The sequence below is a fragment of the Dickeya ananatis genome (assembly GCF_019464615.1).
In the GTDB taxonomy this organism is placed as follows: Bacteria; Pseudomonadota; Gammaproteobacteria; order Enterobacterales; family Enterobacteriaceae; genus Dickeya; species Dickeya oryzae.
This window is the reverse complement of sequence record NZ_CP040816.1, coordinates 2,705,410-2,820,752: the sequence shown is the minus strand read 5'-3', so window position 1 is coordinate 2,820,752 and position 115,343 is coordinate 2,705,410. Positions and strand designations below refer to the sequence as shown.

At 54.6% G+C, this 115,343-nt stretch carries 91 protein-coding genes and 3 pseudogenes (1 of these 94 running past the window's edge); 67 read left to right on the top strand and 27 right to left on the bottom strand.

Translation table 11 applies throughout. From position 1 onward, the window contains the following. The first annotated feature begins 82 nt into the window (after nt 1-82). From FGI04_RS12400 to FGI04_RS12350, 11 genes are all read left to right on the top strand, one after another. Nucleotides 83-919 (top strand): glycosyltransferase family 2 protein, encoded by an 837-nt coding sequence (locus FGI04_RS12400; protein ID WP_342699572.1) that lies wholly within the window; start codon nt 83-85, stop codon nt 917-919. 201 nt (nt 920-1,120) lie between these two features. After that, nucleotides 1,121-2,548, top strand: a complete 1,428-nt coding sequence (locus FGI04_RS12395; protein WP_407336820.1) for a mannose-1-phosphate guanylyltransferase/mannose-6-phosphate isomerase — start codon at nt 1,121-1,123, stop codon at nt 2,546-2,548. 14 nt (nt 2,549-2,562) lie between these two features. Next, nucleotides 2,563-3,936, top strand: a complete 1,374-nt coding sequence (gene cpsG, locus FGI04_RS12390) for a phosphomannomutase CpsG (RefSeq protein ID WP_342699574.1) — start codon at nt 2,563-2,565, stop codon at nt 3,934-3,936. Nucleotides 3,937-4,041: 105 nt separating this feature from the next. Beyond that, nucleotides 4,042-5,049 (top strand): NAD-dependent epimerase, encoded by a 1,008-nt coding sequence (locus tag FGI04_RS12385; RefSeq protein WP_407321098.1) that lies wholly within the window; start codon nt 4,042-4,044, stop codon nt 5,047-5,049. Between the two features lie 109 nt (nt 5,050-5,158). Further along, complete coding sequence (locus FGI04_RS12380; protein WP_038906271.1) at nt 5,159-6,325, top strand: nucleotide sugar dehydrogenase; 1,167 nt, start codon at nt 5,159-5,161, stop codon at nt 6,323-6,325. Nucleotides 6,326-6,411: 86 nt separating this feature from the next. Next, on the top strand, nt 6,412-7,311 hold the full coding sequence (locus FGI04_RS12375; protein WP_342699576.1) for a sugar phosphate nucleotidyltransferase: 900 nt from the start codon (nt 6,412-6,414) through the stop codon (nt 7,309-7,311). Between the two features lie 295 nt (nt 7,312-7,606). Then, on the top strand, nt 7,607-9,013 hold the full coding sequence (gene gnd / locus FGI04_RS12370) for an NADP-dependent phosphogluconate dehydrogenase (RefSeq protein ID WP_407336819.1): 1,407 nt from the start codon (nt 7,607-7,609) through the stop codon (nt 9,011-9,013). A gap of 377 nt (nt 9,014-9,390) precedes the next feature. Beyond that, entirely contained in the window at nt 9,391-9,681 is a 291-nt protein-coding gene (locus tag FGI04_RS12365) for a hypothetical protein (RefSeq protein WP_342699577.1), read from the top strand. Between the two features lie 73 nt (nt 9,682-9,754). After that, on the top strand, nt 9,755-10,429 hold the full coding sequence (locus FGI04_RS12360) for a YjbF family lipoprotein (RefSeq protein WP_342699578.1): 675 nt from the start codon (nt 9,755-9,757) through the stop codon (nt 10,427-10,429). A gap of 9 nt (nt 10,430-10,438) precedes the next feature. Further along, on the top strand, nt 10,439-11,218 hold the full coding sequence (locus FGI04_RS12355) for a capsule biosynthesis GfcC family protein (RefSeq protein WP_342699579.1): 780 nt from the start codon (nt 10,439-10,441) through the stop codon (nt 11,216-11,218). After that, complete coding sequence (locus FGI04_RS12350) at nt 11,218-13,359, top strand: YjbH domain-containing protein (protein WP_407336818.1); 2,142 nt, start codon at nt 11,218-11,220, stop codon at nt 13,357-13,359. Before FGI04_RS12355 ends, FGI04_RS12350 begins: the two co-directional genes overlap by 1 nt. Before the next feature lie 118 nt (nt 13,360-13,477). Here FGI04_RS12350 and FGI04_RS12345 read toward each other — a convergent pair whose 3' ends face one another. Then, nucleotides 13,478-14,500: a hypothetical protein gene (locus FGI04_RS12345; protein WP_407336817.1), complete on the bottom strand. Its 1,023-nt coding sequence runs from the start codon at nt 14,498-14,500 to the stop codon at nt 13,478-13,480. A 146-nt stretch (nt 14,501-14,646) separates the two neighbouring features. On the opposite strand from FGI04_RS12345, the gene FGI04_RS12340 reads away from it, so the two are divergent. From FGI04_RS12340 to FGI04_RS12330, 3 genes are all read left to right on the top strand, one after another. After that, nucleotides 14,647-14,802, top strand: coding sequence for a hypothetical protein (locus FGI04_RS12340; RefSeq protein WP_407336816.1), 156 nt, complete (start codon nt 14,647-14,649; stop codon nt 14,800-14,802). Nucleotides 14,803-14,944: 142 nt separating this feature from the next. Next, the gene (locus FGI04_RS12335) at nt 14,945-16,459 is read left to right on the top strand and encodes a hypothetical protein (RefSeq protein WP_407336815.1); all 1,515 of its coding nucleotides are present in this window, start codon (nt 14,945-14,947) and stop codon (nt 16,457-16,459) included. A gap of 611 nt (nt 16,460-17,070) precedes the next feature. After that, on the top strand, nt 17,071-18,135 hold the full coding sequence (locus FGI04_RS12330) for a diguanylate cyclase (RefSeq protein WP_407336814.1): 1,065 nt from the start codon (nt 17,071-17,073) through the stop codon (nt 18,133-18,135). A gap of 6 nt (nt 18,136-18,141) precedes the next feature. On the opposite strand, the gene FGI04_RS12325 is transcribed toward FGI04_RS12330, so the two are convergent. Next, a complete protein-coding gene (locus FGI04_RS12325) occupies nt 18,142-18,264 on the bottom strand; it encodes a hypothetical protein (RefSeq protein ID WP_342699584.1) in 123 nt (40 codons plus the stop codon). 243 nt (nt 18,265-18,507) lie between these two features. Between FGI04_RS12325 and FGI04_RS12320 the strand changes: the two genes are divergently transcribed. Beyond that, nucleotides 18,508-19,284: an SDR family oxidoreductase gene (locus FGI04_RS12320; RefSeq protein WP_407336813.1), complete on the top strand. Its 777-nt coding sequence runs from the start codon at nt 18,508-18,510 to the stop codon at nt 19,282-19,284. A 48-nt stretch (nt 19,285-19,332) separates the two neighbouring features. Here FGI04_RS12320 and FGI04_RS12315 read toward each other — a convergent pair whose 3' ends face one another. Together FGI04_RS12315 and FGI04_RS12310 are read right to left on the bottom strand one after the other, a co-directional pair. Further along, entirely contained in the window at nt 19,333-20,283 is a 951-nt protein-coding gene (locus FGI04_RS12315; RefSeq protein ID WP_434964867.1) for a VirK/YbjX family protein, read from the bottom strand. 400 nt (nt 20,284-20,683) lie between these two features. Next, the gene (locus FGI04_RS12310) at nt 20,684-21,169 is read right to left on the bottom strand and encodes a Dps family protein (RefSeq protein WP_016941869.1); all 486 of its coding nucleotides are present in this window, start codon (nt 21,167-21,169) and stop codon (nt 20,684-20,686) included. Nucleotides 21,170-21,796: 627 nt separating this feature from the next. Between FGI04_RS12310 and FGI04_RS12305 the strand changes: the two genes are divergently transcribed. Then, nucleotides 21,797-22,135, top strand: a complete 339-nt coding sequence (locus FGI04_RS12305; protein ID WP_168365251.1) for a PM0253 family protein — start codon at nt 21,797-21,799, stop codon at nt 22,133-22,135. Nucleotides 22,136-22,211: 76 nt separating this feature from the next. Here the strand turns inward: FGI04_RS12305 and FGI04_RS12300 are convergent, their stop codons facing one another. Then, the gene (locus FGI04_RS12300; protein WP_342699587.1) at nt 22,212-23,669 is read right to left on the bottom strand and encodes an AMP nucleosidase; all 1,458 of its coding nucleotides are present in this window, start codon (nt 23,667-23,669) and stop codon (nt 22,212-22,214) included. 428 nt (nt 23,670-24,097) lie between these two features. Between FGI04_RS12300 and FGI04_RS12295 the strand changes: the two genes are divergently transcribed. The 11 genes from FGI04_RS12295 to FGI04_RS12245 all read left to right on the top strand — a co-directional run bounded on the left by FGI04_RS12295 (nt 24,098) and on the right by FGI04_RS12245 (nt 39,157). Beyond that, nucleotides 24,098-24,616: an Hcp family type VI secretion system effector gene (locus FGI04_RS12295; RefSeq protein WP_012883992.1), complete on the top strand. Its 519-nt coding sequence runs from the start codon at nt 24,098-24,100 to the stop codon at nt 24,614-24,616. Nucleotides 24,617-24,781: 165 nt separating this feature from the next. Next, the gene (locus tag FGI04_RS12290; RefSeq protein WP_407336812.1) at nt 24,782-26,818 is read left to right on the top strand and encodes a type VI secretion system Vgr family protein; all 2,037 of its coding nucleotides are present in this window, start codon (nt 24,782-24,784) and stop codon (nt 26,816-26,818) included. 9 nt (nt 26,819-26,827) lie between these two features. Next, nucleotides 26,828-28,198, top strand: a complete 1,371-nt coding sequence (locus FGI04_RS12285) for a PAAR domain-containing protein (RefSeq protein WP_342699589.1) — start codon at nt 26,828-26,830, stop codon at nt 28,196-28,198. Then, nucleotides 28,198-28,965 (top strand): ankyrin repeat domain-containing protein, encoded by a 768-nt coding sequence (locus FGI04_RS12280; protein WP_342699590.1) that lies wholly within the window; start codon nt 28,198-28,200, stop codon nt 28,963-28,965. The genes FGI04_RS12285 and FGI04_RS12280 overlap by 1 nt, the downstream gene beginning before the upstream one ends. Before the next feature lie 69 nt (nt 28,966-29,034). Continuing rightward, nucleotides 29,035-29,733 (top strand): ankyrin repeat domain-containing protein, encoded by a 699-nt coding sequence (locus FGI04_RS12275; RefSeq protein WP_407336811.1) that lies wholly within the window; start codon nt 29,035-29,037, stop codon nt 29,731-29,733. Then, nucleotides 29,730-30,497, top strand: coding sequence for an ankyrin repeat domain-containing protein (locus FGI04_RS12270; RefSeq protein ID WP_407336810.1), 768 nt, complete (start codon nt 29,730-29,732; stop codon nt 30,495-30,497). Before FGI04_RS12275 ends, FGI04_RS12270 begins: the two co-directional genes overlap by 4 nt. Further along, nucleotides 30,494-31,258, top strand: a complete 765-nt coding sequence (locus FGI04_RS12265) for an ankyrin repeat domain-containing protein (protein WP_407337414.1) — start codon at nt 30,494-30,496, stop codon at nt 31,256-31,258. Before FGI04_RS12270 ends, FGI04_RS12265 begins: the two co-directional genes overlap by 4 nt. A 436-nt stretch (nt 31,259-31,694) precedes the next feature. Then, complete coding sequence (locus tag FGI04_RS12260) at nt 31,695-32,663, top strand: DUF4123 domain-containing protein (protein ID WP_407336809.1); 969 nt, start codon at nt 31,695-31,697, stop codon at nt 32,661-32,663. Next, nucleotides 32,660-33,577, top strand: a complete 918-nt coding sequence (locus FGI04_RS12255; RefSeq protein WP_407336808.1) for a DUF4123 domain-containing protein — start codon at nt 32,660-32,662, stop codon at nt 33,575-33,577. Before FGI04_RS12260 ends, FGI04_RS12255 begins: the two co-directional genes overlap by 4 nt. A 17-nt stretch (nt 33,578-33,594) precedes the next feature. Beyond that, nucleotides 33,595-38,610 carry an RHS repeat-associated core domain-containing protein gene (locus FGI04_RS12250; protein ID WP_407336807.1) on the top strand — a complete coding sequence of 1,672 codons (5,016 nt, stop codon included), beginning with the start codon at nt 33,595-33,597 and terminating at the stop codon, nt 38,608-38,610. 10 nt (nt 38,611-38,620) lie between these two features. Continuing rightward, a complete protein-coding gene (locus FGI04_RS12245; RefSeq protein ID WP_407321109.1) occupies nt 38,621-39,157 on the top strand; it encodes an SMI1/KNR4 family protein in 537 nt (178 codons plus the stop codon). A gap of 59 nt (nt 39,158-39,216) precedes the next feature. On the opposite strand, the gene FGI04_RS12240 is transcribed toward FGI04_RS12245, so the two are convergent. The 3 genes from FGI04_RS12240 to FGI04_RS12230 all read right to left on the bottom strand — a co-directional run bounded on the left by FGI04_RS12240 (nt 39,217) and on the right by FGI04_RS12230 (nt 40,305). Continuing rightward, on the bottom strand, nt 39,217-39,567 hold the full coding sequence (locus FGI04_RS12240) for a SymE family type I addiction module toxin (RefSeq protein WP_407321110.1): 351 nt from the start codon (nt 39,565-39,567) through the stop codon (nt 39,217-39,219). Next, complete coding sequence (locus tag FGI04_RS12235; protein WP_342700676.1) at nt 39,564-39,893, bottom strand: SymE family type I addiction module toxin; 330 nt, start codon at nt 39,891-39,893, stop codon at nt 39,564-39,566. The genes FGI04_RS12240 and FGI04_RS12235 overlap by 4 nt, the downstream gene beginning before the upstream one ends. 79 nt (nt 39,894-39,972) lie before the next feature. Beyond that, a complete protein-coding gene (locus tag FGI04_RS12230) occupies nt 39,973-40,305 on the bottom strand; it encodes a helix-turn-helix domain-containing protein (RefSeq protein WP_026358148.1) in 333 nt (110 codons plus the stop codon). A gap of 290 nt (nt 40,306-40,595) precedes the next feature. Here FGI04_RS12230 and FGI04_RS12225 point away from each other — a divergent pair. The 5 genes and pseudogenes from FGI04_RS12225 to FGI04_RS12205 all read left to right on the top strand — a co-directional run. Then, nucleotides 40,596-42,068: pseudogene (locus FGI04_RS12225) on the top strand (RHS repeat-associated core domain-containing protein); the annotation flags it as partial. A gap of 401 nt (nt 42,069-42,469) precedes the next feature. Beyond that, nucleotides 42,470-42,967 (top strand): hypothetical protein, encoded by a 498-nt coding sequence (locus tag FGI04_RS12220; protein WP_016943978.1) that lies wholly within the window; start codon nt 42,470-42,472, stop codon nt 42,965-42,967. A 184-nt stretch (nt 42,968-43,151) separates the two neighbouring features. Beyond that, a pseudogene (locus FGI04_RS12215) lies at nt 43,152-45,488 on the top strand (RHS repeat-associated core domain-containing protein); the annotation flags it as partial. After that, nucleotides 45,460-46,047 carry a hypothetical protein gene (locus FGI04_RS12210; RefSeq protein WP_407336806.1) on the top strand — a complete coding sequence of 196 codons (588 nt, stop codon included), beginning with the start codon at nt 45,460-45,462 and terminating at the stop codon, nt 46,045-46,047. The pseudogene FGI04_RS12215 and the gene FGI04_RS12210, both read left to right, overlap by 29 nt. A 439-nt stretch (nt 46,048-46,486) precedes the next feature. Next, the gene (locus tag FGI04_RS12205) at nt 46,487-47,140 is read left to right on the top strand and encodes an Imm43 family immunity protein (protein ID WP_407336805.1); all 654 of its coding nucleotides are present in this window, start codon (nt 46,487-46,489) and stop codon (nt 47,138-47,140) included. A 301-nt stretch (nt 47,141-47,441) separates the two neighbouring features. Here FGI04_RS12205 and FGI04_RS12200 read toward each other — a convergent pair whose 3' ends face one another. Beyond that, complete coding sequence (locus FGI04_RS12200) at nt 47,442-47,969, bottom strand: DUF6882 domain-containing protein (protein WP_407336804.1); 528 nt, start codon at nt 47,967-47,969, stop codon at nt 47,442-47,444. A gap of 327 nt (nt 47,970-48,296) precedes the next feature. On the opposite strand from FGI04_RS12200, the gene FGI04_RS12195 reads away from it, so the two are divergent. From FGI04_RS12195 to FGI04_RS12110, 18 genes are all read left to right on the top strand, one after another. After that, nucleotides 48,297-49,454 (top strand): M20 aminoacylase family protein, encoded by a 1,158-nt coding sequence (locus tag FGI04_RS12195; RefSeq protein WP_016943508.1) that lies wholly within the window; start codon nt 48,297-48,299, stop codon nt 49,452-49,454. Between the two features lie 1,173 nt (nt 49,455-50,627). Then, nucleotides 50,628-51,131: a type VI secretion system contractile sheath small subunit gene (tssB, locus tag FGI04_RS12190; protein ID WP_012770486.1), complete on the top strand. Its 504-nt coding sequence runs from the start codon at nt 50,628-50,630 to the stop codon at nt 51,129-51,131. Nucleotides 51,132-51,162: 31 nt separating this feature from the next. Further along, nucleotides 51,163-52,641 (top strand): type VI secretion system contractile sheath large subunit, encoded by a 1,479-nt coding sequence (gene tssC, locus FGI04_RS12185; RefSeq protein ID WP_038903852.1) that lies wholly within the window; start codon nt 51,163-51,165, stop codon nt 52,639-52,641. A gap of 6 nt (nt 52,642-52,647) precedes the next feature. After that, nucleotides 52,648-53,079, top strand: a complete 432-nt coding sequence (gene tssE, locus FGI04_RS12180; RefSeq protein WP_012770484.1) for a type VI secretion system baseplate subunit TssE — start codon at nt 52,648-52,650, stop codon at nt 53,077-53,079. A gap of 2 nt (nt 53,080-53,081) precedes the next feature. Further along, on the top strand, nt 53,082-54,848 hold the full coding sequence (gene tssF / locus FGI04_RS12175) for a type VI secretion system baseplate subunit TssF (RefSeq protein ID WP_407321115.1): 1,767 nt from the start codon (nt 53,082-53,084) through the stop codon (nt 54,846-54,848). Further along, nucleotides 54,812-55,825: a type VI secretion system baseplate subunit TssG gene (gene tssG, locus FGI04_RS12170; RefSeq protein WP_407336803.1), complete on the top strand. Its 1,014-nt coding sequence runs from the start codon at nt 54,812-54,814 to the stop codon at nt 55,823-55,825. Before tssF ends, tssG begins: the two co-directional genes overlap by 37 nt. A 2-nt stretch (nt 55,826-55,827) precedes the next feature. Beyond that, entirely contained in the window at nt 55,828-57,042 is a 1,215-nt protein-coding gene (tagH, locus tag FGI04_RS12165) for a type VI secretion system-associated FHA domain protein TagH (RefSeq protein WP_168365275.1), read from the top strand. After that, a complete protein-coding gene (gene tssJ, locus FGI04_RS12160; RefSeq protein WP_012884012.1) occupies nt 57,042-57,578 on the top strand; it encodes a type VI secretion system lipoprotein TssJ in 537 nt (178 codons plus the stop codon). Before tagH ends, tssJ begins: the two co-directional genes overlap by 1 nt. 2 nt (nt 57,579-57,580) lie before the next feature. Further along, entirely contained in the window at nt 57,581-58,918 is a 1,338-nt protein-coding gene (gene tssK / locus FGI04_RS12155; RefSeq protein WP_012884013.1) for a type VI secretion system baseplate subunit TssK, read from the top strand. Nucleotides 58,919-58,934: 16 nt separating this feature from the next. Next, on the top strand, nt 58,935-59,711 hold the full coding sequence (gene icmH / locus FGI04_RS12150) for a type IVB secretion system protein IcmH/DotU (RefSeq protein ID WP_407336802.1): 777 nt from the start codon (nt 58,935-58,937) through the stop codon (nt 59,709-59,711). 15 nt (nt 59,712-59,726) lie between these two features. Continuing rightward, nucleotides 59,727-62,327, top strand: coding sequence for a type VI secretion system ATPase TssH (tssH, locus tag FGI04_RS12145; RefSeq protein WP_407336801.1), 2,601 nt, complete (start codon nt 59,727-59,729; stop codon nt 62,325-62,327). A gap of 2 nt (nt 62,328-62,329) precedes the next feature. Continuing rightward, a complete protein-coding gene (locus FGI04_RS12140; RefSeq protein ID WP_342699971.1) occupies nt 62,330-63,868 on the top strand; it encodes a sigma-54 interaction domain-containing protein in 1,539 nt (512 codons plus the stop codon). Continuing rightward, on the top strand, nt 63,868-64,431 hold the full coding sequence (gene vasI / locus FGI04_RS12135; protein ID WP_038907458.1) for a type VI secretion system-associated protein VasI: 564 nt from the start codon (nt 63,868-63,870) through the stop codon (nt 64,429-64,431). The genes FGI04_RS12140 and vasI overlap by 1 nt, the downstream gene beginning before the upstream one ends. Before the next feature lie 11 nt (nt 64,432-64,442). Continuing rightward, a complete protein-coding gene (gene tssA, locus FGI04_RS12130; protein WP_342699978.1) occupies nt 64,443-65,879 on the top strand; it encodes a type VI secretion system protein TssA in 1,437 nt (478 codons plus the stop codon). 25 nt (nt 65,880-65,904) lie between these two features. Then, nucleotides 65,905-69,402, top strand: a complete 3,498-nt coding sequence (gene tssM / locus FGI04_RS12125) for a type VI secretion system membrane subunit TssM (RefSeq protein ID WP_407336800.1) — start codon at nt 65,905-65,907, stop codon at nt 69,400-69,402. Between the two features lie 52 nt (nt 69,403-69,454). After that, complete coding sequence (locus FGI04_RS12120) at nt 69,455-70,888, top strand: VasL domain-containing protein (RefSeq protein ID WP_407336799.1); 1,434 nt, start codon at nt 69,455-69,457, stop codon at nt 70,886-70,888. 79 nt (nt 70,889-70,967) lie between these two features. Next, nucleotides 70,968-72,338 carry a tetratricopeptide repeat protein gene (locus FGI04_RS12115; protein WP_407336798.1) on the top strand — a complete coding sequence of 457 codons (1,371 nt, stop codon included), beginning with the start codon at nt 70,968-70,970 and terminating at the stop codon, nt 72,336-72,338. Between the two features lie 105 nt (nt 72,339-72,443). Next, entirely contained in the window at nt 72,444-73,376 is a 933-nt protein-coding gene (locus tag FGI04_RS12110; protein ID WP_342699967.1) for a DKNYY domain-containing protein, read from the top strand. Between the two features lie 66 nt (nt 73,377-73,442). On the opposite strand, the gene FGI04_RS12105 is transcribed toward FGI04_RS12110, so the two are convergent. From FGI04_RS12105 to dgcN, 3 genes are read right to left on the bottom strand one after another with little or no spacing between them, the layout of a single operon-like run. Then, entirely contained in the window at nt 73,443-74,303 is an 861-nt protein-coding gene (locus tag FGI04_RS12105; protein WP_342699966.1) for a D-amino-acid transaminase, read from the bottom strand. After that, on the bottom strand, nt 74,303-75,313 hold the full coding sequence (gene dgcA, locus FGI04_RS12100) for an N-acetyl-D-Glu racemase DgcA (protein ID WP_342699965.1): 1,011 nt from the start codon (nt 75,311-75,313) through the stop codon (nt 74,303-74,305). The genes FGI04_RS12105 and dgcA overlap by 1 nt, the downstream gene beginning before the upstream one ends. Before the next feature lie 10 nt (nt 75,314-75,323). Next, nucleotides 75,324-76,316 carry an N-acetyltransferase DgcN gene (gene dgcN, locus FGI04_RS12095; RefSeq protein ID WP_342699964.1) on the bottom strand — a complete coding sequence of 331 codons (993 nt, stop codon included), beginning with the start codon at nt 76,314-76,316 and terminating at the stop codon, nt 75,324-75,326. A 1,019-nt stretch (nt 76,317-77,335) separates the two neighbouring features. On the opposite strand from dgcN, the gene FGI04_RS12090 reads away from it, so the two are divergent. The 5 genes from FGI04_RS12090 to FGI04_RS12070 all read left to right on the top strand — a co-directional run bounded on the left by FGI04_RS12090 (nt 77,336) and on the right by FGI04_RS12070 (nt 82,787). Beyond that, on the top strand, nt 77,336-78,895 hold the full coding sequence (locus tag FGI04_RS12090) for a sensor domain-containing diguanylate cyclase (protein ID WP_342699963.1): 1,560 nt from the start codon (nt 77,336-77,338) through the stop codon (nt 78,893-78,895). A 267-nt stretch (nt 78,896-79,162) separates the two neighbouring features. Further along, nucleotides 79,163-80,008: an iron uptake transporter permease EfeU gene (gene efeU, locus FGI04_RS12085; protein ID WP_342699962.1), complete on the top strand. Its 846-nt coding sequence runs from the start codon at nt 79,163-79,165 to the stop codon at nt 80,006-80,008. A 58-nt stretch (nt 80,009-80,066) separates the two neighbouring features. Continuing rightward, nucleotides 80,067-81,188: an iron uptake system protein EfeO gene (efeO, locus tag FGI04_RS12080; RefSeq protein WP_407336795.1), complete on the top strand. Its 1,122-nt coding sequence runs from the start codon at nt 80,067-80,069 to the stop codon at nt 81,186-81,188. Nucleotides 81,189-81,199: 11 nt separating this feature from the next. Continuing rightward, nucleotides 81,200-82,513 carry an iron uptake transporter deferrochelatase/peroxidase subunit gene (gene efeB, locus FGI04_RS12075; protein WP_407336794.1) on the top strand — a complete coding sequence of 438 codons (1,314 nt, stop codon included), beginning with the start codon at nt 81,200-81,202 and terminating at the stop codon, nt 82,511-82,513. 46 nt (nt 82,514-82,559) lie between these two features. Then, nucleotides 82,560-82,787 carry a DUF1272 domain-containing protein gene (locus tag FGI04_RS12070; protein ID WP_012884030.1) on the top strand — a complete coding sequence of 76 codons (228 nt, stop codon included), beginning with the start codon at nt 82,560-82,562 and terminating at the stop codon, nt 82,785-82,787. A gap of 175 nt (nt 82,788-82,962) precedes the next feature. On the opposite strand, the gene proP is transcribed toward FGI04_RS12070, so the two are convergent. Then, nucleotides 82,963-84,468 (bottom strand): glycine betaine/L-proline transporter ProP, encoded by a 1,506-nt coding sequence (gene proP / locus FGI04_RS12065; RefSeq protein WP_168365290.1) that lies wholly within the window; start codon nt 84,466-84,468, stop codon nt 82,963-82,965. A 494-nt stretch (nt 84,469-84,962) separates the two neighbouring features. Between proP and FGI04_RS12060 the strand changes: the two genes are divergently transcribed. The 5 genes from FGI04_RS12060 to FGI04_RS12040 all read left to right on the top strand — a co-directional run bounded on the left by FGI04_RS12060 (nt 84,963) and on the right by FGI04_RS12040 (nt 87,842). Continuing rightward, entirely contained in the window at nt 84,963-85,313 is a 351-nt protein-coding gene (locus FGI04_RS12060) for a transcriptional regulator (protein WP_342699958.1), read from the top strand. A 17-nt stretch (nt 85,314-85,330) separates the two neighbouring features. Further along, nucleotides 85,331-85,723 (top strand): arsenite efflux transporter metallochaperone ArsD, encoded by a 393-nt coding sequence (arsD, locus tag FGI04_RS12055; protein WP_407274732.1) that lies wholly within the window; start codon nt 85,331-85,333, stop codon nt 85,721-85,723. Nucleotides 85,724-85,840: 117 nt separating this feature from the next. Beyond that, nucleotides 85,841-86,587 carry a TauD/TfdA family dioxygenase gene (locus tag FGI04_RS12050; protein WP_407273190.1) on the top strand — a complete coding sequence of 249 codons (747 nt, stop codon included), beginning with the start codon at nt 85,841-85,843 and terminating at the stop codon, nt 86,585-86,587. Then, entirely contained in the window at nt 86,584-86,982 is a 399-nt protein-coding gene (locus FGI04_RS12045; RefSeq protein ID WP_342699956.1) for an NUDIX hydrolase, read from the top strand. The genes FGI04_RS12050 and FGI04_RS12045 overlap by 4 nt, the downstream gene beginning before the upstream one ends. Nucleotides 86,983-86,984: 2 nt before the next feature. Further along, entirely contained in the window at nt 86,985-87,842 is an 858-nt protein-coding gene (locus tag FGI04_RS12040) for a DMT family transporter (protein WP_407273191.1), read from the top strand. A 114-nt stretch (nt 87,843-87,956) separates the two neighbouring features. Here the strand turns inward: FGI04_RS12040 and FGI04_RS12035 are convergent. The 3 genes from FGI04_RS12035 to FGI04_RS12025 form a co-directional block, all read right to left on the bottom strand. Continuing rightward, a protein-coding gene (locus FGI04_RS12035) for an IS3 family transposase (protein WP_407336793.1) occupies nt 87,957-89,056 on the bottom strand; the annotation gives its coding sequence in 2 pieces (ribosomal slippage) (nt 87,957-88,801 and nt 88,801-89,056; 1,101 coding nt in all). A gap of 114 nt (nt 89,057-89,170) precedes the next feature. Continuing rightward, the gene (locus tag FGI04_RS12030) at nt 89,171-92,305 is read right to left on the bottom strand and encodes a multidrug efflux RND transporter permease subunit (RefSeq protein WP_407336792.1); all 3,135 of its coding nucleotides are present in this window, start codon (nt 92,303-92,305) and stop codon (nt 89,171-89,173) included. Nucleotides 92,306-92,326: 21 nt separating this feature from the next. After that, nucleotides 92,327-93,589 (bottom strand): efflux RND transporter periplasmic adaptor subunit, encoded by a 1,263-nt coding sequence (locus FGI04_RS12025; RefSeq protein WP_407336791.1) that lies wholly within the window; start codon nt 93,587-93,589, stop codon nt 92,327-92,329. A gap of 133 nt (nt 93,590-93,722) precedes the next feature. Here FGI04_RS12025 and FGI04_RS12020 point away from each other — a divergent pair, with 133 nt between their 5' ends. The 5 genes and pseudogenes from FGI04_RS12020 (at nt 93,723) to FGI04_RS12000 (ending at nt 98,639) form a co-directional block, all read left to right on the top strand. Continuing rightward, entirely contained in the window at nt 93,723-94,469 is a 747-nt protein-coding gene (locus tag FGI04_RS12020) for a response regulator (protein WP_407336790.1), read from the top strand. Beyond that, nucleotides 94,466-95,572, top strand: coding sequence for an ATP-binding protein (locus FGI04_RS12015; protein ID WP_407336789.1), 1,107 nt, complete (start codon nt 94,466-94,468; stop codon nt 95,570-95,572). The genes FGI04_RS12020 and FGI04_RS12015 overlap by 4 nt, the downstream gene beginning before the upstream one ends. Before the next feature lie 11 nt (nt 95,573-95,583). Next, nucleotides 95,584-95,733: pseudogene (locus FGI04_RS12010) on the top strand (VOC family protein); the annotation flags it as partial. Between the two features lie 115 nt (nt 95,734-95,848). Further along, on the top strand, nt 95,849-96,613 hold the full coding sequence (locus FGI04_RS12005; protein ID WP_252999971.1) for a sulfite exporter TauE/SafE family protein: 765 nt from the start codon (nt 95,849-95,851) through the stop codon (nt 96,611-96,613). Between the two features lie 289 nt (nt 96,614-96,902). Next, on the top strand, nt 96,903-98,639 hold the full coding sequence (locus FGI04_RS12000; RefSeq protein WP_407336788.1) for an ABC-F family ATP-binding cassette domain-containing protein: 1,737 nt from the start codon (nt 96,903-96,905) through the stop codon (nt 98,637-98,639). Nucleotides 98,640-99,006: 367 nt separating this feature from the next. On the opposite strand, the gene FGI04_RS11995 is transcribed toward FGI04_RS12000, so the two are convergent. The 4 genes from FGI04_RS11995 to cfa form a co-directional block, all read right to left on the bottom strand. Beyond that, nucleotides 99,007-99,702: a LutC/YkgG family protein gene (locus FGI04_RS11995; protein ID WP_407336787.1), complete on the bottom strand. Its 696-nt coding sequence runs from the start codon at nt 99,700-99,702 to the stop codon at nt 99,007-99,009. Then, on the bottom strand, nt 99,702-101,129 hold the full coding sequence (locus FGI04_RS11990) for a LutB/LldF family L-lactate oxidation iron-sulfur protein (protein WP_168365301.1): 1,428 nt from the start codon (nt 101,127-101,129) through the stop codon (nt 99,702-99,704). Before FGI04_RS11990 ends, FGI04_RS11995 begins: the two co-directional genes overlap by 1 nt. Before the next feature lie 9 nt (nt 101,130-101,138). After that, a complete protein-coding gene (locus tag FGI04_RS11985) occupies nt 101,139-101,858 on the bottom strand; it encodes a (Fe-S)-binding protein (protein ID WP_407336786.1) in 720 nt (239 codons plus the stop codon). A 125-nt stretch (nt 101,859-101,983) separates the two neighbouring features. Further along, entirely contained in the window at nt 101,984-103,132 is a 1,149-nt protein-coding gene (cfa, locus tag FGI04_RS11980) for a cyclopropane fatty acyl phospholipid synthase (protein ID WP_016943821.1), read from the bottom strand. A gap of 362 nt (nt 103,133-103,494) precedes the next feature. On the opposite strand from cfa, the gene FGI04_RS11975 reads away from it, so the two are divergent. After that, entirely contained in the window at nt 103,495-104,292 is a 798-nt protein-coding gene (locus tag FGI04_RS11975) for a helix-turn-helix domain-containing protein (RefSeq protein WP_029456658.1), read from the top strand. 29 nt (nt 104,293-104,321) lie between these two features. On the opposite strand, the gene FGI04_RS11970 is transcribed toward FGI04_RS11975, so the two are convergent. From FGI04_RS11970 to katG, 7 genes are all read right to left on the bottom strand, one after another. Further along, on the bottom strand, nt 104,322-105,017 hold the full coding sequence (locus tag FGI04_RS11970; RefSeq protein ID WP_038926008.1) for a CidB/LrgB family autolysis modulator: 696 nt from the start codon (nt 105,015-105,017) through the stop codon (nt 104,322-104,324). Next, entirely contained in the window at nt 105,007-105,423 is a 417-nt protein-coding gene (locus FGI04_RS11965; RefSeq protein WP_016943819.1) for a CidA/LrgA family protein, read from the bottom strand. The genes FGI04_RS11970 and FGI04_RS11965 overlap by 11 nt, the downstream gene beginning before the upstream one ends. A 147-nt stretch (nt 105,424-105,570) precedes the next feature. Continuing rightward, nucleotides 105,571-106,224 carry a response regulator transcription factor gene (locus FGI04_RS11960; RefSeq protein WP_038903882.1) on the bottom strand — a complete coding sequence of 218 codons (654 nt, stop codon included), beginning with the start codon at nt 106,222-106,224 and terminating at the stop codon, nt 105,571-105,573. Further along, nucleotides 106,217-107,287 carry a sensor histidine kinase gene (locus tag FGI04_RS11955; protein WP_252999977.1) on the bottom strand — a complete coding sequence of 357 codons (1,071 nt, stop codon included), beginning with the start codon at nt 107,285-107,287 and terminating at the stop codon, nt 106,217-106,219. Before FGI04_RS11955 ends, FGI04_RS11960 begins: the two co-directional genes overlap by 8 nt. 61 nt (nt 107,288-107,348) lie before the next feature. After that, the gene (locus FGI04_RS11950) at nt 107,349-108,677 is read right to left on the bottom strand and encodes an ABC transporter ATP-binding protein (protein WP_016943815.1); all 1,329 of its coding nucleotides are present in this window, start codon (nt 108,675-108,677) and stop codon (nt 107,349-107,351) included. Between the two features lie 7 nt (nt 108,678-108,684). Beyond that, nucleotides 108,685-110,439, bottom strand: coding sequence for an ABC transporter permease (locus tag FGI04_RS11945; protein ID WP_407336785.1), 1,755 nt, complete (start codon nt 110,437-110,439; stop codon nt 108,685-108,687). Between the two features lie 534 nt (nt 110,440-110,973). Further along, a complete protein-coding gene (gene katG / locus FGI04_RS11940; protein WP_407273202.1) occupies nt 110,974-113,175 on the bottom strand; it encodes a catalase/peroxidase HPI in 2,202 nt (733 codons plus the stop codon). A 525-nt stretch (nt 113,176-113,700) separates the two neighbouring features. Here katG and ftsI point away from each other — a divergent pair. Further along, nucleotides 113,701-115,343, top strand: partial view of a penicillin-binding transpeptidase domain-containing protein gene (gene ftsI / locus FGI04_RS11935; RefSeq protein ID WP_342698755.1) — the 5' portion only. It continues 58 nt past the right edge of the window; 1,643 of the gene's 1,701 nt are visible here — the first part of the coding sequence; the start codon lies at nt 113,701-113,703; its stop codon lies off the right edge, out of view.

Below are 115,343 nucleotides of genomic sequence, written 5' to 3'. Positions count from 1 at the left end.
TCAGCATTTAATCATAAACAGGGATAATACCGAGTATCTGAATGGAGTCGCTGTTGTCACCCTGTTTTCCCAGGAGAGAATCATGATAAGAAATGCCATTCTGGTGGTGTTGTACAATAAGGGACTGGAATCGTCTGCAACGCTGCAGACGTTGATTCAACATCCATTTAAACATGTTAAGTTAACTATTCATAATAACGGACCATTTCGTATTTCTGAGGGAGATGCTTTTTTTCTGAGGCTGAAAACGATTTATGATCAAGTTGAATTGGTGAATTGTATCGAGAACAAACCTCTGAGTCAGGTATATAATCAATTTATTATAAATAATCTGCAGGCGGAGCGATGGGTCATTCTGGATGATGATACCACCATAAACGAATCCTTCTGGTTCGCGGTGGAACACACCCAGGCAGATATTGAATGTCCCAGGATTATTTCCTGTATTAATTACAAAACCTACTACCCGGTATCCCAAGGAGAGATTGTACTGAATGAGCAGGAGTTGGATCCGGCAACGGCGTTTTCTATTGGTTCGGGGCTGATTATTCACCGTCGGTTATGGGATGTATTTGAGCGGCATGGGTTGTCATTATTTGATGAGAACTATGCGCTGTACGGGGTTGATGTCAGCGTGTTTCGTCGTATACACCGGCTGAGTGCAGGTGGTGAAACCTTTTTGCTGAAAAGCAGTTGTTACCTGGAGCATGCGCTTTCTCGTTCTGAAAAGAAAGAAAGTGAATTCAGAATAACGGAAAACTTGATTGATTTGGCGGTGTCAGCGCGTCGTTATCCCAAATTTCATTTGTATTATCATCTTGGTTGGCGGCTGTTTAAACAATTTATTCGGTTGCGATTTAAAACGGTTTTGGTTGCTATTCAGGCTTTTTTTCGTGGTAAACACCCTCGCTGTAGTTAATTTCTTTTTTATTAATAACTCTTCAGTGAATCAGGTTAATTACTCCTGGTGACAGGCCGAATTACGTCTTCAATCTGAGCTTTATTTTATTCAATAAACTTTAGTAATACCCCTATGCCCACTATGATTCAGGCGCAATGTGTGCACGTCGCTGCTGCCTGAAGTATGCGGGTATCACCACCACATTTAGTAAGGTGTGATATGTCTAACATTATTCCTGTCATTATGGCAGGTGGCAGTGGTAGCCGATTATGGCCGCTATCCCGAGAATTATTTCCCAAACAGTTTTTGTCATTGGGCGATGAGAGCCAGTACAGCTTATTACAAAATACGCTGGCGCGCTTGCAGGGAGTGCCGTTTCTGGTACAGCAGCGACCACTGGTTATCTGCAATGAGGATCACCGTTTTCTGGTCGCCGAACAGTTACGCGAGCAGCAACAACTGGGCGGCAACATTATTTTGGAACCCACCGGGCGCAATACCGCACCAGCGATTGCGCTGGCAGCCCACCTGAGTGTTAAAACCGACCCTGACAGCATATTGCTGGTATTGGCCGCCGATCATCTGATTAAGAAAACCGAGAATTTCCATCTGGCTGTTCAGCAGGCGTTACCGTATGCCTGCGAAAACAAGTTAGTGACGTTTGGTATTGTCCCTACCACGCCGGAAACGGGTTATGGCTATATCAAGACCGGTGAACCACTTACGGATGGCGGGTTTACGGTTGATGAGTTCGTGGAAAAACCGAGTCTGGCAACCGCCGAGCGCTATCTGGCATCGGGTAAATATTGCTGGAACAGCGGCATGTTTATGTTTCGTGCTGCCAAATACCTCGATGAATTGCAAAACCATCAGCCCGATATTTACGAACTGACGCGTGTGGCGATGGCACGCAGCCAGCGTGATATGGACTTTATCCGCGTGGAGTCGCGTGCGTTTAACGATTGCCCCAATGATTCCATCGATTACGCCGTGATGGAAAAAACGCACGATGCGGTCGTTATCGCCTTTGATGCTGGCTGGAGCGATGTGGGGTCGTGGTCGTCCTTGTGGGAGGTATCGCAGAAGGATGAGCAGGGCAACGTAACCGTAGGGGATGTCATCACGCTGGATAGCCACAACAACTACGTTTCTACTTCTGCACCGCTGGTGGCGACCATCGGTATTGATGACGCGATTATCGTCAACACCGGGGATGCATTGCTGGTCGCGGCGAAAGAACGGGCGCAGGACGTTAAAAAAATCGTAGAGCGTCTGAAAGCGCAAAATCGCCATCAGTTTCGTGATCACACCGAGTCATTTCGCCCTTGGGGCAAGAGCTGCAACATTGATGCCGGTGAGCACTATCAGGTGAAAAAACTCACTGTGCGTCCAGGGCAGGGCCTGTCGTTACAACAACATTTTCACCGAGCGGAGCACTGGATCGTGCTGTCCGGCACGGCCAGGGTTCAGGTTGATGACAACACCTATTTTTTGTCGGAAAACCAGTCCACGTTTATCCAGCCAGGGGCGGTACACACGCTGGAAAACCCCGGTTTGATTGACCTGGTGATGATTGAGGTGCGTTCAGGACGCTATCTGGAAGAGGACGACATCGTTCGTTTGCATGACCGTTATGGTCGGGTATAAAGGGAGAAGGGCAGATGTCCGCATTAACCTGCTTTAAAGCCTATGATATTCGCGGTGAGTTGGGAACTGAGCTCAATGAAGAGATAGCCTACCGCATTGGACGGGCCTATGCCGAGGTTATTCAACCTCAACGTGTCGTTGTCGGGGGCGATGTTCGGCTAACCAGTGAGTCATTGAAACACGCACTGGCCGATGGCCTGCGCGATGCCGGAGTCGATGTCTACGACATCGGGTTATCCGGTACAGAAGAAGTCTATTTTGCGACATTCCATTTTGGCATGGACGGCGGTATTGAAGTGACCGCTAGCCATAACCCGATTAATTATAACGGTATGAAGCTGGTGCGTGCCGGCTCTCAACCTATCAGCGGTGACAGTGGACTGAAGGATATCCAACGTCTGGCGCAGGAAAACCGTTTTGCTCCCGTCAATCCTCAGCATTGTGGTCGCTATGAAACACTGGCGATATCGCCACCGTATATCGAGCATCTGATGTCGTACATTAATCCGCGTAACCTGACGCCGATGAAGATCGTCATCAATAGTGGTAATGGGGCGGCGGGTCATGTGGTGGATGCACTGGAAGTGGCGTTAGGCCGCCATGGTGCGCCAGTCACCTTTGTCAAAGTCCATCATCAACCGGATGGTACTTTTCCGAATGGCATTCCTAATCCGTTACTACAGGAATGCCGTGCCGATACCGCCCGCGCCGTCGTGGAACATCAGGCGGATTTTGGTGTGGCGTTTGACGGCGATTTTGACCGTTGCTTCCTGTTTGACCATCAGGGACGCTTTATCGAAGGGTATTATATTGTCGGGTTACTGGCGGAATCATTCCTTAATAAGGCACCGGGTTCCACCATCATTCACGACCCACGCCTGACCTGGAATACGGTTGATATTGTGACCGGCAAAGGCGGTAATCCGGTGATGTCGAAAACCGGTCATGCCTTTATCAAGGAGCGGATGCGTAAGGAGGATGCCATTTATGGCGGTGAAATGAGTGCGCATCACTACTTCCGCTCATTCGCGTATTGTGACTCCGGTATGATCCCGTGGTTGCTGGTGGCGGAATTGATTAGTGTTCGCGGACAATCGCTGTCGCAACTGGTGAGCGAACGTATGCGCGCCTATCCTGCTTCCGGAGAGATCAATTCCCTGCTGACTGACCCGGTAGCGGCTATCGCCCGTGTGCGCGCTGCCCTGGAGCCACAGGCACTGGCGGTGGATGAGACCGATGGCATCAGCCTGACATTTGCAGACTGGCGTTTTAATCTGCGCAGTTCCAACACTGAACCTGTGGTGCGGCTTAATGTCGAATCACGGCAGGATGTTCGGCTAATGGAAGAAAAAACCCGGACGATTCTGGCGCTGTTGCGTCAATGTTGAGGTGATTTCTGGCACCCTCTTGCAGTTTTCCTCGCTTAGCGGGTGCTGAATCAAGGCGGTGGATGGTATTATCTCTGCCATTCAAGTCACGTTAAGAGTTCCTGAATGAAATTTCTTGTTACCGGAGCGGCCGGCTTTATCGGCTTCTTTACCTGTCAGTCACTCTGCGCTGCCGGCCATACGGTGGTGGGGATAGACAACCTCAACAGCTACTACGAGGTATCGCTCAAGGAGGCGCGGCTGGCAAAACTGCGCACGCTGGCCGGTTTTCGTTTTGAACGCATTGATATTGCCGATAGTCAGGCAATGGCAGCGTTGTTCGCGGCGGAAAAATTCGAGCGCGTTATCCATCTTGCGGCACAAGCCGGGGTGCGGTATTCGCTGGAAAACCCGATGGTGTATGCGGAAAGCAACCTGATCGGTCACCTGAATGTGCTGGAAGGCTGCCGCCACAGCGGCGTCGGTCATTTGATTTATGCCTCTTCCAGTTCGGTATACGGATTGAACAGCAAAACGCCGTTCGAAACCACCGACTCGACCGATCACCCGATTTCGCTGTATGCCGCGACCAAGAAATCCAACGAACTGATGGCGCATTCCTACTCGCACCTGTATGACCTGCCGACTACCGGGTTGCGCTTTTTCACGGTGTATGGGCCGTGGGGGCGTCCGGATATGGCGTTGTTCAAGTTCACCCGTCGAATTCTGGCTGGCGAACCGATCGATATCTACAATCAGGGCGATATGTGGCGTGATTTCACTTATGTGACTGATATCGTAGAAGGTGTTTTGCGTGTGGTGGATCAGATACCGACGCGTCAGGCTGACTGGACGGTGGAAAACGGTTCGCCAGCTACCAGTTCCGCGCCCTACCGGCTCTACAATATCGGCAACGGCAGCCCGGTGCGGCTGATGGATTTCGTCACTGCGTTGGAGTCGGCGTTGGGACGTGAGGCGGTGAAAAACTTCATGCCGATGCAGGCTGGCGATGTTTATCAAACCTATGCCGACACCAGCGATCTGTTCGCGGTGACAGGCTATCGGCCGCAAGTTGGGGTGAACGAAGGGGTGCGCGCCTTCGTAGACTGGTATCGGGATTTCTATCAGGCCTGAACGACATAAAACGAGATATTACGGCATTAGGCGGCGGACATTTCTGCGGCTTTGCTATGTTCTGTGACGGGTACAGTGTGTTACCCGGTAGGATGAATGTGGACAGATGATGAAAATTGCAATTGCGGGTACCGGTTATGTTGGCTTGTCCAACGCCATGCTGCTGGCGCAGCATAATGAAGTCGTCGCGGTGGATATCATCGCCGAAAAAGTGGACATGCTGAACAAAGGCATCTCCCCGATTGTCGATAAAGAAATTGAAGCGTATCTGCGCAACCCGGCGCTGAATTTTCGCGCCACGCTGGATGCTGAGTCCGCGTATCGGGGTGCGGAGTTCGTAATTATCGCCACGCCGACGGATTACGATCCGAAAACCAATTACTTCAACACGCGCTCGGTGGAAGCGGTGATCAGCAAGGTGCTGGAAGTCAATCCAGACGCCGTGATGATCATCAAATCCACCATCCCAGTAGGGTATACCGCACAGGTTCGTGAGCAGTTTGGCACAGAAAATATCATTTTCTCGCCGGAGTTCCTGCGTGAAGGCCGTGCACTGTACGATAACCTGTATCCTTCCCGTATCGTGGTGGGGGAGCGTTCTGAACGTGCTGAACGTTTCGCTCGTCTGCTGGTCGATGGAGCCATCAAGACCAATATCCCGGTGCTGTTTACCGGGTTAACCGAAGCCGAAGCGATCAAATTGTTTGCCAATACCTATCTGGCAATGCGTGTCGCCTATTTTAATGAGCTTGATACCTATGCCCAGACGTTGGGGTTGGATAGCAAGCAGATTATCGAAGGCGTTGGCTTGGATCCACGTATCGGCCAGCACTACAACAACCCGTCGTTTGGTTATGGTGGCTACTGTCTGCCGAAGGACACCAAGCAATTGCTGGCTAACTATGAATCCGTGCCGAATAACCTGATTCGGGCAATTGTCGATGCCAATACTACCCGTAAGGATTTCATTGCTGATTCAGTGATTCGACGCGGTCCAAAGGTGGTGGGTATTTACCGGCTGGTGATGAAAACCGGGTCTGATAATTTCCGCGCCTCCGCGATTCAAGGGGTGATGAAGCGGATCAAGGCCAAAGGCATCGACGTGGTGGTGTATGAGCCTGCGTTGAAAGAGTCGGAGTTCTTCCGTTCTCGCGTGATTCATGACCTGGAAGAATTCAAACAGATGTCTGATGTCATTCTGTCGAACCGAATGGCACCGGAATTGTCTGATGTAATGGAAAAAGTGTATACCCGCGATCTCTTTGGGGCTGATTAGGTGTATTCTGGCGCCAGAAAAATCAATGTGGCGCGGTCGTTGCCTCGTCGCGACAAACAGCAGCATGTTTTTTGAGAGAACACGAAATGACAGCATTAAAAGCGATTATCCCCGTTGCCGGCTTAGGGATGAACTTGTTGCCGGTTACTAAAGCGATTCCGAAAGAGATGCTTCCGCTGGTTGACAGGCCGGTAATCGAAAAGATTGTCAACGAATGCGTTAATGCGGGGATTAAAGAGATTGTGCTGGTCACGCACGCCTCTAAAAATGCCATTGAAAACCATTTTGATACCTCTTTCGAGCTGGAGTCGATGCTGGAAGAGCGTGCCAAACGACAGTTGCTGGCGGAAGTGCAGTCGATTTGCCCGCCGGGCGTGACCATCATGAACGTGCGTCAGGGGCAGACGTTAGGCCTGGGGCACGCGGTATCCTGCGCTCGTCCGATTATCGGCAACGCGCCGTTTGTCGTGGTGCTGCCGGATGTGGTGATGGACGACAGTTCAGCGGATCAGTCAAAAGACAATCTGGCGCTGCTGATTTCCCGTTTTGAAGAGACAGGCCACAGCCAGGTATTGGTAAAACACCGTCCGTACGAAGTGTTGCCGGAGTACTCCATCGTGGAATGTGAGAAGCTGTTGAATCAGGCGGGCGATGCGTCGGCGATCGTTTCTATGATTGAAAAACCGGAACTGGCGCCGGTGGAAGGCTCTGATCTGTCTGCGGTAGGTCGTTATGTGCTGACAGCGGAAGCCTGGCCGATTCTGGAAAACACGCTAGCGGGTGCATGGGGTCGTATCCAATTGACGGATGCGATTGCCGAGCTTATCAAAACGCAGCCGGTTGATGCGGTTCAGATGGCGGGTCGTAGCTTCAACTGCGGACGGAAGATGGGATACGTGCAAGCGTTTGTCTCCTACGGTCTGCGCAATCCAGAACTGGGTGATGCCTTTAAAACCAAAATCAAGGCGTTGCTGGAGAAATATTAATCAGCCCTTGAACACCCGATAACACACCTTGGTGTTATCGGGTTTTTTCTGACTGTAGTTATTTCTGACTGTAGTCATATGATTACCAGGAGCATTAATAGCGCGATAATGGGTTGTATTATTTTTGTTTTCCTGATTCACCGGTAACACACCTTCTGTAGAACTCCTGCCAGCGAGCTTGTCGCACCAATAACTACCCACTCAGCCGTTAGCTGGGTTACCATGTCAGCCTGCTTTTTGTTGCCTGGGGCGCAATCAGCTGCAGGCAGGTTACCTTCAGACAGGAGTTGTTTTAATGTCCAAACAGCAAATTGGCGTTGTCGGTATGGCGGTCATGGGGCGCAATCTGGCGCTTAACATTGAAAGCCGTGGTTATACCGTTTCCGTCTTTAACCGTTCCTCAGACAAAACGGACGAAGTGATTGCCGAGAATCCAGGTAAAAAACTGGTGCCGTGCTACACCGTCGAAGAGTTTGTTGAATCTCTGGAAAAACCGCGCCGTATCCTGTTGATGGTTAAAGCAGGCGAAGCGACGGATAAAACCATTGAATCGCTGAAACCGTATCTGGAAAAAGGCGACATCCTGATCGATGGCGGCAACACCTTCTATAAAGACACTATCCGCCGTAACCGTGAGCTGTCTGCTGAAGGGTTTAACTTCATCGGCACCGGCGTGTCTGGTGGTGAGGAAGGCGCGCTGAAGGGCCCGTCCATTATGCCGGGCGGCCAGAAAGAAGCCTATGAATTGGTCGCGCCGATTCTGCAGCAGATAGCTGCCCGTGCCGAAGGCGAGCCTTGCGTGACCTATATTGGCGCTGACGGTGCCGGTCATTATGTGAAAATGGTGCACAACGGCATCGAATACGGTGACATGCAGTTGATTGCTGAAGCCTATGCATTGCTGAAACAGGCGCTTGGGCTTTCTAATGATGAACTGGCGAGCACCTTTGCTGAGTGGAACAAAGGTGAACTGAGCAGCTACCTGATTGAGATAACCGCCGATATCTTCACCAAGAAAGATGAAGACGGTAAATACCTGGTCGATGTGATTCTCGATGAAGCGGCTAACAAAGGTACCGGTAAATGGACCAGCCAGAGCTCGCTGGATCTGGGCGAACCGTTGTCTCTGATTACCGAATCGGTATTTGCTCGTTACCTGTCTTCGCTGAAAAACCAGCGCGTGGCTGCCTCTAAAGTACTGAGTGGCCCGGTAGCGCAGGCGTTCAATGGCGACAAAGCCGGGTTTGTGGAAAAAGTGCGTCGTGCGCTGTATCTGGGGAAAATCGTTTCCTACGCGCAGGGTTTCTCTCAGTTGAAAGCGGCTTCTGACGAAAACAACTGGAGCCTGAACTACGGTGAAATCGCTAAGATCTTCCGTGCGGGTTGTATCATTCGCGCACAGTTCTTGCAGAAGATCACCGATGCTTATGCCGAAAACGCCGATATCGCCAATTTGCTGCTGGCACCGTACTTCCGCCAGGTAACCGACGACTATCAGCAGGCGCTGCGTGATGTGGTGTCTTATGCGGTACAGCAGGGTATCCCGACCCCGACCTTCTCTGCGGCAATCGCTTATTATGACAGCTATCGCTCCGCGGTATTACCGGCTAACCTGATTCAGGCTCAGCGCGATTATTTCGGTGCACATACTTATAAACGTATTGATAAAGAAGGTGTATTCCATACTGAATGGTTGGAATAATATTCTGAAATATTTTCCTATCTCAAAACCGGATAGAAATATCCGGTTTTTCTTTCTCAATATCTCATCGTAAATAACTAAGACTTTTCCGAGAATATTTCATCTCATTGTAACTAATGAGGAAAAATCAACACTCTTGCGACTTGTCTTATTTTCTTATCTGTCTAATCCTGCTTTTCTTATTCTTTATCTGAGTCTTGGTTCGGATACTTCCCGTATGCGGGTGATTATTTCATAAAGGATGAATTGAAATAATTACGTCATCAGTCATGGGGAAGATCCAACCTGGCTGATTAATTCGGCCAGTCGTGGGGTAGGGAATAATTTTCGAATTATCCCTGTCCTATCTCCTTAACGGGAAATAAAAGGAAATGGTAATGATGAAGAAAACGTTGGCGACCCTGGTGTTGGCTCTGGCCATCCCGGCGGGCGCACTGGCGGCTGAACAGCCGACAGTCAATGGCGGCCAGCCTGTTGGAGGGGTGACCTTCCAGGGCAGCGGTATCGCGGCTGGTGCTCATGCGTTTAGTGCGGCTCATGGCCGCGGTACCGGCTATGGCTATGGGTTTGGCCGTGCCGTCGCAGCTGGCGTCGTATCTGCCTCCACCAGTACGACCTCCAGTACCGTAGGAACCAGCACCTCAACCGTGACGTCAACTCGCGGTTAATGATGGGCTATTCACCAAGGCCACTCCGGTGGCCTTTTTTCTGCTTCAGGATGTTCAGGCGAGAACCCGAACAATGAAAAGAATCCTTGAGTTAACACTGTTCAGGATACTGGTGACGTTTTGCTTCATACCGGGGCTGACAGGGTGTTCTCAGCAAATCAGTCAACTTGGGCGGGACTTTCGGCTGGCGTTGTGGGGAAGGGAAGACGTGAGCATGACGCCACAACAGGTTGCACAACTTCCCTATGCCTCGGCGTATCTGAAAGTAGGTAAGGCACCGCGTGCTTTTGTCGTACTGGCGTTTGTCGATAACCAGCAGTTGCAATGGGTAACGGAAGATAAAAACAGTGTGACGACGCGTTTTGGGCGACTGGTGAAAACGCAAGGATGGGGAGAAGACATTCGGCATGTTACCGAACTGGAGTCAGACCCGCTGAGCCTCGGTTTGCTCAAACCCGGTACACCCAAAAACTGGCACACCGTGGTGAGTTGGTCACAGGTGCTGCGTGGCGGCTATGACCTGCAATCCGTATTCGAGAACAAAGGTCTGGAAACCCTGACCGTAATGAACACCCCAATAAAGACGGTGCGCTTTGATGAGCAGGTAACCGTTCCGGCGCTGGGCACACATTACACCAACCAATACTGGCTGGATCCGGCTTCCGGGCAGGTCATCCAAAGCTACCAGTACATGGGGCCAAACATGGCTCAGGTTCAGTTCACTGTGCTTAAGCCATACAATAAATAGGGCTATTCTATGTTGTCATTCAATCGTCTGGCCGCCCTGTTATTGCTGGTGGCCGGAACATCAGGGGCAGCGCAGTTAACGGTCAAGGTTGCGAATGAAACGCTGCCTGTCGTCGTGCAGGATGACGGTACGCGCCTGGATCAGTTCTACAGCCGGATAACGTTTCCGGACAACGTTAACTGGCAGACGGCATTACTCACCAATGAGAGTGTGACGCAGCAAGCCAAAGAAGCGGGAGAGAAATTACAGGCGCGGCTCTATCAATTGCAACTGGCCTGGCAGATTGACGGCGATGGCGACTGGGCGATAGCCGCCTGGTATATGGCGCAAGCGCTAAAACAGGTGAACGCCGTTGGCCGCATTCGCGCCAGTATCGCGCCGGACATCATCCGTTTATCACCGCGGAAGAATCGCCCGCTGGTGGGGAACTACACCCTCTATCTATCGCCGTATCGGCAACAGTTCTTCCTGTTTGGGTTAATCAGTACCGGCATTGATATCGGCACACCAAACGTGTTTAAGGACATTGACCTTAAGCCAGGCTGGTCGGTTGAGCAATACATTGGCAGGCGGCGTTTCTTGCCGGGCGGTAATAACCGGGAAGGGTATCTGATCTCGGGTGACGGGCACTGGCGCAAGGTTCCACTGGCTATCTGGAATCGCCAGCACCATGAACCGGCTGCCGGAGAAACGCTGTTCATCGGTTTCGATCCTTCCATTTTGCCTGACGGCTTCTCTTCGCTGAATGCGCAGATTGCCGACTATCTTGCCAATCGGATTCCACACTAATGGCTAATCACACAATGTTGAAACTACGCTGCCTGTCACTGGCGATAGGTAGCGCATTGGGAACGTCGGCTCAGGCGGCGGATAGGGATAACAACGACGCAGTGAATCGTAGCGGTTATTACCAACCCGCTGGCGTGTCGCAGATGGATTTTGGCGGCGTAGGGTTATGGCAGATGCCGAGCGCACGTATGGCCGACACCGGTGAATTTAGCGCCAGCTACCGCGATAATCAGGAGTATCGCCGTTATGCCATCTCGCTGCAGCCGCTCGACTGGCTGGAGATGACCCTACGCTATACCGATATTCGCACCCGGCCTTACAGCACCTCACCCTCGTTCAGCGGACATCAAACCTATAAGGACAAGAGTTTTGACGTCAAAGCGCGGCTATGGCAGGAAAGTCGTTGGTTGCCGCAGGTTTCTCTGGGCTTGAGGGATATCGCCGGGACTGGCTTGTTCGACAGCGAATATCTGGTGGCCAGTAAACGCTGGGGACCGTTCGATTTCTCTCTGGGGATGGGCTGGGGCAACATGGCGCAGAGCGGGAATATCATCAACCCCGCCTGTCGGTTGTCAGCGGGATTCTGTACCCGCTCCGCCTCCACCGAAACCGGGCAATTCGCGGCGAAGAATTTTTTCCACGGGCCAGCAGCACTGTTCGCTGGGCTGGAATACCAGACTCCCTGGGACCCACTGCGCATCAAGCTGGAATACGACAGTAACGATTACAGTAAGGAGGCCGCTGATCAGACTCGCCCCGCCTCACAGCATATCAAGCAGGATTCGCCGATTAACGTCGGCCTGGTGTATCGCGCTACCGACTGGCTGGATACCTCGCTGTCGTGGGAACGAGGCAATACCCTGATGTGGGGCTTTACCTTGCGAACCAATTTTAATCGGCTCAGACCACAGCACCCGGATGATGAACCACCGGTCTATCTGCCATCGAAAAATGCAGTTGGCGGCACCGACTGGCGGCGTGTCTCGCAAGAGCTTGATGAGCAGGCCGGTTTTAGCGAACCAGATATTTATACTGATGGTCAGCAGGTCACGGTGGTGGCGGATCAGTATAAATATAACAGTGATGCGCAGGCCAGCCGACGGGCGGCAACGGTGCTGGCGAATAACCTGCCGGAGAGTGTGGCGCAATATCATATTGTAACGCGTAGCGGCCCGCTGACCACCACCAGTACCCGTGTGGATGCGGCTGCATTTCGTCAACTGGAATCCGGCAGCACCCCGCTGGGGGTGGATGAACCGGATCCCTATCGCGTTGAGCCATTGTCGGAGCCGCGTGGCCAGCAGGTGTTGCATACCACGCCGCCGCGTTTTTCCTACGGTATTGACCCGTCGTTGCAGCAGTCGTTTGGCGGCCCGGAATCGTTTTATATGTATCAGCTGTCCGCGAATGCCAGTGCGGATTACCGCATTACGGACAACTGGCGACTGGGCGGTACGCTGAACATCAACCTGCTCAACAACTACGATCAATTCAATTTTAAATCACCGCCGCAGGATGGCGCGGCGTTGCCCCGTGTTCGTACCCATATCCGTGAATATGTGACGTCGTCAGATGTCTTGCTGACCAATCTGCAACTGTCTCGTTACGATCACCCCGCTCGCGACTGGTATACCCAGGTCTATGGCGGTTATCTGGAAATGATGTATGCCGGGGTAGGGGGAGAAGTGCTGTATCGGCCATTTGGTAGCAACTGGGCGGTCGGGATGGATGTGAACTACGTTAAGCAACGTGACTGGGACGACCCGCAACGGCTGAGGGATTACAGCGTCACCACCGGTCATCTCACCACCTACTGGTCGTTGCCGTTTGTCAAAGGTGGGCTGGCGAAAATCAGTGTCGGGCGCTATCTGGCGGGCGATAAAGGTATCACGCTGGATCTGTCACGCCGTTTCGACAGCGGGATTGTGGCCGGTGCTTTTGCGACCGTCACCAATGTCAGTGCCAGTGAGTACGGCGAAGGCAGTTTCACCAAGGGTATCTACTTTACGATCCCATTTGATTTGCTGTTTAGTTCGCCGACAACCCGCCGCGGCTCCATTGGTTGGGTACCGCTCACCCGAGATGGCGGCCAGATGTTGGATAGACGTGATGTGCTGTACAACATGGTTGATAGGGAATAAATGGCTGATAAGGAATAAATGGTTGATAGGGAATATCGCGTTTGGGGGGATGAGCCCCCCATGGAACACGCGCAGCCCGAATCGTTGCCGACACCTCTCACCGAGGTGTCGGGGCGTATCAGCGCTGGAACTGGAGTGAAGGCGGGGATGCTACTGGGTGCAGGGCGGTGGCCTGCCGACGATGCAGTGTGCTGCTGACCATCATCATGGTGACGAACAGGAATAACCCTGGCGAAAAGTAACCATAACCGCGCAGGAAAAATTCAACGGCATACCCTATCACGACCGCCATGGCGATTTTCAACAGTGTCGACTCAGTGTCGGTATTGTCGCGGATGCGGTTGATGGTATTGACGGCTTTTTTCAGAACCCACAAGTAACCGGCGCTCAGTAGCAGGCCGACAGCACCGAATTCGCTGACGATTTTCGACGCCAGAAAACCGCCGTCGTTGCGGTTGAAATCGCTACCCGCCAGCGACTGGATGACATACCCGTATTGGCCCACGCCATTAGTGCCAGCCATTTGTAACCCCAGACCGATACCGTGACTTTCCAGCAAGGCGTTCTTCGCATCGTCCAGCCCCTGCAGGAACACCAGCGTGGTCAGGTTATCGGTATCGTCACTGATAGCCAGACGTGATCCAAAGTAGGCGATGGCGGGCAGGTCGGAGAAGTAGGTCAACATGATATAGACTGCGACGACCACGATGACGAGCACCGTTAACATTAGCGTGACACGGCGCGCCATCCAGAAGACGAAAATCGCCATCATGCAGAACACCAGTAACGTCAGGCTAGGGAAAATCAACGCCTGCAACAGCAGGTTCCCCAGCAGTACCAGGCGTTCCCGGTTTTTCATCAGAATGCCGCTGGCGCACACAAACAGGCCTACTGTCAGTGCGTAATGGCTCTCTTCGGAAAAGGGAAATACCGCTTTGGGTTTGGCCGCATAGCTGCCGATGTCAATGCGATGGATAACCGAGAGCCAGCCCAGCAACAATAGCGTATAGGTCACGGCGCGAAACACGCTAGCCAGCGTAGCGGGAGAAACCGTTAACAAGCGATTAGATAACAGTATGGCACCAAGAAAAATAATAATCAGTGCAGGTAAGGTAAATAAAGGCTTGTAATTATCAGTCATCTCAGCGATATAACCGGACTGTGCAAGTAATATAAATACCACTATCGAGAAAAGTAAGATTTTTCCACTGGAAAATGACAGCATTTTCATATGGCGCAGGCCATAAATATAAATGGGGACGATAGCTACCATCATCCCTGGAGCCAATGAAGATTGTTGCAGAAATACAAACACAAACTGCGGTGTCAGGAAAATGCAAAGCATTGTCCAGTAAAGAGGAACATGCTTTATGGTTGCTTTCAATTTTCTATTCTCCCTATCTCAATTACTATTTTATTATGAGTGATGATAAAGCAGATTGAATTGAATTTTTAATTATTTTTTCAGAAGGATTATGACAGTTGTTGACGTGATTGTTTATCATGGTGTGTATCAATAAATGACGTTTCACCAGGCGAGTTGTTAATCTTAATGTATTGAATTAATTGATGTTGGAGGATGGCTATGAACAGAAGAGATTTCCTTGCCGGCAGCCTGGCATCGCTGGCAGCGACATCAGCGACGGCATCACAAAATAATAATACCCTTAATAATGATGCTGTTGCCTTTACCCGTGATATCAGGAATTACAATATTGATTTCTCCGGAAAGAATGATTCCACCGGGCCTTTTCAGACGCTTCTTAATGATATGCTGGAGCAATCAAAGTCGTTATCAAATGCACAGCAAAAAGTCAGGTTAATGCTACAGGGTGTCGTGCAGGTTTCTTCCACAATTAAAATCGATGCATCGAAAGTTTCTATTCATGGTCCGCTGACAATTATTTTTACCAAAAATGGTAATTTTGATAACTACGCGATTGTGGTGACAGGTAATCCAGATGTGGATGCCGCTTACAGTAATATCGTGGACAGTTTTTTTTCTGGTGTGCATTTTATTTCGGAAAAGAGAACGTTAGACCTGTTTTTTGCCTATAACCCGGAGAACAACTCCAACCGTAATGCATCCTGTCTGCTCAGTATTTATTCCTGCCGCTTCACCGGATTCAGGCGGGTTTTTTCCAATGGTGCTGGTGGGTGGGGCTGGAATTGGTTTTCCTGCGGTTTTAATAACTGTGATCGCCTGTTGTACCTGACTCGTCAGCCGGATTCTTATGAGCGTTTTACGTTCATCGGCTGTATCTGGCAAAACGGCGGCTATGCGTTTGAAATCGATAACCCGGACGGTGTGGTCTACTGGCAGGCGGGAAGCTTTGATTATTGTGAAGGGATAGCGCTGATTAATGAAGGCCATGTCGAGATTAACGGCCATGTCGAGTACGTGAAGCGTAAACAACCGGTGGTTGTGCTCAGAAAAAAGAACGCCAGTTTTGTATTTAATGGTGGGGCGATTTTCGTGCGTCAGAATCCCGAACAGCCCTATGTGATTTTTGATCAGGCATTTGACTATCAGACCACACTGACCAGTGTGCGTTTTGCGACCGATGGCGTTAATGTCACGTCTTGTGTGATCTCCAATCGACCGTGCTGGAAGAATAACCTGATTTTCACCAATCAGATGGCGGAGCTGATCGCCCTGAACGATAACGGCAGTGCCGTGGTTTATCCCGGCGCAGCCAGTTGTGCCTGTCGCTACGATCCGGCGCACATCAAAGAAGACAAGGGACGGTTTGTCAAAATCGCCGCCAGCGACAACGTACAGCTGCAGTTTCTGATACCGGTCAATGGGCATGATCAAATCGGTGTGGTCTGGCAGGCGCAAACCTCCGCGACCAATAAAGTCGCCATTACTAAAGCCCTCCACGCCTATGGTGAGAATGGTCCCGGCCCGGTCATGATGGATCTGACGCGTGACGGTAAAGATTGTATCCAGCGTAGTGATCAGTTACAGAAGGGCAGTTCCGGTACGCTTTGGAAGGTTCCGCGCAGCGCCTGGCTATTTGCGTTGTCATTCAATCTTTCCTCGGCCAGTGTGGGTGATTATCTGGATATGCATGAGCTGAAACTGATCAGTTGTTGATGGTCGTGCCAGATGTAAGGAATGTGATCGTTTTACGATAGTGGGGTGTAGGCAATGAAAGGTTGTGTAACTAATTGATTTTTTATTAATACCTGACTTGTTGCCGGTGAGCAGCATCCCTATGATGGCACCCGTTGATAGTGAGGTGAATCATGAGAAATGTCGTCAAAATGGTCGGTTTTCTGGCATTAATTGCAAGCCTGAGCGGTTGTATCTTTCCACCCCCGTGGGGAGGACCCGGTGGTGGGCATGGCGGCCACGGTGGTTTTCATTATCAGCCCGTAAACGGAGCGGATCATCCCTGATGTCCCTGCGGCCGGTTCTCCCCCTGTGGACTGGCCGCGTATCAACACCTTTCTGCACTGTCCTTCCTTACTGTCTTTCCCTCTTTTTTCCCTTCTTTCTCTTTTCCCTGTCATGTAATCGTCTGATTCCATGCCGATAATGCGTGCTCTTGCGCGATATTCAGGTTATCGCGCGGATTATTTAACCCATTACATGCGTTCACCCTGTTTTAAGCAAAATTGTCTCTTAAATGAAGCGCTCTGAACGGGAATTTGGAATAATGTCGGCATGTCCCCATGATAATGATTATAAAAAGGAGAATGGGCATGAGTTCGGCATTTGTCTTTACACCGGCTGAACGTGATCAACGCCGCTCGGGACTGGCGTTTGCCAGACGTGTTTATGTTCCTCGCCTGATGGGATTAGGGCTCGGTTTTTTCTATGTAGCCGCTGTTTTGTATGACCTGACCCAACCTGGGTGGGTGTGGGGTGTATTGTTTTTCAACGGTTTTCTCTGGCCACATCTGGCGTTGTGGCTAGCCTGCCGGGCAGATGACCCGATGCGGTTCGAACAGGGCAATCTGCGATTTGATGCCTTCATGGGGGGTATCTGGATTGGCATGATGGGCCTGAATTCTCTGCCGTCTGTGCTGATCATATCGATGATGGGGATGAACAATATTGCCGCCGGTGGGTTGCGGCTTTTTGTTCAGGGACTGGCTATTCAACTGATCACCGTGGTGGCGATCCTCTGGCTGGTTCATCGGCCGATTGTGTTTGCGACGACACCTGAGCAGATCTACTTTTGCCTGCCGATGTTACTTATCTACCCCATACTGGTGGGCCTGGTGACGTATCGTACCGCCATCAAACTGGCTGAACATAAGCGTCAGTTGCGGGAGATCAGCCAACTTGATGGCATGACCCGGTTGTACAACCGGCACCACTGGGAGCAGTTGCTCAAAAGCGAGTTTGAACTGTGTGTGCACTGCCCACAGGTGGCGACACTGGCATTACTGGATATCGATCACTTCAAGCGTATTAATGACAGTTTCGGCCATCATGTTGGTGATGATGTGATTTTATTGCTGAGCCGCGGTATTAAGTCGACGTTGCGGCAATCAGACATCACCGGCCGTTTTGGCGGTGATGAATTCGGTATGGTGTTGCCACAGACGGCGACTGCTGAGGCAGAACGTATTATCCAGCAATTACGCGAATATCTGCACGATATACAACTGCACCACGCCCCGGCGCTTCGGGTCAGCATCAGCGTTGGACTGGTTGAGTTTCATCCCGGCATGGAGGATTATCGGGTCTGGCTGAAAGCGGCGGATACTGCGTTGTATCAGGCTAAGGATAATGGCCGCGGTTGTACGGTCTGTGCCTGAACTGAATTACAGCGGCATAAAACGTGTGGGAGTGACTGCTTTGCGTCGCGCTTGTTCCAGATGCGTACGCATAAAGTCAGCGGCGCTTAACCGATCGCCTTGCTCCAGATGGCGAATGGTTTGCAGCAAAAAACGGTTGCCTGCGACGCTCTTCCTGTACAAGTACCGGCGACATTCGCCGTGATGCACCGCTATGCGCTGCATGGCTGAATAGTGATATTTATCGTCTCGGCATCACTGTCAGTAAAAATGGAATAATCATATCCATTTATCCATCTTTATCCCCTATTGGCATCCAGATAGGATCTCCCGCAACAGGTAAGGCCGCTGTAAGCCTGCCTGTTTTTATCCCGAGACAACAGGAGAACCGCAATGCAACAATACACCCAGCAAGAGCACACCAAACACGAGCACACCCAGGATGCCAATGTGGCGATTGTCACGGGGGCGTCGCGGGGGATTGGCCGAGCGATTGCACTCAAACTGGCACAACAAGGTTGGCGGGTGGTGGTGAATTTTGCCCGGCAACACCAGCAGGCTGACGAGGTGGTGAGTCGGATTCACGACATGGGGGGACACGCGCTGGCGATTCAGGCGCAGGTGGGCGACCCCGAGCAGGTAGCGGCGCTGTTTTTGCAGGCGAAAGCCCAATTCGGGCGTATTGATGCGGTGATCAACAGTGCCGGTGTGATGGCGAATACACCGATTGCTGATGGCGATGTGGCGCAGTTCGACAAGATGATGTCGACCAATCTGCGTGGTGCGTTCATTGTGCTGGGTGAAGCGGCACGACAGCTGGAAAACGGTGGGCGAATTATCGCGCTATCGACCAGCGTGATTGCCCGTTCGTTGCCCGGTTATGGTCCTTATATCGCGTCTAAGGCGGGGGTTGAAGGATTGGTGCGCGTGCTGGCGAACGAACTGCGCGGCCGCGAGATTACGGTGAATGCGGTAGCGCCTGGACCGGTGGCAACAGAACTGTTTTTTAACGGTAAAACCGAGGCGCAGGTCGCGGCGATTACGGCCATGACACCGTTGGAAAGGCTGGGAGAACCAGAGGATATCGCCAATATCGTGGCTTTTCTGGTTGGGCCGGAAGGCGGCTGGATCAACGGTCAGGTGGTTCGTAGCAATGGCGGGTTTGCGTAATCGGTATGGCCTACCGGGGAACAGGGTTTTCCCCGGTATCGACGGACGTTAACTGGCGATGCGATGTAACCCGTCTGATGACGCGATATGCCCCAGATTGTGTTGGATTTGGGTGTTGATATCATCGAGTAACTGATAACGGCGTTGGTACTGGGCTCGCTTCTTGCTGGGTAATTCTTCCAGCGTTTTGCGCGTAATCGTCAGTGGAAGCAGGTACAAGCCTTGTGCGTTTTTGCTCGCGTTAACAGAAAGCCAGAATTCGCTATAACTGGAAAAGCGGACTTTATTTTTACGGTAGCTGTAGCGCAGGTTCTGATACACGTGATTTTCATCACCTACTGCCAGAATACGGTTGATGCCGGTGAGTGCCGCAACGGTCAGCAAGCATTCCAGCAACAGACGTTTGGGAAATAACCCAAAGCAGGCTTTCGACGCGTCTTTGGTCAGTTCACGCGTTTGTTCACTGCCTTTCCCCTGTAAACCGCCGATCATAATGGTGGGCTGGTTCTGGTCACGTATCACGGAAAACGTCAGCGATGCCAATACCATATCGTTGTAACGAATACGCAGAGTGGCTTCCCCCTCTTTGTCATAACGCGACGTGCTGCAAATCAGCGAAAAATTTTCGCCATTCTTGCCGGAAAACCGTGCCAGACAGTAGTCATCCAGGCTAAGCAACGCCTGTTTCAGAAACGGGTTAGCCAGTTGTTCCACAAACGTATAATGGGCACAAATAGCATCAGCGCGCTCAGCTGCACATAGCGTGGCGGACAGATACGGGCGATGAATTTTGGTTGGTAACATCGGCCGGATTCTTACTGCTTTCTGCATTGCGGGAATCTTAATAATATTATTCAGATAGCGCAGTGTAATCGACGGCATTAATAATGAGCGTAATAAGAATTTGGCTTTTATATCAGTTTTTCGCCAGATTTTTTCAGAGAGAAAATTGCCGTTTAGAAGATGAACAAATAATGACAGTGCAGATGTGTTTTCCATGAACATTCCCCTGTGAAAGCGTGCTAAAAATAACCACAGGGGAGCGGATGCCCGATAACAATGCATTACCGTAATACTCAAGCTCAAGAACCCTGTCATGCTAACAGGCGAGAGAGTGATATCATCAAAACTCGCTCTGTATATGGCTGGGGATTATAGTGATGGCAAAAAAAATAAAAATCATAACCCCCTGGCTGTTGAGTATTGATTTAGCGAAAATAATAAATGCCAGCTTATTATGGTTCTGTTTGGGATTGATTTAAACTTTATATCCGAAAGTGCGTTACAATAAGAGATCGGCGCAGAATAAATGCCATCTTAGCAATGGGATAATCGCTACCGCATAGATGGGTGACCCCGCCCGCATTGGACGGGGTAATGATGAGCCATCAGGCTCGCATTATTTCAGGTAGGCGTTGTACATCCAGATTTGTTTTTCCTGCTCCTGGATGTAATCGGTCATCAGCGACGCGGTGCCCTCATCACTGGCTTCAGCCGCCAGTGGCAGGATTTCCCGCTGTTGTTGCAACAGCACGGCGTAGCCAGCCAGCAGCCCTTCCAGCGTTTTCTTGCCATCAGTAGCGTTGACGTCTTCTTTGATATCCGCCACTTTCAGATAGTCGCTATACGCATGCAACGGCTGTCCGCCCAGCGCCAGAATGCGCTCTGCCAGTTCATCGATTTTCAGCAGCAGTTCGTTGTAGATTTCCTCAAACTTTGCATGCAGTTCGAAGAAGGCTGCGCCGGAAATATTCCAGTGATAGCCGCGTACATTCATGTAAAGAATCTGGTAGTTGGCCAGCAAGGTGTTCAGTTTGGCGGAAATTTTCTCAGACTGCTGTACATCAAGACCAATCGGACTTTTTTTCTTCTTACTGCCTGACATATAACGCTCTCCTTTGTGTCAATCGCGTATGCATTCGCTATGAACAGCCGTCCGGCATATGCTCACTTACCGGGCAACGTGACAGCCTTTCCATCATAGACCAGAAGTCTTACCCATCTCTACCGGCTGGGCACAACGGGCCGACTCTCATTTGTAAACCTGGCTATCATTTGTAACCCTGACTGCCTATTTGTAAAACCTGACTACCACAGGTCAAACCTGACAGTCATTTATAAAACGATTCTGTGGATAAACGTTTGCGGCGCATCACTATTTTTGTACTGCATCCCATGTTGATAACCGAAGGGGCCTGTTAGGAGGGGAAACGCACCGGTAGGTTATCCATTCGTGGTATGAGTAAAGAAAGGATAAACCTTTGAACAGAATATGTTCTGACCACAACGTGGCTCTTCATCCCTCATGAGAGGGTAATGGCAAGTACATTGTGTTTTATCAATCCGTTCATCATTTACCCATTGAGGGTTATAGGTTTATATCCATATATTTTTCTTCCCCGACTGATCGTATTATTCGCGCCGGGATATTCATCCAGGGATTGTCGGGGTGTGGTATGGATACCCGAATGAGTTAGGGGCAAGTAGAATGATATTTATCGGGTTTTAGAAAATGAGGGTTAATCCTTTTACGGCGTCATGGAGTCGAAATGGTAATCTTTTGTGTCATGGTCATTGGATCATTCGTTATCTGGAACGCGAATTTGAATTACCGGAGAAATATCACGATCAGCATTTAGGAACGCTGGGAATTTATTCGGTGATTGACCCTGACGATGAGCTTTACCGGGATGGGTTGGATGAAGACGACTGGATACTGGAAAACGTTGACTGGCTGGCGGACTGTTTTGAACAGCATCAGGTACCGATTGAAGAAGACTATTTTCGCTTTTTCTATCAGGCGGTGAATCCGCATGACTGGCGCTGCACCAGTTGTGCCGGGTGCATGTAATACGTCATAACATCAATATATATCCGGGCCGGTAATCCGCGCTAACCGCTCCCGTGGGCCGGGAGCGGCTTGGATATTACCGGAAAGGCGGCTCGTTGAAGGTGCGCAGTTTGCGCGAATGCAGGTGTTCTGCCTCAGCGCGCAGCAGGTCTACCGCGCGGATGCCAATCTGCAAATGCTCGGAAATCGCGCCTTCATAGAAGCGGTTTGCCTGTCCGGGCAGCTTAATCTCCCCGTGCAGTGGCTTGTCTGACACGCACAGCAAGGTGCCGTATGGCACACGGAAGCGATACCCTTGTGCGGCGATAGTCGCGCTTTCCATATCGACCGCGACTGCCCGGCTGAGGTTGAAACGCAACGCCGAGGCGGAGTAGCGCAACTCCCAGTTGCGGTCATCGGTGGTCACCACGGTACCGGTGCGCAGGCGCTGCTTCACTTCTTCACCCGGCATGCCGCTAACCTGTTTGGTGGCATCGTACAACGCGCGCTGTACTTCGGCGATGCTGGGGATTGGGATATCGGGTGGCAGTACTGAATCCAGCACATGGTCATCGCGCAGGTAAGCGTGCGCCAGTACATAATCGCCGATGCTCTGACTTTCCCGCAGGCCGCCACAATGGCCGATCATCAACCAGGCGTGTGGCCGTAGCACCGCCAGATGGTCACAGATGGTTTTTGCATTCGACGGCCCAACGCCGATGTTCACCAGCGTAATGCCCCGTCCTTCGCGTGAGATGAGGTGATAGGCGGGCATCTGGTGGTTTTTCCAGGCCAAATCCGACACCGCCTGCTGCGGGTTTTCCGTATCGGCGGTGATCAGCGCGCCACCTGCGCAGGCTAACGCCTGATACGGGCTGGCAGGATCGGCAATGTGGTCGCAGGCCCAGCGTACGAACTCATCGACGTATCGGGTGTAGTTGGTAAACAACACGAACGGCTGGAAGTGCTCGGCCCGGGTACCGGTATAGTGGCGCAGACGAGCCAGCGAGAAATCAGTACGCAGCGCATCGAAATGCGACAGCGGGAAATGATCGAGTGTCTGCAACAAACCGTCGGCGGTTTCATCGCCGATCAGTGCCAGCGACGGGGTAGGGAAATGCTGTGCCAGTGCGACACTCATCGAACGATCCAGCTTTAGGTTCGCGCCATCGATCACATAGGGATAAGGGATCTCCTTGTCTGACGGCACCACGTCGATAGTCGCTGAATAATCGTTTTCCAGAATAGCCAGTTGTTCTGCCAGATAGTGGCGGAACAACTGTGGCCGGGTGACGGTGGTGCGATAACTGCCGCCGTGGGTAAGGCGACCGTAGGCACGGGTCTTGCTGTGCTTTTGCGACATCCCATCCCAACTGATACGCAGTTCCGGGTAAACAAACAGCCCATTGGCGCGAGCCTCGGCATCTGGCGGAGTACCGTGAGTAATAAAATCACCGATTGCGGTGCGCAGCGCTTTGACAGAGCGCTCATACAGCGCTTCCAACTGGTCCAGCGCCTCGCTGGCGGACAAGCCAGCGCCTGGTGCATAACTCATCTTCGCTCCTTTCTTGTCATGCGATTGATGCGATGGCGGATGCCATGCCGTAGGCTCATTGTGGCACAGCGCACATCACGGCACGATGGGAGAAAAGTGAATTTGAAAAGTCGGGGCTGGCATTTTTGCAGGAAAATTAATTGTGATGAATATCACAAAAAATGGCTGTGTTATCGTTCTATTTTTAACCTGTTGCAGAATAAACACAAAATCTGCGCAATTTCTTGCTCACTTTCCAGCATAAATCCCTGTTTGCGCAATGGATGCCGTTTTTTCGGGAAGTCTGCGCAATTTTTTGCTCAAATTTGACTTAGGGAAAATGGCGATATTATTTTCCCCTTTAAAAACAATAGAATAAAAACTGGCATAGTCATTGCTTTATGAACGGTGAAGTCACATCTAATCGTTCAACAACAAGGAGCAAGACTATGCCAACCCCATGTTATATCAGCATCGAAGGTAAAACCCAGGGCAACATCACCGCCGGTGCCTTCACCTCCGACTCCGTCGGCAACATCTACGTGCAGGGCCACGAAGACGAGATGCTGGTGCAGGAATTCAAACACATCGTCACCGTACCGACCGACCCGCAGTCCGGCCAGCCTGCCGGTCAGCGCGTGCACAAGCCGTTCAAGTTCACCGTCGCGCTGAACAAAGCCGTCCCGCTGCTGTATAACGCGCTGGCCTCTGGCGAAATGCTGCCGACCGTGACCCTGAAATGGTACCGCACCTCTGTCGAAGGCAAGCAGGAGCATTTCTTCACCACCAAACTGACCGACGCCACCATTGTCGACATCAACAACCAGATGCCTCACTGCCAGGACCCGTCCAAGCAGGATTACACCCAGCTGATCGAAGTGTCGCTGGCCTACCGCAAAATCGACTGGGAGCACACCGTGGCCGGGACTTCCGGCTCTGACGACTGGCGCGCGCCGATCGAAGCGTAATGACCTGTTAACCCGGACTCCGGTCCGGGTTTTTCTGTTTTTGTCTGTGCTGAGCGATGGTGACCCCATCGCTGAGTGCAGAGGTACTCATCGTGATAAATGCACTGACACACGGCACAGACCGGGTGTGCGGTAGCTATGGAGCCGGGGAAAGGAGGAAGCAGGGTGGCCAACAGTACAGGATTGCAGTTTACCGTGAAAATCGGCGCATTGGCGGACACCACCTTCGCGGTGGTGGATTTTGAGCTGAGCGAGGCGCTGAACCAGCCGTTTGCGCTGTCGCTGAGCCTTGCCAGCAGTCAGGCGGATATCGACTTTGGCGCGGTGCTGGACCAGCCATGCGAGCTGCTGGTGTGGTACGAAGGCGAACTGCAGCGCCGGGTCAGCGGTATCGTCAGCCGCTTTGCCCAGGGCGACACCGGTTTTCGCCGCACCCGCTATCAGGCCGAGGTTCGCCCGGCGCTGTGGCGGCTCGGTCTGCGCACCAACGCCCGCATCTTCCAGACCAAAAAACCGGATGAGATCATCACCGAACTGTTGCAGGAAGCCGGTATCAGCGACTTTGCCTTTGCCCTGCGCCACGAGCATGCAGCACGTGAGTACTGCGTGCAGTACCGCGAAAGCGACCTGGCGTTTATCAACCGGCTGGCGGCAGAAGAAGGGATGTTCTACTACCACGAGTTCGAAGCTGGCAAGCACCGGGTGGTGTTTGCCGATGACGCCGGTGCACTGACCAAAGGCCCGGAGCTGTTCTTCAATCTCGCCACGCAGGGGCTGACCGAAGGCGCTTACGTGCGCCGTTTCCGTTATGCCGAGGCGGTGAGCACCGCTGAGGTGGAACTGAAGGATTACAGCTTCAAAACCCCGGCATATGGCCTGTCGCACAAGAAAACCAGCAACGAACTGGCGCACCAGCGCGAATCCTACCAGCACTTTGATTACCCCGGCCGCTTCAAACTGGACCCGAGCGGCAAGGCGTTTACCGGCTACCGGCTGGATGCGCTGCGTGCGGATGCGATAACCGGTGTGGGCGAGTCGAATGCCGCCGAACTGAGGCCGGGCAGCACCTTTACCCTGACCGAGCACCCGAACCCGGCGTTTAACCTGGCCTGGCAGGTGGTGGCGGTGACCCACAGCGGCCAGCAGCCGCAGGCGCTGGAAGAGGAAAGCGGTGGTGAGCCGACTACCATCAGCAACAGTTTCGAGGTGGTGAAAGCTACCACCACCTGGCGGGCGGCCATGCCGTACAAGCCGATGGTGGACGGCCCGCAGATTGCCACCGTGGTCGGCCCGGCGGGTGAAGAGATTTACTGTGATAAATTTGGCCGGGTGAAGCTGCAGTTCCCGTGGGACCGCTACGGTGCCAGCGACGACCAGAGCTCCTGCTGGGTGCGGGTCAGTCAGGGCTGGGCCGGTGGTCAGTACGGCTTGATCGCCATTCCGCGCATCGGTCATGAAGTGGTGGTGAGTTTTCTGGAAGGCGACCCGGACCAGCCGATTATCACCGGTCGCACCTTTCATGCGACTAACCCGACGCCGTATGTCTTACCGGAGCATAAAACCCGTACCACCTTGCGTACCGATACGCATAAAGGCAGCGGATTCAACGAACTGCGGTTTGAAGATGAAGCGACCCGGGAGCAAATCTATCTACACGCGCAAAAAGACATGGATGCGGTGATTAACAACATTCATCGCCAGAGTGTCGGGTTAGATCAACATCTGAGCGTGGCGAATGACCAGTTCGAGCGGGTCGATCGCCATAGCCATCGCACCATCGGGCAGGATGACTTTGAGCAGATTGGTCAGGATCATCATCAGTCAATCGGGCGTCATTTCGTGCAACGCATCACCCAGTCATTCAAGCGCTTTATTGGTGGCGGCGAGATTACCCGTATTGACGGCAGCCGCCAGACCACGTTGTCCGGTTCGGAAGAGACCTTAATCGGCGCACATCAGCGCGTGTTGGTGAATACCGACAGTTACCTCAAAGCGGCGGATATCGTGCTGGAAGCAGGACAATCGCTGACCATTAAAGCGCCTGGCGGGTTTATTAAGATTGACGGCGCGGGTGTCACCATTTCCGGCACGCTGGTGAAAATTAACGACGGTGGTTCCGCCGGGGCGGGTACGGCACCGGTATCTATCGAACCCGAGTCCCCCACCAGACCGACGCTGCCCGATGCGCCGGACCGGCGTTAAGGAGCCATCATGCCAGGAGCTGCACGTTTAGGAGACAGTTGTGCTGGTCACGGCTGTTTTCCCGCTACCCCGGTCATTGCGGGCAGTGGCGATGTGATTATCAATGGCAAACCGGCGGCGCGTAAAGGCGACGCGGTGTTACTGCACGCCTGTCCCTGCCCGAACATGCCGCACGGTGTGCACAGTCGGGCGATTTCCGCCGGTTCCGGCACGGTGATTATCAACGGTAAGCTGGCCGCCCGTATCGGTGATGCCATCGGTTGCGGCGGGTCAGTGGCGGCAGGAAGTGGGGATGTGATTATTGGCGACACACCTTACCAGTCGCCGGTGAAATCCTGTGCGGAACAGTCCGCAAAAAGTCGGGCTCCACTGTTGGCGCTTACGCCGATGCTGCTGCCCGCCATGATGGAGTGGGCCGCGACCGCCGAACTACCGGTGCTGGATGAAGCGCTGACCGTATTACAGCGTAAAGATCGCTATCTGGCGCGGGCCAGGCTGGCGCAACAGGCATCGGCTATGCCGGGCCTGAAAGACGCCGCCACCCGACTGGCGTTTAATAATGACAGCATCTTGCGTGCTGAAGCGGCGCAGTATGTTTACTCTGTAGATGAATTCCGCCGAGGTGCGAGGTCGGTATTACCTAAATCCCCCGTCGGATTGGATTTGATTAATCCAGATAGCGTGACAGGGCTAAAAGATGCGGTATTTATGGATAAAAATACCGGCTTTGGCGCAGCGCTGTTTAAATCCTCGATAAATGGCGAAACCATGCTGACATACCGGGGAACCAATAATGCTGTGACAGGAAAGCAAGATTGGATGACCAATTTATCGCAAGGAATGGGTAAAGAATCAGCTCAATATAGTCAGGCTATGGATTTAGCAAAAATGGTGAAACGCTCAATGTCACCGGCACCATCAATTGTTGGCCATTCACTAGGTGGCGGGCTAGCTTCTTCTGGGGTTGGTGTTACAGGATTAAAAGGATACACCTTTAATGCGGCTGGATTGCATGAAAATACAGTGGCACGTGTAGGTGGTATGGGATTAGATAAAATCGGGTCACTTATTAAAACTCAAGCAGTAGATGGTGAAATCCTGACTATGGCTCAGACGTATGGTAAAGCGGCATTGCCGGGACTGTTGTCGGGTGCAGGGGCATTGATTGGAGGCGGTGTCGGTGCTGTAGTGGGTGGAATTGCTGGCGCTGCGACATTATTGAGTGGGGCCTTGCCTAAAGCGGCCGGGAATATGATGCCGTTGCCTGCATCAGGTGGCTCTCCGTTAGCACGCCATGGTATGGATCAGGTTATTGCGGGTATTGAGAGCCAAAAAAAGGATGATATTGGTAGTATTACTAAGGCACTTAAGGGGGCGTAATGCAATGGCTCAAATGGTTGGGGATACTGATTATTGGAATATTAACCGCCTGTCAGGCAGGAGGGCAGAATATGCAGGCCAGTGAGTTTTTTAAACCACCGATGGTGAATGTGTTATCCAGTATCCAGAAAGGTGATGAAGCCGCAGCCCGACAACAGCTGGCGCAGGGGGTAAACCTGAACGTATTGGGTGCTGAAGGGATTACCCCTCTATTGTGGCTGATGATGCAGCAGGATCAGGCCGGTGCCAGACTGGCGTTAAAGCTGGGTGCGGATCCTAATTTTCGAACGGGTACAGGCACGACGGCTGTCAATATGGCCGCTGGCGCGAAATCACCTGAATGGTTGAGAATGATGCTCGATGCCGGTGGTGATCCTAATTCCCGCGATCACAACAAGGTACCAGCGCTATTTAATGCGATAGCGGAAGAACGTTGGGCGGATATCAAATTGCTGGTTGAGCGTGGTGCTGATGTCAATGTAGTCGATGGGCCAGGCCGTAACAGTGCACATTATGCAGCCTATTTGAACAAATATGACGTGACTTACTGGTTAATCGAAAAGGGGGCTGACATTCACCCTTATGATGCAACAGGAAGTAATCTGGCATGGACGGTAGAAGACAGTTTATCGCTTATGGATCATAGCTCGCCATATTATCCCTGGGCGCTGAAAGTAAAACAGTTATTACAACAGCGTGGCATCAAATTCCCCCCTTTATCGCCAGAGGAAGTACGCGAACGTCGTGCAAGGGGAGAATCCCTTTGAAGTGGTGGCACTGGCTGCTTGCTGGCTTGCCTGCCGCTGTTAACCGCCTGTCAGGTTGGAGGGCGTAGTATGCAGGCCAGTGAATTGTTTCAGCCGCCGATGGCGACATTACTGCAAACTATCCGCAAAGGTGATGAAGCGGAAGCCCGGCGTCAGCTTGCTCAGGGACTGAACTTGAATATTCAGAGCAAAGAGGGGATTACACCGCTACTGTGGCTGATTTATGAAACGCAGGATAAGGATGCGGTACGGTTGGCGTTAAAACTGGGTGCTGACCCGAATTATAAAGATGGTTTTGGAGATAGTGCGGTCAATACCGTTTCTGGTGCAAAAGATCCTGAATGGTTAAAAATGATGCTTGATTCAGGGGGAAATCCAAATGCTATAGATAGAAGAGGGCAGCCAGCGTTATTTAGTGCTATAGGTGAAGAGCGTTGGTCTGATATTAAACTACTGGTAGAAAGAGGTGCTGATATTAATTTGGTTGATAAGCACAATATCAACAGTGCGCACTATGCGGCTTATCTGAATAAATATGAAATCGTTTATTGGTTAGTTGAGCACGGAGTAAAAATCGATAATTATTCAGATACTGGGAGTAGTCTGGCATGGCGAGTTCATGACAGCCTGTCGACAATCGACCATCAAAATACGGCTTATCAATGGGCCATGAAAGTCAAACAGCAATTACAACAACGTGGCATTAGATTCCCTCCTTTATCTCCGGCAGAGGTTCAGGATAAGTGGGAAAAAGGAGAATCCCTTTGAGGTGGTGGCACTGGCTGCTGGCTTGCCTGCCTCTGTTAACCGCCTGTCAGGCAGGAGGGCGCAGTATGCAGGCCAGTGAATTGTTCCAGCCGCCGATGGCGACATTACTACAGACTATCCGCAAAGGTGATGAAGCGGAGGCCCGGCGTCAGCTTGCTCAGGGGCTGAACTTGAATATTCAAGGTAAGGAAGGGATTACGCCGCTACTGTGGCTGATTTATGAAACGCAGGATAAGAATGCGGTACGGCTGGCGTTAAAACTGGGTGCTGATCCAAATTATAAAGACGGCTCAGGAGACAGCGCAGTAAATCGGGTATCCGGTGTGCGAGATCCAGACTGGCTGCGCATGGTTCTGGATGCAGGTGGAAATCCGAATTCGATAGGACGACTTGGTCAACCGGCATTATTTAGTGCAATAGGTGAAGAACGTTGGGCAGATATTAAACTGTTGGTCGAGCGTGGAGCCGATGTCAATTTAGTCGATGGACAAAAAACAACAAGTGTCCATTATGCAGCCTATTTAAATAAGTATGATATTGCGTATTGGCTTATTGAACATGGTGCTAAAGTTGATACTTATTCTGCAACAGGGGGGAGTCTGGCGTGGCGGGTGCATGAAAGCCTGTCAATTATGGCGCAGAGTTCACCGCAGTATTCTTGGTTATTAAAGGTTAAACAGCAATTACAACAGCGTGGCATTAAATTCCCTCCTTTATCTCCGGCAGAGGTTCAGGATAAGTGGGAAAAAGGAGAATCCCTTTGAGATGGTGGCACTGGCTGCTGGCTTGCCTGCCGCTGTTAACCGCCTGTCAGGCAGGAGGGCGCAGTATGCAGGCCAGTGAATTTTTTAAACCACCGATGGTGAATGTGTTATCCAGTATCCAGAAAGGTGATGAAGCCGCAGCCCGACAACAGCTGGCGCAGGGGGTAAACCTGGACGTATTGGGTGCTGAAGGGATTACCCCTCTATTGTGGCTGATGATGCAGCAGGACAAGGACGGTGCCAGACTGGCGTTAAAACTGGGTGCGGACCCTAATTTTCGAACGGGTACAGGCACGACGGCTGTCAATATGGCCGCTGGTGCGAAATCACCTGAATGGTTGAAAATGATGCTCGATGCCGGTGGTGATCCGAATTCCCTCGATCACAACAAGGTACCTGCCTTATTTAGTGCGATTAATGAAGAACGTTGGGCTGATATCAAATTATTGGTCGAGCGTGGTGCAGACGTGAATTTGACTGATGGTCAAAAAACGACGAGCGCACATTACGCTGCTTATATTAATCAATATGAAATCGCATATTGGCTAATAGAGCACGGCGCTAATATTAATACGTATTCTGCGACAGGTGCGAGTCTGGCATGGACGGTAGAAGACAGTTTATCGCTTATGGATCATCGGTCACCACATTATCCCTGGGCGCTGAAAGTAAAACAGTTATTACAACAGCGTGGCATTAAGTTTCCGCCTTTATCGCCAGCGGAAGTACGGGAACGTCGTGCTAAAGGTGAATCGCTGTAAATAAAGCATTTCGGGTTGTCTCGTATTCTATTTCATAGCGTTGTAACGCGGTACGGCCAATTTTTTCTACGGTTCTTTCTCATTTTTCCTGATCCAATAGCGTTATTTAAAACTGAATAACGCTACTGGGCGTGCTTGTTAACTCTGTACCCAAAATAATTCGAGTTGCAGGACAAAACGCACGGCGTTTTGAACAACGCAACGCGTTGGCCCTTTAGGGCAAGGCTCGTTAGAGCCTTGTAACGCGGCAAGAGAGTGAATCCCGATGAGCTTACTGAGGTAAGTGATTCGGGTGAACGACAAATTGGCAAAGCCGATTTGAACGCTGCTAGCAGCGGCCCCGAAGGGGTGAGGCCCATGAAATGGGCCGAGTAACGCCGCCAACACACCTGCAACTTGAAGTATGAAGGGTATATTCATTATCCCAGTGAACATCATGCCAATAACGGGCTATACCCTGTTTGAACTCAGTCAGCATTGCGCGCAGCCACTCTATGCCATTGTCGACCCGATGCATTATTCGGCGTTGCCGGATTTCTGGCGTGCCTTTCAGCCACGGGCGGCGCAGATATGGCATCCCTTGCGTTTTGATGGTGCCGGTGACGACTGGCAGAACTGGGCACCGATGGTGGTGCTGGTGGAAGAAGGCGAGCCGGGAGAAACCCTGTTGCACTGGCTGGCGGACACACAACCGGCGCGCCATCAGGGGGTAATGCTGATGCATAGCGATCAACCCCTGAGTCGTGTGGTTGATTTCTGGCAACAACGCCTGCGGTGCCGTTATCCGGATGGCACGCTGGCACTGCTGCGCAGCTATGCGGCGGATGTGCTTCAACTCTGGTGGCAAACGTTGAATCACGACGAACAGGCGGCGTTTATGGGGCTGCTGACCCGCCTCTATCTACCGCTGAAAGAGGATGAGCCGGACGTACCTTGCCGTTATCAGGTGCTAACGAAACCGGATGAGACGACGTTGAAGCCGACATCACTGCCCGATGATTACCTGATCACCCTGAATCGCTACCAATTCTATCTGTTATCCAACGACAACCGCTTACACCGGCTGGCAAATGAACTGTTTCTGCATGTCAGTGCGCTCTACTGGGCCGAGCTGGATGTTGAGGTGGTAAAACGCCGCTTTCTCAGCGGTATTGCGCTGGCACAAGCGTGGTACCCACAAGCCTCGGAAGCGGAATGTGAAGCCTGGTCGGCTCACCGCTGGGTGATTGGCAGCGAGTTTTATCACCATCCGATTTTTATACACCTGCTTGAGCGTTATTCACTGGGCGACAGCATTCGGATTTTCAAATCCGACTCGGCCAGGGTGGACGATGTTCGCCTTCATTATCACCGGCCCGGCTGGATGCGGGACGAATTACCGGATACGACGGAGGTTATGCCGTGAGTCTGTCTCACTCTTTTTTGACGCTGCAACCGGAAACCGAAGCCGACTGGCTGGCGCGGCTCAACGCCGGAGGATGTTTTGTGATTGCTGAGGCGGCACTCAACGACGCCGTGCCCTGGCTGGCGGAGCGATGGGGGGGAAGCCTGGAACAGACCCGATTGTATTGGGGGGAGGCCGGGCGGGTGCACGCGTCGGTCTCGCCTTATTGCATTCCGGTTCACGCCACCAACTGGGCGCAGGTGCGCGAGCACGTACTAACGCAGGAAGGATGGGGCATCGGCGTGCAACTGGCGTGGTTTATGCAGGCCTACTCGCCGCTCGATCAACTGCGGGAACTGGTGAAACACCTGCGCCAGTGGAGCCTGGTTGCTACGCAGGAAGGCGACAGCGCGATTCTGCGCGTCAGTGACTGGCAGGTGGTTCAGCCGTTGTTGTTCGCCAGTACGGCGGAGGAAGCTACCGCGCTGTACGGGCCGATCGCCACATTTTGCGCGCTAGCGCCAGACGGCAGCCTGCAAACTCTGAGCCTGACGAAACGCGTCGCACACCATCTGCCGGAGACCCTGCCGCGCCCGCTCAGTGAGGCGCAGTGGCAGGCGCTGCTGGCCCCCTCGCTGCGTAATACGCTGGAAGGGTACATGGCACACCTGCGAGAGCATCATGCGCGCTGGCAGGACAGCGACGACGACAGCTTGCTGGATTTTACCCACCAGCAAACCGAACAAGCCCGTATTCAGGGGTTCAACAACGACCGCGATATCGTGCGTTATCTGGCGCTGGCCACCGAACTGACGCCAGCCTTCATTCAGCAGCCGTGGGCACAAACCATTTTGTCGCAGCCGGAGTATATCGGCGAGCAAAACCGGATGGATCGCCTGTACCAGGCGGCAATTGACCAACTGGACGACGCATAATCTAACAGGACGTTTTCATGAGCGAGAATAAAAAAGCAACGCTGATGTCGAGCGAAGAAGCCGCCAGTCAGAATTTTTCCACCGATAACAAAATCTCGGGTGGGTGCGCCAAATGCGGCTGCGAAGTGCTGATTCATTACCACTATGACTCGGGAAAACCGGTGCCCAACGCACCATTTGTGTTGATTGACAGCAATCAGACCGAAATTCACGGTAAGACCGATGCCAACGGGCTGTGCAAAATCTATGACATGGGTTGCGCTAGTTTCACGCTGATGCTGGATGAAGGCTCGGATGACTTTACCCCCCGCGAAACCGTGGAAAACAACCCGGTATTACAGTCGAACCCGGCGTATGCCACGCTGGCGGGTGAGTATTTCACGCTGTTTTTGTTGCTGCGTAAGCAAGGCCTGGTGAGCTATGACGCCGACGACAGCAGCGATCGCCATGTGGATGTGGAGGGGGCCGGGCTGTTTACCTCCATTCCCAAAGAGTACCGCAAATCCTATGACCGCTTCTGGGAGCTGGATAAGCGGGTTAATCGCGGTAGCCGCGATCTTAAACGGGCGGTCAATAAAATCCACCACAGCCTGGCGGCAGAAGTGGCGGACAAAGGCGGGGATGATAATGCGGCGCTGATGCTGTTTTGCGAAATCGCGCTGGGGTTTATTCCCGTGGTCGGGCAGGCCATGGATGTGTACGCAATTGGCGAGTGGAGCTGGCAGTCGTATAAAGAACCGGCAAAACTGGAAGACCCGTTACATCTTGCCGAAGGCGCGCTTTGTGCGATCGGCGTCATTCCTGGGCTGGGCGATGCGTTGAAGGTCAGCGGACGGGCGATCATCCGTGCGCTCAAAAAATCCACCCCCAAAGAGCTGCAGTTTGCCATCAAGACCATCCGCAGCCTGTCTGACGGTAATCTGGTCAAAGGGCTGACCAAACTGCGTTCTGAACTGCGACATTACGGCGCGCAGGCCAAAGATCTGTTGCTGAAAATTCATGCGGCGCTCAAACAAGTGCTGGCCGAGTCAAAGTTGAAGAACAACTGGATCGTATCGCTGATGAAAGACAGCTTCAGCGCCATGATCACCGCGCTGGAAAAGCTGATCGCCAAATATGACAACGCGCTGGCATACATCGAAGCCAAATTCGATGAATTTATCGGCAAGGTAGTCACTCGTGTGACCGGCACCCCCCGGCCGAAAGGCAGCATCGCTAAAGCCACCGCTGCACCCAAAAACCCCACGCACGCAGAAAGCCAGCCTGCTAAACCCTCGGCACAGGGTGAGAATAAAGCGACTCCGGCAGCGAAACCGAAAGAAGCCGCCAGTAAGAAAAAAACGCGTCAGTCATCGGAAGGGATGGAAGACATCAACGCTGGGAGCAACAAGGGCGAGCATCCGGATAACACCCCACAGAAGAAAAAAGCCGGGGAGGACGACAAGGAGTGCAGCGCCAACAGCAAACACTGCCAGAGTGAAGGCGAGCCGGTGGATATGGCGACCGGCTATGTGGTGGACTGGCGTACCGATTTCACACTCGGTGGCCTGCTGTCGCTGGTGATGAAGCGCTATTACCGCTCTGGCGGCGAGCGCAAGCCGGGGCTGCTGGGGGCGTTGTGGCGCAGCAACTGGGACATGAGCCTGACGCTGGAAAACGGTGTCGCCACCCTGACCGACGGTGAATTCAACCAGGCGGTATTTGTGCTGCCTGAAGAGGGGGAGCAGAACCGGGCGGCGTCCAACCCGTCATGGCGGCTGAGCCGCCAGCAAGGGCAACTGGTGTTACAGCACGTAGACGGGCTGCGCTACCGCTTTGAGCACGCGTTGGGGCTGCACCTGTGCCTGACCGCGATCGAAGACCGGTCGGGCAATCGCATCACCTTATTGTGGGATCGTTCCGAGCTGTGCTGGGTTAGCCTGCCGGACGGGCGGCTGGTCCACGTGGAAACACAACGGCGGCGGATAACCAGGCTGACGCTGTGCGACGAGCACCGCCAGCCGCTGAAAACGCTGGTCAGTTATCAGTATGATGCGCAAGGCTATTTGCTGAACGTGCGAGCGGGGGAAGGGCGCAATTTCGACTATCACTACTCCCCGCAGGGTTGGCTGCTGCGCTGGTCAGATTTAGCGCACACTTGGGTTGAGCACGAGTACGACGCCGAGGGGCGCTCGCGGCGTGACCGCACGGCTGGCGGGTTCTGGCCGGGCGAGTTTCGTTACGACGATGACGCCTTCACCAGCCATTACCACAGCGGGTTTGGTGGCGTCACCACCTATGTCCGCGATGCGCGCAACAACATTCTGCTGCGCCGGGAGCCGGACGGCGGGGAATACCGTTTCGAGTGGATGGATAACCAGCTGGTGGCGGAGATTGACCCGCTGGGTGGACGCACCGAATATCAGCGCAACGACTGGGGACAGGTGACGGCGGTGACCCTGCCGGACGGGGCCACGCATCGCTATGACTACGATGATGACGGCCAGTTGCTGGCCTATACCGACCCGATGGGCAGCACCTGGCGTTATACCCGCGATGCGGCAGGGCGGGTGGAAACAGCGAGCGACCCGGAAGGGCGGACGTGGCAGCACAGCTATTCGCCACAGGGGTTGTTATCCGGCGTGACCGGGCCGGACGGCCGGGTGCAGCGTTATCACTACAACCGTCGCGGGCTGCTGGAGCGTCTGGAAGCGGAAGGCACCTCGCCGGTGACCTTCTTCTACGACGGCCATGACCGGCTGACGGAGCGGCACATTGCACATGAACAGGGCGTGCAGGTGCGGCGGTGGGTGTACGAAGGCGGTCGTAAGACGCCGGAGAAGGTGATTTACGAAGACGGCAGCGAAACCCGGTTTGGTTACGACGGTGAAGGGAACCTGACGTCAGTGACGGATGCGCTGGGCCAGCGTTACCAGTTCCGCTACGGCGCGTTCGACAACCTGCTGGAGGCGACCGACCCGCTGGGGGCGAGTGTCCGCTATCATTATAATGCGGAGTCAGAATTCGCCGGGGTGACCAACAGCCAGGGGCAGACGTGGCAGTACCGGTTTGACACGGCGGGTCGGCTCAGCGAGGAGCAGCATTACGACGGCCGGGTGTACCGTTATGACTACGACGTGGCGGGGCAACTGGCGAGCCGACAGGCCCCGGACGGCAGCCGACTGGTGTACGGGTATGACGCGGGTGGTCGGCTGAGCGCGATTGCGGCGGTGCGGGCCGACGGGGCCAGCGAGGGCACGACGACCTTTGCCTATGACCTGTCGGGACGGCTGCTGAAGGCGGCGAGCCCGGACGCGGTGGTGGAGTATACGTACAACCGCGCCGGACAGGTGGTGAGCGAGACGGTCAACGGCGAGGCGGTGGCGTCGGGGTATGACGCGGCGGGGCAGCGCAGTGCGGTGTCGGGGCTGCTGGCGTCGCTGAGCCTGGGGTGGCAGGGTGGACGTCTGACGACGCTGGGCATCGGTTCGCACCAGCCGCTGACGTTCAGCCACACGGCGTCGGGGGAGGAGCGGCAGCGCAGCAACGGGGCGGGCTTCGCGCTGCGGCATGAGTGGAGTGCTGCGGGGCTGCTGTCGCGTCAGGCGCTGGAAGGCGTGAGCGGGGTGCTGGAGCGGCGTTACCAGTACGACGTGCTGGACCGTCTGACGGGCATCAGCGACAGCCACTGGGGCGAGCAGGCGCTGCGGCTGAACGGTACGGGCCAGGTGGTGGCGGAGCGGCGCGAGCAGGGTCGGCAGCAGCAGGCGCGGCTGTTTGGTTACGACAGCGAGCAGAACCTGTGCGAGATATCGGCGATAGTGCCGGACGGGGCAGGCAGGCTGTCGACGGCCAATGCGGTGGTGCAGGCCTCTTCGGGTTATGATGTGGCAGGGCGGGTGGTGATGCGTGGCGACAGCCGGTATCAGTACGACGCCTGCGGTCGGCTGGTGAGCAAACGGGAAAGCCGCGCCGGTTTCCGGCCACGGGAAACGCAGTTCGAGTGGGACGCGCAGGACCGGCTGGTGCGGGTGAGGCTGCCGGACGGGGCGCGGTGGCGGTACCGTTACGACGCGTTCGGCCGCCGGATCAGCAAGGTGCGCGAGGGCCAGGAGCCGTCGGCGCAGGCGGTAGCGCGGGTGGCGTACCGGTGGGACGGCGACCAGCTGTCGGGCCAGACGCAGTACCGTGCGGACGGGAGTGTGGCGCGAGCGGTGCAGTGGGTGTACGAGCCGGGAAGTTTCCGGCCGCTGGCGCAGGTGGAGGAGAAGGGCGAGCGCACGCAACTGCACTACATCGTGACGGACCTGACGGGAACGGCGCGGGAGCTGTGCAGCGAGACGGGCGAGGTACACTGGCGGGGCGAGCAGGGGCTGTGGGGCGCGCACCGGGAAGAGAAAATCCCGATCCCGTTACGGCGCTGGCTGGGCGATGCAGCGAACGAGGAAGTGTACTGCGAGCTGCGCTATCAGGGGCAGGTGTACGATAGCGAGACGGGGCTGTATTATAACCGTCACCGGTACTACGACCCGACGCTGGGGCAGTATATCTCGGCGGACCCGATAGGTTTAGCGGGAGGGCTGAGGCCGCAGGGGTATGTGCATAATCCACTCACTTATATTGATCCGCTGGGGTTGGTTGGATGTCCGGGTAAAGAAGGGCAATCTAAAGAACCGATCCCTAGAGGCGATAACCCATATCAGACTCGAATTGACCCAAACTTCCCAGGACGGCCAGATCCTGCGTATTCAATTGATACGGCAACATTTAATTCAGGGGTTAAGACTGCAAACGGAGGTCTTCGGGATAATAAACAATTCTGGAAGCAGTGGAGTGATTTGCAACCTGATTCATTGAGTAAAAGTAACGCATATAGAGTTAATGAGTTAGGATTGTCTCCTAAAATAGACGATACTTGGATTAAGATGTTTCCTGAGCATGCTAATTACAAAGGTGATACATTAATCCATCACCATGTTGATCAGGGGCGTTACGCGATACCTGTTCCAGGGAAAACGCATGTAGGAAGTGGTGGTATTTGGCATACGAAATAATGAGGTTTTTATGCTACTAGATTTATCAGAAATAGAATCTAAATTATATGAGAAGTTTTCTCCGTTTGGTGGGGAAATGGATGACTTGATCATGAAGGCTGGAGGGGTTTCTATTGATGATGTTATTGATTTAGAAAAGAAGCTAAATGTTAAGTTGCATGATAAATTTAAGAATTTCATTTTGAAGTATGATTTAGGTAACTTCTCCCTTGGTAGCTTTATTTTTGGTGATGATGGTGATTATCTGGGGAAGATTTTTGAGTTAAATAGTGAGAATGATTTCACTCAGTGGTGGGGGAAGGGGGCTCGCCCTGAAAATTTACTTCTTGTAACCTATAATGATCCTTATTCTATTTTGTTAGATCTGAATAGTGGAAAGGTTTATGCGATTACAAGTGAGACTGATTTAAATAAGATGAAACATATATCATCTGATTTTTGTCTTTTTTGTAGAGGTGTGGGTACTATGTTTTTAAATAAGCCTAATCCTATCGATGTGGAAAAATTAGTAGGAAGTGAAAATAAATTTTTTTGGCCTAGCCTATAGATAATAACCGGAAGCGATCTCAAGATCCTTCCGGTTTTTTTATTTAGCTGCCAGCGTGATTACGCCAGCATCACGCCCGGTTCAGCCCGAATAATGATCCGGCCGGGCAGCGCTTCAATGCTGAACGGTGGGGTGAGTAAGCCACTTTGGGTGAGCCAGTCGCCTGCCAGCGTCAGTTCACCGTTGTCACTGACCCAGTCCGCGCCTTCTGTCTCGTTGCCATCCAGTTCGGCCACCAGCGCGGCGATATCGGTGTCGTTGTCCAGCCGGGTCAGCATCAATCCGTTGCGATAGAGGCTGATACGAAACAATGCCCCGGCGGTAAACCCGGCCTGTGCCAGCGCGGTGCCGCTCAGGGTCAGTTCCGGCAGGCCACCCTGCTGCCAGGCAATATCCATATCGATGCTCATTGTAAACCCCCAACATCCAGCCCGCCGGGAAACCCGCTCAGCCACTGTGCCACCGCCTGTTCATCGAACGCGGCAACACTGAGTGCGTGCAGGTCCTGCCACAGTGAGCGGATATCCTGCGTGGTGATGACAATGCAGCCGGGCATCACGCGCAGCTTCAGCGGCTGCCCGGTGCAGAACCCGGCTTCCTTCAGCCAGTGCCCTGCCAGGGTGATGGCGGGGGTGTCGTGGTTGCCTTTAACCGGTCGATAGCCGACACGGGTAAAGCGCTCATGTTGAGAGATTTTAAAAACGGTGGTGTCTGGCGTAGAATGCGCGTCAGCCATAGTAACTACTCCTGTTAGTTGCCTGTGGTTAGCTGTGCGGGTGTGTTGCGAGCACGCCTGCACGGCGTTCAGTTAAGGCTCAGCGCAATAAGCGCTTTGCCTGATGTTTTAAAATCATGGCATCGAGAACGGATGTGACCGTTTTCAACTCGTCCTCATCCATCTGCCTGATGGCTTCAAATTTCAGTTTCAGCTCATCCTGCGGCTCGCGCTCACCATCCTCAAAAATCAGCCAGTCAGTCGATACGTTGAAGGTAATGGCTGTGCGTTTAAGAATATCTAAAGAGGGCTGCGCTTCGCCGGACTCATAGCGGCGAACCTGAGTCAGATGTATCCCTACCTTGTCAGCCATCTGCGGCTGGGTCAGGCCATACTGCTTGCGCAGTTGCAGAAAGCGAGTTGAAAAGCTCATCCAGAACATCCTCTGATAATTACCGGTTTTTCGCATTATCTCTCCCTGTTCTGGATAGGGTGTTTTGTATGCTCTTAATGGGTTGCATGCTAATATCTATAAAGAACATTTACAAGGGTTTTATAGGAAACATTTTACAGATTCCGCTTTTCTGCTTTCGGTGCATCAATCCGTTATCGAATCCGCTAATAATGGCCTTTGGTGGTAAGTACTATCTGTGGTGATAATTTGCTTTGTGTTCTTAATAGATGTTTTAATTATCCCTATTTAGGGTATTGACAGCATTTTTACGTCTTGAGTACGGGTATGACGCGGGCGGTCGGCTGAGCGCGATTGCGGCGGTGCGGGCCGACGGGGCCAGCGAGGGCACGACGACCTTTGCCTATGACCTGTCGGGGCGGCTGCTGAAGGCGGCGAGCCCGGACGCGGTGGTGGAGTATGCATACAACCGTGCCGGACAGGTGGTGAGCGAGACGGTCAACGGCGAGGCGGTGGCGTCGGGGTATGACGCGGCGGGGCAGCGCAGTGCGGTGTCGGGGCTGCTGGCGTCGCTGAGTCTGGGGTGGCAGGGTGGCCGTCTGACGACGCTGGGCATCGGTTCGCACCAGCTGCTGACGTTCAGCCGCCACACGGCGTCGGGGGAAGAGCGGCAGCGCAGCAACGGGGCGGGCTTCGCGCTGCGGCACGAGTGGAGTGCGGCGGGGCTGCTGTCGCGTCAGGCGCTGGACGGCGTGAGCGGGGTGCTGGAGAGGCGTTACCAGTACGACGTGCTGGACCGTCTGACGGGCATCAGCGACAGCCACTGGGGCGAGCAGGCGCTGCGGCTGAACGGCACGGGCCAGGTGGTGGCGGAGCGGCGCGAGCAGGGTCGCCAGCAGCAGGCGCGGCTGTTTGGTTACGACAGCGAGCAGAACCTGTGCGAGGTATCGGCGATAGTGCCGGACGGGGCAGGCAGGCTATCGACGGCCAATGCGGTGGTGCAGGCTTCTGCGGGTTATGATGCGGCAGGGCGGGTGGTGATACGTGGCGACAGCCGGTATCAGTACGACGCCTGCGGTCGGCTGGTGAACAAACGGGAAAGCCGCGCCGGTTTCCGGCCACGGGAAACGCAGTTCGAGTGGGACGCGCAGGACCGGCTGGTGCGGGTGAGGCTGCCGGACGGGGCGCGGTGGCGGTACCGTTACGACGCGTTCGGCCGCCGGATCAGCAAGGTGCGCGAGGGCCAGGAGCCGTCGGCGCAGGCGGTAGCGCGGGTGGCGTACCGGTGGGACGGCGACCAGCTGTCGGGCCAGACGCAGTACCGTGCGGACGGGAGTGTGGCGCGGGCGGTGCAGTGGGTATACGAGCCGGGGAGTTTCCGGCCGCTGGCGCAGGTGGAGGAGAAGGACGAGCGCACGCAACTGCACTATATCGTGACGGACCTGACGGGAACGGCGCGGGAGCTGTGCAGCGAGACGGGCGAGGTGCACTGGCGGGGCGAGCAGGGGCTGTGGGGCACGCACCGGGAAGAGAAAATCCCCATTCCGTTACGGCGCTGGCTGGGCGATGCGGCGAACGAGGAAGTGTACTGCGAGCTGCGGTATCAGGGGCAGGTGTACGACGCGGAAACGGGGCTGTATTATAACCGGCATCGGTACTACGACCCGACGCTGGGGCAGTATATCTCGGCGGACCCGATAGGTTTAGCGGGAGGTATCCGACCTCAAGGTTATGTTCACAATCCATTAGAGTGGATTGACCCGCTGGGTTTGAGTGGGTGTCCTGATTCTGATGATCCTAAAGCAGACAGAAAAAGACGACATCACTCCAAGTCGGCGGAATATGAGAAACATACAAAAGCCAAAACAAAGGAAGATGCAATAAAATTATCAAGCAATAAAGGTCCTTCGCAATATTGGGATGAGAGTGTTCAAGGTACAACAACATCCAAAGATGCAACCGCATTTAGAAATAAAATAGAAAAAGAAGCATTAAAAAATGGTAAGTATGTGCCTCAGAGTGGTGGCTCTGATTATTATATTTATGATGCAGGAAAAACAGTTGGGTATAATGGTGGGAAGCCAACACAGTACATGCGAGTGGAAGTGACGAAAAGCACTAATGAGTTTCATGGGCATCCTATATCACCTGAAAAATACTTTGATTATCTTGGGAAATAATGAGTATGAAAGAATTTAATTCATTCAAAGATTATAAACCATTGGATTTGTTTTTTTTTCCATCCGGTTGGTTTTCTCTGAAAAATAATATGTATGACATTGACCCCTCAGTAATAGACTTCGTTGAAGGTGAAAAAAAAGGTGAGTTAGAAGATCTGTTTTTTGGCGAAGACGTGTTTATTGCAAGGAGTGAAATGCCGCTGTCGGGGAATCGGCTTTTTTTGGCAGTTTTATCTATAGGCTGTAGGTTGTTTTCAAGTGAAGCTGATGATCTGCCATCATATTGTTTTTATGATGTCGAGTTAAATGTTTATTTTGGTTCAAAGGATAAGAAAAAATCAATCTTTGAAAGGAGAGTGGCGTTTTCTAATCGATATGATGCTGCCAGGAAAGCCTCTGGTTTTATGATTGCTTTTTCTAATCATTTATATCCTGATATTATCAGTGGGGTTGTGTCGGTCGATGATGATGTTTCATTTTATTTTAATGACATGGTTTCTTGAAATATCTTTCATCAAGTTTTAGTAACTCTATTTCAATAATAAAAAACCGGAATGATCTTACGATCCTTCCGGTTTTTTATTTAGCTGTCAGCACTATTACGCCAGCATTATCCCCGGTTCAGCCCGAAGGATGATCCGACCGTGCAGGGCTTCAATGCTGAACGGCGGGGGTAGCGGAGATTGACCCGCTGGGTGGACGTGGCAGCACAGCTATTCGCCGCAGGGGCTGTTATCCGGCGTGACCGGGCCGGACGGCCGGGTGCAGCGTTATCACTACAACCGTCGCGGGCTGCTGGAGCGTCTGGAAGCGGAAGGCACCTCGCCGGTGACCTTCTTCTACGACGGCCATGACCGGCTGACGGAGCGGCACATTGCGCATGAGCAGGGCGTGCAGGTGCGGCGGTGGGTGTACGAAGGCGGTCGTGAGACGCCGGAGAAGGTGATTTACGAAGACGGCAGCGAAACCCGGTTTGGTTACGACGGGGAAGGGAACCTGACGTCAGTGACGGATGCGCTGGGCCAGCGTTACCAGTTCCGCTACGGCGCGTTCGACAACCTGCTGGAGGCGACCGACCCGCTGGGGGCGAGTGTCCGCTATCATTATAATGCGGAGTCAGAATTCGCCGGGGTGACCAACAGCCAGGGTCAGACGTGGCAGTACCGGTTTGACACGGCGGGCCGGCTCAGCGAGGAGAGGCATTACGACGGCCGGGTGTACCGCTATGACTATGACGTGGCGGGGCAACTGGCGAGCCGACAGGCCCCGGACGGCAGCCGACTGGTGTACGGTTATGACGCGGGCGGTCGGCTGAGCGCGATTGCGGCGGTGCGGGCTGACGGGGCCAGCGAGGGCACGACAACCTTTGCCTATGACCTGTCGGGGCGGCTGCTGAAGGCGGCGAGCCCGGACGCGGTGGTGGAGTATGCATACAACCGCGCCGGACAGGTGGTGAGCGAGACGGTCAACGGCGAGGCGGTGGCGTCGGGGTATGACGCGGCGGGGCAGCGCAGTGCGGTGTCGGGGCTGCTGGCGTCGCTGAGCCTGGGGTGGCAGGGTGGCCGTCTGACGACGCTGGGCATCGGTTCGCACCAGCCGCTGACGTTCAGCCACACGGCGTCGGGGGAGGAGCGGCAGCGCAGCAACGGGGCGGGCTTCGCGCTGCGGCATGAGTGGAGCGCCACCGGGCTGCTGTCGCGTCAGGCGCTGGACGGTGTGAGCGGGGTGCTGGAGCGGCGTTACCAGTACGACGTGCTGGACCGTCTGACGGGCATCAGCGACAGCCACTGGGGCGAGCAGGCGCTGCGGCTGAATGGCACGGGCCAGGTGGTGGCGGAGCGGCGCGAGCAGGGTCGCCAGCAGCAGGCGCGGCTGTTTGGTTACGACAGCGAGCAGAACCTGTGCGAGGTGTCGGCGATAGTGCCGGACGGGGCAGGCAGGCTGTCGACGGCCAATGCGGTGGTGCAGGCTTCTGCGGGTTATGATGCGGCAGGGCGGGTGGTGATACGTGGCGACAGCCGGTATCAGTACGACGCCTGCGGTCGGCTGGTGAACAAACGGGAAAGCCGCGCCGGTTTTCGGCCACGGGAAACGCAGTTCGAGTGGGACGCGCAGGACCGGCTGGTGCGGGTGAGGCTGCCGGACGGGGCGCGGTGGCGGTACCGTTACGACGCGTTCGGCCGTCGAATCAGCAAGGTGCGCGAGGGCCAGGAGCCGTCGGCGCAGGCGGTAGCGCGGGTGGCGTACCGGTGGGACGGCGACCAGCTGTCGGGCCAGACGCAGTACCGTGCGGACGGAAGCGTGGCACGAGCGGTGCAGTGGGTGTACGAGCCGGGGAGTTTCCGGCCGCTGGCGCAGGTAGAGGAGAAGGACGAGCGCACGCAACTGCACTATATCGTGACGGACCTGACGGGAACGGCGCGCGAGCTGTGCAGCGAGACGGGCGAGGTGCACTGGCGGGGCGAGCAGGGGCTGTGGGGCACGCACCGGGAAGAGAAAATCCCCATTCCGTTACGGCGCTGGCTGGGCGATGCGGCGAACGAGGAGGTGTACTGCGAGCTGCGCTATCAGGGGCAGGTGTACGACGCGGAAACGGGGCTGTATTATAACCGGCATCGGTACTACGACCCGTCGCTGGGGCAGTATATCTCGGCGGACCCGATAGGGCTGGCGGGAGGGCTGAGGCCGCAGGGGTATGTTCATAACCCGATGGAGTGGGTGGATCCACTGGGGTTGGTTGGGTGTCCGGGAAATAGCCACTTAGATAACCCTAAGAAAAAAGTTAACTCGGCTGAAGTAGGGGATATTGTTCGTACTCCATCGTCACATCCTGAAGATTTTACAAAAATAAGAGGTGGTGATTATAAAAATCAAAATACAGGAGAAATATGGAGTAAGAGTAATACCACTCACAGTGATAAACTTGGGGAGTGGAAGGTTGGAATAGGGAAAAATGCACCTACTTCAAGTAAAAAGATTACGGTGGGGATGAGTGATGGAAAAATCATTAAAATTGACAAGTAATAGTTTTAATTTTAACTTGGTTGATATTAATTTTAGTTCTTTTAGTTCATCAAATAAATGGGTTGGTTGTTTTGAAAAAAAATCGTCATTTGCAATTTCATTGATTGATGACTCTGTAGAAATAGTACGTAATTTTTTTTCTCCTCATTGGGATAGCTTTTTTGCTCTGTCAGCTTTGTCTTTTGATGATGAAAGAGAGACTGATGGTGATATATTGAAAGAGTATGGGGGTATATATGACTACGCCAAAGTTAATAATTATTTGAAACCCCTGAGTGATGATTTCGAAAGTTATTTGTATGGTGAGGTTCCTTTGCCTGCATCTTCATTAAGTCTGCATTTTGATAATGATGATTTTATGGATATTTGTAGGTTGGTCATGGGGCATGGGGGTGTACTAGGTCAGGTTTTTTTTATGATTAATTTGGAGTTGAAGTTGGCAATCTATCCTCATGGTGATATAGGGTTTGGTATTATATCCCTTGGTGAGGATGATGCTGTTTGTAAGTCATTTTTGAATTCTCTTATTGGAAATGATAATTTTAACATCCTTATGTGATTTTTATTAAGCACTATATCAGTGGTGTTTTATAGCCGGAAGTGATCCAGCCATCCTTCCGGTTTTTTATTTAGTTGCCAGTGTGATTACGCCAGCATAGCACCGACTCAGTCCGGATCATGATCCGACCGGGCAGCGCTTCGATGCTGAATAGGCATGGGTGATAAAATGAACTTTGCTTCCAATGGAATACATACTCCAGGGTCTAAAGCTGCAATGGATGCTGACTTAGGAAAAGAATGAGTATATTTCATAGCAGCAATCACAATAATTACTCAGAGGATGTTCGTCAGAGGCTTTCAAGCATTCAAGCTCTATATGAAAATAAACTCTTAGATGAGAAGGGCGCTCGTGATGCTATTAGAAAAGCCCAGATAGACATGAAAAACAAGATATGGCATGGCGATGTTACTAAAAATAAATGTGGGAGAATGAACTGATGTACTATATTTTAATGAATGACTATAGTTCTTCTTTAATTCCTAGATATCTTCATGCGTTGATTGACACTAAAAAACAGGTTAATGAGAAATGGGAATATGAAGGTTCAAAACATTCATTCCCATACTACATTAAGGATATTAACTGTCCTGATGATTTATTTCTATTATGTCGAAGTAATATAGGCGCTCTGAAATTTTCATTTTATCATCACGGGGTCGCTCAGATTGTATCTGATGAATTATTTGATGTGATAAGTAATGCTAAGATGAGTAATTTTTATTCTAGAAAGCTAATAGCCACATCGATAAAAGATGGTAGTGTTTTAAGAAGTGACTTTAGATATGTTTATTTTTCTGGTGAGGAGCAATTTATAGATTTTTCAAAATCAAAAATAGAGGAGGATAGAATAGGAAGTTTAGTTACTTATGATTTAATCTTCCATGATAACGCATTTGGTTATGATATTTTTTCAATTAATAATACATTGTTGGCTGGTTTTTTATTTGTTTCTGAATCAGTCGCAGCTCTAGCCTCGAAAATAAAAGGTATTAAAGTTATTCCAGTAGATAAAGCACTGGATAATTACTGCATTGACTATAAATATGATCTAGAAGGCAATAAGAAAAGAGTCAGGAAAAAATTACCTTGAGGTAGATATAAAAAAGCCGAAAGCGATCTCAGGATCCTTCCGGCTTTTTTATTCAGTGGGTGTGCTATTACGCCAGCATCGCCCCCGGTTCAGCCCGAATCATGATCTTACCGGGCAGCGCTTCAATGCTGAACGGCAGGGTGAGTGACCTGCTCTGGGTGAACCAGTCGCCTGCCAGCATCTGTTCGCCGTTGTTACCAGCCCAGTCTGCGCGTTATTGGCGGCTTTTTCCCGATAGTCAGCCTGGCTGGCGGAGTGACACATTGCCCACTCAATATCCGCAAAAGTGTCATGGATGCACTTAATCCTTTCTGTTTATGGTTACAGAACCATAGACCATAAATACGTCGGTTGAACCTGACGAACCACGGTAACCCCCCTGGCCCTTATTGAGGTAACAGGCAAGGGCAGTAAATTCCCTGGCTTCATCCATCGAGGCCGTGATTTTACGTGTGGTGAGTTCGCCCTTCCCGTATTGCTCACCAAAGCGGCGTACGCCCCGGGCAAACTCTCCCAGTGAGTCGCTGACTGATGGATGCTCCCATCCCCATAACCAGGTGCCATCTTCCGTGTTATAAGTGCCGATGACTTGCACGGGGGCTGTTATCACCATCTTCTTTTCGTTATTCGTGAAGGTGATTATCCCGGCATCAAGATCGACTGCCCATGAGGCCACATCAAGACCCCACATCTCCACGGCGGCTTGTGTACGCAATTGCATCTCGTGATTTGCGCGTGCAATCGTCAGGTGGGGGTCTGCAAGCGCTACGGTGTCGCGAGTGGCACCGGTTTCTTTGCCGCCAAAAAGCGTCTTTAAGAAATTGATCATTGATACTCTCCTGGTTTTTCATTTGGCGCGAATTGGCATTTGCTCTATTGGCGCTGGCATTATCCGATTTTTACTATCGATTTTTACCTATCGATTTTTACTATCCGATTTTTCGCTCTTCTTCTCCAGTCATCTTCACACAGCATGATATTTCCCTTACAGCGAATATGCCCGTGCCTTATACCCAAAACATCATTATTGCGCGGTAGATAATCTTTGCCGGTAGGGAGGGCTGGGGTAGAGTAGATTATTCCCTGAGCGCCGCTCTGGATGGGAAAATAAACACCAAAGCAGGTGACTGAGGTGTGGATGAATAAGGAGAGACGTATGAGCATTGCTCCAGCGCTAATTACACGGGCCATTGAATGGCGCCGCACTCTGCATGCCAGCCCGGAATTGGGGTATCAGGAACACCAGACATCCCAGATGGTGGCTGAATTACTGACCCAGTTTGGTTTTCAGGTTCATACCGGACTGGCGGGAACGGGGGTGGTAGGCACGCTGGAGAATGGGCCGGGGCCGGTCATTGGGTTGCGGGCCGATATGGATGCGTTGCCGGTCACCGAGCTGGGCAACACCCCCTATCAATCCCGACATCCCGGTGTGATGCATGCCTGCGGCCATGACGGTCATACGGCTATGCTGCTAGCGGCCGCCTGCCACCTCGGTGAGACGCGTCGTTTTCGCGGTACGGTACACGTCATATTCCAGCCAGCGGAAGAAAACCTGGGGGGCGCGCGTCGTATGGTAGAAGAAGGGCTGTTTACGCGTTTCCCAATGGACGACATTTATGCATTGCATAATTGGCCGGGGCTACCTGTCGGGCATGTCGGGCTGAGTAGTGGGGCGATGATGGCCTCTCTGGATTCGTTTGAAATTATCCTGACGGGAAAAAGCTGTCACGCGGCGATGCCGGAAAACGGCGCAGACCCGATTATGGCGGCTTCTCAACTGGTACTGTCGTTACAAACCATTCCCTCCCGCCGTCTGTCGCCCCAGTCGTCTGCGGTTATCAGCATCACGCAGATTGCCGGGGGCGAAGCTATCAATGTGATCCCGGAAAAGGTCGTGCTGCGAGGTACGTTGCGCTGCTTGCAAGCCTCAGTGCGTGATCAGGTCAAGGCATTCATTGCCCAATTCGTGGCGCAAATTCCAGAGACATTCGGCGTCACTGGTGCCATAACTTATTATCCCGGCTATCCGGTTACCCACAATAACGCACAGGTCGCGCAAACCGTGCGGGAGGTGGCCGAAATAACATGTGGCGTAAACCAGGTGCACTGGGATATTGCGCCGTCAATGGCGTCCGAAGATTTTGCCTGCATGCTCGAACAGTGTCCCGGTGCCTATTTCTGGTTAGGTGCTGATGGGGATACGCCGTCTCACCCGTTGCATAATGCCTGCTATGATTTCAATGATGCGCTCATTCCACATGGCGTTGCCTTGTGGGTAGCATTGGTGGAAAAACGCTTGGCGATTAGCTAAGAGTCTATCCCATTAGGGCTATTTCACTTGCCATTTTGGCCTTGGGCAGTGCTCAAAATCCTCACGTACTACGTGTACGCTCCAGTTTTTCCGCGCTGTCCGTGTCCAAACTGGCTGCGCCAATAACGCCTACCGGGATAGGCTCTACGTGTCTTTCTGCCTGACGGCAGTGAAATCCCTGGCGATACCCGTCACTGCTAACGGCCCTTGTTGGAATGGGCCGTTTTTTTTGTGAGTTGCTGGGCTAGACGATAGGCCGACTCAGGGGGCTTGTGGAAACGGCCCCACGTGGACAACAGACCGCGTTATTAAGCAATGCTACAGATTATGACGTCATGCGAGTGATTTAAGGTAGGTAATGGAAACTATTTTTCCATAAAGTGATTATTTATTTTATTCTTGTCTTAAATTGCAATAACGGAAAATAAAACAGCCATTTTTCCCCTATGAGTGTTGTCGGTTTATGTAATGTCACCCGATTTTTTACTGATGAGGTGTCCTGTGCGGTGGTGAGCCTGTTTGGCACGTTTTTAAATTGAAAAACACCACAGGTTTTTATTTGTTTTTTATGGCATAAGTAGTGATGAAATGTTATCTGATGTGATGTTATGGCATGAAAATAATCGGTTTTTTTGAATCGATAATATCACGCATAAAAAGCGGGCTTATTCCTAAAATTAATTAGCATGGTAATTGTTTTTAAATCTAACGGAATTAGAGAGGCCAAAAATACCCGCTTTTTAGAAAATTGTAATCTGAAATTATGCCTGTGATCTGGTGGGTTTATTTCGAGTTTTGGTACTAATATTTTTTATTAACTTATTGTTTTTTATGGTTTTATGTTTATTTTGGAGCTTTAGAATATTAAAAATATATTGGCGTTGACCACGAGTTGGCGTTATGTGTATGATTGGCTAACGAAGCAGAAATATATCTACACATTTTGAATACAGTTCTGTCGTTTTTATTTGGCTTAGTGATTCCATACGGTTTAAGAATGCGGTGAGTGAATGCGCCGAGGCGGCGGGTTCTATTTCGTGCATATCGTCGGTCGAAAAACAAATAGCGTATTTGTTCGCTGAACAGCCCGGTCTGTCATGGATTCTGGCGGGTTTTCAGTAGGATTCGACCTTATTTTATCGGGCCAGGGTGCCCTCACGTTGGTATTGACATATGGCAAAAGGAACTGACGGTGCATCTGTCGCACCAAAGGAACGTATTAATATCAAATATGTCCCGGCCACTGGTGGTCAGCAGGCGGAAATTGAACTCCCGCTTACGCTGATGGTGGTGGGAAATATGAAAGGACGCACAGAAGAGACGCCGATTGAAGAACGTCAGACGGTGTCTATTGATAAGAATAATTTCACTTCGGTCATGAAAGAGGCCAACCTGGAGCTGAATTTCAGCGTACCTAACCGTCTGGAAGAAGACAGCCAGGATGACCTTCCCGTCAAACTCAGCATTGCTTCGCTGAATGATTTCTCTCCCGATCGCATCGCACAGCAAGTGCCGGAACTGCGCAAATTACTGGAATTGCGAGAAGCACTGGTCGCCTTGAAAGGGCCGCTGGGTAATATTCCCGCTTTCCGTAATCGCCTGCAGGACCTGTTGTCCAGCGAAGAAGCCAGAGAGCAGCTGCTCAAAGAGCTGGATCTGGTGAAACCCGCCGAATAATTGATTGTCACTGACGAGAAGGGAAACAAACATGTCAATGGTTGAAGAACAGGCCCAGACAAGCGCGGCCGGTGGTTCATCATCGCTGCTTGAAGAGATCATGGCGCAAGCGCGCATTACCCCGGTGGATGAAGGTTATAACGTCGCCAAACAGGGTATTGCCGCACTGGTGGCAAACATTCTGGATAGCGGCAACGCAGCCGAGCCGGTGAACAAAGCGCTGGTCGACAGCATGATCGTTGAGCTGGACAAAAAACTCAGCAAACAAATCGACGTGATTCTGCATGCTCAGGAGCTACAGGAACTGGAATCCTCCTGGCGTTCACTGAAGCTGTTGATTGATCGCACCGATTTCCGTGAAAACATCAAAATCCTGCTGCTGCACGCGACCAAAGACGAGCTGCTGGAAGACTTTGAGTTTGCACCGGAAATTACCCAGTCTGGTTTCTATAAACACGTGTATTCCAACGGCTACGGCCAGTTCGGCGGCCAGCCGATCGGCGGGGTGATTGGCGATTATGCGCTGACCCAAAGCTCGCCGGACATCAAGCTGATGCAGTATGTCAGCGCGGTAGGCGCGATGGCACATGCCCCGTTCATCTCCTCCGTTGCACCGACTTTCTTCGGTGTAGACAGCTTTACCGACCTGCCGTCGATCAAAGACCTGAAGTCGGTGTTTGAAGGCCCAACCTATACCAAATGGCGCTCAATGCGTGAGTCGGAAGATGCCCGTTATCTGGGGCTGACTGCGCCGCGTTTCCTGGCCCGTTTGCCGTATGACCCGGTAGAAAACCCCATCAAAGGGTTTAACTACAAGGAAGACATCAGCGCCAGTCACGAAAACTATTTGTGGGGCAACACCGCGTATCTGATGGGTACCGCCATCACCGACAGCTTCGCCAAGTACCGCTGGTGTCCGAACATCATCGGCCCACAGAGCGGCGGCGCTATCACCGACTTGCCGGTGCATGTGTATGAAGCGATGGGCCAGTTGCAGGCCAAGATCCCGACCGAGGTGTTGATCACCGACCGTCGTGAATACGAAATGGCCGAAGAAGGTTTCATCACGCTGACCATGCGTAAAGACAGCGATAACGCCGCGTTTTTCTCTGCCAACTCGGTGCAGAAACCCAAGGTGTTCGCCAATACCAAAGAAGGTAAAGAGGCGGAAACCAACTACAAACTGGGTACGCAGCTGCCGTACATGTTCATCATCAACCGTCTGGCGCACTACATCAAAGTGTTGCAGCGCGAGCAGATCGGTTCCTGGAAAGAGCGTCAGGATCTGGAGCGCGAGCTGAATAACTGGATCAAGCAGTACGTCGCTGATCAGGAAAACCCGCCCGCTGATGTCCGCAGCCGTCGTCCGCTGCGTGCGGCACAAATCAAAGTGCTGGACGTAGAAGGCGAACCGGGCTGGTACCAGGTAACCATGGCAGTACGTCCACACTTCAAGTACATGGGGGCGAACTTTGAACTGTCCCTGGTTGGTCGTCTGGATAAGGAATAACGACTGATGCCGTCGCTCTCTGCCTGGGAGCGGGGATCTGCGGCCAGCCTGTTTGATCGCATCCGGGGAGAGGAGCGTCGCTCCTCCCCCGAAACGGAATTAGAAGACTTGATCGCGTCGGTGAAACGCCAGCTTGATCAAGTGCTGAATACGCGTCCCGGCAGTTGTCGCAGCGCACCTGAGCTTGGCGTGATTGATTTTAATGACGCTACGCAGGGCGGCGCGGATATCCGGGGCAAAATCCGTGAGGCGATCCGGCAGTGTATCTGTCGCTTTGAACCGCGCATTGTCCATGTGGACGTCAGTGCATCGGACTATCTGTCCAATCCGCTGGAGATGTCGTTTCAGGTCACCGCTCATGTGCGGCTGGAAGAACTGGAACAGGTCACCTCCTTCAATATTCATATGGACAGCCACCGCCATTACAGAATGATGTGATTATGTCGCTGGAACATTTCTTCAGGGATGAACTCGCTTATTTGCGTCTGCAAGGACGTGAATTTGCCAATGCACACCCTGAATTGACCCGATTTTTGTCAGAACAGACCACGGATCCGGATGTCGAGCGATTGCTGGAAGGGTTCGCCTTTCTGACCGGCAGTCTGCGGGCGAAGATCGAGGATGAATTTCCGGAACTGACTCACGGCCTGCTGGGCATGCTGTGGCCGAACTATTTGCGCCCGGTACCCAGCATGACCATCATGCAATTTTCGGTGCTGCCCGGTGCTATCGCGCAACCGGCGTTTGTGGCCCGTGGCTGCGAGCTGGACAGCCTGCCAATAGACGATGTGGTCTGCCATTTCCAAACCTGCCACGATGCCTGGATCTACCCAGCGGATATCCGCCAGATCAACGCACAAAGCGGCAACGACATGTCTGCCATCACGCTGGATATTGGTCTGCACGGGCCGGTGGCGCTGGGGGATTTGCAGTTGGATAAACTGCGCTTCTTCCTGGGGGGCGACCGTTATACCGCTTACGAACTCTATTTCTGGATAGCCAGCCAGCTGTCACACATTGAACTGGAAGTGGACGGAAAACGCTTTCGTCAGGAAGCGAATGTACTCAAAACCGTCGGCTTTGAGCGCGAAGACGCGATGCTGCCATATCCCGGTAATGTGTACTCCGGCTACCGTATCCTGCAGGAGTATTTCTGTTTTCCGGAAAGTTTCCTGTTCTTTCAGTTGTCTGGTGCCAGTTGGCCTGACCAGCCGCTGATCGTGACGGATTTCAAACTGCATTTCTGCTTTGACCGGCCGCTGCCGGCGGAACTGAAAATCCGCCCGGATTCGTTCATGCTCAACTGCGTACCGGCTATCAACCTGTTCCACCATGACAGCGAACCGATCAACCTGGATGGTCGCCAGACGGACTACCCGCTGAAAGCCAGTTATCGCCACGCCGACAGTTTCGAGATTTTCTCCATCGATAAAGTGGAGGGCTGGGTGGAAGGTAACAGTGGGCGCGCGCGCGGTATCCCACGGCTTTACCAACCTTTCGAGAGTTTTCAGCACCAAATCGAGCGAGCCAAAGGCCGACTGGCGCTGTATTACCGCATTCGGGTACGCGAAGCCGTCAACGGTGATGGTTTCGATCACTTATTGTCGTTCGTGCGGGGCGACGAAAAAGAAGTCATCGACCTGGACGAGTCCATTTCGGTGAGCCTGACCTGCACTAACCGTTCGCGGGCGGCGCAGTTGCCCGTGGGCGCGATTTGTGTGCCGACCGGCAGTTCGCCGTCTTTTGCCACCTTCCGTAACCTGATTCGGCCGACCCGTCCATTGCGCCCGGCACTCGATGGCAGCCTGCACTGGACGCTTATCTCCAACCTGTCGTTGAACTACGTGTCGCTGCTGCGACGCGATGCGCTGGTGCAGATCCTGCGTACCTACGACTTCCCGGCGTTGCATGACAAACAGGCCGAGCAGGCATCGCGCAAACGGCTGGCAGGGATAGAAACGATTGAGACCACACCGGTCGACCGGCTGGTACAGGGGATGCCGGTGCGCGGACTCAAATCAGTTCTCTCTGTGCGGCAGTCAGCGTTCGCCAGTGAAGGCGAACTCTATCTGTTCAGCACCGTGCTGGCACATTTCTTCTCGTTGTACGCCAGCGTTAACGCCTTCCACCTACTGGAAGTGGTCAACATCGATAACAAGGAGCGCTACCGATGGCCGGTGCAGATAGGTCAGCACTCGATGATGTGACCGCAGGGCAGGCGATGTTTCGCCAGGATGCGCGCCACTTCAACTTTTTCCAACTGGTGGAGTTACTCAACCAGATGGAAGGCGTCGATCTGGAGCAGGCGCTCGACTTCCGGCCGGAACTGGAGCGCATTCGCTTTCGCTCCACCGCCTCGATTGGCTTTCACCCCAGTGATGTGCTGCGGGTGGGAGAAGATACCGACGGCAGGCAGGAGCTGGAAGTGGCGTTTCTCGGGCTGCATGGCAGCCAGTCGCCGATGCCGGGGTACTACCTTGAAGAGCTGGCGTGGGAATACGCCCAGGGCGAGCAGAGACTGGGGGTGTTCCTCGATTTCTTTCATCATCGATTGCTGACGCTATTGCATCGTGCCTGGCGTAAGTACCGCTATCACGTGCGTTTCCAGAATGATGGCGAAGATGGCTTCTCCCGGCTGATGTTCGCGCTGGTGGGGCTGGGTAACGACGCGGTGCGCGACAGTCTGCCGGTCAACCGCGCCAAGATGCTGTCTTACGCCGGTCTGCTGGCCAGCCCCAGCCGTTCGCCGGAAGTGGTGGCTGGTCTGGTGATTCACTGCTTTGACCTGGAAGACGTCGAAGTCATCGCCTGGCAACACCGCAAAGTACCGATTTTTGAAGACCAGCAAAACCGCCTTGGGCGCGCGAATAGCCTGCTGGGTGGGGATTTTGTCATTGGCGACAAAGTGAACGACTGCGCCGGTAAATTCCTGCTCAAGGTGGATAACCTCAGCTTCAGCCGTTTTCTCAGTTTCCTGCCCAACGGCGAACATTTTCAGCCGCTGGTGCGTTTTGTTTCCTTCATTTTGCGTGATCAACTGGCCTGGGACTTACGCCTCGGTTTCGCCGAAGGGGAGGCCAGAGGGCTAAGACTGGGCGATGACCAGAGCAGCCGTCTGGGATGGAGCAGCTTTCTCGGGCAGCCGCCCGCCGACCCGTATGTGACGATTTGTGTGCAGGAGTAATTGTGAACGAAAACAACCCACTCACTCTGGTGGTGCTCAACAGCGAACAACTGGATATCAACTCGCAGGTGCAACACCGCTTTGACCACCGTGGCGGCACGCTGGGCGCATCGGAAAAAGATCAATGGCAGTTGCGCGACCGGCTCGGTGCGGTTTTGCCGGAGCATGCACGTATCGAATTACAGGATGGCTATTTCTGCGTCTGCGACCTGAGTGGCCAAACCTTCATCAATGGTGCGTTGTCGCCCATCGGTCGTGATCGCCGGGTACGTCTGGCTCAGGGTGACGAACTGGTGATTGGCCCATTCCGGCTCGGGGTTTACCTCGACGATCCCGCTTTCGAGCAGGATATCGATCAGGTGCTGGGGCAACGTCCCGGTGACGTGCTGGAAGGATGGCTTGGGGAAGAACAACGCCGTGCGCCTGCCGATGAAACGGCGGCGGACCGATTTAATGACCCGTTGTGGGCGCTGCAGCAGGAACAGAGCCGCTCGCCACTGGCAACGGAGGCTGAGCGCGGTGATGAACTGCCGACCTCGCTTTCTTCTTTTTCTGCCGTTGAGGACACCATGGATCAGAAATTTGTGGAATTACCGACCATTGACAATCCACATGCCGGTACCGCGTTTGGCGCACCGGTGGATGCGGTGACGCTGGCACCGCTGTTGCGCGGGCTGGGCGTATCACTCAATACCGGCGATGAGCAACAACTGCGCGAGATGCTCGAAGAGATGGGCAAAAGCCTCAAAGCGATGGTGGAAGGCTTGCTGACGTTGCAGGCCGATCAGGCCGCGCTGGCGGATACCCATTTACGGCCGATCGAAGATAACCCGTTGCGCCTGGGGCTGGATTACACCGACACCCTGTCGCTGCTGTTCGCTGACGATAAAAGCCCGGTGCACCTGTCCGCCCCGGCCGCCATCAGCGAAGTGCTGAGTAATATGCAGGCGCATCACCGGGCTAACCAGCAGGCGATCGCCGTGGCGCTGGAGAGCATTTTACAGGCGTTTTCACCGGCGGCGTTGCTGGGGCGTTTCGAGCATTATCGCCGCAGCGGCGAGCGTCAGGCGCTGGACGACGGTTGGGCGTGGCAGATGTATCAGCACTATTACCGCGAACTGACCTCACCGCGTCAGCAAGGGTTCCAGAAACTGTTCCATCAGGTGTATGCGCAGGCGTATGACCGCGCCGTTCGTCAGCAACAGGAGCAGAAATAATGCTGCGAGCCTTAATGCTGCGAACCGGGTGGTTATGCGTTCTGATGCTGCTGCTTCCCGGTTGTACCACGCTTGGCAAGATGGCGAAGGTGGCGGCCAATCCGGATATTCAGATTGGCAGCAATGATAACCAGCCTTCGACCGTCGGCTTTAGTCTGCTGGCCGAGCCGGACGTTAACCCCAGTGAGAGCGGCGACGCGGCACCTATCGAGTTTCAGGTGGTGATGCTGGCGGAAGACTCCCGCCTGCTGGCGACCGACTATGACCAGGTGACCGGCGACATCGAAAAAGCGCTGGCTAAAAACTACGTCAGCCACCAGGACTACACGTTGCTGCCAGGGCAGTTCAAATACCTGCCGCCGGTCAAGCTGGACGAGAAAGTGCATTACATCGGGGTGATTGCCAAATACGCCGACCCGGACAGCGCCGAGTGGCGCAAGGTTATCAAACTGAAAAACACCGGCCGCACTTATCAGCTTCTGGTGCATCTGCGCCGTGAAGAAGTCGAAATCAAGAAAGATCAAGAAGAAGAATAACTATGTCGAGCCGAAATCGGATTATTTGGCGGGAAGGGCTGTTCATCAAGCCGCAGCATTTCCAGCAACAGCAACGACACACCGACTACGCGCTGCATGCCCGTCTTAGCGCGCTCAGTGATTATTTCTACGGCCTGCAATCGCTGGCTATTAACGAAGAATACCTTAACTTCGGGCGTATCGCGCTGGTGAACGCCACCGGCGTGATGCCGGATGGCACGGTCTTCAATATCCCAGGGGATGATGCGCTGCCGCAACCGCTGGAGATTACCGATGTGGCGCTGGCGAACCAGAAGGTCTATCTGGCGCTGCCGCTGGCGGTGAACGGTGTGAGCGAAGTCGGGCAGGCCGGGGCCGGTATTGCCACCCGTCTGCAATCCCACCGGCATGATGTGCGTGACTTGCACAGTGAAGGCGGTGACGTGGTATCGGTGGAGGTGGGTAAAGTCAGCCTGCGGTTGATGCTGGAGCGTGATGACCGCAGTGCCTACGCGTCGCTGGCGATCGCCAACATCCTCGACAAACGGCCGGATGGTGGATTGGTTCTTGACCCTAACTTTATGCCGTGCAGCATCAGCGTCACGGCGATTCCGAGCCTGAAGCGCTTTCTGGGGGAATCGGCCGGTCTGGTGGCAGAACGCGCCCGCAGCCTGGCTCAGCGTATCGCCGCGCCCGGTCAGCAAGGGGTGGCGGATGTAGCGGAATTCATGATGCTGCAACTGCTTAACCGCGCCCAGCCGCAACTGTCGCATCTGGCGCGCCTCGGTACGTTACACCCGGAGCGGCTGCATGAAGCGCTGGTGCAACTGTGCGGCGAGCTGATGACCTTTACCGATGAATCGCGCCTGCCGCCGGAGTTTCCCGCTTATCGTCATGAGCATCAGCAATCGAGCTTTGAGCCACTGATGATGGCGCTACGTCAGGCGTTGAGTACCGTGCTGTCGCCACGTGCGGTGTCGATTCAGATGAAGGCGCAGCCTTACGGCGTCAGGGTGGCGCTGGTGGGCGACGCCGAACTGATGGCCAGTGCCGAATTTGTGCTGGCGGTGCGCGCCCGTATGCCGCAAGAACATTTGCGCAAGCAACTGCTGCAACAAACCAAGATCGCCTCGAGCGACAAAATCCGCGAGCTCATCAGTCTGCAACTGCCTGGCGTACCGTTGCTGCCGCTGCCCGTGGCACCGCGTCAGTTGCCGTACCACGCCGGTTACAGCTACTTCCAGTTGGACAGGCAAAGCCCGGCCTGGAAATCGCTGGTCACCAGCAACACGCTGGCGTTCCACATCGCTGGCGAGTTCCCGGAACTGGATATGCAACTGTGGGCCATCCGCGGCCAGTAGTTAACAGGAGGAACCTGTGAGTACCGACATCATTAAAAATGACCAGTTAGGCGACCTGCTGTATGACAACGCCCGGCAACTGGATATGGATTCCGATTACTGGTTCCGTCTGCGTGGGCAGAGCATCAACCCGATGATCGATGCCGTGACCCCGCTGCTGGGCATGGTGGAGCGGGTGCGCCAGTTGTCTGAATACGACGGCGTAGCGGAGTTGTACCAGCGCGTGCAGTCCGAGATTCAGGCCATCGAGCAGGAACTGCACTCCCACGGTTACGAAAACGGCGTGATCCTGTCGTTTCGCTACATTCTGTGCACCTTTATCGATGAAGCGGTGATGGGACGGGAGTGGGGAGGCCAGAGCGTGTGGTCGGCCCATTCGTTGCTGACCCGTTTTCACAATGAAACCTGGGGTGGCGAGAAGGTGTTCGTGTTGCTGGAAAAACTGCTGGATGACCCGGTGCGTTACCGCGACATTCTGGAGTTTATCTACCTGTGCTTGTGCCTTGGCTTTGAAGGCCGTTACCGGGTGATGACACAAGGGCGAGAAGAACTGGACCGGGTGGTGCGCCGCTTGCATGACACCCTGCGCCCGGAGCCGGAAAACTCGCCGACGGTGTTTCACCTCAATCTGGGACAGCAATCTTCCCGTTACCACCTGCGTAAACAGATTTCGCTGCGCGTCTTGTTCCTCGGCCTGTGTGTGGTGATGGCGGTGGCGTTTGGCCTGTATCACTACCAGCTAACCAACCAGACCCAGGACGTGCTGCGTCAACTGGGCGAATTATTACAATAACAGGAGCGTATTCTCGTGATTCGAATCGAACTGCCGATCCTGGTTGAGCGACTCAACCCGCTGTGCCGCCACATGATGGAAGAAGCGGCCGCGTTGTGTATTCAGCATCAGGGTGCGGAGATCCGCATTGAGCACCTGTTGCTGAAAATGTTGGAAACACCGTTGTGCGATGTACGCCAGATCCTCAAACGCGCTGGGGTAGAGGCCGACGAGCTGGCGGCATTGCTGCAACCCAATGCGGCGGATAAAGGCTTTGAGGCTGGCTACCCGTCGTTTTCACCGTTGCTGGTGGAGTGGTTACAAGACAGCTGGTTGCTGGCTTCAGCCGAGCTTCAACACGCCCGCCTGCGCAGTGGCGTACTGCTGCTGGTGCTGCTGATGACGCCGACGCGTTATTTGTCAGCCGCGGTAACCCGCCAGCTAGCGCAAATTAACCGCGAACTGCTGCGCCAGCAGTTTGACGAGTGGGTGAAAGACTCGGCGGAAACCGAGGTGGTGACCGCCGCAGGCGTCGCACCAGAACAGGCCGCCGCCGCGGCCACCCAACTTTCCCGTTATACCCAGAATGTCACCGAGTCGGCCCGTCAGGGCAAGCTGGACCCGGTGTTGTGCCGTGATCACGAAATCGACCTGATGATCGATATCCTCTCCCGCCGTCGTAAAAATAACCCGATCGTGGTCGGTGAGGCCGGGGTAGGGAAAAGCGCGCTGATTGAAGGGCTGGCACTGCGTATCGTCGCGGGTCTGGTGCCGGAACGGCTGCGGGATGTGGAATTGCTGACGCTGGATTTAGGTGCCATGCAGGCCGGCGCGTCGGTGAAAGGCGAATTCGAGAAGCGCTTTAAAGGGGTGATGCAGGAAGTCAAAGAGGCACCGAAGCCGATTGTCCTGTTCATTGACGAGGCGCACACACTGATTGGTGCCGGTAATCAGGCCGGGGGGCTGGATGTGTCCAACCTGCTGAAACCGGCGCTGGCTCGGGGTGAGTTGCGCACCATCGCGGCGACCACCTGGAGCGAGTACAAGAAATACGTGGAAAAAGACGCCGCGCTGTCACGCCGCTTCCAACTGGTGAAGGTGGGGGAGCCAAACGTCGAGCAGGCCACGGTGATCCTGCGTGGGCTACGCAGCATTTACGAACAGTCACACGGCGTGTTGATCGACGAAGAAGCCTTGCAGGCGGCGGCCAATTTGTCTGCGCGCTATATCTCCGGACGCCAGTTGCCGGATAAAGCTATCGACGTGCTGGACACTGCCTGTGCGCGTGTCGCCATCAATCTGACCACGCCACCGCGCGCGGTCAGCCAGTTACAAACCCGGTTACATCAGCAGGCGCTGGAAATCGCCCAGTTGGAACGTCAGGGCCGCATTGGCCTGGGGGACACGCAGGAGCGGCTGGTCACGCTGCGTGAGGCTCGTGAAACCGACGCCGCGACACTGGCGCAACTGGAAGCCGACTGGCAACACCAAAAAACGCTGGTGCAGCAGATTGTCGCCCTGCGTACCGCGCTGCTCAATGATGCGCCGCCGGAGGATTTTGATGCCGCCGCCGCGGCTGCAGAGCTGGCCGATAACGAGCGGGCGCTGGCTGAACTGCAACAGCCGTCAGTGCTGGTGTCACCGCATGTGGATAAAACCCAGATTGCCTCGGTGATCGCCGAGTGGACCGGTGTGCCGCTAAACCGCATTTCTCAGGGCGAGCTGGACGTGGTCACCCGCCTGCCGGATTACCTTGGCGACAGCATCAAAGGGCAGCAACTGGCTATCGCCCAGTTGCACAAGCACCTGCTGACCGCCCGTGCCGACCTGCGCCGTCCCGGCCGACCGCTGGGGGCCTTTTTGCTGGTGGGGCCGAGCGGGGTCGGTAAAACCGAAACCGTGGTGCAGATTGCCGATCTGATGTTCGGTGGTCGTCATTACCTCACCACCATCAACATGTCCGAATACCAGGAGAAGCACACGGTTTCTCGTCTGATCGGCTCGCCGCCGGGGTATATCGGCTTTGGCGAAGGCGGGGTGCTGACCGAAGCGATTCGCCAGAAACCCTATTCGGTGGTGCTGCTGGATGAAGTGGAGAAAGCCCACCCGGATGTCCTCAACCTGTTCTATCAGGCCTTTGATAAAGGCGAACTGGCCGATGGCGAAGGGCGGTTGATCGACTGTCGCAACGTGGTGTTCTTCCTGACCTCTAACCTCGGGTTCCAGACGATTGTTAATTTTGCGGACCGGCAAAGCGAACTGCTGGATGCGCTCTACCCGGAACTGGCGGCGTTCTTCAAACCGGCATTGCTGGCGCGTATGGAAGTGATCCCTTACCTGCCGCTGGACCACGATACGCTGGTTGAGATCGTACAGGGCAAGCTGTCCCGGCTGGTGACGTTGCTGCAACAGCGTTTTGGTGCCGAGGTGGAGATCGACGATGCCGTGCCGGAAGAAATTCTGCGTCTGGCAAACCGCAGCGAGAACGGGGCGCGCATGCTGGAGTCGGTGATCGACGGTGCGCTGCTGCCGCCGGTGTCGTTGCAGTTGCTGCAACGTCTGTCGGCCGGTCAGCCGGTCAGCCGTATTCATTTCCGGGTGGAAGACGGCCAGTTCCGGTCTGAGGTGGAGGGCTGAGCATGCAAGCGGCCCTCTCTCTGGCGTTCTCGCTAACCCGCCACCGGGATGAAGCCGGTCTGTGTGACTGGCTACTCGGCACGCTGCGCTCGGCATGGCAGCCGCAGGGGGCGTTGCTGGGAATGGTGGACGTTAGCGGGCGTCAGTTGGTTTGTAACGGCTGGGTGCATCGCACGCCATTGTCGCTGTCGCTCGGGGTGGATGATTTCAGCCATCCACTGGCCTATGTACTGCTTAAGAATCAGGTTCGCAGTTGGGCATCGTTGTATGGTGGTGCCCGTGTTGAACACGAAGGATTTCGCCAGTTACTGGCTGATGCAGGCACCGCCTGTGGCCTGCACGCCATGCCGCTGCTGGCCGAGGATGGCCGTGCACTGGCGGTACTGGCGTTGTTGGATACGCCGGAGCGGTTGCAGGCGCTGGGGCGACGTGATGACTACGTGCAACTGGCGCAGATATTTTGCAGCCAGCTGGCGTTGATCCGCGATCTGGGGCGCAGCCAGCGTGAACAGACCGCACTGCGTGACTCGTTACGCCAGATGAAAGACGAAGGTGCACTGCGGCAGGAACGGGAAAAACGGGTGGCGGACGCGTTGATTGGGCAGTCCGTCGCGGTGCGGCAGTTACATCAACAGATTTGCCAGGCGGCCGCTCATCGTCTGGCGGTGTTGGTTCATGGCGAAACCGGTGTGGGCAAAGAAGTGGTCGCACGGCTGTTGCACCAGTGTTCCGATCGCGCCGATCGGCCATTTATCGCCATCAACTGTGCCGCTATTCCGGAAAACCTGATTGAAAGCGAGCTGTTCGGCTATGAGAAAGGGGCGTTTTCCGGCGCGCAGAGTAACAAAGTCGGGCTGGTGGCTCAGGCCAACGGCGGCACGCTGTTTTTGGATGAAGTGGGCGATATGCCACCGTTGATGCAGGCCAAATTGCTGCGGGTGCTGGAAACACACAGCTTCCGCCCGCTGGGTGCCGGTCAGGAGAGTCACTCCGATTTTCGGTTGATCGCTGCCACGCACCAACCGTTAGAGCAGCGGGTCGCTGAAGGGCAGTTCCGTCAGGATCTCTATCACCGGCTGTGCCAGTGTCTGGTGCAGGTGGCACCGCTGCGCGATCGTCCGGACGACATCGGCCTGCTGTGCGAGCATTTTATCGGGCAGTTCGCCCAACAACAGCAAAAACCGTTGGGGCCGCTGCATCGCACTTTTCTTAAGCAACTACTGGGGTATGACTTCCCCGGTAATGTGCGTGAACTACGCAACCTGCTGGAAGTGGCGTGCGCCCATACGCCGGAAGGTGAGCCGATCCGCCTGGAGTCGTTGCCGCCTGAATTACACCAGCGGGTATGCGCGAGTGCTGCCGCCGACAGCGACGCGTTCCACCATATTCAGGACTTGCGTATTGCCACCCAACAGTACGAGGCGGCGGTGATTGCGGCGCGTCTGCGCCAGTTTCAGGGTAACCGCCTGCTGGTAGCGGAAAGCCTGAATATTCCTAAACGAACCCTGGATCACAAGTGCCAGAAACTGGAGGTGAATTGATGATGCTGACGATGGTGCCGTTGCTGATGGCGGCAGTCGGCTCGCCCGACCCCGCCTGGCAATCGCTGTGGGAACAGTGCCGTAATGAGACATCGCCGCAGGTGCGTCTGGCCTGTTATGACGCGCTGGGACGCGAGAGCGCGCGTGCAAACGACCCTGCGTCCGCGATGAATCATGGCGGTACAGGGGAGAATGCGTTTCGTCTTAACCGCGAGGCGGCCAATGGCGATATCACTCTGACGCGCACGCTGGCGGATGGCAACACGCTGGTTATCAGTTGTGCCAGCAGCATTACCCACCTGCGGCTGACGCTTAGCCAGCCGTGGTCAGGTGACAACGTGACCTCTCAATTGGATGGGGCCAGCGCACCGGATAACTGGTTCGTGCGTAATCGCGGCACTTTGCTGGAGTTTGGCCGTGGTCTGCCCGCTATCGATGCGCTCAAGCGTTGGGTCGGCCATCAGGAACTGGTGCTCAACGGCGAACAAAACCAGATGTTGCGTATCGACCTCACCGGGTTGGGTGACGCGTTGACACCGCTGCGCCAGCAGTGTCGCTGGTAGGGGCGATGAGTATGCATGCACACCCCTGGTGTAAACGATTACTGACGTCATTGCCTGATGAGGCGCTGCGCGCGGCGGTAGCGGCGGATGACCCGCTGTGGGAGCAGGTGGAAACCGAGCTGGTCAAGCTGGGATCGCTGGCGCACAGCCAGGTGGACCTTAACGCGGTGGCTGGTCAATGCCTGACGTTGCTGGAGAGCCGAACCAAAGACATGCGGGTGCTGGTGCAACTGCTGCGTTGCCTGCAACACCCGGCTAAGGCGACGCCATTCGCCACCGCCATCATGTTGCTCGATAGCTGGCTGGAGGCTTACTGGACGGTGGCGTTTCCGGCCAGCCCGGCACAAAAGCAGAAGCTGATGGTGCAAATCATCCGCCGCTTTGAAGGCGTGCTGCCCCGTATGACGGAGCAGGCCTCGGGGGCGGAGTTGGGCCAGTTGCATCAGCTGGCGGAACAACTGGCCTCGCGCTGGCGTGGGCTTTCGGTCAGCAACGCGGACCTCACCGATGAACTGGTGGCGGCGCTTCACCGTGCACGGCAACGCCATCAGGCGCAGGAGAAAGCCAACCAAGCGGCGGCGGCACCGACGACGGGCGCTCAAGGCGCAACCAGCGCGGAGGGGGGCACCGGGAACAGTAGTCACAGCAGTACGGCCAGTGTGGCGGCGACGGTCGATATCAACAGTTCGGACGATCGTAGCTGGAAGCAGACGCAACTTACCGTGGCGACGTTGCTGGTAGAACGCCAGCCGGAAGCGCCGGTGGGATATCGCCTGCGCCGCAATGCTATCTGGGCGGGTATTACCACCCCACCGATGGCGGCGCGGGGTAACAAAACCCAGTTAGCGCCGGTATCGCCTGACCGGGTGGATGAGTACCACAGCGCGCTTGGACAGGCAGATCTGGCGCTGTGGAACAAGATTGAACAGAGCCTGACGTTGGCACCGTATTGGTTTGACGGCCACATGCTGTCAGCGACGGTAGCGACCCGGCTGGGGCATGGCGCTGTCGCCAGCGCCATCGCCGATGAACTGTCGGCGTTTCTCACCCGGCTGCCGGAATTACGCGAACTGTCGTTTAGCGATGGGTCGCCGTTTCTGTCGGCCAAATGCGTCCAGTGGCTGCAATCCGCACAGCCAGGGCGGGGTGGCGGTGGCATTCAGCGACAGGATGACCTGGCGGCAGAGGCGGCGGCGTGCTGCGCCGAGCAAGGGCTGAGTGCCGCGCTGTCGCTACTGGATGAACGTATTCGACGTTTGAAAGAACCGCGTGAGCGTTTTTTGGCCGAGCTGGTATTGGCGGATTTACTGGCGGAAGAAGGCATGAAAGCACTGGCGGCACAGCATTATCAGCACCTGTGGCAGGAAAGCGAGCGATTGGGCCTGATGCAGTGGGAACCGGGAATGGTCAGCCGACTGGAGCGGCTGAGCGCGTCCCGCAGGAAATAAGACATTCGGAGTTGAATGGTCACTTATGTTGAAAATAATCATTACCTTTCTGCGGCAACAGCTGCCGAAACTGAAACCGTCCTGGCTGCTGTTGGGGGTGGTGGTATGGGTAGTCGCGTTAGTGCTGGCCTGGTGGCTGGGGCCGCGTCTGCTCCTCGGCGAGATGCGCCCACTGCAAAGCGTGTGGGGTCGCGTGGTGTTCACACTGGTCTGGTTGTGGCTGGGGTTTGCCTACAGCGCCTGGCGTGTCTGGCGTCGGGTACAGCAACTGCGTGCGGAACGCCGCGAACAGCAGACTATCGAGCAAGACCCCTTGCAGGTATACGTTGATAGCCAGCAAACCTTTCTGGACCGTTGGCTACAGGCGTTTCAAACCCAGCTCGGCAAAAAAGCGCTGTACGCCATGCCCTGGTATCTGGCGATTGGTTTGTCCGGCAGCGGCAAAAGCAGCCTGATCCATCGTGCTAACCCGGCCAATAAGCTCAACCCGAAGCTGGATGCGGAGTTGCGTGAAGTCGCTGGCGGCCAGCAGGTGAACAGTTGGGTTGGCGAATCAGCGGTTATCTGGGATCCGAGCGGTCACTTGCTGGCGCAACCGGAAGTCGGCGCAGAGCCGTCGGCCGGGCGTCACGCGCGTCTGTGGCAGCATTTGCTGCAATGGCTGAGCCTTAACCGCCGTCGCCAGCCGCTGAACGGACTGGTGCTGACTATCGACCTCTCCTGGCTGTCGCAGGCCAGCGTGTCGGAGCGCAAGGCCTATGCGCAGGTGATGCGCGCCCGCTTGCAGGAGATAGCGGTCAACATCAATACCCGCCTGCCGCTGTATGTGGCGCTGACTCGTCTGGACATGCTGCGTGGTTTTGACGTGGTGTACCGGTCGCTGAACCGGGAGGCACGTCAGGCGGTGTTGGGGGTGACCTTTACACCACAGGCCAGTCATGGCAAAGGCTGGCTGGAGGAGCTGGAACGCTTTTGGGATGAGTGGATCAGCAGCCTTAACAATAACCTGCCGGAAATGCTGCTGACGCAGTCGGACCGCGGTGTACGCAATACGCTGTTTACCTTCGTGCGTCAGTTGGCCGGGCTGAAGGATTATGTGACGGACGTGTTGAACGAAACACTGGCGACCGGCGACGACCGTGCATTTTTGGTACGCGGCGTTTACGCCAGTTCGGTGTATCAGCAGGGGGTGCCGTTTGACGCCTTCGCTCAGTCCGCTTCCCGCCGTTACCAATTACCGGAGCCGATTAATGCGGCGATGCGCGGCGAATCCAATACCTTCTTCGTACAGAAACTGTTCCCGGAGGTGATTTTCCCGGAGGCCAGTCTGGCAGGGGAAAACCGGCTGCACAGCCTCTATCGTCGTCGCCGCATGAGCATTGGGGTGACCTGCATGGTGCTGTTTGGGCTGGCGATGATCGGTAGCTGGCACCACTTCTACCGGGTCAACGAAGAAGCTGGTCGTAACGTGCTGACCAAAGCGCAGGCGTTCATCGGCACCAACGAGCTGGAAGGGCAGGCGGGATACGGTTACCAGCAGTTGCCGCGTTTGAATTTGATCCGCGACGCTACCCTGTCGTTCGGTAACTACCATGAACGTACGCCGATGCTGGCGGATCTTGGCCTGTATCAGGGCGATAAGATTGGCCCCTACGTGGAAGGTTCGTACCTGCAAATGCTTAACCAGCGCTTCTTGCCTGCGGTGATGCAAGGGCTGCTGGAAGACCTGAATCAGGCACCGGCGGGTAGTGAACAAAAGCTCACTATTTTGCGGGTAATGCGGATGCTGGACGACGCCTCCGGGCGTAACAAAACGCTGGTGGAGCAGTTTATGGCACTGCGCTGGCAGAAGGCGTTCCCCGGTCAGGGCAAGGTGCAGGAACAGCTGATGCAGCATCTGGATTACGCCTTGGATCATACCGACTGGCACCAGTCCCGCGAGCAAAAGGATACGGTGGCGATCTCGACGTTTGCACCGTTTGTCGACCCGATCGCCAGTGCCCAGCGTGAGCTGAGCAAGCTGCCGATGTACCAGCGTGTCTACCAGAGTCTGGTGATGAAGGCCACGCAGGTGCTGCCGCCGGATTTGGCGCTCCGCGATGAGGTCGGGCCGACGTTTGACTCGGTATTTAGTTTGCGTAATGACAAGGCAGGCACCGTCCCCCGCTTGTTGACCTATCCCGGTTTCAGCGATTTTTACCTCAAGCAGGATAAGACACTGTTGGACCTGACCGCGCTGGATGCCTGGGTATTGGGGCAGCGTGAGCGTGCTCACCTGAGCGAGGCAGACCGTAAGGAAATTCTGCGGCAGGTGAATGACCGCTACATCACCGACTACATCAACCAGTGGCAAAAAGCGCTGGCGAATATCGATGTGCAGCCGTTGGAAAGCCCGGAGCAGGCATTGAACATCCTGACCGACATTACTGGTAATGATCAGCCGTTCCAGCGGGTGCTGACCACGGTGAGTGATAACACCCGTATCCGCAAGCTGGCGGACGACGAGAACGACACCGCGCAAGGCATCAATACCCGTATTGGTCGTCCGTTCATGACGATTAACGCCGCGCTGAGCGGGCGGGGTGAACAGGGGCCGCTGGTGCAGGAGGTCAACCAGAAGCTGACCGATCTCTACCACTATCTCGATCAGATTGTGAATGCGACGGATCCGGGGCAGGCAGCACTGAAAGCGGTGCAGGCACGTCAGGGTAACAAGTTCGCCGACCCGGTGTTCGCGTTGCAGCAGTACGCCCGCAGCCTGCCGTCGCCACTGGATCGGTGGGTCGGCCAACTGGCGGGAGAAAGCGCCAGTCTGGTGACCGGTCTTGCCATGTCGTCACTGAATCAGGAGTGGCTGGACAAGGTGGTGACGCCGTTTAATGAAAAACTGGCGGATCGCTACCCATTCAACCCATCGTCTGACAAGGATGTTCCGCTCTCCGAGATGGAGCGCTTCTTCGCGGCTGGCGGCACGCTGGATAACTTCTACCAGACCAACCTCAAATCCATCATGGAAGGCGGGATGCTGGAAGGGGAAGGCGCGTCGGCAATGCAAACCGATTTGGTGAAACAGCTTGATCGCGCGACCCGTATCCGCCAGACGCTGTTTAACGCACAAGGTAGCCTGGAAATCCACTTTGTAGTGGAGCCGGTGGAACTGACCGCTAACAAGCGTCGCAGTGTTCTGAACCTTGACGGACAGTTGCTGGAATACAGCCACGGACGCCGGACCAAAACGCCGCTGGTGTGGCCGAACAGCATGCGTGACGGCGCTGAAAGCAAGCTGACGCTGGTGCCGGATGACCGCGAACGCTCACCACGTAGCTTGAGCTTCACCGGACCGTGGGCGATGTTCCGCCTGTTGACCAACGGCCAGCTAACCCAGGTCAACGACAATACGTTCGACGTGCGCTTCTCACTGGAACAAGGTGGAATGACCTATCGGGTGTATACCGATGCCAGCCATAACCCGTTTGCCGGTGGCCTGTTTAGCCAGTTCAAGCTGCCTGATTCTCTCTATTAACCCAGAGGGCGAGTGGGCATCGGCCTGCTCGCCCGTAGCCGGATGACGTGATATGCAAGATGCACAACAGGCCCTGAAAGTGGGCCGTGATCCACGGATGCTGCCTGAGTACGAGGCGTTACGCGCGGAAATCAACAAGCTAAGCCATGCATCCCGCCCGGAAGTGGACTGGATGCGGGTGCACGATATGGCTACCGCGATTTTTGAAAAGCAGGGTGTCGACCTGCAAACCGCTATCTATTTCACCCTGGCGCGCTCGCGTCTGGCCGGGTTGAACGGCTTTACCGAAGGGTGCGAGTTTCTCGCCAACCTGATCGTGACCCAGTGGGAGAATTTCTGGCCGCCGGTGCATCAGGAGCGGGCGCGTATCGAAGTGCTGGACTGGTTTATCGCCCGCATCAGCGAGGTGATCCGCCAGTACGCCATCAGCCACGAACATAAGCGGCTGGTGTATCGCTGCGAGCGTGCCTTGCAACTGATGAGCGAAAAGCTGCATAACTCGGGCCTGAGCCGCATCCCACGGGTGGAAAACCTGCTGCATTTTATCGAAGGCTATACCCATCTGTTCGATGAAACCGAGATTGTGATTGTGTCTGACGATCAGACACTGAAGAAACAGCAGGACATGCAGATCCCGCCGATGGTGTTCTTCCAGTCTGATATGGAGCCGGGCGGTATGGCGTCTGCGGCGGCAGCAGCCCAGCCGGCGTTGCCGTCGGGCAGTATTCTGGTCGGGCGGGAGAAAGGGCAGATGAAACCTACCGTATTGAAAATTGAAACGCACCATAAGCCGAAACCGGGCTGGTTCTGGTTTGCCTGCGGTGTGCTGAGCTGTGCGCTGCCGGTGGCAGCCATCACCGGCTGGCAGTACTGGCAGAATCAGAAGGCCGAGGCGCTGGCGCTGTTACAGCAACCGGCGTACACACTGCCTGCCGCGCCGGATCACAACGATATTCGTCGGGTACGCATCGTGCTGGGCGAGCAGAAGCTGCAAAGCATGGAAGGGGAGCTGATCAACCGCTATCAGGCGCAACTGGAACAGGTGAAAAACGCCTCGTCGTTCTACCTCTACCAGTATGGCGAGGGGCTTAAAGGCGTGATGCAACAGCTGTATCCCGATTCGCTGGCGGTGAAAGAAATGGACCGGCAGTGGCAGATAGCCCTTGATCGTCAGCAAGGTGACAAGCCGCCGCGTGTCAGCGGTTACGAGCTGGCACGCGCCGAAGTGGGCGATACCCTGCAACAGTTGCTGGATTTGGAAAAACAGCGCCGGACGGCCACCATTTCGTACCTGAAATCACAACTTTATGATATTCAAAAAGATTTATCCTCCGACGTGCCTTTTAGTATTCGCCTGCGGACGCTGGAGGCACGCAAAGCTGCCCGTCAGTCGCTGACCCCGGCGGAATTACGCGGTATGGAAGACGAACTGCGTGCTTTCACCATCCGGCTGTACCGTTTACAGCAAGGCGAGAGCGGCAGGTAAAGACTGTCGTGAAGTAAAAACTGGCGCCGGGCGGCATCGTCGGCCGCTCGCCGGATATCACCAGGGTAATGACGGTAACATGATGAGAAAAATACGATTAGTGGCGGCGCTGTCTTGTAGTTTGCTGGCTGCCTGTCAGGCTCCGGTGTCGTCGCTGTCCGACGTGGATTTGCGCCAGTCGGCGGAGCGTGGCAACGGTGAAGCACAGTATCGGCTGGCGAAGCAACTCGCTTCCCGCTCGCATTATGTTGAAGCGATGCAGTGGATGCAAAAAGCCGCCGCCTTGACGGATGTATCCGCTGCCAGCAGTGACACCCGAGCCGCAGCGGCATTACAGGTGGGTGACTGGTATCAGGCCGGATTGGGTGAGCCGAAAAATACGCCGCTGGCGCGTCAGTGGTGGCAGAAAGCCTCGCGGCTGGGGAGTGGCGAGGCGGGTTACCGGCTGGGTACCGATTGTCAGGCACAGCATCAGGGTAAACTGGTTGCTGCCTGTCTGGATGCATTCGAACGTGCGGCGGACAACCAGTATGCCCCGGCGCAACTGGTGGTAGCACAGTGGTATACGGCGCATCCCGGTGCGGAAAAAGAAGCGACCGGATGGATAGAGAAGGCGGCGGATTTGGGCGATCGGGACGCGCAGTACCAGCTTGCCCAGCGATATGAGCAAGGCAAAGGTGTCGCGAAGCGTACCGATCTGGCCGAGCGCTGGTATTTCCGGGCGGCAGACCGGGGGCAACCGCAGGCCCAGTTGTGGATGGCAAAACATGCCGAGGGGAAAGACGCGCTCGACTGGTACCAGAAAGCGGCGGCTAACGGTGAAGCTGATGCACAGTTGTGGCTGGCACAGGCTTACCGTGACGGTAATAAAGGGCTGGTGAAGAACGACAAACAGGCGCACTACTGGTTGGATCGCGCCTCTGGCAAGGGCAATGGTGAGGCGGATTACAAGCTAAGTCAGATGCAGTCGGACGCCACCAAACGGGAGTACTATCTGGTGCTGGCATCGGCGGCGGGGTATGTCCCGGCGTCGCGAGAGCTGGGCAACTGGTTGCTTAAACGCGGTGAACTGGAGCGGGCTCGTGAGGTATTCGCCAAAGCGGCGGCGACCGGCGATACCGAGTCCCGGCTGGCTTATGGTGAGATATTGCGACTGGGTCAGGGCGGTAAAGCGGATTATGTGGAAGCGATGAAGCAATATCGCTTCGCGGCGCATGACGGCAACCGCATGGCACAGTATCGTATGGGCATGATGCGCCAGGATGGGTTGGGCGCGTCACGTAATCGTATCCACGCCTACGCGTGGTATTCGCTGGCGGCGACCGAAGGCATGGCGGAGGCGCTCGCTGCCCGTAATGACCTGGAAGCGACCATGCAGCCAGATGAGATTAAGGCTGCCCAAAAGCTGGCGATGCACTGGTCAAGCGGGAAAGAGACCGATACGCAGTGATACGATGCGCTATGTCATCGAAGGTGGATAGCTAGCAATTATAGAATCAACGTTGCCAGGAATAACGTTGCTAAAAATAAAACCAATAAAACCCAAGGAAACAGTATGAAACGGAATGGATATCTTGCTTTGCTGCTGGGTATGGCGGCGTTGTCGTCGCAGGCGGAGGTGAAGACGCCTTATCAGGTTGAACAGGGTAACGTGGTCTACCGGGTGTCGGTGAATGCCGATCCACAGGTGCTGGCCGGTGCAAAACCGGACGATTTTCGGGTGTTACTGCGGGAAAAGCGTGTTGCGCTGGCAGTATCCGGCTCACGTTACTACTGCAATCAGCAACCACTGCCGAATGGCTTCAAGCCTGAAAGCGCCAGATTGCGCTATGACACGTTTCTGATTACCAATGTCGGGTCCTATGTTGGGTGCGAGCGCATGAAACAGGACATTGACGCCGACAGTTTTCAGGCGCTGGATTTTCCGTTTTTCCGCGATCGAAACCATATCTGGTTGCCTGATGGTGAGGAACTGAGCGGTGTGGATGTCGCCAGTTTTAAAACACTGGCCAGAAATCAGGCGTTCGACAAGCAGAATTATTATTTTGTGGAGAACGAAACCAGCGTCATTCCCTATCAGAAATCGGCACCGAGCGCGGGCCATTGTTTTGGCTGGGCGACTATCGACGGCAACCTGTATTACCGAGGGGAGCCGCGATCCGATGGCGATGCCGCCAGTTTTCGCTGTCTGACATTCAGTACGGCACTGGATAAAACCGGGTTCTATGTATTCGGGCGGGCGTATCCCGGCATACCTGACGGCGTGACAGCGGCGGATATCCGCATGCTGCCGAATAATGAAAAGCTGGCGACCGACGGCGAACACCTCTGGTTTTTGGGTGTAGAGCCGGTGCAACTGGCCGGGCTGAGCCTGCGTGACGTTAAGGTCGAGCCGGACGCCAACGGTTATACCATCACGGATGGCAAGGCCCGCTGGTTGTGTGGTTCCGGTAAGGTCAATGGTCGTCCGCTGTGTCGCAAGGGGTAGAGTGTCGGCTGTACAGTAAGCAAAGTCATCATCCGCTCATTGATGATTGAGCGGATGATAGCGATGTTACCCGGCGGTCTGCTCACGGATCATGGCGATGTAGATGTCCCGCAACTGCCGTGCCAGTGGGCCGGGGCGACCGTCCCCGATGGTCACGCCGTCTATCTCCACCACCGGCCAGACAAAGGTCGTGGCGGAGCTGATAAACGCTTCTTTGGCGGCACGTGCTTCCTGCGGGCTAAACGCCCGTTCTTCTACCGTCAAACCTTGCTCGGCGGCAAGTTGCAGTAACGCCTTACGGGTGATGCCGTGCAGGATGTCGTTACTCAGCGGTCGGGTGATCAGGTGGTTGTGGGTATCGACGATATAGCAGTTACTGGAGCTGCCTTCGGTAACCATGCCGTTTTCCACCAGCCAGGCGTCATCGGCACCCTTTGCGTGCGCCCACTCTTTCGCCATGCAAGCCATCAGCAGGCTGACGGTTTTGATGTCGCGCCGGTGCCAGCGCAGGTCCGGGCAGGTGATGACGCGAATACCTTTTTCCGCACACGGGTGATGAATCACCGGGCGCGACTGGGTAAACAACACCAGTGTCGGCGCGGCGTCAGTCGGAAATGCGAAATCACGATCACCGGTACTGCCCCGCGTGAGTTGCAGGTAGATACCGCCTTCTTCCAGCCGGTTTTGCTCGATAAGCTGCAGATGAATCTCCCGCAGCGCGGCCTGGCTGACGGGCAGATGCAGGTTCAGCTCACGACAGGAGCGTTCCAGCCGCGCCATGTGGCCGTCGAATTCCGCCAGCCGACCGTTGACCACGGCTGTGACCTCATACACCGCATCAGCAAACAGAAAACCACGATCGAACACCGAAACCGTCGCGTGTTCCTCAGGCAGATAGTGCCCGTTGACATAAACAGTACGTGACATTACACCGCTCCCGTTAAACAAGGGCGAGGGTGGCCCCATAGCCCGGTTTCAGATAAATACAGTTGGCTGCCGCGCCACTCCAGACCGCCGACACGGTCTTCTGCCAGCAGCAACGGCCCGTCAAGATCGACAATATGCGCACCCTGCGCCACCAGCGAGGCGGGTGCCATCGACAGCGACGTACTGACCATGCATCCCACCATGATTTTCAGCCCCTGCGCTTGTGCCGCCTGACGCAGCAACAGCGCTTCGGTCAATCCACCGGTTTTATCCAGCTTGATGTTGACCATATCGTAGCGTGTCGCCAGCCCCGGTAGCGTCCGGCGGTCATGGCAGGACTCGTCGGCACACAACGCAATAGGGCGTGGCAACGTGGCCAACACTGCATCGTCGTGAGCCGGCAACGGTTGTTCAATCAGGCTCACCCCAAGACGTTGCAGTTCGGGTACCAGTTTCAGATACAGCTCGGCGGTCCAGCCTTCGTTTGCATCGACGATGATCTGTGCCTGCGGTGCCCACTGGCGTACCGCCGCGACACGCTCGATATCGTGTTCATCCGCCAGTTTCAGTTTCAGCAGTGGCCGGTGTGCGTGACGTTTTGCGGCCTGCGCCATCCGTTCCGGGGTATCCAACGACAAGGTGAAGGCACTGACAACAGGCTCCGGGCGCGGTAACCCGGCCAGTTGCCAGACCGGTGTCGCGAGCCGCTGGCTGTCGAGATCCCACAGGGCGCAGTCCAGCGCGTTACGCGCCGCACCCGGCGGCAGCAGTGTCTGTAACGTTTGTCGGTCAAGCCCTTGCCGAACCTTGTCTTGTAGCGCGGTAAGCTGTGCGGCCACACCACTGATATTTTCACCGTACCGGGCGTAGGGGACGCTTTCGCCGTGCCCTTCAACATGCCCGTCACGGACTGTGACTTTGATGACATCAGCGTGGGTTTTACTGCCCCGTGAAACGGTGAAGGTTTCTTTCAACGCCCACCGCTCATGGGCGACGATTAACTCTGCCATCATGCGGTCCTTACAGTTGGTCGATGATGCGGCCCACGCCCTGACGGAAGGGGTCAACCACCGGCAATCCCAGTTGCTGTTCCAGTTTCGCCATATAAGCCAGCGCGTCCGCTTCACTTAACTGCGCACTGTTGATAGAGACACCAACGAAGCGGGCGTGTGGGTTGGTCAACCGCGCCATCGCCAGATTGAGGTCTATACAGGCTTGCAGGTCCGGCAGCGGATAGTCCACCCCTCGCATATGGGTACGGGTCGGTTCGTGGCATAGCACCAGCGCATCGGGCTGTGCGCCGTGGATAATCCCGGTGGTTACCCCGGCGAAAGAGGGATGAAATAGCGATCCCTGACCTTCGATAATATCCCAGTGGTCAGCGTCGTTATCGGGGGCGAGGGTTTCCACCGCACCGGCGATGAAGTCAGACACCACCGCGTCAATACTCACACCCGCGCCGGAAATCAGAATGCCGGTCTGGCCGGTGGCACGAAAGGTGGCGTGAGTGCCGCGAGCCAGCAGCGCCTGTTCAATTGCCAGCGCGGTGTACATTTTTCCGCAGGAGCAGTCAGTGCCGACGGGTAACAGGCGTTTGCCACTGCGTTTGCGGCCACTGGCTACCGGGAAATGCTGAGTCGGATGGCGCACATCAAACAGTGAGCGCCCGAGCTGGGTCGCCAGCGTGTTGATGGCTGGCACGTCCGCCAGTTTATTGTGCAGACCGGCCGCCAGATCCATGCCGTACTCCAGCGCCTGACGCAGTACGGCTACCCAGGCATCAGAAATGATACCGCCGCGGTTTGCTACACCGATCACCAGCGTGCGTGCGCCTGCTGCCCATGCCTCGTCGAGTGTCATATCAGGCAGGCCGCAATCCGCCTGGCATCCTGACATGCGATACTGGCCGACGCAGTATTCCGGATGCCACTGCTTAATGCCTATCGCCACTTTAGCGGCCAACTGGTCATGGGCATCACCCAGAAACAACAAATACGGTTTTTTGATCGTCATCGGCAACTCCATCATGAGAATAAAAAACAAAGAGAAAAGGTCGCCATCTACACGTGGATGAATCCATGTGTAAGAGGTATATCTCCGTCCACTTCAAGTTGTATAAATGGGTCTTGCCCTGTGGGGTGTGGCAAGCCGTGTTACAAGGCTCGAATGCGCCTTGTTCTAAAGAACCAACGCAATGCGCTGTATTCATTAACTCGAATTATTTTGGGTGTAGATAATTAACATCATGAAAATAATGAGCGCTGGCGTCTTTTCTTTAGAAGAATAAGACGAAAGCATAAGACCAATGTGCTGTTGTTTGATGCTATCAAACAGTTTTATATTGTCAATGATGGTTAAAAATAAGAATTATATTCCGTATTGTTGGTTTTTTATGTGGTTGATGTGGTTTCATTTCTTTTTTATGTAATGTAAAAATCTGCCTGGGGTTGAAAATGAAATGGTCGGCAGATTTTTATAAAACGAGATGTTGGGAGAATTATATTTGATTATTTCAGTGCGCTAATTGCATTATTTTAGTGCCACTGCACATTATCAGAAAAAAACATCTGTCTTTTTTCTTGAAATGTTAAAATAATCTAAAAGAGCTATCATTGTTGGGTTAATAAAAGGCACGGATAGCGTGCAGATGTGAATGCTAGCGATGATATCGGACGAATGGACTGCACTGAGATGGTTCAGCAATGAATAGCGAGCGAGCAGAAAATAAATACTGATGTAGCGTACACGCAGGTATCAGAAAGAAGGGATAAAGGGAGAACCGCACGGTCGCTATGATGCCTGCAACCTGATGCAGGATGACGAGAGCATGATGGCCGCCTTGTGTTTACGCATCTGGCAAGGTGGCGGTGTAAGCGGTATCTTTGTGGCGCGGTTCAATACGCAATACACCTGCAACGAGAAGTAGGACGAGTATAGAAAGTATGACGGGTATAGATGTCCGAGTCCAAACTGGTTATGCCAATAACGCCTACTGGGATAAGCTCTAAGTTGTCGCCTCACTGAGAACGCCTATGTCAGATAATAATAATTTTCAGTTCCGTGTTCTGCGTTTCCTTCGCACCTTGCCTTTTCGCGCTTCTCCCGGCATGACCACCGTGGTGTTTCTGGTAGCCTGTAGCCTGATTTTTATTACCAGCAGCGTCTGGAGCTTCTGGAACTCGTATCATCGGTTGTTGATAGATGCAGAAAAAAATGTCGTTAACCTCTCAGTAGCAATGTCACGTCAGGCGCAGGATACTTTTGTGCCCATTGAAGTGGCTATTGATGACATGCTGCGGGAATTATCACAAACCGGCATGCTGGATTCTTCGCGAGTTAAAAGTGTGCTCGATGCCCACCGTTCGGTATTGCCGCAATTAGTCGGGTTCTACCTCTTTGACAAGAATGGGACGCTGATTTCATCCACCGGCAAAGGGCCGTTGTATATCTACAATGTCAGTCGGCGGGAGCATTTTTCCTGGCTCAAGGAACATAATACGACATCGCTATTTATCGGTAAGGTAGTGACCAGTACGTTGACAGGCAAACGTGTTATCCCGGTGGCGAAACGAATCAATGGGCCGAACGGTGAATTCAAGGGCGTTTTCCTTGCCTCTATCGATCATAATTACTTTGGTAATTTTTACAGTTACTTTAGCCTGGATTACAACGGCGTGTTGTCATTAATGAACGCTGACGGGCATGCCATCTACCTCTACCCTAACCGCGATCAATACATTAACAGCAACTTCTCTGACGGTGGCCTGTTTGAAAAATCCCGGCTGGAGCAGGGCAGCGGCACGGGTATCTGGCGTACCACTCTGGATAACAAGGTGCGTATTGTCGGCTATGTCAAGCTGGAGCGTTATCCGCTGGTGGTAGCGGCAAGCCTTGAACGGGATGCGCTGCAGGCTCGCTGGCTGAAGGAGAACATATCGGCGATAGTGATTAACCTCATGGTGTTACTCGCCATGTTTTTCCTGGGGAACTTTGTGCTCAGGCAGGTCCGGCAGACGGTAAAAAACAAGGATGCGATTAGTCGTCTGCATCAGGAGGAAAGCGACAAGAATAAAATATTGCAAAAACTGGCCCTGATCGACCCACTCACCAAGCTGGCTAACCGTCGGCGTTTCGATCTCTACCTGGAGCAATCGTTGAACCGTGCTCGTGATGAAGGTGGGCCGTTGTCATTGATTATGCTGGATGTGGATTTCTTCAAGCGTTACAACGATACCTACGGTCATGTTTTAGGCGATCGTTGCCTGAACCAACTGGGCAGCGTATTGAACAGCCTGCCATTACCGGACACCGCTCTGGCTGCCCGCTATGGCGGTGAGGAGTTCGCGATTATTTTGCCCGGAATGAATGGTGAACAGGCTGCGGTATACGGTGAGAAAGTGGTGGAGAATATACGCCGCTGCGCACTGCCGCATGAGGCGTCGCTACTGCCTGAGCAGGTGGTGACGGTGAGCGTAGGCGTCTATTCACATTCCAACGATAACCCCTGCGATATTCAGCGCCTGAAAGAGGGGGCTGATCAGGCGTTATATCTGGCGAAGAAAAAAGGCCGCGGCCAGTGTGTACGACTATAATGCCGGTGAGTTATTGCCAGATGTGGGTATCGCTATTTTCATATAATAATATGATTAATATATAATTTATCTACCATTAACTGGTCGCAACACGGAATTGTCTCTGACCCACATCACTGATCGCATTGAAATATTTGATTAGAAAAAATTGAGTTATCCCCTCCTTCCCTTTCTATATTAATAAGAACTATTATCATTCTTTGTCTGATTCGCATCACTTGTGTGTGGCTGCCGGTATGTGCAGGCTGCCTTAAGGAGTATCCATCCATGTTTGTGCCGTTACTGATCATGTTCCGTGAAGGTCTGGAGGCCGCACTGATCGTCAGCCTGATTGCCAGCTACCTGAAGCGTACCCAGCGCGAACAGTGGCTGGGAGCCGTCTGGGCGGGGGTGGTACTGGCGCTGGCGTTATGTCTGGCACTCGGGGTCTTTATCAACGCCACCACCGGTGAATTTCCGCAAAAACAGCAGGAGCTGTTTGAAGGGATCGTGGCGGTGGTAGCGGTGGTCATCCTCACTTACATGGTGTTTTGGATGCGCAAAGTCTCTCGCTCAGTGCGCGTTCATCTGGAAGGCGCTATCGATCAGGCACTCAATGCCAGCAAGCGTCAAGGGTGGGCGCTGGTGGCGATGGTGTTCTTCGCCGTCGCGCGTGAAGGCCTGGAGTCGGTGTTCTTCTTGCTGGCCGCTTTCCAGCAGGATGTCGGTATTTACGCGCCGATTGGCGCGGTACTTGGGCTTGTGTGCGCAATTGCCGTCGGCGTGATGATCTACTGGGGCGGGGTGAAACTGCATCTGGCCAGCTTCTTCAAATGGAGCAGCCTGTTCATTTTGTTTGTTGCCGCCGGTCTGGCTGCCGGGGCGATCCGCGCCTTTCACGAAGCCGGGTTGTGGAATCAATTCCAGCAGATTGCGTTTGATTTCAGCGCCACGCTGTCGACCCACACCCTGTTTGGCACCTTGTTAGAAGGCTTGTTCGGTTATCAGGAAACACCGACGGTCAGTGAAGTGGTGGTCTATTTCCTGTACCTGATCCCGGCGCTGGTGTGCTTTTTCCTGCCACAGCGCATGGAGCCGAATGCGATGGCAACGGCACGTAAACATCATCACTGACGATTGTAATTTCAAGAAACTATCACCATTAACAATTAATGCAAAAAGGGATACGTCTATGTCTACACCTGTTTTTCGTCGTACGGCGCTGTGCGCCGCTCTGCTGGTTATGCCTGCGTTCAGTGTGCTGGCTGCGGATATTGCGCAGGTTAAGATAACCGTCAATGACAAGCAGTGCGAGCCGATGCAGGTGACGGTCGCGGCAGGTAAAACACAGTTTGTCGTCACCAACGCCAGCCAGAAAAACCTGGAGTGGGAAATCCTCAAAGGGGTGATGGTGGTGGAAGAACGTGAGAACATCGCGCCGGGCTTTACCCAAAAGATGACCGCGAATCTGGAGCCGGGTGAGTATGACATGACCTGCGGGCTGCTCAGCAACCCGAAAGGTAAGCTGGTGGTTACCGCCAGCGCTGAGGCGGCTACAGCCAAAACCAACGTTCTGGACCTGGTCGGACCTATCGCCGAATACAAGGTGTATGTGACCAAAGAGGTGGACGGGTTGGTTCAGCAGACCAAACTGTTCACGGCCGCCATCAAGGCCGGTAAGCTGGATGAGGCGCGCAAACTGTATGCGCCGACCCGTCAGCACTACGAGCGTATTGAGCCGATTGCCGAGCTGTTCTCCGATCTGGATGGGAGTATTGACGCCCGCGAAGACGACTACGAGAAGAAAGCTGACGACCCGAAATTCACCGGTTTCCACCGCCTGGAGAAAGCGCTGTTCGCCGATCACTCCACCAAAGGGATGGAGCATTACGCCGACCAACTCAATGCCGATACCCAGGAACTGCAAAAACGTATCGCCAGCCTGACCTTCCCGCCGAATAAAGTGGTGGGCGGTGCCGCAGGCCTGATTGAGGAAGTGGCGGCAACCAAGATCAGCGGCGAGGAAGATCGCTATAGCCGTACTGACTTGTGGGACTTCCAGGCCAACGTTGATGGCGCGCAGAAGATTGTTAACCTGCTGCGTCCGTTGCTGGAGAAGGCCAATCCGACGTTGCTTGGCAAAGTTGACGCCAATTTCAAAACCGTTGATAGCGTACTGGCGAAGTACAAAACCAAAGACGGGTTTGAATCTTACGAGAAGCTGAGCGATGCCGATCGCACGGCGTTGAAAGGGCCGATCACGACGCTGGCGGAAGATTTGGCACAGTTGCGCGGCGTGCTTGGGCTGGATTGAGGCGAGCAATCATGAGTCATACCACGGGCCCGCAAGGCGGGCCGACGTCTTCTCATCCCTCCGCGTGTCCGGCTCATCCTGACCTGGCTTCACCGTCACGCCGCCGCTTATTGCAAGGGCTGGGGATGATGGGCGGTGCGCTGGCGCTCGGTGCGGACCGGCTGGCGCAGGCGGAAGAAAAGCCGCAGGCAATGCAGGATGATCGCTGGGAAAAACAGCCGTATCTGGGCGAACATCAGGCGGGTATCGTCACGCCACAACAGGCGGCGATGATGCTGGTGGCGTTTGATGTACTGGCGACCAACAAAGCTGATCTGGTTCGGTTATTTCGGTTGCTGACCCAGCGTATTGCGTTTTTGACGCAAGGGGGCAAAGTGCCGGATGTAGACCCGCGCTTGCCACCGCTGGATTCCGGCATCATGGGGCCCGACATCTACCCGGATAACCTCACCATCACCGTGTCAGTCGGTGGGTCACTGTTTGACGAGCGTTTTGGTTTGCAGGCACTCAAGCCGCTGAAGCTGCAACGTATGACCCGTTTTCCCAACGATTCGCTGGACGCCAGCCTGTGTCATGGTGATCTGTTGTTGCAAATCTGCGCCAACACCAACGAAACGGTGCTGCACGCGCTGCGTGACATCATCAAACAAACGCCGGACCTGCTCAGCGTGCGTTGGAAGCGCGAAGGGTTTATCTCCGCACACGCCGCGCGCAGCAAAGGCAAAGAAACGCCGGTTAACCTGCTGGGTTTCAAAGACGGTACTGCCAACCCCAACACCGGGGATGACGCCTTGATGAACCAGATAGTGTGGGTCGATGCGGCATCTGGTGAGCCCGCATGGGCGACAGGCGGCAGCTATCAGGCGGCGCGTATCATCCGTTTTCATGTTGAATTCTGGGACCGCACACCGTTGCAGGAGCAGCAAACCATTTTCGGGCGGGAAAAGCACAGCGGTGCGCCGCTGGGTATGGTGAATGAACATGATGAGCCGGATTACAGCCGTGACCCAGAGGGGAAAGTGATCCCGCTGGATGCGCACATTCGTCTGGCTAATCCGCGCACGCCGGAGACCCGCGCCAACCTGATGTTGCGCCGTGGCTACAGCTACTCGCTGGGGGTATCCAATTCCGGCCAGCTGGATATGGGGCTGTTGTTCGTTTGCTATCAGGCTGATTTGGAAAAAGGTTTCCTGACCGTGCAAAAACGGCTTAATGGTGAGCCGCTGGAGGAGTACATCAAACCGATCGGCGGTGGCTATTTCTTCGTGTTGCCGGGGATAAAAAGCACGGATGACTGGCTGGCGAGCGGCTTGCTGAGCGCGTAAAGTCAGTGATCACGAATCATCCCTGAAAAACCGGAGAGAACACACCATGCTGGAGTTACGGCCCAACTGCGAATGCTGTGATGTCGATCTGCCGCCGGACTCATTGCTGGCGCGGATTTGTTCGTTTGAATGCACGTTTTGCGCCGATTGTGCGCAGGATAAACTCAACGGACACTGCCCCAATTGTGGCGGTGAACTGGTTCGCCGCCCGATCCGACCAGCAGAAAAGCTGGTGAATAACCCGGCATCGACCCGACGGGTGCTTGCTCGCTAGTGGGCGTATGGCATGGTGGCAGGTCGGCCATGAGCTTTCAGGCTTGCCGTTGATGGTGAGCTAGCCTGTAACACGTCTGTTAACGCGTAAAACATGCCCGTCGTCCCTCTGGCCGACGGGCTGTTTTATACGGGGATGCTGTTTTATATAGGCATGTTTTATACGGACATGTCGGCTAGCCATTAATCCGCGGATGCTGTGCTATCAGCAGGTTGCGTTTCTCTTCCAGCTCGGCGATCTGCCGGGCGAGTTCATCAATTTTCTGTTCAATACTGTCGTGATGCTCTCGCAGAATCGCTTTGGCTTCTGACAGGTCGGATGCGGCTGGGGTGGCACCTTTCAGCGGTTTGTTGGCCGTTTCTTTCATAAACAGGCCGGTCAACAGGCCGATGACGGCGATAACCATCAGGTAGTACGCAGGCATATACAGGTTATGGCTGATCTCGACCAGCCAGGCGGTGAGGGTCGGCGTCAGACCGGCTATCAAGACCGAAATGTTAAAGGCGCTGGCCAGTGCGCTGTAACGAATCGGGGTGGGAAACAAGGCCGGTAAGGTTGATGCCATCACGCCGGTAAACGCGTTCAGGATCACCGCCAGTAGGAGCAGACCGGCGAAAATCAGGCCGATCATGTTGCTGTTGATCAACATAAAGCTCGGTATCGCCAGCACAAACAGGGCGATGCTACCGATAATCACAAACGGCTTGCGGCCGAAGCGGTCGCTAAGCAGCCCCATCATCGGTTGCACGAACAGCATGCCAATCATAATCGCGACGATGATCAGCACGCCGTGGTTTTCTGAATAATGCAGGCTGTGTGACAGATAGCTCGGCATGTAGGTCAGCAGCATGTAGTAGGTCACATTAGTGGCTATCACCAGCCCGATACACACCAACAGGCTTTTCCAGTGATGGGTCGCAATGTCGCGAAACGAGGTTCCCGGCCCGCTGGTTAGCCCCTCGCGACTGTCTTGCTCCAGCTTGTTGACATGTTGCTGAAACGCTGGTGTTTCTTCCAGTGCATGACGCAGATACAGGCCGATGATGCCAAGCGGCAGCGCCAGGAAGAAGGGCAAACGCCAACCCCATTCCAGAAACGCCTGTTCGCCGATAAGCGTAGAAATCAGCACCACGACGCCAGCACCCAGCACGAACCCGGCAATGGAGCCGAAATCCAGCCAGCTTCCCATAAAACCGCGCTTGCGATCGGGTGAATACTCCGCCACGAAAATTGACGCGCCGGTATATTCGCCACCGACGGAGAACCCCTGTGCCATTTTAGCCAGCAGCAGCAGGATAGGTGCCCAGATGCCGATGCGTTCATACGAGGGAATCAGCCCGATACAAAAGGTACTGATCGACATGATGATGATGGTGATAGCGAGGATTTTCTGGCGGCCGTACTTGTCCCCTAATGCGCCGAAAAACACACCACCCAGTGGGCGGATCAGAAACGGTACCGAGAAGGTCGCCAGCGCGGCGATCATCTGTACACCGGGGTCGGCGCCGGGGAAAAACACCTGGCCCAGCGCATAGGCAACGAAGCCGTAGACGCCAAAATCGAACCATTCCATGGCGTTGCCGAGTGCGGCGGCGGTGATGGCTTTACGCAGACGACTGTCATCAATAATGGTGACATCGTCCAGCGCAATGGGTTTTACACGTTTTCTCTTCAATTTCATAAAGTAACTAACCTTTTTATTATCGTGACATGAAAAGGGAGGTGAAGCGTGGGGAAAACACCGTCTGGCCGGGTATGACGTCAGGTGCTATCGGGTAGTGTGGTGAGAGAGTTTTGCGCGCTTGCCTGTGGCTGCGCTTCCCATCGGCGATGGGGTGCGACACCCTCTCATCCTCCCCCTTGAGCATCCGCCGGGTCGGGTCATCAGGGTGATGTTGACCTGGCGTGATCGCGTATCATGTCCTGCGGTGATACCGCTCTGGCAGGCATCGTCAATACGCAATGTCGTTAATAATATCACAATTTCTTAATTTATAAAAATAATCGACATTTTTTGATATTTTATGTGGTTTTAAATGTCGGTTTAATGGCTTTTTATTGGTGTTTTATGCTGTAGGATATGGCTGTAAATATCTACATATTCGAATTTTCATATGTATTGTTGATTTTATTACGCTGCAGAGTACCCTATGCCTAAATGAGAAGGAGGAATGAATGTCTCTGACAGCCCTGCAGCTTTTCAAAAATCTGTCCGATGAAACTCGCTTGGGTATCGTCTTACTGCTCAGTGAAATGGGCGAGCTGTGTGTATGCGATCTCTGCACGGCGCTGGATCAGTCTCAACCCAAGATTTCCCGCCATCTGGCAATGCTTAGGGAAAGTGGTTTGTTGCTGGATCGCAAGCAGGGTAAGTGGGTTAATTACCGGTTATCCCCGCATATTCCTTTCTGGGCTGTTCAGGTGATAGAGCAAGCCAGGTTAAGCCAACAGGACGACGCACAGGCCATCGCCCATAAGCTGGTATCGGTCAACTGCTCTGGTAGTGGTAAGGCTGTTTGCATCTAAAAAATTTGCCTGAATATATGCGATTTTACGAATGTGAGGTATGCAGAACGAAAACGTTAAAGGTGTTTGACCCGGCAATGTGCTGCAGTACCGGCGTATGTGGTTCAGATGTCGATCAGGTTCTGGTTGATTTTTCTGCTGATGTGCAGTGGTTGAAAGAGCGTGGTGTAGCCGTCGAACGTTACAACCTGGCGCAACAGCCTATGAGCTTCGTTCAGAACGAGAAGGTGAAAACATTCCTCGAAACCTCTGGAGCAGAAGGGCTTCCGCTGTTGTTGCTGGATGGTGACATAGTGATGGCAGGACGATACCCAAAACGCGCTGAACTGGCTCGCTGGTTTAGTATTCCGTTGGAGAAAGTGGGTTTAGTTCCCAGCCGTTGCTGTGGTGGAAATACATCCTGTTGCTGAGTATGTCAGGAGGATATATGAAATTCTTACTATAAGCATTGCGGAGTGTAATAAAAAATTAACTTAAATTTTTGAAAAAATAGATTATCTTAAATGAATAATTAAATGGAGGTTAATTTGAAAAATATTTTTACCCCTGCATCGGCTAAAAATGAATATCAAATCAAAAAAAATATCGAGAAGAATGGACTATGTATCATCAACGAACTAGAGACCATAGATGACTTCAAAAGAACCTCCAATTCATTGGGTAACGTTTATAGGCATCGCGATTCTTTATCAAACGGTATTACTAAAATAGCGCATACAGACGCTAAAAATGCAGGCAGAGGGTTTTCTGGCTTTACCAATGGTTCTTTAGAATTTCATACGGACAGGAGTTGCTTAGAGAAGCCTCCCACATTAATGATGCTATTCGCTGAGCGAAATTCCCATCTTGGAGGATATAGTCGCCTGGTTGATGGAAAACACTTAATCGAATTATTATATAAACATGATGACCGCAGTACATTAGATTTTCTCGCATCGCCCGGGCAAGCTATCTATAGCGATGCTGAGCTAACCTATAAAGGCCCTCTACTTTATAAAAGAGATAATGGTAAATACGGGTTAAGATTTCGTTGTGATGGAAACGGGTATTATTCTTATCAAAACTTTGAGAAAGTAAGAAAAGTTATCGAGGCTTGTCGCGACATTGAACACTCCTTTATTTTACCGGAGTTATACGCCTTGGTTATTGATAATGAAAGATGGTTACATGGACGGACGAGTTTTGATGGAGAGCGCAGTATGCTCCGTTTGCTCGTAAATACCGGTGATTGGTATGAACCAGGCTTCTCAATTAGCGAAGGAATAAATCAATGAGTGATCACTTAGTGACGCATTTTCCTGTATCTATAAAAGGAATAGTCTTCCTAAAAAACAAAATTTTACTATTAAAAAATGAAAGAGATGAATGGGAGTTGCCAGGAGGCAAACTTGAAGCCGGAGAAACGCCGGAAGCCTGCGTAATCCGCGAGATAGCGGAGGAAACTCAGATCAACTCGTCTATTGAGCGTATTGTCGATACTTGGGTCTATCATGTGAATGAAGTTGACGTTTTGATCGTTACATACTTGATGCATATCTCAAACCCGGAGGTTGGTATCATGAAAGTTAGCCATGAGCATAAAGAAATTGGATTGTTTTCAACTTCTCAAATTGGCGAGTTGAATATGCCAGAAGGTTATAAAAACTCCCTGCAAAAAGTGATTATTTAGTAATGGGTTATACAAAAACTAATGCAGTAATTTTATCAAGCATATCGATGGTTTTGTACATTACTTCCGATATAATAACCAAACTATTCCTAAAGGATGTTAATGTTTCAATAATATCTTTGGTAAGATTTTTTTATGGTGCCCCTTTAATTTTCTTTATACCATTAATAAAGTCTATCAATAAAAGCACTTTGATTTTCTCAACGATTAACATTCTGAACTCTGTAGTAGGCGTTATATCGATAGTAACAGGAACAATTTCAGGCTTTGCTATTGCAAGTCAGTTAAGACCTGTTTTTATCGCTGTCTTTGCAACAATTTTTTTCAGGGAGAAAAACAGTTACAGTGAATGGGTTTTATTTTTTTTGATTTTTGCAATAAGTTTTTTACTGTTTGGAAACAACCCGGGAATTGCCAATAAAGCCAACATTATTTTTATCATTACTATAGCACTGCAAGCATTTACTTTCTCAGCATTTAATCAAAAAAATAAAAATAACCCTTTGTCTTATATGGCAATATATAATTCCTTAGGGTTTTTAATCTGTTTAGCATATGTGCTACTTTCAGGAGTAAATATCACTGATCTATTTTCACACTATCTTGCTTTATCAATAAACGCAATAATTGCATTGGCTGGAAGTTTTTTTTCTATTTTATCTATGAAAACCACTTATAAATTACATGCAGGCTCAGTCAACTACTTACGCCTTCCCATAACCCTTTTGGCTGCATTTTTCCTGTTTGATGAGAATATAAGCATGGAGGTAATAGCGGGTTCTATAGGGATACTTTATCTTATCTATAAACTTAACGTAATAAAAAAAACCACTGTCATTAAGGTTGAACTAAAAGCTTAATACAATCCTGCAGGAGGCTGGCTACTGCATGTGTAAGCACACCCGTTTTAGTTCCATGCACTTTTTGAGATATCCGGTTTTTTGACCCTGACCCAAAATCAGTGCAGTGCTAAATCAGAGATCTTCGTCTTTCCGGAGACTTCGGATAAATTCAGCCGGAGTCATGTCATTTAATGATGAATGCGTTCTCTCATGATTGTATTCCCTGCGCCAGTTGTCGAGTTTCTCCTGCGCATCTTCCAGTGATAAAAACCAGTGAATGTTCAGGCATTCGTCGCGCAGGCTACCGTTAAATGATTCAATAAACGGATTATCTGTCGGTTTTCCGGGGCGGGAGAAGTCCATCGTGACACCGTGTTCATACGCCCACTTATCCAGACTTTTCGAGATAAACTCGCTGCCGTTATCCGTCTGAATACGTACCGGCAGGCGCTTATCCAGCACCCGAAGCGCTTCCATTACGCTGACCACATCGTCACCTTTCAGGGATTTTCCAGCATGGATCGCCAGACATTCCCGACTAAAATTATCCACTACAGTCAGTGCCCGGAAACGCCGCCCGTTAAACAGATTATCCGACACAAAATCCATACTCCAGCACTGATCGACATGCGTCAGCGTCGGGCGCTGCTGACGGCGTGCTGCACTGACATGCCTGCGGGGCCGCTTTCTGCGCAGATTCAGTCCTTCCAGACAATAAATCCGGTGGGTTTTCTTGTGGTTAACAGGCCAGCCTTCCCGGCGTAACTGGATATGAATGCGTGGACAACCGTAGCGTATCCGGGTTTCTGCTATCTCCCTGATGCGCAGGGTTATCGCCCGATCGTCACGCCGGCTCAGCCAGTGGTAAACCGTTCTGCTCTGCATCAGCAGCCCGCAACCCCGCCGGACGCTGATACGGTAAGCCTCCAGCAGGAAATGTACCGCCTGGCGCTTCTGAGCCGGCCTCAGAACTTTTGCTTCAGCACCTCCTGAAGCATCTCTTTGTCCAGACTCAGATCAGCCACCAGTTTTTTCAGCCGCTGATTTTCATCCTCCAGGTGCCGCAGACGTCGCAATTCCGTCACGCCCAGACCGGCAAATTTCTTTTTCCAGTTGTAAAAGGTGGCCTCAGAAATGCCCATCTTTCTGCAGACTTCCCCGACGCGGGTGCCGGTTTCGGCCTGTTTCAGCGCAAACGCAATCTGTCCTTCGGTATAACGGGTCTTTTTCATGGCGATGTGCCTCCCGGCGAGATGGAAGAAAGACCGGATACCTCAGTTTAGACTGGCACTGTTTTCAGGGAGGAGATCACTGTTGCTTTCCAGCCTGTCGCCGCTCTGATCGGGTTAGTGTGGGGTGTTTACGTGTGTTGTCCGGCGTTTTTCACGCCAGTGGTTGTAGCGCTCTTGTATCCGCATCACCGTCACAAAAAACACCGGTACGAAAAACACCGCCAGCACGGTAGCGCTGATCATGCCGCCGAACACGCCGGTACCGATGGCGTGCTGGGTTTCGGCGCTGGCACCGGATGCCACCATCAGCGGCACCACCCCCAGCACAAATGCCAGCGAGGTCATCAGGATGGGGCGTAAACGCAAACGCGCTGCCGTGACGGCGGCATCCACCAATTCATATCCTTGTTCGCGTAACTGTCTGGCGAACTCGACAATTAAGATGGCATTCTTGGCGGATAAGCCGATAACGGTGATCAGCCCCACTTTGAAGAACACGTCGTTAGGCATACCGCGCAGAACGACGGCCAGCACCGCGCCGAGCAGCCCCAACGGCACCACCAGCATCACCGAGACGGGAATAGACCAGCTTTCATACAGCGCCGCCAGCACCAGAAACACCACCACCATCGACAGCAACAGCAACATCGGTGCCTGGGCGACGGATTGCCGCTCCTGCAATGATTGCCCGGTCCATTCAATGGTGAAGCCGGGGGGAAGCTGTGCCGCCAGTCGTTCCATCTCGGCCATTGCTGCTCCGCTGGATACGCCGGTGGCGGCCATGCCGGAGAGGCGGGCTGCCAGCACGCCCTGATAGCGCGTCAACTGCAACGGGGTATCGCTCCACACCGGCGTGACCACTTCTTTGAGCGAAACCATACCGCCTGAGCTGTTACGCACGTAGAGTTTGAGCACATCATCCAGTTGCATACGCGCTGGCGCATCGGCCTGAATGATCACCTGTTGCATGCGCCCGGCATTGGGGAAGTCGTTCACGTACAGTGATCCGATAGCGGCAGACAAGGTGTCGCTGATGGTACTGAACGAGACGCCGAGTGCTTCCGCCTTTTGGCGGTCGATTTTTAGCTGAACCGCGCTACCGGGCGGCAGGCTATCCGGGTAGACACTGGTGACAATCTGGCTGTGGGCCGCCAGCGTCAGCAGTTGTGCTTCCGCCGCTTTGAGCGCCTGATAACCCCGGCCGGTGCGATCCTGCAGACGCAGGGTAAAACCTGACGACGTGCCAAGCTCATCGATAGCCGGTGGCATCAGTATCATGCTGGTGCCTTCACGGAGGGTCGACATCGCCTGTTGCGCCAGCGCGATTTCAGCGCGCGTGGTGGTGTCGCCACGCTCAGACCAGCCTTTTAAGGTGGTAAAGGCCATGGCGGCGTTAGGGCCGGAACCGGAAAAGCCAAAACCGAGAATCGACATGTTGGATTCGATCTCTGGGCGCGAGGCAATGTGCTGTTCGTAGGTGTTGACCACATCCAGCGTTCGCGCTGCAGTGGCGTCCGACGGTAACTGGAATGACGTCATAAAGTACCCCTGATCTTCTTCTGGCAGAAAATCGGAAGGCAGCTCACGGAGGATCCACGCCAGTGAACCGGTCAGTACGGCGAACAGCAACAGCATACTGCCGCAACGGCGCAGTAGCGTACGGGTACCAGTGGCATAATGATGCGTCAGTTGCTCGAAACGGCGGTTAAAACCACCGAAGAAACCGTGTTTGGTGTGATGGTCATCGGCGACGGGCGTGAGCAGCGTGGCGCACAACGCAGGCGTTAGCGTCAGCGCCAGAAACGCCGAAAACAGGATCGACACCGCCATCGATAAGGTAAATTGCCGGTAAATCACGCCTACCGAACCGCTGGCGAATGCCATGGGAATGAACACCGCCGACAGGACCAGTGTGATAGCGATAATCGCGCCGGTGATCTCCTTCATGGCGCGGGTGGTGGCCGCCTTGGGGGATAATCTTTCCTGTGCCATTAATCGCTCAACGTTCTCCACCACCACGATGGCGTCATCCACAATGATGCCGATCGCCAGCACCATGCCGAACATGGTCAGCACGTTAATGGAAAATCCCGCCGCCAGCATCACAGTGAAGGTGCCGAGCAGGGCGATAGGGGCCACAATCGCTGGGATCAGGGTATAGCGTACGTTTTGTAAAAACAGGTACATCACCAGAAACACCAGCACCATCGCCTCAATCAGCGTCCTGAGCACCTGCTCGATGGAGAGTTTGACGAAAGGCGCGGTGTTGAACGGCAACGAATAGTCCATACCCGCTGGCATGGATATTTTCAGTTCGGCCATCCGTTGGGCGATGGCATTGGCGGTACGTACCGCATTGGCACCCGGTGCCAGTTGCACCGCGGCGGCGCTGGCGTCTTTGCCGTTTTCACGCACAGAAAATCCGTAAGACTGGGCTCCGAGTTCAACGCGTGCTACATCGGCTAACACCACCCGGGAACCGTCTTCTCTGGCGCGCAGCACGATAGCGGCGAATTGCTCCGGGGTTTCCAGTTGCCCTTGTACCGTCAGCGGGATCGTCACCCGTTGTCCCGGCAAGGTGGGGGCATCGCCGAGCCGTCCGGGCGCGATTTGCATGTTTTGCTGGGTAATGGCGGTCGACAAATCGTTCATGGTCAACCCGTAAGACAACAGCTTGTTGGGATCGACCCAGATACGCATCGCCTGTTCCGCGCCAAATAGCTGGATGCGGCCCACCCCGTCAATCCGGCGCAATTCCTCGACAATGTGGCGAGCCAGATAGTCACTCAGTTCGACCTCATCGTAGCGCCCGTTATCCGAGGTCAGGCTGACCATCAGCAGAAAACCAGAGTCGGCAGACTCCACCTGCATGCCGTTTTGTCTGACGGTTTGCGGTAACCGCGGTTCTATCGACTTGAGGCGGTTTTGCACATCCACCTGTGCCAGCTCCGGGTCGGTGCCCGGTTTGAACGTGACGTTGATCTGCGCCAGTCCGGCTGTATCTACCGATGACTCGAAGTACAGCAGGTTTTTCACACCGGATAACTCACGCTCCAGCAGCCCGACCACCGCATCGTTGAGCGTTTTAGGCGTGGCACCGGGATAAGACGCGGTAATGGAAATGGTTGGCGGTGCCACCGACGGATAACGGGCAATCGGCAACTGGGGAATGGCGAGTGTTCCCAGCAGCACGATGAACAGGGCTATCACCCAGGCGAACACCGGGCGCTGGATAAAAAATTGCGGCATGGTACCTGACTCCTTATGCGCTTAGCGTGAGGCCATGTCAGTGGCGGACGGCACTTTTTTCCAGTGCTGGGTTGCCACCCAGGCACCGTCGTTCAACCTGTCGCCGCCTTCTATCACCACCACTTGACCGGCGGTCAACCCGGCGCGGATGCGGTATTGCCGGTTGACCAGCTCGCCAGGCTCAACCGTGACGATGTGCGCTTTGCTGCGGCCATCAACCAACCAGACTTTGGCCTCGCCGCCATTGCGTGTGACGGCCTGTTGCGGCACCAGCAAGGCATCGGTGTAATGGCTGAGCGGCACGCGGGCGCGAACAAACATCCCCGGTAGCAGTTGTCGTTGCGGGTTGTCGACCAGAATCCGCAGCAGCACGTCGCCGGTGCTCGCATCCACATTGATGCCGGAAAACAGAATCCGCGCCGACATCGGGTAGGGCTGGCCGTCGCTACGCAGGATCTCCACCGGGATACCGTCACTGTTTTTAGCCCGCTGGTTCAGCATGTCGCGTAGCTGTTCGAGCGAGGAGGCGGGCTGGCGCACATCGACGTACACCTGGTCAATTTGTTGAACCCGTGCCAGTGGCGTGGCGTCGCTGGTGTTGACCAGCGCGCCTTCAGTAACCAGCGCCTGATCGATACGCCCGGTAATGGGGGACTCGACCGTTGCGAAGCTCAGATCGAGCTGGCGACGCGCCAGTGTGGCGCGGGCCTGTGCGACATCGGCGGCGGCCTGTTCGCGCTGTGCCGTCGCATCGTCGTAGCTCTGCTGGCTGATAGCGCCGGTACTGAGTAAGGGCTTAAGGCGTGCGACCTGAATCTGTGCCCGGTTTAATACCGACTGGGCGCGTTGCAGCGTGGCGTGGGCGGTATCGACCTCGGCTTTGAACGGCGCAGGGTTAATCTGGAACAGCGGTTGTCCGGCACGGATCTCGGCACCCTGTTCAAACAAGCGGCGCTGGATGATGCCGCCCACCTGCGGGCGGATTTCCGCCGTTCTGACCGCCGTCACCCGGCCGGGTAGATCGTCGGTCAGGGTAATGGGGGTCGGTTTTACGGTCATGATGGTGACCTTTGCCGGTGGCGCTTCGACCGGGATCTCGGGCTGGTCGCAGCCGGTGAGCAGCATGCCCACCAGTGCCAGCAGTACGCCATGTCGACACAACTGCTTGAGTGACACCGGCAGGCGTGTTGTTGCCATGTTCGCTTCGGTTTGACCCGGTACGGCCAACAACAAGGCCGATAACATGCAGGCGATCGAATATTGATGCGATTTCTTGGTATTCATATAACGTCGTAATCCCTGTTTACCGGCCATAAGGTGGCCAGACTGCGGGAGTGTGCGACAGCTGTGTGCGGTTTCCGTTGGAGAAATATGGAGATATGATGGAGAACCTGCATTTTTTATGATGAGTCGACGAATGACTGTCCATACGCAATCCATGCCGATGACCGACGAGATTCATGGGGTGGTGCTTATTGCCGAAGATGAGCCGGAAATTGCGGATATTCTTCGCGCTTACCTGACTCGCAGTGGTTTACGCACGCTTCACGCCGCCAATGGCCGTCAGGCGCTGGAATTACACCTCGCGATGAAACCGGATCTGGTGCTGCTGGATGTACAGATGCCACTGGTTGATGGCTGGCAGGTGCTGTCGGGGATTCGCCTGCGCGGAGATACCCCGGTTATCATGCTGACCGCGTTGGACCAGGATATCGACAAGCTGATGGGGTTGCGTATTGGGGCGGATGATTACGTGGTCAAGCCATTTAACCCGGCTGAGGTGGTGGCGCGCGTGCAGGCGGTGCTACGCCGTGCCGGGCTGCGTGCCGAGCGTCAAGCCCCGCAAGCGCCGCGTTTTTTGCGTACCGAGCTGTTTCAGATAGACCTGGAAAACCATGAGGCGACGGTAGCGATCGACGGGGTCAGCCAATTGCTTGACCTGACGCTGACCGAGTTTCGTCTGCTTGCCCATATGGCGCGCGCGCCCCGTCGCGTCTTCAGCCGTGAGGAACTGCTGGTAGCCTGCCTGCCTGAAGGGGATTCCCTTGAGCGCACGGTGGATAGCCACATCAGCAAATTGCGTAAGAAACTCGAGCGCCTGGGGTTAAACGGTGTCCCGTCCAGTGTGCGCGGTGTCGGTTACCGGTTAGGCGAATCGTCATGAAGCACAATGGTAGCCTGAGCCGACAGATTATACGCTCCATGATCCTGCTGGTGCTGTCCGTCACGCTGATGATGGTGGTTGGATCCTACCTCTTCTATGGGCTGATGCTGAGTGTTTCGCCGGAGAGCCTGTCGCCAGACAATCAGTGGATGCCGACGACGGTCGAGTGGTTCTGGATGGGGGGAACGTCCTTACTGGCGTTGCTGATAGCGGTGGTGTTAGCCGTTCGACTGGCCCGCCGCATTCTGGTGCCGTTGAATTCGGTGGCGCACAGCCTGCGCCAAATCGCCGAAGGCGAGCTGAAGGCGCGTGCCGAAACCGATGATTACTCCCTGGGGGAAGCGGCCTTACTGGTGCGCGACTTCAACACGATGGCGGAACGGCTGGAGCGTATGGAACAAGAGCGGGCGTTCTGGAACGCAGCCATCGCCCATGAGTTGCGCACGCCGGTCACGATTTTACGCGGCCGTTTGCAGGGGTTGACTGAAGGGGTGTTCGAACCGGATATCGGGTTATTTCGCAATCTGTTGACGCAAGTGGAAGGGTTGGGGCGACTGATTGAAGATTTGCGGGTTGTGGGGCTGGCAGAGAGCGGTCATCTGGAACTGCGCTGGATGCCGACTCGCTTATCTGATGAGGTGACGGCGGTGGTCAATGCGTTCGGCCCGGTACTGCAACAGGCGGGATTTACGCCGTCGCTGGCGTTGGATGACCACCCGGTGCCCTGCGACCCGGTACGCATCCGCCAGGCTGTGCTGGCACTGCTGGAAAATGCGCAAAAACATGCCACCCCCGGCCCGTTAGGCATTCAGGCCGGGGTGGAACACGAACAGGTATTTCTGCGCGTGGAAGACAGCGGACCGGGTATCGCCCCTGATTTTGCCGGGCGAATTTTTGAGGCGTTTACCCGGGGAGAACCCTCGCACCCGGATAACACCAAAGGCAGCGGGCTGGGGCTGGCGGTGGTGCAGGCGATTGCTCAGGCGCACGGTGGACAGGCACGTTGTTACCCGGCACCATCCGGCGGCGCGGTGTTTGAACTACGCTGGCCGATTGCTGGTCGTAACAGCGAGCCGTTGGCCTGTGGGCCGCAACGCCGTTAAGCGCTAACTGGCGCTGTGGCTGGCCGATTATCGACGGGCCGGTTGAGCGTACCGGTGCGACCGGGAAAATTCGCTCGATTTACCTGCGTGACCCGGATCTGAACCTGATTGAGATAGCCGAACCGTTATCAGATAACTCGTTATCAGACAACGCGCGCTAAGCGACGCCTGTTTTTTATTCAGGGTATGAATGGGTATTCCATGCTCTATTTCTCATCAACGATTTTTCATCAACGGTTTTTTTACCAACGATATAACAGGATGCAGTAGCAGTTTATGACGAGTGTAGTGATAACCCAGGTGGTGATGTGCCTGATACTGGGAATGGGGCTTGGGGTGTGTGGCGGTATGTTGGGCATTGGCGGCGGGTTAATAGCCATCCCGGTGCTGGGAATGCTGTTTGGTATGAACCAGCATCTCGCCCAGGGAACGGCGCTGATTATGATTACGCCAAATGTGCTGATAGGGTTTCTGCGCTATCGGCAGCGCAACAAAATCGATACCCGTATGACATTGATGTTGTGCGCCTTTGCCACCGTATCGGCCTATATCGCCGCGCACATGGCGGCGGCTATTCAGGTTGATAACCTGCAACAGGCGTTTGCCATTTTTCTGTTGGTGCTGGCGACTTACTACATCTGGCAGTGGGTGAACAGCCAACGTAGCCGTACACCAACATCAGTATTATCAGCACGTTATCTTCCGGTGTTGGGGGTGGCGAGTGGTTTTATGTCCGGTATTTTTACCGTCGGCGGCGGGTTGGTCGTGGTCCCGGCGCTGGTGACGCTGTTTGGTTTCACCCAGACACAGGCACAAGGTATCGCGCTGGCGCTGGTGGTACCCGGCGCGCTGGCGGCGCTGGTGTCGTACACGCAGGCCGGTAATGTCGACTGGGCGACCGGCATTCCGCTGGCGATTGGCGGCATTCTCAGCGTGTCATGGGGCGTGGCGCTGGCGCATAAGTTGCCGGTGGTGGCATTGCGACTGACGTTCTGTCTGGTGCTGGTTGGCGTTGCGGTAGTGATGCTGGCAGGAAGATAACACGCGGAAAATATCGCTGGCGGGTGGTGTCAACCGCCCGTTGCCGCTACAATCCGTTCATCGATTAACCTTTGGATAACAATAAGGAGGACTATTATGCTGCGCTGTGAAATGTTTAACACTTCACATCCTTTTGGCGATCGCCGCTGCTCAAGCGTTATCGATATCGTGCTGCGATAACGGTGGCTTGAGCGAAGCAAACCGCATTTTCCCTTCTCTCGGGCTTACCGGGTTATCGTCAGCGTTGTGTTGACGAGGCACACTTGTGCCTGTAACTCTTGAGTAAGCAATGAGCACTTTACTGACTGTACACGCCCTGAGCGTGGATACCCCTTTCGGCCCTCTGCTGAACGACATTTCTTTTACCCTGAATCAGGGTGATCGCCTTGGTCTTATCGGCCATAACGGTTGTGGCAAAAGTACGCTGTTAAAGCTACTGGACGGTACGCTATCGCCAGGTCGCGGCAGTGTGACGCGCGCTAATCATTGTCTGCTGGCTCGTGTTGAGCAGCATCTGCCGATGGATCTGCATCCGCTGACGATGTTGGATGCGGTGCTGGCTCGCCTTCCCGAGACGGAACGCCTCAGCGAACGCTGGCGGGCGGAAACCTTGCTGGCGGAGATGGGCTTTGGCGAACACGACTGGCGATTGTGTGCCGGTACTCTCAGTGGCGGGCAGCATACCCGACTGCTGCTGGCGAGAGCCTTGATCACCTCGCCGGACCTGCTGTTGCTGGACGAGCCGAGTAACCACCTGGATTTGCCGACGCTATTGTGGCTGGAGCAGTTCCTGCAACACTGGAGCGGCAGCTTTGTGCTGGTTTCCCACGACAGCCAGTTGCTCGATAACGTCACCAATGGCAGCTATATCCTGCGTGACCGACAACTGCATTACTTTGCTCTGCCTTGTAGTGCTGCCCGCGCGGCGCTGGTGGAGCGCGATCGCAGCGATGCCTTGCGCCACAAAGCGGAGCAGAAGGAAATCGACCGCGTGACCGCCAGTGCTAAGCGGCTGGCGATCTGGGGCAAGGTCTATGATAACGAAGACCTGGCGCGCAAGGCCAAGCAGATGGAAAAACGCATCGAGCGGCTAAAAGAGGATCAAACCGAACTGACCGCCGGTAGTCAGTGGCGGCTGGCGCTGAAAGGCGAAGCGCTGAGTGCCGACCGTCTGTTGGAGATGACAACGCTGGACGTCAGCCCGGCACCGCAGCACCCGCCGTTATTCACGTTGCCGTTACAACGGGTGAAAAGCGGCGATCGGGTGGCGATTATCGGTCGCAATGGCTGTGGTAAGTCTTCGTTGTTGCGCCTTTTGTGGCAACAGTACTCGAGTGCGATGACGGATGGGGCGATTCGTCTACATCCCCGTGTTCGACTGGGGTATTACGACCAGACGCTGCATCAACTGCGTGATGACGACACCCTGTTCGATGCGCTGGCACCGTTCGCACCGGTGGCGCAGGACCGCAAGATGGCCTTGATCAGCGCCGGTTTCCCGTGGTCGCGCCATCAGCAAACCGTTGCCACCCTGAGTGGCGGCGAGCGTGCCCGGCTGTTGTTTGTCGGGCTGTCACTGGCGCGTTACGGGCTACTGATGCTGGACGAGCCGACCAACCACCTGGATATGGAAGGCAAAGAGGCGCTGGCCGATACGCTGCAAGACTTTGACGGTGGTGTATTGCTGGTGACGCATGACCGGGCGCTAATCAGCCGCAGTTGCAACCGTTTCTGGCTGATTGAGCACGGCGTGTTGAGTGAGTGGCACGATCTGGACCTGATCTATCAGCGTCTGGGGGCCGCGCCCGCTGACACCGCGCCCTCTTTGCCACCGCCTCCAGCGGCGGCGTCACAGGTGACATCAGCGCATATCGATGAAGCTGACAGGTTGCTGGCGCAACTGGTTGAACTGGAAAACCGGCTGGCTGAAGACCTGGCGCGTAAGGCGAAGCACCAGAAACCCGCGCTACAGACGCAGTGGCGGCAAGAAATTGCCCGTCTCAACGCCTTGCTGGGATTGGTGTAATGTTGATCGTGCCTGTTTGCAGAGGTGTAAAAATACCGACGAATTATTTTGGTTACACCACATCGGGTTTTCTGGCGTAAAAAACTGCGCTGAGGTGGGCGGCTTCGCCGGGTGAGCCGCATGGACGCGGCGAAAGCCCGTGCCGCTCCGGGAGAGCGTCACGGGCGGCCCGAACAGCGAAGACGAACGCCGAAGGTACCGCGAAGCGGCACAGTTTAGCCCTCAAGCCAGTGGTCAAGGAGAGGTGGCGTGTGAACCTCTCCTTGTCGTGCGTGCGATGATGTTACAAGGGAAGGCATGAGATCATCACGCACGAAACCTCTCACTGTTCCACCATAACCCGACACCTCATGCCGCAGGCAGACTATCAGCAATCCTCAATAATCAGGTACGCGGCATTTAACGGCCCGTGTACCCCCACCACCTTAATCAGCTCGATATCGGCGGTAGAACTGGGGCCCGCTATCAGGTTGATGCACGACGGTAAGGGTTCGCCCCGTTGCGCCCGCTGGCGCAAATGCTGGGCCAACTGCGCGACGCGTGGCAACAGGCAGCTTTTGCGGACAACAAACAGTGTTGATTCTGGCAACAGGCTCAGGCCACGCCCTTGTTGCGGGGTAGAGAACAGCACCACACCACCAGATTCAGTCAGACCATAATCGGCGTACACCACGCCGATACGCGCCTGTGTGGCGAGTTTGAGGTTGTCTTCCCCGGCGGCCGGGTCCCAGCACTGTGCCTGATAGTGCTGTTGCAGGTAGTCGGTGACCCCCAGCTCTACCAGTCGTTCATCGCCACTGACCAGTACCGGCGCGCCGCCATAATGCTGGCACAGCTTTCCGGCGGCCTCTGCGACCTGATTAAGCGGCATGACCTCGCAATGCGCCAGCATCACGTTACTGGCGTAATCAATAAAGGCGTCGCAGCGCTGTTGTGCCGTCAAATCGGTCAGACGGGTCGAGGCCGGGTTATTGTCCAGCGGCGGCAACGGCAGCGGTGTTTGACGTGGCTCACGCCCCAGTCGCCGGGCCAGGGTGGCCAGAAAGGCGTCACGGTTTTCCATTAGCGTTTCTCCTTAGTCTGACGCTGATGCTGTTTGAACCAACTGCGGAAGCTCTGACCATCGGCATCCGGCAGGTCGCGGGCTTCGGTCCACTCGCTGATCGCACCGATGTTAAACGGTATCTTGCCGTTACGAATGAGCAAGCGGGCGGCACGCGCACCTGCCACCATGCCGACTTTCCACAGGCCAGGGTGGCTATTGGCATAGTTGAACAACCCGACGATGCGTCGCTCGGCCGCAGGCGTCATCCCATTTTCTGCCAGCGTGCGTCGGTGTTGCACAATCAGTGAGGACAGAGGAATGCGCACCGGGCACACGTCATCGCAGGCGGTACACAGCGAGCAAGCGTAAGGCAGGTTCTTGAAGTCTTCATAGCCGCCCAGTAGCGGTGATAATACTGCGCCGATAGGGCCGGGATAGATAGAACCGTAACCGTGACCACCGATATGACGGTAGGCCGGGCAGGTGTTGATACAGGCACCGCAACGAATACAACGCAGAATATCCTGGAACGGCGACCCCAGTATTTTTGAGCGGCCATTATCGACGATCACCAGATGAAACTCTTCCGGGCCGTCAACGCCGCCCGGGTCGCGTGGTCCGGTCAGCCAGGTGTTGTAACCGGTAAGACGGGCACCGACCGCACTGCGCGCCAGCATGGTGAGCACCACATCGAGTTCCTCAAAGGTTGGAACGATACGTTCCATGCCCATCACGGCGATGTGGGTACGGGGCAGGGTGGTACACAAACGGGCGTTGCCTTCATTACTCACCAGACTGACGGTGCCGGTTTCCGCGACAGCAAAGTTGCAGCCGGTGATCCCCACGTCGGCGCTGAGGAAGTCGGCACGGATTTTCTGGCGAATAAAACGGGTCATGGCTTCCGGCGTTTCCGGACCGTCATAGCCCAACTGTTGTTGCAGTACACGCTGGATTTGGTGGCGATCTTTGTGGATAGCAGGTACCACCACATGGGAAGGCGCGTCCTTATCCAGTTGCAGGATGTATTCGCCGAGATCGGTTTCGATGACCTCAATACCGGCATTCTCCAGCACGGCATTCATCCCGATCTCTTCGGTCACCATCGATTTGGATTTCACCACCTTGCGGGCTTGTTTAGCCTGTGTGACTTGCAAGATGTAACGGGTCGCGTCTTCGCGTGTTTCGGCAAAGAATACCTTGCCGCCGCGAGCGGTGACCTGTTCGGACAACTGATACAGATAGGCGTCGAGGTTATCGAGCACATGGGCGCGAATTTGCGCTGCACGGGTACGCCAGAGATCCCACTCGCCCAGTTCATCAACCATCTTCTGACGGTTGGCACCGATACGCTCCTGCGCGTTGGCAACCGCCTGGCGCATGATCGGGTCGTCTATTTGTTGGCGGATACGCTCATGAAACGGGGTATTGCTGGTCTTGAGGTACATGGCGTCTCCTTAGCGGCTCATCAGTACTTCTGCGATATGCATCACCCGAACGGCATGCCCTTCGCGTTGTAGTCGCCCGCCGATGTTAAGCAGGCAACTGACATCGGCGCCGATCAGGTAGTCCGGTTTGGCCTCCATGATGTGCGCGACTTTTTCTTTCACCATTTCACCGGAGATCTCCGCCATTTTGACGGAAAAGGTACCGCCGAAGCCGCAGCAGGCTTCCTGTCCATGAAACGGCAGCAATTCCAGATCACGTACCTGATGCAATAACGCCAGTGGCTCTTCCCGCACCCCCATTTTACGAAACAGGCTACAGGACGGGTGGTAAACCGCTTTACCCGGCAGGCGGGCACCGACATCGGTAACCCCAAGGCGGTTAACAATAAACGAGGTGAGGTCCACCATCCGGCTGGCGACCTGGGTGGCGCGTCTGGCCCACTCCGGTTCGTCTGCCAGCCAGTCGGCATAGTGTTTGATGGCGTTGGTGCAGGAGCCGGCAGGCGACACGATAGGGTCGTCATTCTCTTCCAGCGCGGCTATCAGGTTTTTCATACCCGGCCGTGCCTCGCGGATATATCCGCTGTTGATGGCGGGTTGACCGCAACAGCCTTGTCGCTCGGGAAAGTGAATATGGCAGCCGAGCTGCTCCAGCAACAGCACGCTGTCACGGGCCATACGCGATTTGAGCGCATCGCCGATGCAGGTGACAAAGAAATTCACATTCATGTTGTTTTAGCTTCCTGTTTGTAGGGGTTAACAACTCGGGTGAGTCACTCGGGTTAAACGTCAGTAGGCACATTATTGTCGTACGTTCATCGGCCTGCGCCTTGTGGCCTGAACATGGGTCACACTCAACGGGGGACGTTCAATCCCTGTTCGACGCCCCGGCTAAAAAGAACCTGCCATAGCTGGATATTTCTGGCCCGAAAAGCACCGGCGCAGGCGGTCAGGTAGTAACTGAACATGCGCCGGAAAGCGGGTGAGTAATCGTCAGCCAGATGCGGCCAGGCGGTGTTAAAGCGTGCCAGCCAGGCCATCAGGGTTTTATCGTAATCGGCACCGAAGTTGTGCCAATCTTCCATCACAAAATAGGATTCACTGGTGTCGGCAATTTGTTTAATGGATGGCAGGCATCCGTTGGGGAAAATGTATTTATTGATCCACGGGTCAACGTTATGCGCCGTTTTATTCGACCCGATGGTATGTAACAGGAACAGGCCGTCCGGCTTCAGGCACCGATTGACCACGTCAAAATAGGTGGCGTAATTTTTCGGTCCCACGTGTTCAAACATGCCGACGGAGACAATACGGTCATACTGTTGGTGAAGGTCGCGGTAATCCTGCAACAGAATATGGATATCCAGCCCGCCGTTGCGCGCTTCCACAAAGGCTTTTTGCTCGGCGGAAATGGTGACGCCATGCACGGTAACGCCGTAATGTTGAGCCGCGTATACCGCCAGACCTCCCCAGCCGCAGCCGATATCCAGCAGCGTCATGCCGGGTTTCAACTGGAGTTTTTCGCAGATTAACGCCAGTTTGTGCTGCTGGGCGTCATCAAGGGTGTCGGCCTCTTTCCAGTAACCGCATGAATACTGCATGTAGGGGTCAAGCATATGGCAGAACAGGTCATTGCCGAGGTCATAGTGGACTTTGCCGACCTGCCAGGCGCGTTTGCGTGATTGAAGGTTGACCAGCCGGGCCAGCGCGATGCGCATCAGGTCACGCCAGCGTGCCGGGCGCTGCTCATCCAACTGGGCGGCGAGTATCCGGTGAAAAAACATATCGAGCCGTGCACAGTTCCACCAGCCTTCCATGTAGCTTTCACCCAATCCTACGGAGCCTTGCTGTAGTACCCGTTTGAAAAAGCGTGAGTCGTTAACCTGAATATCCCAGGGTTCGGTACCGTTAATGGTTATCCCAGCCTGATGTAACAGTTCCTGTGCAATACGCCGCCATTCATTTTTTTCGCTGATGTCATCAACGATGCAAACATTACTCATGATGTCTCCTTAAATAACAGTTAGTTCAATGAGTTATTACAGGTGCTAATCACTACTGGGGTACTGTTATTTCGGGACATCTTGTTTCGTGACATCGGTGGTTGCCGCAAAAATGACGTATTCCCTCAAAACATGGACAAGGTATGACTAAAAACGGCGGGTCGCCGTGATATAAACGTAATGTCGCTTCCATGAAGTGTTCCCCAATCCATTTTCTGGTTTGAAAAATCGTATGCTCACAGAGACTTCGGTCATCAGGTCATGGGCTGGCACCTGCTGAACAGGTGTTGATTATCGGGTAAATCAGGCTGGCCTGCGTTACCCTATCAAGACAAACTTCATCGAGTAGAGGTCAGGCCGTTATGTCTCATTCGCTTGTGTCATCTCCCCGCTTGCCGATAGCAGGGCAGCCTGCGCCGGTATTGCTGTCTTTACCGCGTCCGGTCTACTTTCGCTCTTACCCACTGGTGAAAGGGACCGAAGTGGCACAGCATCAGCACCCGTTTGTCGAGTTTCTTTATGCGCGAGAAGGGGGCATGCGGGTAGAGATTGAGGGGAAGACGCTGATTGTGCCGGTGCTGTATGGGGTGTGGATCCCGGCGCATGTGCCGCACTGTATTCTGTCAACCAGCGACGTGATGCTGGAAAGCCTGTATATCGAGCCGGATTATGTGGCTATCGACCACAGCAGTTGCAAGGTGGTGCTGGTCAGCGATTTTATTCGTGAGTTTATCCACTATGCCACTAAACACGTGCCGGAACAGTATGACTATGACGGGGATGACGCCCAGTTAGTGAAGGTATTGACGACCTTGCTGCGGCAGTTGCCGGATGCGGGGTTTTCGCTGTCGTGGCCGTCTTCCGCCACCTTGATGCGGGTATGCCGCGATATCCAGCAAACGCCGGATGCGCCTCACGGCATTGAGGAGTGGTCGGCACGCACCGGCATGTCGGTGCGCACGTTTTCGCGTCGTTTTAAGAAAGAAACCGGCGTGGCGTTCAGTGAGTGGAAGAAACGCATGCGGTTACTGGAATCCGTGGTGATGCTAAAAAACAACCGCAGTGTCACGCAGGTGGCGCTGGATCTGGGGTATGCCAGCACCGCCTCGTTTACCTTCGCCTTCCGTCAAATGTTTGGCGTGCCACCGACGCGTTATTGACCGGTTTCTCGCGCCTTTTGCCGTAAGGATTAGTGTGCCAACGCCATCATCATCGGGAACAGCAGCGGTGCCATCAGCGACGTCATGATGCCGCAGATAACCAGCGCCAGCGAACTGAACGCGCCTTCTTCATAGTCCAGCTCGGCGCAGCGGGCCGTACCGAGTGCGTGCGATGCGGTGCCCATTGCCAGGCCGCGCGCTGCTTTGGTGTGAATGTGCATCACATTCAGCAGCATGTGACCGAATACCGCGCCAAGAATACCGACAAAGATAACGCACACGGCACTGATGGCCGGAATACCGCCGATGCTGCCACCCACCGCCATGGCAATCGGCGTGGTGACCGATTTCGGCATAATGGACGCGGCAATCGCTGGGGTAGCCCCCAGACGCAGAGCAATCCAGGTGCCGGTCACCATCGCCACCAGACTACCGATAAAACAGATGCTGATGATCGACTTCCAGCGCATGCGGATTTGATGCAATTGCTCGTACAACGGAAACGCCAGCGCGACCACGGCCGGTTGCAACAGGCTGTTGAGTACCGAGCTGCCCCGGAAATAGTGTTCGTACGGGATATGACACAGCAGTAAAAACGCAATCAGTACCACCATCGACACCAGCAGGGGGTTTAACAACGGTGAATTCAGCCGTTGTGCCAGCCGACGCGCCAGAAAGAACACCAGCAGCGTTAACGGCAGCGACCAGACGATATCATGCCACATGGTTGGCTCCTTTTTTCTCGTCAGCCTGATGACGGGCTGATTTACGCCCGTGAACCAGATGTGAGCAGCTGCTGACGGTGATCAACACCACCAGCGTACTGGCGGCGCACGAGAGGATCACCGGTGCGAACTGGGCGCGTAGCAAATCAAAATACTGCATCACGCCGACGCCAATCGGCACAAACAGCAGCGCCATATAGCGGATCAACACGTGACAGCCCGGTTTGACCCACTGCGCCGGAATAATCTGCAACGACAGCAGCAAAAACAGGATCAGCATACCGATGATGCTGCCCGGCAAGGTGATAGGCAGCACGGCGGCAATGCCGATACCGAGGAACAAACAGGCGTAAATCAGTAAGAACGCCCTGGCCTGGTGCCAGAAGTGGGTCATAAAGGTATTCATGAACGCATTTACCACGGATAAAAGTTGCCACTGATCACAGTGGGAGGATAACGGTGTTGATTATCGCTCGCTTAGCCGTGGCGCTTATTATCAAATCAGGACGATGTTTATCGATTATGTGACGAAGTTAAACGACAACCGTGGCGGTTACCCCTGCACGCTCTTTTTCAGCGCATCGTACAAGCGCACCAGCTCGGCCAGCGAGTCGGCGTTCATCTTGCGCATTACCGCTGCGCGCCGCACTTTCACTGTGATTTCGCTGACACCGAGTTGAGCGGCTACCTGTTTGTTCAATTGGCCGGTCACCACGTGCTCCAGCACCTGTTGTTCACCGGCGGTCAGGCTGTCGTAACACGCCTGTAGCTTAGCCTGCACATCGGCATGGCGGCGTTGTTCGCCATCGCGCTCCAGCCCTTTCTGGATAGCATCGAGCAAGTCCTGCTCGCGAAACGGCTTGGTCAGGAACTCCAGCGCACCGGCCTTCATAGCACGTACCGACATGGGAATGTCACCGTGGGCGGTAATAAAAATCACCGGTAGCGTGATGCCATGACGGTGCATCTCGTCCTGAAAGTCCAGTCCGCTCATGCCCGGCATACGCACATCCAGAATCAGGCAGCCAGGGCGGTCAGGCCGTGATGCGCTGATGAAGTGTTGCGGTGACTCGAAGGTGCGGCTTTCCAGCCCGACTGATGCCAACAAATCTTCCAGTGCCGCGCGCACCGAGGCGTCGTCATCCACGATATAAACCAGCGGTGCAGGGTCATTCGCTAAGGTGTTATTCAGTAAGGCGTCATTCATGGTGCTTTTTTTCCGTCCCCGGCAGGGTGAAGTAGAACGTCGCGCCGCCGTCGCTATTGGCGCTGGCCCAAATCTGGCCGCCGTGGGCTTCGATAATCGAGCGGCTGATGGTCAGGCCCATCCCCATCCCGGTCGATTTGGTGGTGAAAAAGGTTTCAAACAGCCGCTCGCGTTGTTCCGGTGTAAAACCCACACCGTGATCGCAAACCGCAAAGCGGATATCACCGCTGATATCCCGCTCCACGTTAACCGACAGTGTGCGTTGTTCGGTCCCGGCGGCCGCGATGGCATCCAGTGCGTTCAGCATCAGGTTCATCAACACCTGCTGAATCTGGATTTTATCCGCCAGAATGGGCGGTAACCCCTCCGCCACATTGAGACTAAACAGAATATGCTGTTGCATCAGTTCGGTGCGGATCAACAGTAGCATTTCGTCAATGGTATCGGTGATGTTCAGCCACGCTTTATGCGGTGGGGTGCGGCTGGCGAAGCCACGGATACGGGCGATAATTTCGCTGGCGCGAGTCGCGTCGTTGATGATGCGCTGCACTGCCAGCTCGGCGCGAGCCTGATTGGGCGGGGAGGCGTTGAGCCAGCGCAGACAGGCTTCGCCGCTGGTGACGATAGAAGCCAGTGGCTGGTTAACTTCATGGGCGATGGAGGCGGTGAGTTCCCCCATCAGGTTAACACGGGAGATCTGTACCAGCTGGGCGCGCGCTTCGTGAAAAGCATTAATCGCGGCCGACATTTTTAACGCCAGATAGGTCGATAACGTGATTGCCAGCAGGCTGATGCCGCAGTTAATCAGGCTGGATTCGCTACCATCAGGCTTGCTGAGCTTGTAACTGAGCAGGGTCAGGATAATGCACAACGTGGCGATGGCGGTGACGCCGCGTGGCGGTAAAAAACGCACCGCCAGCAGCACAATGGCAATCTGAAATACTCCCACCGCGATCTCCAGGTCGGTGAGGGTATCCACCACGGCGATGCCCACGGCCATCAGCACCAGCGGGATGGCCCGCAGTGTCGTGGCCGCGTGACCGACACGTGTTTTCTCACTCATGTTTTTTCTCTCATGAACAAGGGCCTTTTTCTGTGTCGATCACACCGCTATGAGTCTGTGATTACGACGGATTTTCCAGGCTGAACTGGTCGTGGATGTCGTCGTAAGCGAACAGTTCCGCATAACGTCCCCACTGTGTGACGGCATTCAGCGTTTGCGCCGCGTCGATTTCCGACATGAAATCCTCCAGCTCGTCACGGAAGCGACGCGCCGGGGCGGTGCGAGACGAACGTTCGTCCAGTACCCGCCGGATGTGTGCGACCAGCGGCACATAATTGAGCAAATGCTGGGCGAACAGCTGTTTACGTTCGTCTACACTGGCGTTGGCGTACCGGGCGGCGGCAGGCAACAGCCGAATATCGCCCCCTTGCAGTTCGGCGAAGCGCAGCAGTTGCAAAATTTCCCCTACCGGGAACAGCTCGTCAGCCGTGTACTGCAAGGCGTTAGCCAGTTCAGGCAGGTCTGCCTTGCCTGCATAAGGCGCGGCGTGTACGGCTTCAATCAGGCCAGCCAGCGAGTTGGTAGAGACCAACGGCAACACCATACCCAACCCTGAACCGGGGAAAATCCCCTGACGTGCGGTACCCGCGCTGTTATCCGTTGTCATTTTAACGTAAATGTCTTCAACCAGCGCGCGAAACGCCGGATCCTGACGGTTACGCGGTTGCGGCAGGTCGACACGAATTTCACACGCGACCCGGCCGGGGTTGATAGAAAACAGCACGATACGATCGCACATTAACACCGCTTCTTCGATGTTATGCGTCACCATCAGGATGGATTTGATCGGCATTCTGCCTTCGCCCCACAGATCCAGCAGGTCGGTACGCAGGGTTTCAGCGGTCAGCACATCCAGCGCGGAAAACGGCTCATCCATCAACAGGATGTCTGGGTCCACCACCAGTGCACGCGCCAGTCCGACGCGTTGGCGCATCCCGCCGGAAAGTTCTTTGGGGTAGGCGTTTTCAAACCCATCAAGACCGATCAGGTCAATGGCGGCCAGTGCCCGTTTGCGACGTTGCTCCACCGGTACGTTTTGCGCTTCCAGTCCAACTTCGACGTTTTGTTGCACCGTCAGCCAGGGAAACAGGGCGAAGCTCTGGAAAACCATGCTGACGGTTGTCGGCCGGCCATCCGGCCCCGGCGGGAACTCCACCTGACCGGCGCTTGGCGTCAGCAGACCCGCTATCGAACGCAGCAGGGTCGATTTACCGGAACCGGAACGGCCGAGTAATCCGACGATTTCGTTGTCGTACAACGTCAGGTTAACGTCATCCAGTACCAGTCGTTCGGCGCTGCCGGATTTACCATACAGATGCCGGACGTGTTGTACATTCACCAGACAGTTCTGCTGATGAGCCAGATTGATTGGCTGAAGAATAGTCATCATGTTCTCCTTAACCGAGGCGCAGGCGGCGTTCGGCGAATTGGTACAAGGGACGCCACAGCAGGCGGTTAAACGCGATCACGAATACCGACATCACCGCGATGCCCAGCGCGACCTGATGAAAATCGGCGGCGGTGGTCGCGTTGGCGATATAAGCGCCAAGGCCGGTGGCTTCCAGATGTTGTTTCCCCCAGGAAATGGATTCGGACACGATACTGGCGTTCCAGGAGCCGCCGGAGGCAGTGAGCGCGCCCGTCACGTAGTAGGGAAAAATGCCCGGCAGCGCGACCTGACGCCACCACTGCCAGCGCCGGATACCGTAAATACGCGCGGCTTCCAGCAGGTCGGTCGGCAAGGCTGCCGTGCCCGCGATGACGTTAAACAGGATGTACCACTGGGTACCCAGCACCATCAGCGGTGACAGCCAGATATCCGGATTGAGGTTAAAACCCGCAATCAGGATGACGGCGAATGGGAACAATACGTTGGCCGGAAACGCCGCCAGAAACTGCGCCAGTGGTTGCAGACGTTCTGCCACACTGGGTTGCAGACCAATCCACACACCGATTGGTACCCAAATAACACTGGCCAGCGCAATCAACACCACCACACGAGCGAGTGTTGCCAACCCCATGCCAAACACGGCAATCACATCGGCCATACCGAGCGAGGCACCGATGTATTGCACCAGCTGTACCACGCCTGCCACTACGCCGATAATGACCAGAGCTAGCCACAAGCGGTCGGTGATTTTGTTGTAGCGAGGGCTGGGCGTATGGCGTAAAAACTGCGGCACCGATGGCCAGCGCAAGGCTGCCAGTGTGTAGAACGGCCAGCTCAGCACGTTGATGATCGCCGTCGAGATATGGGTACGGCGAACAAGGTCGTATACCCAGGAACGCGGTCTTTTCTGCGACGCGGTTTGTTCGAAACGGAATTTATCCGCCCAGGCCACCACCGGCCGGAACAGCAGTTGATCGTAAAGCACTATTACTACCGTCATGGCGACCACCGCCCAGGCGATAGCCGTCAGGTTTTCCTGAGCGATAGCCAGCGCCAGCCAGGAGCCGATCCCCGGCAGGCTGACGGTGGTGTTGCCGACGGTAATGGCTTCTGAGGCCACCACGAAGAACCAGCCGCCGGACATTGACATCATCATGTTCCAGACCAGTCCGGGGATGGCGAATGGCAACTCCAGCCGGATAAACCGTCGCCAGGGCGAAAAGCCGAATTGTTGGCTGACTTCACTCAGATCGCCCGGCAGGGTGCGTAACGACTGGAAAAAGCTGAACGCCATGTTCCACGCCTGGCTGGTGAAAATCGCGAAAATCGCCGCACATTCCACCCCCATCTGGCGGCCGGGGAACAGCCCCATAAAAAACGTAACGGTGAAGGTTAAAAACCCCAGTACCGGCACCGATTGCAGAATATCCAGCGCTGGGATGATCACCATTTCGGCTTTACGGCTTTTGGCTGCCAGCGTGGCGATAACCAATGTGAACAGTAACGACACCGCCAGTGCCACGAACATGCGCAACGTGGTGCGTAGCGCATATTCTGGCAGCAGGGCGATATCCAGCCTGACCGGGCTGGCATCCAGAATAGACAGCGGCAGGCTCATTTGCTCCATGCCGTATACCACCAGCGCAACAACCAGCGCCAGCAGGGTAAAAAATAGGATATCGGCCCGATAGGACGGTGCCGCGCGCTGTCTGGTGAGCAGCGCACGGTTGTCAGTCATGATGTCCTGGAGTGGATGGCGCATGATTTTCCTCCCGGTAAGTCAGGCAGTAGCCGGAACGGGGTTCCGGGGCTATTTGCCAAATCTATTAGCCAAATGATACCGGCATTGTCAGTGTGCTCTGAGCAATACGACGATGGTGCGGCGTTATTCTTTAATGCGTGGCAGGAAAATAAAATAATCGAGACAGAGCGTCCACGATTAAAAAGTATAGGTCATGTATACCAAAGTATATTCGTGAAAAAGGAGGGTGTTTTCTATGTGGAAATTTAATTTTTTATATTAAAAATCAATTGATTAAGTTTGTTTATTTTATGTTCCATATTTGTATTCAGTAATCGCTGCGGATATTTTTTATCACCTGATGGATAAATAGATCCAGCAGCGTATCTATTTTTACTTACTGTGAATCTTTTATGAATATTTGGCGGTATATAAATCGAAGAAAACAGGATAACAGCATTCTGGCACCCGAAGAGAAAACTGCAACGTGAAGTATGAAGGGTATACGTTAGCGGGAAATACCCCGGCGTGAAACACGCCGGGGTAGGGTGATGATTACGCCAGATCGAAACGGTCGAGGTTCATCACTTTGGTCCAGGCGGCGATGAAGTCGTGGACAAACTTCGCCTGCGCGTCCGCACTGCCGTAAACTTCGGCCAGCGCGCGTAACTGCGAGTGTGAACCGAAGACAAGGTCGACACGGGTGCCGGTCCACTTCAGGTTACCGCTGACACGGTCACGCCCTTCAAACACACCTTCTTCCCCTGCGGTGGCTTTCCAGACGGTGCCCATATCCAGCAGGTTAACAAAGAAGTCATTGGTCAGTACGCCGGGTTGGGCCGTGAACACGCCATGTGATGCCTGAGCGACATTCGCGCCCAGAACACGCAGCCCGCCGACCAGCACCGTCATCTCCGGTGCACTCAGGGTCAGTAACTGCGCCTTATCCACCAGCAGCGCTTCAGCCGCCACGCTGTAATGGCCTTTCAGGTAGTTACGGAAACCATCGGCAATCGGTTCCAGTACGGAGAATGACTCAACGTCGGTTTGCTCTTGAGAGGCATCCATCCGGCCGGGGGTGAACGGTACGGTTACCGCATGACCAGCGGCTTTCGCTGCCTGTTCCACCCCAGCGGCACCCGCCAGCACGATCAGGTCGGCCAGTGAAATCCGCTTGTTGTCGGACTGCGCGCGGTTGAATTCGTTTTGGATGCCTTCCAGCGTACCCAGCACTTTCGCCAGTTGTTCCGGCTGATTGACTGCCCAGTCTTTCTGCGGGGCAAGACGAATGCGCGCGCCGTTGGCACCACCACGCTTGTCAGAGCCACGGAAAGTGGAAGCCGACGCCCAGGCGGTGGAGACCAACTGGGAAACCGTCAGGCCGGAAGCCAGGACTTTTGCCTTCAGGTTGGCGATATCCTGCTCGCTGACCAGGGTGTGGTTAACGACCGGGATCGGGTCTTGCCATACCAGCTCTTCAGCCGGGACTTCCTGGCCGAGGTAGCGAGCGCGTGGCCCCATATCACGGTGCGTCAGTTTGAACCAGGCACGGGCGAAGGCATCAGCGAACTGATCCGGGTTTTCATAAAAGCGGCGGGAGATCTTTTCATACGCCGGGTCGACGCGTAGCGACAGGTCGGTCGTCAGCATGGTCGGAACATGACGTTTGGATGGGTCATGCGCGTCCGGCACTTCACCGGCACCCGCACCGCCTTTCGGCCGCCACTGGTGGGCGCCAGCCGGGCTTTTGGTCAGTTCCCACTCGTAACCGAACAGGTTCTGGAAGAAATAGTTGCTCCACTGGGTGGGGGTTTGTGTCCAGGTGACTTCCAGCCCGCTGGAGATGGTATCGCCGCCTTTACCGCTGCCAAACGAACTCTTCCAGCCCAGGCCTTGCTCTTCGATACCTGCGGCTTCCGGTTCCGGGCCAACCAGCGCAGCATCGCCTGCGCCGTGGGTTTTCCCGAAGGTGTGACCACCTGCGATCAGCGCGACGGTTTCTTCATCATTCATCGCCATGCGGCTGAAGGTTTCGCGGATGTCTTTCGCTGCGGCCAGCGGGTCTGGGTTGCCATTGGGGCCTTCCGGGTTGACGTAAATCAAGCCCATTTGTACCGCCGCCAGCGGGTTTTCCAAATCCCGTTCACCGGAGTAACGTTTGTCGCCACCCAGCCAGGTGGTTTCCGACCCCCAGTACACATCTTCTTCCGGTTCCCACACATCAGCGCGGCCACCGGCAAAACCGAAGGTTTTGAATCCCATCGATTCCAGCGCGACGTTGCCGGTGAGGACCAGCAGGTCGGCCCATGAAATTTTCTGACCATATTTCTGTTTAATCGGCCACAGCAGGCGACGCGCTTTATCGAGGTTGACGTTATCAGGCCAACTGTTGAGCGGCGCGAAACGTTGCTGACCGGTGCCTGCACCGCCACGACCATCGCCAGTGCGGTAAGTCCCGGCGCAGTGCCAGGCCATACGGACAAACAGCGGGCCGTAGTGACCGAAATCGGCAGGCCACCACTCCTGTGAGTCAGTCATCAGGGCATGCAGATCTTTTTTGAGCGCGTCCAGATCGAGGCTGTTAAAGGCTTCGGCATAGTTGAAGTTTTTATCCAGCGGGTCTGACAGGGAAGAGTGTTGGTGCAGAATGTTCAGATTCAGTTGATTGGGCCACCAGGTGCGGTTATCGGTGCCGCTACCGCTGGCGGTAACCGGCGTACCTTGATGATGGAACGGGCATTTGCTTTCGGTTGTCATGCGTTCTCTACCTTATGCTATGTGTCCCCATTGACCCGGCCTGCACAGAGTGCCGGGCAGTGAGCGGTGCACAATGAATGGCTCATGCTCTTGCAGTGGTACTGCGTCAGTTTTAACGCAATACGTTGAATTTCATGAGTTAGTTGTCGTTCGCCAATGTGTGCTGAGCATTCGTTGGCTGAAATTCACTATTCATCTTAGTCAGCGTCTGCTCAGAGATGAAATCGAATTACATGAATATTGTGATAGATGGTGGCTATTTAACTGTGAAAATTAATAAGTAAAATAATTGTTAAATGAGGGAGGGAGTCGGGCGATGTTGGCTGTTTTTTCGTCACAGGGTGTTTTCATCTGTGTCTTTCATTTCAATGATTAATGAATTACGTGAGGATGTTTCCTGCTTCTGTTTCGCTTATTGATGTCATTTATAGTGCCGCCACAGGATAAATCAGTATTGTTATCGGGTGCGTTTCGCCGCGGTGTACCGCATCGCGAGAGGCAACCTCCGTTCAGTTGGCGTGGTGTATGCTCAAAAGACGTTCTGTCAGTGTGGTGGCGGCGACCTATTTTCAGGGGCGCTTTGTTTTACTGTGTGTTGGCATCTGTGTTTGTTTGGTGTTGCTGGTGGCACGTGTTGGGTATTTGCAGGTGGTGACCAGCCTGCAACTGGAAAAAGAAGCTAATCAGCGTTCGTTACGTGAACTGGTGATGCAACCGTTGCGTGGCACCATTACCGATCGTAACGGGCATCCGCTGGCGGTCAGTGTGTCGTCCAATGACGTGGTGGCTGACCCTATTCATGTGCTGGAGAGTGACCCGTCGCTTGCCAGCGCGCAGTGGAGCGCGCTATCCACCGCATTGTCGCTGCCGCTTGGCACCATCAAAGATAAAATTCAGGAAAATGCGCACCGCCATTTTCTTTATATCGGGCGTCAGATCGAATCCAGTATCGCCGACTATATCCGCCAGTTGCATATCAGTGGTATTTCCACCCCAGCGGACGCCAGCCGCTATTACCCAATGAGTGACGCGGTATCCAACCTGATTGGCATTGTGGGGTTGGACGGACAAGGGCTGGATGGTATTGAGCGGAGTTTCAACAAGTTGCTGCAAGGCAAACCGGGGTTACGGGTTTACCGCAAAGATCGCTACGGCAATGTGGTGAGCCTGATGGCTGACGATCCGGCGCAGCAGGCACCGACGTTGACCCTGAGCATCGACAGTTATCTGCAATTCGTTCTCTATTCGCATCTGCGTGACGGCGTGCAACTAAACAAAGCGGATTCCGGAGCGGCGGTGTTGATTGACATTAACACCGGCGAAATTCTCGGTATGGCCAGTTATCCGTCCTATAACCCCAACAATTACGAAGGCGAGCCGCAAAAGAACATGAGAAATGTGGCGATTTCGGACAGCTTCGAACCCGGCTCCACCGTTAAACCGCTGGTGGTGATGGCGGGGCTGCAACGCCATTTGATCCGGCCTGATTCGGTTATCGACACCACGCCTTACCCGGTGAATGGTCATTTGATTAAAGACGTCGGTCACTGGAGCCGACTGACTATTACCGGCATCCTGCAAAAATCCAGCGACATTGGGGTGTCTCATATCGCGCTGGCGATGCCGGCAAACGTGCTGGTCGATCTCTACCATCGTTTTGGGCTGGGCGTTGCCAGCGGTTTAGGCATTGAAGGGGAAACCAGCGGCTATTTCCCGTTGCACCGTGAGCGGTGGTCTGACATTGAGCGTGCAACCTTTTCGTTCGGGTACGGGTTACGCGTCACGCCGCTACAGATTGCGCGTGAGTACGCCACCATCGGCTCATTCGGCATTTACCGCCCGGTTTCCATCACTAAAGTGACGCCGCCGGTGCTCGGCTCCCGGGTTATCGATGAAGATGTGGCAAGAACCGTGGTGCACATGATGGAGAGTGACGCCTTGCCCGGCGGGAGTGGGGTGACGGCCGCGGTGCCTGGCTATCGTCTGGCGATTAAAACCGGGACGGCGGAGAAAATGGGGTCAGACGGCAAATACGACGGTGGTTACGTCAACTACACCGCCGGGGTGGCACCAGCCAGCAACCCGCGTGTGGCGCTGGTGGTGATGATCAACCACCCCGATGCGGGTAAACATTTCGGTGGCTCGGTCGCTGGCCCTGTTTTTGGGCA

Coding starts and splice junctions, on each gene's coding strand:
- FGI04_RS12400 (WP_342699572.1), top strand. CDS start 83: ATGATAAGAAATGCCATTCTGGTGGTGTTGTACAATAAGGGACTGGAA.
- FGI04_RS12395 (WP_407336820.1), top strand. CDS start 1,121: ATGTCTAACATTATTCCTGTCATTATGGCAGGTGGCAGTGGTAGCCGA.
- cpsG (WP_342699574.1), top strand. CDS start 2,563: ATGTCCGCATTAACCTGCTTTAAAGCCTATGATATTCGCGGTGAGTTG.
- FGI04_RS12385 (WP_407321098.1), top strand. CDS start 4,042: ATGAAATTTCTTGTTACCGGAGCGGCCGGCTTTATCGGCTTCTTTACC.
- FGI04_RS12380 (WP_038906271.1), top strand. CDS start 5,159: ATGAAAATTGCAATTGCGGGTACCGGTTATGTTGGCTTGTCCAACGCC.
- FGI04_RS12375 (WP_342699576.1), top strand. CDS start 6,412: ATGACAGCATTAAAAGCGATTATCCCCGTTGCCGGCTTAGGGATGAAC.
- gnd (WP_407336819.1), top strand. CDS start 7,607: ATGTCCAAACAGCAAATTGGCGTTGTCGGTATGGCGGTCATGGGGCGC.
- FGI04_RS12365 (WP_342699577.1), top strand. CDS start 9,391: ATGATGAAGAAAACGTTGGCGACCCTGGTGTTGGCTCTGGCCATCCCG.
- FGI04_RS12360 (WP_342699578.1), top strand. CDS start 9,755: ATGAAAAGAATCCTTGAGTTAACACTGTTCAGGATACTGGTGACGTTT.
- FGI04_RS12355 (WP_342699579.1), top strand. CDS start 10,439: ATGTTGTCATTCAATCGTCTGGCCGCCCTGTTATTGCTGGTGGCCGGA.
- FGI04_RS12350 (WP_407336818.1), top strand. CDS start 11,218: ATGGCTAATCACACAATGTTGAAACTACGCTGCCTGTCACTGGCGATA.
- FGI04_RS12345 (WP_407336817.1), bottom strand. CDS start 14,500: ATGACTGATAATTACAAGCCTTTATTTACCTTACCTGCACTGATTATT.
- FGI04_RS12340 (WP_407336816.1), top strand. CDS start 14,647: ATGAAGATTGTTGCAGAAATACAAACACAAACTGCGGTGTCAGGAAAA.
- FGI04_RS12335 (WP_407336815.1), top strand. CDS start 14,945: ATGAACAGAAGAGATTTCCTTGCCGGCAGCCTGGCATCGCTGGCAGCG.
- FGI04_RS12330 (WP_407336814.1), top strand. CDS start 17,071: ATGAGTTCGGCATTTGTCTTTACACCGGCTGAACGTGATCAACGCCGC.
- FGI04_RS12320 (WP_407336813.1), top strand. CDS start 18,508: ATGCAACAATACACCCAGCAAGAGCACACCAAACACGAGCACACCCAG.
- FGI04_RS12315 (WP_434964867.1), bottom strand. CDS start 20,283: ATGGAAAACACATCTGCACTGTCATTATTTGTTCATCTTCTAAACGGC.
- FGI04_RS12310 (WP_016941869.1), bottom strand. CDS start 21,169: ATGTCAGGCAGTAAGAAGAAAAAAAGTCCGATTGGTCTTGATGTACAG.
- FGI04_RS12305 (WP_168365251.1), top strand. CDS start 21,797: ATGAGGGTTAATCCTTTTACGGCGTCATGGAGTCGAAATGGTAATCTT.
- FGI04_RS12300 (WP_342699587.1), bottom strand. CDS start 23,669: ATGAGTTATGCACCAGGCGCTGGCTTGTCCGCCAGCGAGGCGCTGGAC.
- FGI04_RS12295 (WP_012883992.1), top strand. CDS start 24,098: ATGCCAACCCCATGTTATATCAGCATCGAAGGTAAAACCCAGGGCAAC.
- FGI04_RS12285 (WP_342699589.1), top strand. CDS start 26,828: ATGCCAGGAGCTGCACGTTTAGGAGACAGTTGTGCTGGTCACGGCTGT.
- FGI04_RS12280 (WP_342699590.1), top strand. CDS start 28,198: ATGCAATGGCTCAAATGGTTGGGGATACTGATTATTGGAATATTAACC.
- FGI04_RS12275 (WP_407336811.1), top strand. CDS start 29,035: ATGCAGGCCAGTGAATTGTTTCAGCCGCCGATGGCGACATTACTGCAA.
- FGI04_RS12260 (WP_407336809.1), top strand. CDS start 31,695: ATGCCAATAACGGGCTATACCCTGTTTGAACTCAGTCAGCATTGCGCG.
- FGI04_RS12250 (WP_407336807.1), top strand. CDS start 33,595: ATGAGCGAGAATAAAAAAGCAACGCTGATGTCGAGCGAAGAAGCCGCC.
- FGI04_RS12245 (WP_407321109.1), top strand. CDS start 38,621: ATGCTACTAGATTTATCAGAAATAGAATCTAAATTATATGAGAAGTTT.
- FGI04_RS12240 (WP_407321110.1), bottom strand. CDS start 39,567: ATGAGCATCGATATGGATATTGCCTGGCAGCAGGGTGGCCTGCCGGAA.
- FGI04_RS12235 (WP_342700676.1), bottom strand. CDS start 39,893: ATGGCTGACGCGCATTCTACGCCAGACACCACCGTTTTTAAAATCTCT.
- FGI04_RS12230 (WP_026358148.1), bottom strand. CDS start 40,305: ATGAGCTTTTCAACTCGCTTTCTGCAACTGCGCAAGCAGTATGGCCTG.
- FGI04_RS12220 (WP_016943978.1), top strand. CDS start 42,470: ATGAAAGAATTTAATTCATTCAAAGATTATAAACCATTGGATTTGTTT.
- FGI04_RS12210 (WP_407336806.1), top strand. CDS start 45,460: ATGGAAAAATCATTAAAATTGACAAGTAATAGTTTTAATTTTAACTTG.
- FGI04_RS12205 (WP_407336805.1), top strand. CDS start 46,487: ATGTACTATATTTTAATGAATGACTATAGTTCTTCTTTAATTCCTAGA.
- FGI04_RS12200 (WP_407336804.1), bottom strand. CDS start 47,969: ATGATCAATTTCTTAAAGACGCTTTTTGGCGGCAAAGAAACCGGTGCC.
- FGI04_RS12195 (WP_016943508.1), top strand. CDS start 48,297: ATGAGCATTGCTCCAGCGCTAATTACACGGGCCATTGAATGGCGCCGC.
- tssB (WP_012770486.1), top strand. CDS start 50,628: ATGGCAAAAGGAACTGACGGTGCATCTGTCGCACCAAAGGAACGTATT.
- tssC (WP_038903852.1), top strand. CDS start 51,163: ATGTCAATGGTTGAAGAACAGGCCCAGACAAGCGCGGCCGGTGGTTCA.
- tssE (WP_012770484.1), top strand. CDS start 52,648: ATGCCGTCGCTCTCTGCCTGGGAGCGGGGATCTGCGGCCAGCCTGTTT.
- tssF (WP_407321115.1), top strand. CDS start 53,082: ATGTCGCTGGAACATTTCTTCAGGGATGAACTCGCTTATTTGCGTCTG.
- tssG (WP_407336803.1), top strand. CDS start 54,812: ATGGCCGGTGCAGATAGGTCAGCACTCGATGATGTGACCGCAGGGCAG.
- tssJ (WP_012884012.1), top strand. CDS start 57,042: ATGCTGCGAGCCTTAATGCTGCGAACCGGGTGGTTATGCGTTCTGATG.
- tssK (WP_012884013.1), top strand. CDS start 57,581: ATGTCGAGCCGAAATCGGATTATTTGGCGGGAAGGGCTGTTCATCAAG.
- FGI04_RS12140 (WP_342699971.1), top strand. CDS start 62,330: ATGCAAGCGGCCCTCTCTCTGGCGTTCTCGCTAACCCGCCACCGGGAT.
- vasI (WP_038907458.1), top strand. CDS start 63,868: ATGATGCTGACGATGGTGCCGTTGCTGATGGCGGCAGTCGGCTCGCCC.
- tssA (WP_342699978.1), top strand. CDS start 64,443: ATGCATGCACACCCCTGGTGTAAACGATTACTGACGTCATTGCCTGAT.
- tssM (WP_407336800.1), top strand. CDS start 65,905: ATGTTGAAAATAATCATTACCTTTCTGCGGCAACAGCTGCCGAAACTG.
- FGI04_RS12120 (WP_407336799.1), top strand. CDS start 69,455: ATGCAAGATGCACAACAGGCCCTGAAAGTGGGCCGTGATCCACGGATG.
- FGI04_RS12115 (WP_407336798.1), top strand. CDS start 70,968: ATGATGAGAAAAATACGATTAGTGGCGGCGCTGTCTTGTAGTTTGCTG.
- FGI04_RS12110 (WP_342699967.1), top strand. CDS start 72,444: ATGAAACGGAATGGATATCTTGCTTTGCTGCTGGGTATGGCGGCGTTG.
- FGI04_RS12105 (WP_342699966.1), bottom strand. CDS start 74,303: ATGTCACGTACTGTTTATGTCAACGGGCACTATCTGCCTGAGGAACAC.
- dgcA (WP_342699965.1), bottom strand. CDS start 75,313: ATGGCAGAGTTAATCGTCGCCCATGAGCGGTGGGCGTTGAAAGAAACC.
- dgcN (WP_342699964.1), bottom strand. CDS start 76,316: ATGACGATCAAAAAACCGTATTTGTTGTTTCTGGGTGATGCCCATGAC.
- FGI04_RS12090 (WP_342699963.1), top strand. CDS start 77,336: ATGTCAGATAATAATAATTTTCAGTTCCGTGTTCTGCGTTTCCTTCGC.
- efeU (WP_342699962.1), top strand. CDS start 79,163: ATGTTTGTGCCGTTACTGATCATGTTCCGTGAAGGTCTGGAGGCCGCA.
- efeO (WP_407336795.1), top strand. CDS start 80,067: ATGTCTACACCTGTTTTTCGTCGTACGGCGCTGTGCGCCGCTCTGCTG.
- efeB (WP_407336794.1), top strand. CDS start 81,200: ATGAGTCATACCACGGGCCCGCAAGGCGGGCCGACGTCTTCTCATCCC.
- FGI04_RS12070 (WP_012884030.1), top strand. CDS start 82,560: ATGCTGGAGTTACGGCCCAACTGCGAATGCTGTGATGTCGATCTGCCG.
- proP (WP_168365290.1), bottom strand. CDS start 84,468: ATGAAATTGAAGAGAAAACGTGTAAAACCCATTGCGCTGGACGATGTC.
- FGI04_RS12060 (WP_342699958.1), top strand. CDS start 84,963: ATGTCTCTGACAGCCCTGCAGCTTTTCAAAAATCTGTCCGATGAAACT.
- arsD (WP_407274732.1), top strand. CDS start 85,331: ATGCGATTTTACGAATGTGAGGTATGCAGAACGAAAACGTTAAAGGTG.
- FGI04_RS12045 (WP_342699956.1), top strand. CDS start 86,584: ATGAGTGATCACTTAGTGACGCATTTTCCTGTATCTATAAAAGGAATA.
- FGI04_RS12040 (WP_407273191.1), top strand. CDS start 86,985: ATGGGTTATACAAAAACTAATGCAGTAATTTTATCAAGCATATCGATG.
- FGI04_RS12030 (WP_407336792.1), bottom strand. CDS start 92,305: ATGCCGCAATTTTTTATCCAGCGCCCGGTGTTCGCCTGGGTGATAGCC.
- FGI04_RS12025 (WP_407336791.1), bottom strand. CDS start 93,589: ATGAATACCAAGAAATCGCATCAATATTCGATCGCCTGCATGTTATCG.
- FGI04_RS12020 (WP_407336790.1), top strand. CDS start 93,723: ATGACTGTCCATACGCAATCCATGCCGATGACCGACGAGATTCATGGG.
- FGI04_RS12015 (WP_407336789.1), top strand. CDS start 94,466: ATGAAGCACAATGGTAGCCTGAGCCGACAGATTATACGCTCCATGATC.
- FGI04_RS12005 (WP_252999971.1), top strand. CDS start 95,849: ATGACGAGTGTAGTGATAACCCAGGTGGTGATGTGCCTGATACTGGGA.
- FGI04_RS12000 (WP_407336788.1), top strand. CDS start 96,903: ATGAGCACTTTACTGACTGTACACGCCCTGAGCGTGGATACCCCTTTC.
- FGI04_RS11995 (WP_407336787.1), bottom strand. CDS start 99,702: ATGGAAAACCGTGACGCCTTTCTGGCCACCCTGGCCCGGCGACTGGGG.
- FGI04_RS11990 (WP_168365301.1), bottom strand. CDS start 101,129: ATGTACCTCAAGACCAGCAATACCCCGTTTCATGAGCGTATCCGCCAA.
- FGI04_RS11985 (WP_407336786.1), bottom strand. CDS start 101,858: ATGAATGTGAATTTCTTTGTCACCTGCATCGGCGATGCGCTCAAATCG.
- cfa (WP_016943821.1), bottom strand. CDS start 103,132: ATGAGTAATGTTTGCATCGTTGATGACATCAGCGAAAAAAATGAATGG.
- FGI04_RS11975 (WP_029456658.1), top strand. CDS start 103,495: ATGTCTCATTCGCTTGTGTCATCTCCCCGCTTGCCGATAGCAGGGCAG.
- FGI04_RS11970 (WP_038926008.1), bottom strand. CDS start 105,017: ATGTGGCATGATATCGTCTGGTCGCTGCCGTTAACGCTGCTGGTGTTC.
- FGI04_RS11965 (WP_016943819.1), bottom strand. CDS start 105,423: ATGAATACCTTTATGACCCACTTCTGGCACCAGGCCAGGGCGTTCTTA.
- FGI04_RS11960 (WP_038903882.1), bottom strand. CDS start 106,224: ATGAATGACGCCTTACTGAATAACACCTTAGCGAATGACCCTGCACCG.
- FGI04_RS11955 (WP_252999977.1), bottom strand. CDS start 107,287: ATGAGTGAGAAAACACGTGTCGGTCACGCGGCCACGACACTGCGGGCC.
- FGI04_RS11950 (WP_016943815.1), bottom strand. CDS start 108,677: ATGATGACTATTCTTCAGCCAATCAATCTGGCTCATCAGCAGAACTGT.
- FGI04_RS11945 (WP_407336785.1), bottom strand. CDS start 110,439: ATGCGCCATCCACTCCAGGACATCATGACTGACAACCGTGCGCTGCTC.
- katG (WP_407273202.1), bottom strand. CDS start 113,175: ATGACAACCGAAAGCAAATGCCCGTTCCATCATCAAGGTACGCCGGTT.